Annotated in this window: 82 protein-coding genes and 1 pseudogene (1 of these 83 cut by a window edge); 57 read left to right on the top strand and 26 right to left on the bottom strand. The window is 37.7% G+C overall.

Features of this window, described 5'->3' with window-relative positions; all coding sequences use genetic code 11:
* The coding region (locus GD597_RS21895) for a hypothetical protein (RefSeq protein WP_216368607.1) at nt 1-228 on the top strand (228 nt) is incomplete at its 5' end.
* On the opposite strand, the gene GD597_RS16110 is transcribed toward GD597_RS21895, so the two are convergent.
* From GD597_RS16110 to GD597_RS16095, 4 genes are all read right to left on the bottom strand, one after another.
* Nucleotides 215-640, bottom strand: a complete 426-nt coding sequence (locus tag GD597_RS16110; RefSeq protein WP_171608914.1) for an Hsp20/alpha crystallin family protein — start codon at nt 638-640, stop codon at nt 215-217. The genes GD597_RS21895 and GD597_RS16110 overlap by 14 nt on opposite strands.
* A 24-nt stretch (nt 641-664) precedes the next feature.
* On the bottom strand, nt 665-946 hold the full coding sequence (locus GD597_RS16105) for a hypothetical protein (protein WP_171608913.1): 282 nt from the start codon (nt 944-946) through the stop codon (nt 665-667).
* Nucleotides 947-1,071: 125 nt separating this feature from the next.
* On the bottom strand, nt 1,072-1,407 hold the full coding sequence (locus GD597_RS16100) for a hypothetical protein (RefSeq protein ID WP_171608912.1): 336 nt from the start codon (nt 1,405-1,407) through the stop codon (nt 1,072-1,074).
* A gap of 10 nt (nt 1,408-1,417) precedes the next feature.
* Nucleotides 1,418-1,969, bottom strand: coding sequence for an RNA polymerase sigma factor (locus tag GD597_RS16095; protein ID WP_171608911.1), 552 nt, complete (start codon nt 1,967-1,969; stop codon nt 1,418-1,420).
* 196 nt (nt 1,970-2,165) lie between these two features.
* On the opposite strand from GD597_RS16095, the gene GD597_RS16090 reads away from it, so the two are divergent.
* Nucleotides 2,166-3,710, top strand: a complete 1,545-nt coding sequence (locus GD597_RS16090) for a hypothetical protein (RefSeq protein ID WP_171608910.1) — start codon at nt 2,166-2,168, stop codon at nt 3,708-3,710.
* A gap of 308 nt (nt 3,711-4,018) precedes the next feature.
* Here the strand turns inward: GD597_RS16090 and GD597_RS16085 are convergent, their stop codons facing one another.
* Nucleotides 4,019-5,149: a glycosyltransferase family 4 protein gene (locus GD597_RS16085; RefSeq protein ID WP_171608909.1), complete on the bottom strand. Its 1,131-nt coding sequence runs from the start codon at nt 5,147-5,149 to the stop codon at nt 4,019-4,021.
* Nucleotides 5,150-5,406: 257 nt separating this feature from the next.
* Between GD597_RS16085 and GD597_RS16080 the strand changes: the two genes are divergently transcribed.
* From GD597_RS16080 to GD597_RS16060, 5 genes are all read left to right on the top strand, one after another.
* Nucleotides 5,407-6,456, top strand: a complete 1,050-nt coding sequence (locus GD597_RS16080; protein WP_171608908.1) for an alkane 1-monooxygenase — start codon at nt 5,407-5,409, stop codon at nt 6,454-6,456.
* Nucleotides 6,457-6,639: 183 nt separating this feature from the next.
* On the top strand, nt 6,640-8,007 hold the full coding sequence (locus tag GD597_RS16075; protein ID WP_171608907.1) for an aldehyde dehydrogenase: 1,368 nt from the start codon (nt 6,640-6,642) through the stop codon (nt 8,005-8,007).
* Between the two features lie 101 nt (nt 8,008-8,108).
* Nucleotides 8,109-8,699 (top strand): glutathione peroxidase, encoded by a 591-nt coding sequence (locus GD597_RS16070; protein WP_171608906.1) that lies wholly within the window; start codon nt 8,109-8,111, stop codon nt 8,697-8,699.
* Nucleotides 8,700-8,846: 147 nt separating this feature from the next.
* Nucleotides 8,847-9,296, top strand: coding sequence for a DUF1569 domain-containing protein (locus GD597_RS16065; RefSeq protein ID WP_171608905.1), 450 nt, complete (start codon nt 8,847-8,849; stop codon nt 9,294-9,296).
* 108 nt (nt 9,297-9,404) lie between these two features.
* Nucleotides 9,405-9,923 carry a hypothetical protein gene (locus GD597_RS16060; protein ID WP_171608904.1) on the top strand — a complete coding sequence of 173 codons (519 nt, stop codon included), beginning with the start codon at nt 9,405-9,407 and terminating at the stop codon, nt 9,921-9,923.
* Between the two features lie 122 nt (nt 9,924-10,045).
* Here GD597_RS16060 and dnaB read toward each other — a convergent pair whose 3' ends face one another.
* On the bottom strand, nt 10,046-11,629 hold the full coding sequence (gene dnaB / locus GD597_RS16055) for a replicative DNA helicase (RefSeq protein ID WP_171608903.1): 1,584 nt from the start codon (nt 11,627-11,629) through the stop codon (nt 10,046-10,048).
* Nucleotides 11,630-12,171: 542 nt separating this feature from the next.
* Here dnaB and pheT point away from each other — a divergent pair.
* The 27 genes from pheT (at nt 12,172) to GD597_RS15920 (ending at nt 41,163) form a co-directional block, all read left to right on the top strand.
* The gene (gene pheT / locus GD597_RS16050) at nt 12,172-14,598 is read left to right on the top strand and encodes a phenylalanine--tRNA ligase subunit beta (RefSeq protein ID WP_171608902.1); all 2,427 of its coding nucleotides are present in this window, start codon (nt 12,172-12,174) and stop codon (nt 14,596-14,598) included.
* An 11-nt stretch (nt 14,599-14,609) separates the two neighbouring features.
* Nucleotides 14,610-14,897, top strand: coding sequence for a hypothetical protein (locus GD597_RS16045; RefSeq protein ID WP_171608901.1), 288 nt, complete (start codon nt 14,610-14,612; stop codon nt 14,895-14,897).
* A gap of 3 nt (nt 14,898-14,900) precedes the next feature.
* On the top strand, nt 14,901-15,200 hold the full coding sequence (locus GD597_RS16040) for a cell division protein ZapA (RefSeq protein WP_171608900.1): 300 nt from the start codon (nt 14,901-14,903) through the stop codon (nt 15,198-15,200).
* A 376-nt stretch (nt 15,201-15,576) separates the two neighbouring features.
* Nucleotides 15,577-17,142 carry a ribonuclease Y gene (gene rny / locus GD597_RS16035; protein ID WP_171608899.1) on the top strand — a complete coding sequence of 522 codons (1,566 nt, stop codon included), beginning with the start codon at nt 15,577-15,579 and terminating at the stop codon, nt 17,140-17,142.
* Nucleotides 17,143-17,504: 362 nt separating this feature from the next.
* Entirely contained in the window at nt 17,505-17,855 is a 351-nt protein-coding gene (gene rplS, locus GD597_RS16030; RefSeq protein ID WP_171608898.1) for a 50S ribosomal protein L19, read from the top strand.
* Nucleotides 17,856-18,116: 261 nt separating this feature from the next.
* Entirely contained in the window at nt 18,117-18,320 is a 204-nt protein-coding gene (locus GD597_RS16025) for a Sec-independent protein translocase subunit TatA/TatB (RefSeq protein ID WP_171608897.1), read from the top strand.
* Between the two features lie 27 nt (nt 18,321-18,347).
* The gene (gene gatA / locus GD597_RS16020; RefSeq protein ID WP_171608896.1) at nt 18,348-19,790 is read left to right on the top strand and encodes an Asp-tRNA(Asn)/Glu-tRNA(Gln) amidotransferase subunit GatA; all 1,443 of its coding nucleotides are present in this window, start codon (nt 18,348-18,350) and stop codon (nt 19,788-19,790) included.
* Nucleotides 19,791-19,828: 38 nt separating this feature from the next.
* The gene (locus GD597_RS16015; RefSeq protein WP_171608895.1) at nt 19,829-20,914 is read left to right on the top strand and encodes a lytic transglycosylase domain-containing protein; all 1,086 of its coding nucleotides are present in this window, start codon (nt 19,829-19,831) and stop codon (nt 20,912-20,914) included.
* Nucleotides 20,915-21,207: 293 nt separating this feature from the next.
* Nucleotides 21,208-23,571 (top strand): TonB-dependent receptor, encoded by a 2,364-nt coding sequence (locus GD597_RS16010; protein ID WP_171608894.1) that lies wholly within the window; start codon nt 21,208-21,210, stop codon nt 23,569-23,571.
* Nucleotides 23,572-24,021: 450 nt separating this feature from the next.
* Nucleotides 24,022-25,077 (top strand): UDP-glucose 4-epimerase GalE, encoded by a 1,056-nt coding sequence (gene galE, locus GD597_RS16005; RefSeq protein ID WP_171608893.1) that lies wholly within the window; start codon nt 24,022-24,024, stop codon nt 25,075-25,077.
* A 185-nt stretch (nt 25,078-25,262) separates the two neighbouring features.
* Complete coding sequence (locus tag GD597_RS16000; RefSeq protein WP_171608892.1) at nt 25,263-25,808, top strand: RNA polymerase sigma factor; 546 nt, start codon at nt 25,263-25,265, stop codon at nt 25,806-25,808.
* Nucleotides 25,809-25,845: 37 nt separating this feature from the next.
* Nucleotides 25,846-26,580 carry a hypothetical protein gene (locus GD597_RS15995; RefSeq protein WP_171608891.1) on the top strand — a complete coding sequence of 245 codons (735 nt, stop codon included), beginning with the start codon at nt 25,846-25,848 and terminating at the stop codon, nt 26,578-26,580.
* 126 nt (nt 26,581-26,706) lie between these two features.
* Nucleotides 26,707-27,036, top strand: coding sequence for a hypothetical protein (locus tag GD597_RS15990; RefSeq protein ID WP_171608890.1), 330 nt, complete (start codon nt 26,707-26,709; stop codon nt 27,034-27,036).
* 102 nt (nt 27,037-27,138) lie between these two features.
* Nucleotides 27,139-28,860, top strand: a complete 1,722-nt coding sequence (locus GD597_RS15985) for a peptidoglycan DD-metalloendopeptidase family protein (protein ID WP_171608889.1) — start codon at nt 27,139-27,141, stop codon at nt 28,858-28,860.
* 10 nt (nt 28,861-28,870) lie between these two features.
* On the top strand, nt 28,871-29,335 hold the full coding sequence (gene bcp / locus GD597_RS15980; RefSeq protein WP_171608888.1) for a thioredoxin-dependent thiol peroxidase: 465 nt from the start codon (nt 28,871-28,873) through the stop codon (nt 29,333-29,335).
* Nucleotides 29,336-29,957: 622 nt separating this feature from the next.
* Entirely contained in the window at nt 29,958-30,347 is a 390-nt protein-coding gene (locus tag GD597_RS15975) for a LytR/AlgR family response regulator transcription factor (protein WP_171608887.1), read from the top strand.
* A 114-nt stretch (nt 30,348-30,461) separates the two neighbouring features.
* A complete protein-coding gene (locus GD597_RS15970) occupies nt 30,462-31,031 on the top strand; it encodes a CHAP domain-containing protein (RefSeq protein WP_171608886.1) in 570 nt (189 codons plus the stop codon).
* An 18-nt stretch (nt 31,032-31,049) separates the two neighbouring features.
* Complete coding sequence (locus tag GD597_RS15965; protein ID WP_171608885.1) at nt 31,050-31,742, top strand: FHA domain-containing protein; 693 nt, start codon at nt 31,050-31,052, stop codon at nt 31,740-31,742.
* Nucleotides 31,743-31,769: 27 nt separating this feature from the next.
* Nucleotides 31,770-32,897, top strand: coding sequence for a hypothetical protein (locus GD597_RS15960; protein WP_171608884.1), 1,128 nt, complete (start codon nt 31,770-31,772; stop codon nt 32,895-32,897).
* Nucleotides 32,894-33,487: an FHA domain-containing protein gene (locus tag GD597_RS15955; protein WP_171608883.1), complete on the top strand. Its 594-nt coding sequence runs from the start codon at nt 32,894-32,896 to the stop codon at nt 33,485-33,487. The genes GD597_RS15960 and GD597_RS15955 overlap by 4 nt, the downstream gene beginning before the upstream one ends.
* Nucleotides 33,484-34,719, top strand: coding sequence for a hypothetical protein (locus tag GD597_RS15950; RefSeq protein WP_171608882.1), 1,236 nt, complete (start codon nt 33,484-33,486; stop codon nt 34,717-34,719). Before GD597_RS15955 ends, GD597_RS15950 begins: the two co-directional genes overlap by 4 nt.
* Nucleotides 34,720-34,739: 20 nt before the next feature.
* A complete protein-coding gene (locus tag GD597_RS15945) occupies nt 34,740-36,041 on the top strand; it encodes a WG repeat-containing protein (RefSeq protein ID WP_171608881.1) in 1,302 nt (433 codons plus the stop codon).
* Between the two features lie 18 nt (nt 36,042-36,059).
* Nucleotides 36,060-36,839 carry a PP2C family protein-serine/threonine phosphatase gene (locus GD597_RS15940; protein ID WP_171608880.1) on the top strand — a complete coding sequence of 260 codons (780 nt, stop codon included), beginning with the start codon at nt 36,060-36,062 and terminating at the stop codon, nt 36,837-36,839.
* Nucleotides 36,840-39,146: a protein kinase domain-containing protein gene (locus tag GD597_RS15935; RefSeq protein ID WP_171608879.1), complete on the top strand. Its 2,307-nt coding sequence runs from the start codon at nt 36,840-36,842 to the stop codon at nt 39,144-39,146.
* Nucleotides 39,147-39,159: 13 nt separating this feature from the next.
* Nucleotides 39,160-39,660 (top strand): hypothetical protein, encoded by a 501-nt coding sequence (locus GD597_RS15930; RefSeq protein ID WP_171608878.1) that lies wholly within the window; start codon nt 39,160-39,162, stop codon nt 39,658-39,660.
* A 451-nt stretch (nt 39,661-40,111) separates the two neighbouring features.
* Complete coding sequence (locus GD597_RS15925) at nt 40,112-40,729, top strand: hypothetical protein (RefSeq protein WP_171608877.1); 618 nt, start codon at nt 40,112-40,114, stop codon at nt 40,727-40,729.
* Nucleotides 40,730-40,899: 170 nt separating this feature from the next.
* On the top strand, nt 40,900-41,163 hold the full coding sequence (locus tag GD597_RS15920) for a hypothetical protein (protein WP_171608876.1): 264 nt from the start codon (nt 40,900-40,902) through the stop codon (nt 41,161-41,163).
* Between the two features lie 496 nt (nt 41,164-41,659).
* On the opposite strand, the gene GD597_RS15915 is transcribed toward GD597_RS15920, so the two are convergent.
* Together GD597_RS15915 and GD597_RS15910 are read right to left on the bottom strand one after the other, a co-directional pair.
* Nucleotides 41,660-43,099 (bottom strand): rhomboid family intramembrane serine protease, encoded by a 1,440-nt coding sequence (locus GD597_RS15915; protein ID WP_171608875.1) that lies wholly within the window; start codon nt 43,097-43,099, stop codon nt 41,660-41,662.
* Nucleotides 43,100-43,186: 87 nt separating this feature from the next.
* Nucleotides 43,187-43,468: a PH domain-containing protein gene (locus tag GD597_RS15910; RefSeq protein ID WP_171608874.1), complete on the bottom strand. Its 282-nt coding sequence runs from the start codon at nt 43,466-43,468 to the stop codon at nt 43,187-43,189.
* A gap of 225 nt (nt 43,469-43,693) precedes the next feature.
* Between GD597_RS15910 and GD597_RS15905 the strand changes: the two genes are divergently transcribed.
* Nucleotides 43,694-44,533 (top strand): amidohydrolase, encoded by an 840-nt coding sequence (locus GD597_RS15905; RefSeq protein WP_235954326.1) that lies wholly within the window; start codon nt 43,694-43,696, stop codon nt 44,531-44,533.
* Nucleotides 44,523-45,617: an N-acetylglucosamine-6-phosphate deacetylase gene (nagA, locus tag GD597_RS15900; protein WP_171608873.1), complete on the top strand. Its 1,095-nt coding sequence runs from the start codon at nt 44,523-44,525 to the stop codon at nt 45,615-45,617. Before GD597_RS15905 ends, nagA begins: the two co-directional genes overlap by 11 nt.
* Before the next feature lie 147 nt (nt 45,618-45,764).
* On the opposite strand, the gene GD597_RS15895 is transcribed toward nagA, so the two are convergent.
* From GD597_RS15895 to GD597_RS22150, 15 genes are all read right to left on the bottom strand, one after another.
* Complete coding sequence (locus GD597_RS15895; protein WP_171608872.1) at nt 45,765-46,121, bottom strand: bleomycin resistance protein; 357 nt, start codon at nt 46,119-46,121, stop codon at nt 45,765-45,767.
* Nucleotides 46,122-46,299: 178 nt separating this feature from the next.
* On the bottom strand, nt 46,300-47,181 hold the full coding sequence (gene ygiD, locus GD597_RS15890; RefSeq protein ID WP_235954324.1) for a 4,5-DOPA-extradiol-dioxygenase: 882 nt from the start codon (nt 47,179-47,181) through the stop codon (nt 46,300-46,302).
* A 250-nt stretch (nt 47,182-47,431) separates the two neighbouring features.
* Complete coding sequence (locus GD597_RS15885; protein WP_171608871.1) at nt 47,432-47,722, bottom strand: DUF6958 family protein; 291 nt, start codon at nt 47,720-47,722, stop codon at nt 47,432-47,434.
* Between the two features lie 254 nt (nt 47,723-47,976).
* Nucleotides 47,977-50,388 (bottom strand): ABC transporter permease, encoded by a 2,412-nt coding sequence (locus GD597_RS15880; protein WP_171608870.1) that lies wholly within the window; start codon nt 50,386-50,388, stop codon nt 47,977-47,979.
* A gap of 241 nt (nt 50,389-50,629) precedes the next feature.
* Entirely contained in the window at nt 50,630-52,969 is a 2,340-nt protein-coding gene (locus GD597_RS15875) for an ABC transporter permease (protein WP_235954322.1), read from the bottom strand.
* Nucleotides 52,970-53,301: 332 nt separating this feature from the next.
* Nucleotides 53,302-55,698, bottom strand: a complete 2,397-nt coding sequence (locus GD597_RS15870) for an ABC transporter permease (RefSeq protein ID WP_171608868.1) — start codon at nt 55,696-55,698, stop codon at nt 53,302-53,304.
* Nucleotides 55,699-55,928: 230 nt separating this feature from the next.
* Nucleotides 55,929-58,304, bottom strand: a complete 2,376-nt coding sequence (locus tag GD597_RS15865) for an ABC transporter permease (RefSeq protein WP_171608867.1) — start codon at nt 58,302-58,304, stop codon at nt 55,929-55,931.
* A 245-nt stretch (nt 58,305-58,549) separates the two neighbouring features.
* Nucleotides 58,550-60,991: an ABC transporter permease gene (locus tag GD597_RS15860; protein ID WP_171608866.1), complete on the bottom strand. Its 2,442-nt coding sequence runs from the start codon at nt 60,989-60,991 to the stop codon at nt 58,550-58,552.
* Nucleotides 60,992-61,567: 576 nt separating this feature from the next.
* Nucleotides 61,568-63,991: an ABC transporter permease gene (locus tag GD597_RS15855; protein WP_171608865.1), complete on the bottom strand. Its 2,424-nt coding sequence runs from the start codon at nt 63,989-63,991 to the stop codon at nt 61,568-61,570.
* A 263-nt stretch (nt 63,992-64,254) separates the two neighbouring features.
* The gene (locus GD597_RS15850; protein ID WP_171608864.1) at nt 64,255-66,657 is read right to left on the bottom strand and encodes an ABC transporter permease; all 2,403 of its coding nucleotides are present in this window, start codon (nt 66,655-66,657) and stop codon (nt 64,255-64,257) included.
* A gap of 175 nt (nt 66,658-66,832) precedes the next feature.
* Nucleotides 66,833-67,861, bottom strand: a complete 1,029-nt coding sequence (locus tag GD597_RS15845) for a DUF4097 family beta strand repeat-containing protein (protein WP_171608863.1) — start codon at nt 67,859-67,861, stop codon at nt 66,833-66,835.
* 166 nt (nt 67,862-68,027) lie between these two features.
* Complete coding sequence (locus GD597_RS15840) at nt 68,028-70,559, bottom strand: ABC transporter permease (protein ID WP_317170315.1); 2,532 nt, start codon at nt 70,557-70,559, stop codon at nt 68,028-68,030.
* Nucleotides 70,560-70,604: 45 nt separating this feature from the next.
* Entirely contained in the window at nt 70,605-70,826 is a 222-nt protein-coding gene (locus GD597_RS15835; RefSeq protein ID WP_171608862.1) for a hypothetical protein, read from the bottom strand.
* 35 nt (nt 70,827-70,861) lie between these two features.
* Nucleotides 70,862-71,539, bottom strand: a complete 678-nt coding sequence (locus GD597_RS15830) for an ABC transporter ATP-binding protein (RefSeq protein ID WP_171608861.1) — start codon at nt 71,537-71,539, stop codon at nt 70,862-70,864.
* A 91-nt stretch (nt 71,540-71,630) separates the two neighbouring features.
* Nucleotides 71,631-72,887, bottom strand: coding sequence for an efflux RND transporter periplasmic adaptor subunit (locus GD597_RS22150; RefSeq protein ID WP_171608860.1), 1,257 nt, complete (start codon nt 72,885-72,887; stop codon nt 71,631-71,633).
* Nucleotides 72,888-73,574: 687 nt separating this feature from the next.
* Between GD597_RS22150 and GD597_RS15820 the strand changes: the two genes are divergently transcribed.
* From GD597_RS15820 to GD597_RS22095, 19 genes and pseudogenes are all read left to right on the top strand, one after another.
* Complete coding sequence (locus tag GD597_RS15820) at nt 73,575-74,936, top strand: sigma-54-dependent transcriptional regulator (RefSeq protein WP_235954319.1); 1,362 nt, start codon at nt 73,575-73,577, stop codon at nt 74,934-74,936.
* A 62-nt stretch (nt 74,937-74,998) separates the two neighbouring features.
* Entirely contained in the window at nt 74,999-76,348 is a 1,350-nt protein-coding gene (locus GD597_RS15815) for a sensor histidine kinase (protein WP_171608859.1), read from the top strand.
* A gap of 350 nt (nt 76,349-76,698) precedes the next feature.
* The gene (gene istA, locus GD597_RS15810) at nt 76,699-78,234 is read left to right on the top strand and encodes an IS21 family transposase (RefSeq protein ID WP_171608858.1); all 1,536 of its coding nucleotides are present in this window, start codon (nt 76,699-76,701) and stop codon (nt 78,232-78,234) included.
* 34 nt (nt 78,235-78,268) lie between these two features.
* A complete protein-coding gene (gene istB, locus GD597_RS15805; protein WP_171608857.1) occupies nt 78,269-79,027 on the top strand; it encodes an IS21-like element helper ATPase IstB in 759 nt (252 codons plus the stop codon).
* Between the two features lie 275 nt (nt 79,028-79,302).
* Nucleotides 79,303-79,737 (top strand): RrF2 family transcriptional regulator, encoded by a 435-nt coding sequence (locus GD597_RS15800; RefSeq protein WP_171608856.1) that lies wholly within the window; start codon nt 79,303-79,305, stop codon nt 79,735-79,737.
* A 48-nt stretch (nt 79,738-79,785) separates the two neighbouring features.
* Nucleotides 79,786-81,069, top strand: coding sequence for an alginate export family protein (locus tag GD597_RS15795; RefSeq protein WP_171608855.1), 1,284 nt, complete (start codon nt 79,786-79,788; stop codon nt 81,067-81,069).
* 33 nt (nt 81,070-81,102) lie between these two features.
* On the top strand, nt 81,103-82,536 hold the full coding sequence (gene nirK, locus GD597_RS15790) for a copper-containing nitrite reductase (protein WP_171608854.1): 1,434 nt from the start codon (nt 81,103-81,105) through the stop codon (nt 82,534-82,536).
* A 2-nt stretch (nt 82,537-82,538) separates the two neighbouring features.
* Complete coding sequence (locus GD597_RS15785) at nt 82,539-83,300, top strand: formylglycine-generating enzyme family protein (RefSeq protein ID WP_216368605.1); 762 nt, start codon at nt 82,539-82,541, stop codon at nt 83,298-83,300.
* Between the two features lie 10 nt (nt 83,301-83,310).
* Complete coding sequence (locus GD597_RS15780) at nt 83,311-83,934, top strand: SCO family protein (RefSeq protein WP_171608853.1); 624 nt, start codon at nt 83,311-83,313, stop codon at nt 83,932-83,934.
* Nucleotides 83,935-83,947: 13 nt separating this feature from the next.
* Nucleotides 83,948-84,421 carry a c-type cytochrome gene (locus GD597_RS15775; protein WP_171608852.1) on the top strand — a complete coding sequence of 158 codons (474 nt, stop codon included), beginning with the start codon at nt 83,948-83,950 and terminating at the stop codon, nt 84,419-84,421.
* A gap of 77 nt (nt 84,422-84,498) precedes the next feature.
* Nucleotides 84,499-84,924 carry a c-type cytochrome gene (locus GD597_RS15770; RefSeq protein ID WP_171608851.1) on the top strand — a complete coding sequence of 142 codons (426 nt, stop codon included), beginning with the start codon at nt 84,499-84,501 and terminating at the stop codon, nt 84,922-84,924.
* A gap of 27 nt (nt 84,925-84,951) precedes the next feature.
* Nucleotides 84,952-86,292, top strand: a complete 1,341-nt coding sequence (locus GD597_RS15765; RefSeq protein WP_171608850.1) for a cbb3-type cytochrome c oxidase subunit I — start codon at nt 84,952-84,954, stop codon at nt 86,290-86,292.
* A gap of 22 nt (nt 86,293-86,314) precedes the next feature.
* The gene (gene ric / locus GD597_RS15760) at nt 86,315-87,043 is read left to right on the top strand and encodes an iron-sulfur cluster repair di-iron protein (protein WP_171608849.1); all 729 of its coding nucleotides are present in this window, start codon (nt 86,315-86,317) and stop codon (nt 87,041-87,043) included.
* A 6-nt stretch (nt 87,044-87,049) separates the two neighbouring features.
* Nucleotides 87,050-87,850 (top strand): CbbQ/NirQ/NorQ/GpvN family protein, encoded by an 801-nt coding sequence (locus GD597_RS15755; RefSeq protein ID WP_216368604.1) that lies wholly within the window; start codon nt 87,050-87,052, stop codon nt 87,848-87,850.
* A 5-nt stretch (nt 87,851-87,855) separates the two neighbouring features.
* Nucleotides 87,856-89,619, top strand: coding sequence for a nitric oxide reductase activation protein NorD (locus GD597_RS15750; RefSeq protein ID WP_171608848.1), 1,764 nt, complete (start codon nt 87,856-87,858; stop codon nt 89,617-89,619).
* Entirely contained in the window at nt 89,620-90,186 is a 567-nt protein-coding gene (locus tag GD597_RS15745; protein ID WP_171608847.1) for a cytochrome c oxidase subunit 3, read from the top strand.
* A gap of 9 nt (nt 90,187-90,195) precedes the next feature.
* Nucleotides 90,196-90,438, top strand: a complete 243-nt coding sequence (locus GD597_RS22215) for a cytochrome C oxidase subunit IV family protein (RefSeq protein WP_171608846.1) — start codon at nt 90,196-90,198, stop codon at nt 90,436-90,438.
* A 209-nt stretch (nt 90,439-90,647) separates the two neighbouring features.
* Nucleotides 90,648-91,181, top strand: a complete 534-nt coding sequence (locus GD597_RS15735; protein WP_171608845.1) for a 5' nucleotidase, NT5C type — start codon at nt 90,648-90,650, stop codon at nt 91,179-91,181.
* Nucleotides 91,182-91,364: 183 nt separating this feature from the next.
* Nucleotides 91,365-92,453: pseudogene (locus GD597_RS22095) on the top strand (ABC transporter permease subunit).
* Nucleotides 92,454-92,456: 3 nt separating this feature from the next.
* Here GD597_RS22095 and GD597_RS15725 read toward each other — a convergent pair.
* Nucleotides 92,457-92,927, bottom strand: coding sequence for an Lrp/AsnC ligand binding domain-containing protein (locus GD597_RS15725; protein ID WP_171608844.1), 471 nt, complete (start codon nt 92,925-92,927; stop codon nt 92,457-92,459).
* A 428-nt stretch (nt 92,928-93,355) separates the two neighbouring features.
* Between GD597_RS15725 and GD597_RS15720 the strand changes: the two genes are divergently transcribed.
* On the top strand, nt 93,356-94,282 hold the full coding sequence (locus GD597_RS15720; protein WP_171608843.1) for a DUF3078 domain-containing protein: 927 nt from the start codon (nt 93,356-93,358) through the stop codon (nt 94,280-94,282).
* 267 nt (nt 94,283-94,549) lie between these two features.
* Here the strand turns inward: GD597_RS15720 and GD597_RS15715 are convergent, their stop codons facing one another.
* Both GD597_RS15715 and GD597_RS15710 read right to left on the bottom strand, forming a co-directional pair.
* Nucleotides 94,550-95,653 (bottom strand): YncE family protein, encoded by a 1,104-nt coding sequence (locus GD597_RS15715; protein ID WP_171608842.1) that lies wholly within the window; start codon nt 95,651-95,653, stop codon nt 94,550-94,552.
* 469 nt (nt 95,654-96,122) lie between these two features.
* Nucleotides 96,123-96,776: an MORN repeat-containing protein gene (locus GD597_RS15710; protein WP_171608841.1), complete on the bottom strand. Its 654-nt coding sequence runs from the start codon at nt 96,774-96,776 to the stop codon at nt 96,123-96,125.
* Between the two features lie 426 nt (nt 96,777-97,202).
* Between GD597_RS15710 and GD597_RS15705 the strand changes: the two genes are divergently transcribed.
* Nucleotides 97,203-98,331, top strand: the 5' portion of a protein-coding gene (locus GD597_RS15705; protein WP_171608840.1) for a sialidase family protein. 1,265 nt of this gene lie beyond the right edge of the window; 1,129 of the gene's 2,394 nt are visible here — the first part of the coding sequence; it begins with the start codon at nt 97,203-97,205; its stop codon lies off the right edge, out of view.

Below are 98,331 nucleotides of genomic sequence, written 5' to 3'. Positions count from 1 at the left end.
CCATCAAATTCGCTCCGTCATTCATCAAACTTGCTCCGTCATCCATCAAAATTGCCCCGTATAGCTATGTCGCACAAGAGTGCGACGCAAGTAAAGCATCATCTGCATCCTGTAGCCGGGTACCTAATAATTGTTATTGCTATTAAGCGCAAAAACAGCCACTGCACGTATGCAATGGCTGTTAATAAAAGCTCAACAACAACATTTTTGGCTTTTATGCAATGGTAATTTCCTGCGCCGGTGTTTGGGCAGCGGCGGTTTTGGGTAGCATAATTACCAATACCCCGTTTTGTTGCGTAGCACTAATACCTACAGCATCTACCTGGTTATTTAAGGCAATTACCCTTTCAAAAGATTTTACGGGAAATTCCTGTTTGGTAAAATTAGGCGTTGCATTTTCATCAATAGTTCTGGTACCGGTGATGTACAATACATCTTCTGTTACCGATAGCTTTATATTTTCTTTTGCAAAACCGGTGGCGTAAACCGTTACTTCGAAATACTGCTCTTTTTCTTCAATATTTACCGGCACATTGTATTTAGGCCTTCTAAAACCGGGGCCAAATGCAGGCCCTGCAAAATGATGCGCTTTTCTGTGGTGTCCGGGCGCAAAGCCGGCATGGTTACATCTTCCGTTCATATGTTTCTTTTTGTTTTTAAATAATTAATCTGGTGTTTGTTGTTTGTAGTAAGACTGTCTTTCGGCAAAGCTCCTTAGCTTCAGCTGGTTGTATTCTTCGGCTGTCATACTGCGCAAACTATCTGCAGGTGCAGTGTGTACCATACGGCCCATAAATTTTCTTATTCGGCTAATGATAAATAAACGCAACAGTCCAAAAGTTAATAATATAGCAGCCATTGCTTTTGCAATAAATACGGGCATAAAATATATGGCTGCCGCGGTAAGTACCAGGGGTACTATCAATCGGAAAACTGATTTTTTCATTTGTGATAATTTAATTGTTATATACAGGTAAACGTGGCAGCGGCAGAAATACTTTAAATAAAATGCAGCTTTTTTTGCGCATAAAAAAACCGCCTGGCCGGCGGTTTACTACATGTTATTTTACACTAATCTTTATGACAACGGTTTTTCCATTTTTCTTTAAACAGGGCCCTTTCTTCCTCGTTCATGCGCATCCATTTGTCGCGCAGGGGTGGTGGTGCACCAGCCTGCGTATGCTGCTTATGACCCGGCTTTAGGTTGCCAAACAATATTCTGCACAATACCAGTAAACCCACTGCCTGCCAGTAACTAATTAGCTGCAGGTGTAACAAATCGGGTAAAATGGCATTCCACAACCACATTACTATGGCCCCAAGGGCTAATGGGGCAATTACTGCAAAAAATAAAAAACCAGCTATTTTAATTTTAAATGGTTTACCGGTGTACTGTTTGCGTGTCATAATTGGTTGTTTAGTAATCTAATAAATCGTTATATAAATATTGCAGCCTTTTGCGCAAATGCTGTACCGCATAGCGTTTACGGCTGATGATGGTTTTAATATTCTCCCCCTTTTTATCAGCAATTTGCTGTAGGGTCATATCCTCCAGCTCGTTTAAAACAAACACTTCTTTTTGCGCGTCGGGTAGTTCTTCCAATGCGGCCATTAATTCCTCCCAAAACAATGCTTTTAAATTATTGGCTTCGGGGTGGTCTTCTGTAGCCAGTAAAATATCGGTAAAAGGCATGTCATCATCCTCATCATCGCTAAATATGTCGTCTATTAATGCTGGCTTTTGTTTGCGGTATTTGTCGGTTATTTTATTACGGGCAACAGTAAACAGCCAGCCACTTAGCTGTTCAATGGTATCGGTGGCAGAGGTATTGGATAGCTGATACCATACATCCTGTAAAATATCTTCGGCATCTTCGTCGGTGTTTACTTTACCACGAATAAAGCCAAACAGCCTGTTACCGTATTCTTTTACAGTTTGAACAATATGTAGCTTTTTATTTTCTGCCATTGATATCATTTCTTCCCCTTCCATTGTATTGAAAGACGTAAGAACAGGAAATTTACTTTAATTTTTTTTGAACTATTGGCGTATTGCCATAATTCTGCAGCTCTTTTGATTGTGCCAACCCAATACACAGTATGATTTCTGCGTTATATGCTGCGTAAATATTGTTCCTTTGCAAACCATTGTATAAAATTGTAACATGTTCCTGCGTAGAATACCGGTGTTGATATTATTAAGTTTGATTTTGCAACTATTGGCTACAACAGCTGGTGCACAAAATATGAACTGGTTGCAGGGCAGCTGGGAGGGGCGGGCATTTGTTACCAGTAACGATCCTGCAAAAAACTTTACCCTGTTACTTACTATCGGTAAACTAAAGGGCAAAAATTTTGAAGGTACCTTGCAAACCATCAAACCTACTGATACGGTTGTTTCTAAAGTTACCGGGGTGGCAAATGATAATTATATCCTCATCAATATTATTAGCTGGAAAGTAGAATGCGGCAATTGTAAACCGCAAAACCTGGCTTTTTCTATTGAAAATGGTGATTTTTATTTTAAGGGCGAAGCCAAAGGCTGTTCAGATGAATGTACCTGGGTAACCGTTTTTTCGCGAAAACTGTCGCAGTTTGATGTGGCTATTAAACAAACCCTGTATAACCTGGCTAATTTTACGCCCATTGATACCACTACTGTTGCTGTGGTTGAAACACCAGTAATAGAGCCGGAAAAAAAAGCAATAGTAGAAGCCCCACCGGCCCCACCGGTTGTAATAGAAAAAAAGCCGGTAGCCGCCCCGGTAATTACCGAAGTTAGAATACCCATGCTTTCACCCGGCCAACCCGTATTAAAAGGTTTTGATGCCAAATTGCTGGCTATTAAAAAACCGGGTGCCTTAACAAAAAAACCAGGTTTACAGGTGCCTCAAAATGCCGCTCAAATTCGTATACCATTAATTGCTGCAGATGGGCCTGTAGTATCCGGCAAAGATGCATCGGCATTATTAGCACGGCAATCAAAATCTATTGCCTACCGCCAGGCAAATAGTATTGCTATGGTGGGCATGCAAGCTATTCGCATACCCCTGCAAACTGCCGAGGGACCGGTTTTACATGGCTTAGATAAATCATTATTGCTGGCAAAACAATCAAAAAATTTATTGCAAAAAAGAGCTGGCTTGTTACCGGTAATTGGTATATCACCAATCCGTATTCCTGTTTTAGCTACAGGCGATTTGGTTAGCCTTAAAAAACCAACCCCATCGCTTTTGCCTGCATTGCCACCCAAACAATTAACTAAAAACAAGGGATTAACCATTATTGTGCCACCGCCTGCAGCTATCCCGGTAGTAGTGGTAACAAAAACTGAAGACCCTGCCATACCTGCACTACCCAAGGATTATAACGACAGAAAGATAAACGTAGTAAGAACCCTGAATGTAAATACCGATTCGGTCGTATTAAATGTGTACGACAATGGTGTGGTTGACGGAGATATTGTTTCTGTTATTTATAACGATAAAATTATAGTAGATAAACTTTCCCTTAAATCCAAAGCATTGATTATCACCATTGCCGTAAATAAACAGGGCAGTAATAAACTGGTATTTTATGCCCATAACCTGGGCGAGTTTCCGCCAAACACCGCCAAGCTGGATATTTTATATGGCAGTAAAAAAGAAGAACTTACCCTGTCCTCAGATTTTACGGTAAGCAGTGCCATTGATATTGTTTACCAACCTTAATTCGTATTCTTTTATTAGCCAGGCGATAGCACTTGCATGATGCTTTACTTGCGTCGCACACTTGTACTGTGGAATGGGTAGCAGCAGGGAGGTGTGGATGTGAAGATGTGAGGATGTTGGAATGTGCGGGTGTGCGGATGTGTGGATGTGTGGATGCGGAGGATTATTGAATGAGGTAAATATATTAAGCTATTTAATGCCTTTGTATTGCTGCCATAAATGGGGAACCCTGAACCGGGCGTGGCAAGGGGTGATGCCATGATAACTTATTGCCCACCTCATAAAAATATTCAGGAAAACAGGTAAGATTAATTGCCTTCTATTATGGCAATGTACTGTTGTATAATCAATTGCCAATCGTGTTGTTTGGCCCATTCAAGGGCAGCTGTAGAAAATGCAGTATAGTTATTTATAATTTGTTGGGTGGCAGCTGTAATAGCAGCTATATCTGCAGGCATAACCAATATACCGGTTTCTCCATTTTTTATTGCATCGGCAATACCACTGTTGCTACTGCCAATGGCCGGTAAACCCAACGCATTGGCTTCCAGGATGGCGATGCCAAAACCTTCAAAATCGCCGCTGGAAGTGTGGTTACTTAGCATAAGTTTTATATGGCATTGTGCCAGTAATTGCAGCATTTGTTGTTGCTCCATAATACCATGAAAAACTACATATGGTTTTAAGTGCAGTGCATTAATAGTTTTTTCCAGCATGGGCTGCATAACCGGTTTGCCAACAATATGGTATTGCAAATTGGGATAATGAAGCAACAGCTCCGGTAACGCCTGTATTACATTTAATTGCCCTTTTCTTTCTGAAACACTGCCAATAGTGATCAGTTGCAAAGTGGCATCGGTTGATTTTTCCTTATCTGCAAAGCCGTCAAAATCTTTGATGCTAATTCCATTTGGAATAATATAAACAGGTATTTTTTGTGTCAGCGTTGCCGGTATAAACTGTTTGGTATAATGTGATACGGATATGATGGCATTGGCATAACCTAATGCTTTGGTGGTTAATTTTTTTGCCCATGGTTGTTTTAAATCCAGCTCCGACCCATGTACCACTGCGATTCTTTTTTTACCGGCAAAACATATACCTATAGCCATCATTAGCCATAAAGAAAATTTACCCGAACAAATAATTACATCGCTTTTTGCAGCTTGCTGTAAAGCTTTTACCATTCTTGATGCATAGGTAAATACCACAAATTCTTTCCTTAAAACAGGTATAAGCGTAAAGGGTAGAGTAGATGAGAAATTGTTTATAGGGCTATCACTGTAGCCGGCAATATCTGCCAATACTGTTACCTGGTATTGTTGTTTGCTTAACCACTGTGCAATATGAAAAGCATGATTACCAATGCCACCCGTATTGGGCGGAAACTCTGATGAGATAATGAGGACTTTCTTATGGGAAGATAAAGGTCCTTTCATACAATAATGGAATAGTTTTTAACCTAAATGTAAGCAAGCCTGCTTATTGTGAGCAGAAATAAAAAAGCTAAGGGCAAAAAAATAGCTATAACTTTTGAAGTTATAGCTTTACAGGTTAGCAACGACCAAATCTAATAAACCAAATTCACAGTAAATAGACCATCTGGAAGTGTAAAGGTTTAATGCAAACATATTAAAAAAATAATTATATTAATAGTTGCAACATCAAACACAACCCCAAATATGTATCTTGAACTATGATAAGGCCATTTCAATATGCCAGTCCTTTTATAGTATACCTGCTAGCATGTTTATCCTTTGCCTATACCGGTATATTTTGCTGGCTGGCCCTAATTTATGCATGGGTAGTTATACCTGTAGCAGAACTGATTATAAATCCCAATAACCGTAATTTAACCGCCATAGAAGAAACCCTTGCCGCCAAAAATAAATGGTACGATTATTTTTTATACTGCATTGTTCCCCTGCAATATATGGCTGTTGGCTTTTTTCTTTGGCAAATGAAGTACACCCAGTATAGTGTTATTGATTGTATTGGGCGCATTTACACCCTTGGCCTTTTATGTGGCATTTTTGGCATTAATGTAGGCCACGAGCTGGGCCATCGCAGCAATATTTTTGAGCAAACCCTGGCCAAAGCACTTTTACTAACCAGCCTGTACATGCATTTTTTTATAGAACATAATAAAGGCCATCACAAAAATGTTGCTACCCCAAAAGACCCTGCCAGTGCCCGCTATGGAGAAATGATTTATACTTTCTATTTCAGAACGGCCATTCTTGGCTATTTCAGTGCCTGGCAAATAGCCGCCAATGATGTACGCAAAAAGCACAAACCAATTTTTAGCTTCTATAACCAAATGATGGTGATGCACCTGATACAATTAATATGGGTACTGCTTATTTTTTTCTTTACCGGTTGGCTGGTAACCATCTATTATTTGCTGGCAGCATTAATTGGTATTGCCCTGCTGGAAACAGTAAACTATATTGAACATTATGGCTTATCCCGTAAACAATCAGCCAGTGGACAATACGAAAGAACCATGCCCATACATAGCTGGAACAGCAACCATATTCTGGGCAGGTTAATGCTTTTTGAACTTAGCCGCCACAGCGATCATCACTATATAGCCAGCCGTAAATACCAGCTATTAAGGCATCATCCGCAGGCGCCACAAATGCCCACCGGTTATCCGGGCATGATGGTGCTGGCTTTGGTACCGCCAGTTTGGTTTTATATCATGCACCGCCACATACAAAAAACCATACCCCAGCTATCATAAATAGGATGTATGTACCAGGCAACTGCACTTATTGCAGCCCACTTGCGTCGCACACTTGTACACCTGTAATACTATGCAGCATAACAGCCTTCTTACAAATAAGCAACTAACCATTAAAGGTCAAATACCAATTCAACGGTAAAAGCTGTAATTTTTCAGCTTAATAGTACATAATACATTCGTATGCTTACACAATTAGAAAAAATGCGCAACTACTTTGTCACCGGCGCAACACAATCGTACGCATTTAGAAAAGAACAATTGCTAACGCTTAAAAAAGCTATTCTGCAGCATGAACAGGCATTACACGAAGCATTATATAAAGACTTAAAAAAAAGCCCCGAAGAATGCTGGGTAACCGAAACCGGTTTTTTATTAAGCGAAATAAATGCAACACTGGCAAAGCTGCATAGCTGGATGAAACCCAAAAAAGTACCTACCAATCTGGTAAATCTGCCATCCTCCAGTTATATTATGAGCGAACCTTTAGGCCTCACGCTTATCATCAGCCCATGGAATTATCCCTTGCAATTACTATTTACCCCCATGGTGGGCGCTATTGCCGCCGGCAACTGTATTGTGCTAAAAGCCTCAGAATTTGCACCAGCAACTGATGCTGTTATGCAGCAAATCATTACCACCATTTTTCCTCCGGAGTATATTTTATATGTGCAGGGCGATGGTGCCACAGTTATACCACAGCTAATGCAGCAATTTACTTTTAACCATGTTTTTTATACCGGTAGCACGGCTGTTGGCAAAATCATTTATAAAATGGCTGCAGAAAGAATGGTACCCGTAACCCTGGAACTGGGTGGCAAAAGCCCCTGCGTGGTAGAAGCAGACGCCGATATTCAGGTATCAGCCCGCAGAATAGCCATGACAAAATTCTCCAATGCCGGACAAATGTGTGTGGCACCAGATTATGTTTTGGTACACCAGTCAAAAAAAGAAGCGCTTATTGCTGCTTTAAAGCATTCCATCAACTCCTTTTTTTCTGACACACCTCAGGAGAGTTATAACTACGGGAAAATAATTAATGAAAAACAGTTTAACCGCATTATTGGGTATTTACAACAGGGTACTATTGTCCACGGTGGTAGCTATAACCTGAAAACACTGTTTATAGAGCCCACCCTAATGGAAAATGTATCTGTAACCGACCCCATTATGAAAGAAGAAATATTTGGCCCCGTTTTACCCATACTAACTTTTAATACTGCGGCCGAAGCCAAAGCCATTATTGCTTTAAACCCCAATCCCCTGGCTTTTTACATTTTCACCTCCAGTAAAGCAAAAGAGAACGAGTGGTTAACAGGCGTGGCTTTTGGTGGCGGATGTGTAAATAATGCCAGCTGGCATTTAACCAATCATCACCTGCCATTTGGCGGCAGGGGTTTTAGTGGTACAGGCCAATACCATGGCAAATTCTCCTTCGATACCTTTAGCCATAAAAAAGCTATACTAAAAACCCCCACCTGGTTCGATCCCTCAGTTAAATACCCGCCATTTAAGGGCAAACTGGGTTTATTTAAATGGGTAATCCGATAATTGAATACACTATGCAACTGTTAAAAAACAAAATATTAAAAGGCCTCTTAATAACAACCGGCGCAGTTCTGTTGTTACTACTATGCACCAAACAAACAAATATGACGGTAAGGCAATCACTTCTTAAAGCATTTTACCCGGTAATAATGGGTGCAGGCAAATTATTTGGAGCAGAAAAAAATGTGTTACATCCAACAGCACCTATAATGCCAGAAGTACCCATTTACACATTAACAGCAACTACCATTGACGGAAAAGAATTTAATTTTAACCAATGCAAAGGCAAAAAAATACTAATTGTTAATACTGCCAGCGATTGCGGCTATACCGGCCAGTACGAAGAATTGGAAAAATTATACCAGCAATATAAAGACAAGCTCATCATCATAGGGTTTCCGGCAAATGATTTTAAAGAACAGGAAAAAGCTAACAATACAGCCATTGCGGGTTTTTGTAAAGTAAATTTTGGAGTAACATTTTTGCTAATGCAAAAAGCCAGTGTTATTACTGGCAATCAACAGCACCCGGTTTTTCAATGGTTATGCCAACCGCAGCAAAATGGTTGGAATAATCAACAACCACAATGGAATTTTAGCAAATACCTCATCAACCAGCAGGGTCAGTTAATGGCCTATTTTCCAAGCGGCGTATCGCCATTAAGCGATATAGTTGTTAAAGCAATCCAGCAATAAGTACAGCTGCCATTCAAATAGTAAGTCGCCAATCCTTGTCACTAATTGTACTACAGGTAATCTTAACAAAAAAAATTACCTTGGGTAAAATTATTACTATGCAAAACCAAACCTGTACGGTTTCGGGTAATATCTAATTGTTACTATATGAAAAATATGTTCAATGCCGCCGACAAAAAAGAAATTGTTGCCCGGGTAAATTCGCTCAGCGCATCATCGCACCGTTTGTGGGGCACCATGCATACCGAAGAAATGTTATGGCACTTGCGCAGTCAGCTTGAGCTGGCATTGGGCATTATTCCCCAAACCACGCATGTAACTACCTATATGTCTAAACCTATTTTCCGCTGGATGGCTTTATATGTAATTCCATGGAAAAAAAGTTTACCTACAGCCCCCGAAATGAATGTAAAAAAGCAAAACCCTGCTGTACAGAATTTAGTAACCGAGAAACAATTATTGCTGCAGCGACTAGACGAGGTAGAAGCCGCCAGTGATTTGGAAGGGCATCCGCTATTTGGTAAAATGAGCCGGGATTTATGGAGCAGACTAATTTGGAAACATTTCGATTATCACCTAAAGCAATTTGGCAGTTAATTTTTTGTACCGGGCATAATAACCCGTAGCAGCATGCTTGCATCGCACACTTGTACGCCTTTCTATAGGGCAGCAAAATACATTACACCAACAGGTATTACAACAACCATGTTTACCAAAACCGATATTGAAAAATATTTTATAGCAGAAAAACAGGAAAGCCTGCTGTTTATGGCTATTGGACTGGCAGCTATTTTACTGGCATTGGCCGGCTTATTTATTTGGAAAACTAATTGGTGGAAAGGTGCCTCCATTCCATTGATAGCCATTGCATGTATACAAATTATTGTAGGCTATACTGTTTATGCCCGCAGCGATGCACAACGCCAGCAAAACGTGTATGCGTTTGATATGAACCCCATGCAATTAGTACAGGAAGAACTGCCACGCATGCAAACTGTAAACCGCAATTTTATCATTTACCGCTATATAGAAATTGGTTTATTACTGGCAGGTATCACACTGGCAGGCCTCTTTTATAACAATCCGGAACGCCAATTATATTATGGGTTGGGTATTGCTTTAGCATTGCAAGCTGCCATTATGCTGGGTGCAGATTATTTTGCCGAAAAACGGGCCAATATTTATATGGCACAGCTAAAGACCGTGCTGTATAAAACCAAATAGGCATTACTGCGTTAGGGATTGCAGCGTAAAGCCCACAGCCACGCCCCGTGGCGAGGACTTGCAGCGTAAAGCCCGGCCCAAAGGGCAACGCCATAAAAATCGAACTATTAAAGATTAATTATTTAGAAAGGCGCATCTTCATCAAAACCTTCATCAAAGGAACCTGTGTTCATTTTACTGCCTTTTTGAATATATAAGCGGCCGCCATCATCGTTACCACCACCGGCAGGCGGGGCTGAAGGGCCAACAGGTTTAAAATTACCAAAGCCTTTTGGAGGATAACCACCACCATCGCTTTCCCACTCTTCAAATTTTTGAATATGTAAAAGGGCACGCAACTTAATCGTTTCAAGGGAACCATTACGGTGTTTTGCAATACGAATATGGGTTTCGCCCTTGGTACTTTCTCCATCTTCGTTATTCATTACCTCGTAATATTCGGGGCGGTAAATAAACATTACCATATCCGCATCCTGTTCAATGGCACCCGATTCACGCAAATCGCTTAACTGCGGCATTTTACTTTCTTTACGCGTTTCTACCGCACGGCTTAACTGGCTTAATGCTATAATGGGTACATTAAGTTCTTTGGCAAGCGCTTTCAGGTTACGTGAAATAGTACTAATCTCCTGTTCGCGGTTACCTTTATTATCGGCACTGCCACTCATCAGCTGCAGGTAATCTATCAATATTAAACCAACCTTATGTTTGTTTACCAAACGCCGGGCTTTAGCCCTAAATTCAAAAATATTCAGGGCCGCAGTATCATCAATATAAATGGGGGCTTTTTCCAGTCGCTTAATACCCTTGGTATTTAATTGCTGGTATTCATATTCTTCCAGTTTACCTCTGGAAATTTTCTCCATCATAATCTCACTCTCTGCCGATAGAATACGTTGTACCAGCTGTGCCGCACTCATTTCTAAGGAAAAGAAGCCAACTGCTGTAGGTTTGGTGGGGTTAAGGGCGGCATTGCGTGCCAGGTTTAAGGCAAATGCTGTTTTACCAACGGCCGGCCTTGCCGCCAATATAACCAAATCGGTTGGTTGCCAACCATAGGTAACCCGGTCTAAGCTGGCAAACCCACTGGGCACACCGGATATCTCATCGGTTTTGGTGCGCAGTTCATCAATACGGTTAATGGCTTGTGCCAGCGCACTGCTCATTTCCTTATAATCGGTCTTAAGAAAATTATTGGTTATTTGAAAAATTTTGTCTTCCGCATCATCCATCAGATCAAATACATCGGTACTTTCTTCGTAGGCTTCACTAATAATTTCGCCACTAATACGTATCAGTTCTCTTTGAACAAATTTTTGCAAAACAATTCGTGAGTGCGCCTCAATATTGGCGGTTGATACGACTGCATTGGTAAGCTTGGTAACATAGTAGGGGCCGCCTACCATTTCCAGTTCTTCTTTTATTTTTAGTTCCTCAACAACCGTTAAAATATCTATAGGCAAGCTTTTTTGGGCCAAACTTTGAAAAGCCCTGTAAATACGTTGATGGGCATCTACATAAAAACATTCGGGTTTTAAAATTTCAACAACGGTATCAAAAGCACTTTTTTCCAGCATAATTGCCCCCAAAACCGCCTCTTCCAGGTCTTTAGCCTGTGGAGGCACTTTACCATATACCATACTGCTTAGGTCTATGGCAGGCTTTCTCCTGTTCTTTCTATCCTTATTTACGTTGGTTAATTCCATGAGTAAAAATCTTCAAATCGTTCCCGAAAATTATTTTGTTGCGTGGCCTTCTATCAATAAATACAAAAGCAGCTATTTGCTAAAGTGTATCAAAAAAATGTTGCTTATCAATATAAGGGGCAGCGAATATAAATGGCTTTTGCGTGCCCGCTACGAAATTGTTTTATTAAAATTTATGCGTGGCTAACCCACATTTAAATTAACAAAAAAATGGGGCTTATACCCTGTTAAATATTGTTTTTGCACAATACAGAAAAGTTTTCCGCTTATTCAACAGGGTAATCCACATTATTTGTGCACAAAGATTTTTAGCTACAAAATGCATATTTACCTGCTTTTTAACTATCTAAAAGAGGGTTTTAATACCCGCTCCATCATTACTATTGGGCACCGGTTGTGTCACTCACTGCACCGTTCACCTAATGCCCGGCAATGACAAACAAACCGGTAGAAGATCAATAATATATTAGTGCTGTACATTTAACCTTTCAATGCTCGGCACCAAGTTTTATATTTGCACACTATTTTAAACAGTTCGTTACATGACTATCTCTTATAATTGGCTTAGTGAATATCTGCCCGAGAAAATTGAACCTGAAAAGCTTTCTAAAATTCTTACGTCCATAGGTCTGGAAGTTGAAAGTCTGGAAGAATATGAAAATATAAAAGGAGGGTTACAAGGTTTGGTAATTGGAGAAGTATTGGCATGTGAACCACATCCTAATGCCGATAAATTAAAAGTAACCAAAGTAAATACCGGTACTGGCGAGCCTTTACAAATAGTTTGTGGGGCAGCCAATGTAGCCGCAGGTCAAAAAGTAATAGTAGCCACCGTAGGTACTACCATTTATCCTGTAAAAGGTGATTCAATTACCATGAAAGTGGCCAAAATACGTGGCGTTGAAAGCTATGGTATGATTTGCGCAGAAGATGAAATAGGCATTGGTGAAAGTCATGCAGGTATAATAGTTCTTCCCGCCGATCAGGAAGCTGGTAAACCTGCAGCATCTTATTTCTCACCCTACCACGACTATATTTTTGAAATTGGTTTAACCCCTAACCGCATGGATGCAATGAGCCATCTAGGGGTTGCAAAAGATGTTTGTGCCTATTTGTCTCATCACAATAAAAAAACTACTAAAGCCAAAACTCCCTATGCAAATGGCTTTAAGCCAGATAATACCAGCTTACCCATCAAAGTATTGATTGAAAATCCAGATGCTTGTCAGCGATACTCCGGTGTTTCTTTAAAGGGTGTAACCATAAAAGAATCTCCTGAGTGGTTACAAAACAGGCTAAAGGCAATAGGTGTAAGGCCTATTAACAATATCGTGGATATCACCAATTATGTATTACACGAAACCGGCCAGCCTTTGCATGCTTTTGATGCGGATCAAATAAAGGATAATACCATCATTGTAAAAAATACGCCAGAGGGAACCCTATTTACTACACTTGATGGCAAAGAAAGAAGTTTAAAGGCAACTGATTTAATGATCTGCAATTCCGAAGCAGGCATGTGTATTGCCGGGGTATTTGGAGGTATACAAAGCGGAGTTAAAGATACAACCACCAATATTTTCCTGGAAAGTGCATGGTTTAATCCTGTAAGTATCAGAAAAACCTCTGTTTCACATGGATTACGTACCGACGCTGCTACAAGATTTGAAAAAGGTGTAGATATATCCAACACCGTTAATGTGTTAAAGAGAGCTGCATTACTAATAAAAGAATTAGGCGGCGGTGAAATTGCAAGCGAAATTGTAGATGTATATCCAAAACCTAAAGACAAAGTACAGGTGGCGCTTAAATACCATTACCTTAAAAAACTAAGCGGCAAAAACTATCATCAGGATACCATTACCAAATTGCTGGAGAGTTTAGGTTTTGAATTAGTAAAAGATGGGATTGACGAAATTTGGGTGGCAGCCCCTTATAGTAAACCGGATATCACTTTGCCGGCCGATGTGGTAGAAGAAATTATTCGAATAGATGGATTGGATAATATTGAAATACCGGCCAGTATTAATATTTCACCAGCCAATGATGCACTTTTCTTAAAAGAGAACCTGCGCGAAAAAATGTCTAATTATCTGGCTGGCATTGGATTTAATGAAATTCTTACCAATTCAATTACCAGCAGCAGTTATTATAGCGAAGAAACGTTGAAGGGCACCGTGAAAATGATCAATAATCTTAGTGCCGATTTGGATGTATTACGCCCTTCTATGCTGGAAACCGCTCTGGAAAGCATTGCCTATAATATTAACAGGCGTAATGAAAATCTTAGGTTTTTTGAATTTGGCAGAACCTATTCATCAGGAGAAGCTGGTATTTATAAGGAAGAAGAACATTTTACATTATATGTTACCGGTAATAATCATCCTGACAATTGGCGAGAAAAAGAAAGAGCTGCAGATTTTTATGTACTAAAAGGGATATTAACTTCATTACTACAACTTTGCGGCATAGATAAAACCGAAATAGATGCCCCTGTTACTGATGCTGCAGGTACACATTTTGCGATAAAACAGAAAAACACCCAGATTGGCGTTTTGGGTATTGCAGCGGCCAAACACCTGCAACATTTTGACATTAAACAACCTGTATATTATATCGATTTGTTGTATGCCAACATTTTGCAATTAGTACAAAAACAGAAAATTGTATATAGTGAAATCGCTAAATTCCCTTCGGTTCAAAGAGATTTAGCTGTAATTGCTGATAATAGTATTGCTTTTGGCGATATAGAAAAAGCCGTAAACAAGCTAAATCTTAGAAGCCTTAAACTAATACGACTATTTGATATTTTTCAAAGCGATAAATTAGGTGCAGGCAAAAAGTCTTTAGGGATTAATTTTAGTTTTCTGGATGAAGAAAAAACTTTGGTAGATAAGGATGTTGATAAAATGATGCAGAAAATTATGGCCTGCTTTGAAAATGATCTCGGACTTGAAATAAGAAAATAAACCGGTTTTGCATGGAAGACATTGATTTGGTCTTACATAGACTGCAGCAAAAATTGGTTCAACTGGTTAAACAAAACCAATTACTGCAAAAACAAAATGCCACTCTTAAAAAAGAGTCTTCTTTGCTGCGTGGTACATTGAACGAAAAAGAAACGCAGTTACAGCAGCTACATCAGCAAATTGATGTACTTAGGCTTAGTGGCAATGCCCTTATAGAAGATGAAAAAAAGCTGCTGGAAAAACGAATTAACCTGTATTTAAGTGATATTGAAAAATGTATAGCCCTTCTAAATGCATAACCAATGGCTGATTTAATACCTGTTAATGTAATTATTGGAGACCGCACCTACAGACTTAGAATTGAACCCGAAGACGAGGAGATTTTAAGAAAAATGGTAAAAATTATTAACGACAAGATTATTGAGTTTAAAACCAATTTTGCCGGGAAGGATATGCAGGACTTTGTTGCCATGGTATTAATATGGATGGCAACAGATCAAAGTAAACACGCCACCGATCATCATGCCATACAGCAAACCAGCGAAAAGCTGCGCTCATTAGAGCAAATGTTGGATAAAGCCCTGGAAGATTGTAACGAGTAGTTTTTAGTATGAATTTGTACGCCTCTGAGATATCTGGCAACCTGATGAAAAAAATAAACCCCGTAAACGGGGTCTATCTTCAAAATCTACAAAGAGATTTCAGAGGGTGGTACTAAAAACGGACATACAAAATAACGAAATATTTTAATAAATAATTATGATATTTCTGTTTAAAGCCTAACCACTTGCCTTTTAAGCCTTTATTCATTACAATTAGTTTTTTTTCTCTATTTCTCTTCGCCAATTCTGTACTCAATAATTCTAATGCTTTAATTATCTTCGCAAATTACCACTCTGTTATTCACCTCACAAATGAAACCAGAGCAACAAACAAAGCAATGATTTTTAAGATTTATTAAAAAACTCCCCAAAAAGCATGGATCCAAATGTTGTTTTAATTATAGTTGGTTTAATATCACTTGTCGCAGGAATTTTTGGCGGCAAATTAATTTTCGCCAAAAATACCAGAAAGCAGATAGAAGAAGCAGAAATGCAATCTCAAAAAATCCTTAGCGAAGCCGAAAGCAAGGCCGAAACGATAAAGAAGGAAAAAATTCTGGAGGCAAAAGAAAAAGCAGTTCAACTTAAATCTGACCACGACAGAGAAGTATTGGACCGTAACCGCAAAATAAGTGATATAGAAAATAAGGTTAAGCAAAAAGAAATTACCATTAACCAAAAAGAAGCTTCACTTGATAAACAGATTAAAGAAACTGAAGTAATCAGAGAAAACCTTAACAGGCAAATAGAAGTAGTAAACAGTAAACGTACTGAGCTGGAAAAGCATCAGGAAGAACATATTCGCCGTTTAGAAAAAATTGCCGCCCTTACTGCCGAAGAAGCAAAAGCACAATTAATTGAAAGTTTGAAACAGGAAGCCCATACCCAGGCATTATCGCTTCAACAGGAAATTATTGAAGATGCCAGGCAAAAAGCAAATAAAGAAGCTCGAAAAATCATTATTCAATCTATACAGCGCACAGCCGCAGAGCAAACAATAGAAAATACCGTTACGGTATTTAACCTTGAAAGCGATGAAATAAAAGGACAGATCATTGGTCGTGAGGGCCGTAATATTCGTGCCATTGAAGCTGCAACTGGTGTAGATTTGATTGTAGATGATACTCCTGAGGCAATCGTTCTTTCCTCTTTCGACCCATTAAGAAGGGAAATAGCCCGTTTAAGTTTACAGCGTTTGGTGGCAGATGGCCGTATACACCCAGCCAGAATAGAAGAAGTAGTAGAAAAAACCCGCAAACAGCTGGAAGAGCAGGTAATGGAAATTGGGGAGCGTACAGTAATTGAAATGGGTATTCATGGTTTACATAAAGAATTGGTGCGTATAGTTGGTAAAATGCGTTTCCGCTCTTCATATGGCCAAAACCTGTTAATGCATAGCAGAGAGGTTGCCAATCTTTGTGGTATAATGGCAGCCGAATTAGGCATGAATCCAAAACTTGCCAAACGTGCTGGTCTTTTACACGATATAGGCAAGGTTCCTGATGAAGAAACAGAATTAAGTCACGCTTTACTTGGAGCCAAGCTGGCCGAAAAATATGGAGAAAATCCAGCAGTAGTAAATGCCATTGGCGCCCACCACGATGAAATGGAAATGCAATATGTTATTTCCCCAATTGTGCAGGCTTGCGATGCTATCAGCGGTGCCCGCCCAGGCGCCAGAAGAGAAATAATGCAGCAATACATACAGCGCATTAAAAATCTGGAAACTCTGGCCGTATCTTACCCAGGTGTAGAAAAAGCTTACGCCATTCAGGCCGGCAGGGAGTTAAGAGTTATAGTAGAAGCCGATAAAGTAGGCGATGCCGATAGTGATAAACTTAGCTTTGAAATAGCACAAAAAATACAAACCGAAATGACCTATCCGGGTCAAATTAAGGTAACAGTAATAAGAGAAAAAAGGGCCGTAAATATTGCCCGTTAACGAATACAACTTAATGCAAAGCCGGTAACATAACCTGTTACCGGCTTTTTTTTACAATAACAACAGGTATCATTATCCTATTAAGCCTGATTTGGGGCCAGGCATACCCGTAAAAAATGAGCTTCCCTTGCGTCGCACTCTTGTACTGTAGTAACTATTGGCAACTTTCTACAGCCAATACAAACGGCCGGCAACTGCGAAACATGGTTAGCATATCTCCCCAAACTACTGGCAAATGGGTGTAATTCAACCATTATGCGGTACATTGCAATAGTTAATTTAGCTAACCGGAAAAAAAACTTTGGTTTACTGGCGATAAATCCAAAAAACCGCTTACCTTCGCCGTCCTTAAATTTTAAGATATGAGTACAGCAGTTCAATTTGTGCATGAGCAGCTTACAGGCAAAAAAGATTATCCAAAGTTCAAAGCAGGTGATAATGTTACTGTAAATTATAAAATTGTGGAAGGCGGCAAAGAACGTATCCAGGGTTTTCGCGGAGATGTGGTAAAAATACAGGGCACCGGAGCTACTGCTACTTTTACAGTTCGTAAAATATCTGATGGCATTGGTGTAGAAAGGGTTTTCCCATTCTTCTCTCCAAATGTTGAATCAGTACTTTTGAATAAAGTAGGTAAAGTGCGTCGTGCAAAACTTTACTACCTGCGTGAACGCAGTGGTAAAAGCGCCAGGATCAAAGAAAAACGTATGTAAGTTATTTTTGCTTAATAACAGAAGCGGAGTACCTCTTTGGGGAATTCCGCTTTTTTTGTTATTTTTCAATATCTGTTTTTGCCAGTATTTTTTTGACGCCAGACGTTATGCCGTACAAGAGTGCGACGCAAGAAAGATGACAAAATAATCAATTGCCGGTCACCAAAAATTGCTTGTTTATCAGCAAAGCGTTAACAATTATTATTGAAATTGAGATTATTTAATACATAACTTTGTTTTTCACACTTCAAAATCTCTATTATGGGTAACTTAGGTTTTCAAGAAATATTACTGATTGCTGTTGTTGTACTTGTTTTATTTGGTGGACGCAAAATACCTGAATTTATGAAAGGCTTAGGTAAAGGTATCCGTGAATTTAACGATGCTAAAAATAATGTAAAGAAAGAATTGGAAGATGGCATAAACGAGAAAGACAACGTTTCAGCCACTAAAGAATCAGTGTAATTTTTCATCATAAAATAAGATCAGCCTTTGTTTAGTTTTCATTCTATCAAAGACTATCAATCTACTTTATTAAACGGCCAAACCACCTGTGTTGAGGCCGTTTCTTATTATTTACAGCAGATTGAAGCTCAAAAACACCTGAACGCATTTCTGGAAGTTTTTACCGAAGATGCATTGGCACAGGCGGCCAGGTTAGATGCATTACAACTATCCGGTAAGCCACTTGGTAAACTGCATGGCGTAGTTGTGTCTATAAAAGACGTTATTTGTTATAAAGGCCATACCGTATCGGCAGGTTCTAAAATACTGGAAGGGTTTACCTCGGTATATAATGCAACGGCAGTAGAAAAATTATTGGCTGCAGGCGCCATTATAATTGGACGTAATAACTGCGATGAATTTGCCATGGGCAGCAGTAACGAAAACTCTGCTTTTGGGCCCGTGCTTAATGCGCTGGATAATGAAAGGGTTCCTGGCGGCTCCTCCGGTGGTTCTGCAGTAGCTGTACAAGCTGGCCTATGTATGATTAGTTTGGGTAGCGATACCGGCGGATCTGTTAGGCAACCTGCAGATTTTTGTGGTATCATTGGACTTAAACCCGGTTATGGCCGTATTTCAAGGTACGGGCTAATTGCCTATGCTTCTTCTTTTGACCAGATTGGCATTTTTGGCACCCAGGTATCGGATGTGGCTTTAGCACTGGAAGTAATTGCAGGTGCTGATGATTTTGATAGCACAGTTAGCCATCAACCAATTCCAGCATTTAGCGAATCCTTACAGAATACTTCTCCCAAAAAATACCGGATTGCTTATTTTAAAGAGGCATTGGAGCACCCAAGTCTGGATACCGAAATAGCCAATGCCATAAAAACCCTTATTACCCAATTACAATCCGAAGGACATACTGTAGAACCAGTAGCTTTTGACTTACTGGATTATATTGTGCCTGCCTATTATATTTTAACTACCGCCGAGGCATCCAGCAATTTATCGAGGTTTGATGGTATTAAATATGGCTATGCGGCCAAAGATGATTTTGCCAACCTTACTGATTTTTACAAAAAATCACGCAGCGCTGGTTTTGGTAAAGAAGTTAAACGTCGCATTATGCTGGGCACATTTGTACTAAGTGCCGGATATTACGATGCTTATTTTACAAAAGCACAGCAAGTTAGGCGTATGTTGCAGGAGACTACCAAACAAGTATTTGGCAATTACGATGTTATAATAGCCCCAACAGTTCCTTCACCTGCATTTAAGTTTGGCGAAAAAAGCAATGATCCTATAGAAATGTTTCTGGCAGATATTTATACCGTATTTGCCAATTTGGTAGGCATACCTGGCATTTCAATTCCCTTATTTAAACATAGCAGCGGCGTGCCCTTTGGCTTACAGGTAATGGCGGCACAGGATAATGAAGTAACTTTACTGCAATTATCAGATAGTTTACTGCAAAATAAGCCACTCTAAAAGCGCTTTTTGCATGATGTTTGGTAGTGTACTGCTATATGGATAAATTAATCAATCATACTATTTATACCAGTAAAAAGGAAAAGCAACGCTTTGCTATTCCTTTTTTTGTGGCCGTATGTTTGCTTATGGCTGCCCCAGGCAAAGCTAACTGGCAGATAGTTTTCCATAAAAACAACCAGAATGATACAACCGTAAAAGGCTTCAAAAGCCTATTATCCCAGGCAGATGATGCCAACCTGGAACAAGGCCGGTTTGCAATTGATGCTCGTGTTATGCCATATGTAACTGCTTTTTTAAACCAGCAGGGTAACAATTACGAGCAAATGAAAAACTGGGGTAAACCTTATTTTACCCTGTACGAGAATATATTAACCAGCCATAATATACCTATACAGCTTAAATACCTTTCTGTAATTGAAAGCAGTTTACAGGCGGGTGCCGTTTCTTATGCCGGCGCCGTTGGCCCCTGGCAATTAATGCCCTACGAGGCAAAACGGTTTGGCCTGATAGTAACCGACCGCATAGATGAACGTACCAGCTTTATAAAAAGCACCGAAGCTGCAGCAAAATTAATTACAGAGTTATACGAACAGTTTGGGGATTGGTTGCTGGTAATTGCCGCATATAATGCCGGTGCAGGAGCTGTTTCACGGGCAATAAACAAAGCGCATTCTACCAATTTTTGGGAGCTGCAATATTTTTTACCCGAGCAAACCCGGCTACATGTTAAAAGATATATTGCCGCCCACTATTTCTTTGAAGGCAGCGGCGGATGGACCACCCTAACGGCAGCAGAAACCCTTGAAAAAAGAACAGCGCTGAGTGTATTACAATCAAAACCCGATACGCTGGCATTTGCCAATACGGCTGTATTGCCCATAACAGGTAAGTTTAACAGCCTTATTATTAGCAACCATATAACTATGGATATTGGCAAGTTTAACCAGCTGAACCCCGGGTTTGACAAAATAATTACCGAAGGCAAAACCTATCAACTTCGCCTGCCGGCAGATAAAATGGATTTGTTTAAAGCCCGTCGCCAGCAAATTTTATTCGAGAGCGTGCAATTAATGCTTTCCACAGGGTCAACGGGCGGGGTAAGTAATACTGCCAAGAAATAGCGGCTGTTTATAAATTGGATACCAGCAAATCAACTTGTAGCATCGCCTCTTGCGTCGCAATCCTTTCATCTGAATAACTTATGGCAACAGATTGACTAGTTTAAAATAGCATTATTAAATTTCTACTGCTGCATAAAGTATCTAACCGCACAAGTGTGCGACGCAAGTAAAGCCTCCACAATGTTTTATTGCCAGGCCCGAAAAAATAAGCACCAATTAAACAGTGCAATGTAACTTGCACCCGCTTAAAACCACTTATTGGATATTACTTACAATTATTAATTTCTATTGTCATGAATGTTAAGAAACTGGTATGTATTGCTTTATTGATTTTTATTACTGGCATTGCCAAAAGCCAGCAATTACAGGGTACCATAACCAACGATAAAGCCGCACCCGTTGCTGATGCGTTTATACATGTGTTAAACAGCAACCTGTTTGCATTTACTGATGATCTGGGCAAATTTGTAATTCCGCATTTAACAAAAGGCAGTTATACCATAATAGTTTCTGCCACCGGTTATGCCAGCAAACAAGCTACTATACAAGTGGTTGAGCAGCATGTTACCAATATTGATATGCAATTAGCCGATGCTACCCTGCAATTGGATGAAGTAATGGTAAGTGCAGAAAAAAGAGAAGCTTCGCAACAACAAGTACCGGTAAGTATTAGTACCCTTACTGCTAAGCAGGTACAACAATACCGCTTGTGGGATACCAAAGACCTAAGTGCCATTATACCCAACTTTTTTGCCAATAACTCAGGCGATTACCGCAATGTAAGCTCCATTCGTGGCATTACAACCACCTCTTACGATCCGGCAGTAGCTACTTATGTTGATGGGGTTAACCAATTTACCCTGGACACTTATATTGGTGCTTTAAACGATATTGAACGAATTGAAGTACTAAGAGGCCCGCAGGGAACTTTGTATGGCCGTAATGCCACTGGTGGAGTAATTAATATTATTACAAAACAACCTACCAATAAATCAACCGGTTTTGTGGAAATTAATACCGGCAATTATGGTTTACAGCGGTATACCGGTGGTTTGCGTATTCCTTTGGTAAAAGACAAATTATTTGTTGGCGCTACCGCCACCTTTAATAGCAGAGATGGGTATTATACCAACACTTTTAACAATACCGGGTTCGACGACCAGCACAGCATTGCCGGTAACTATTATATAAAATACCTGCCCGCAACCAATTGGGCCATAACCTTAAATGTGAAACACCAGAATAACCGGAATAAAGGTGCGTTCCCCATGGTAAATGGTATGGATGAAGCAATAAACAATCCATTTATGTTAAGTCAGGATGCTACCGCAACCATGATTGACAATACGTTCAACACTTCGCTAACCATTAGCCATAGCGGCAGTAAGGTTAATTTTACCTCGCTTAGTGCTTACCAGCAAAACCACCGCTATTACAATGCACCTTTGGATGGCGACTTTTCGCCGGCAGATATTGTTACCGTAATAAATGATTATGGCAATAGCTGGAATAACGTAAAAGCCTTTACGCAGGAGTTAAGGCTGGGTTCGGCGGCTGCCAAAAAATCGGCTTTCCAATGGACAGCGGGTACTTATTTTTATTACCAGCATAACCCCAACAAACAAGCAACCCATTTTGGTAAGGATGCCGGTTTATTTGGCATACCCGATACCGACTTTGCAACTATTAATACCAGTACCGGTAAAAACAGTGGTATTGCTTTTTTTGCACAAGGCAATTATGCTATTACCAAACAACTTGAATTAATTGCCGGCCTACGTTATGATTATGAAAACAAAAAATTAAATGTAGAAGGAGCTTATCAGAAAGATGGCACCGAAGCTTTTATTATAAGGCCCGATACAGCAGGCAGTGTGCATTACAATGCCGTATCGCCTAAAATTGGTTTTAACTATCGTGCCAGTAAAAATACAAACCTATTTGCCACTTATAGCAGGGGCTTTAGAACAGGTGGTTTAACACAATTATCGTCTGACCCATCTCAGCCACCATTATACCCTTACCAGCCAGAGTACAGCAATAATATAGAAGCTGGTATAAAAAACACCTTGTTTAAAGATAAGTTGCGGTTAAATATTACCCTCTTTCTTTCCCGCATAAACGATGCACAGGTGCCTACGCTGGTGCTGCCAGATGCGATAACGGTTACCCGCAATACAGGTAAACTTACCAGTAAAGGTGCCGAGCTGGAACTATCTGCCACCCCGGTAAAGGGCTTTCGCGTAGATTATAATTTTGGTTATACCCATGCGGCATATACCAGCCTAAAAATTGCTCAAAACGGCGAAACGGCAAACCTGGATGGTAAACGCCAGATTTTTACACCAGACCTCACCTCTATGCTGGCCATACAGTATAGTTGCCCCATTGCCGATGGTAGCCCTATACAATTTGTTGCCCGTGCGGAATGGATGCATTTTGGCACTCAATATTTTGATTTAGCCAATACCATACAGCAATCGCCATATAGTGTTATCAATACAAGGTTTGGGTTATCGTCTGCTAAAACAGATTTTTTTATTTGGAGCCGCAACATAGGCAACAAAAAATATATAGCCTATGCCTATGATTTTGGTGCCATACACCTGGCAGATCCACAAACATATGGCGTAACCCTGCAATACAGGTTTAAATAATAGGAGCCCGGCTGAGGTAATGCATTAGTGCTTTACTTGCGTCGCACTCTTGTACTTTACCTGTAGTGGCGGCAATAAATAGACTAAAAAGATACTGCTGCATAGAACTGTTATAAGCCATCCAAAAAGTTTAAAATTTTTGGATGGCTTTTTTATTGGCGTTGCTTATGTTTTGAATAATGTTTTTGGAATTGTGTATTTATAGTACATGGATTATGTAAAGTGCATCTATCATGTAGTATGGGCTTTCTTTCTGCTGCATATATATTTTGTTGTACAAGTGTGCGACGCAAGTAAAGCTTCATAAATGCAAATGGCCCGGCCAATAATGGCTTTTGTCTCCTTTGCATAAATACTACCTACATTATTTAATGGGGCCGGCACAATTGGTCAATAACCCATAAAAAGTATAACTAAGTTTTAGTACTTTGCAACACCATAAACATTCCCATGAAAAAAATACTTGTTACAGGTGGTTGTGGCTTTATTGGCTCGCACACCGTTGTTGACCTTTTTGAAAATGGCTTTGACGTAGTTAGCATTGATGACAATTCCCGCTCTACCAGCACTTTAGTAAATGGCGTTGAACAAATTACTGGTAAAAAACTTAAGAACTACAAAGTAGATCTTAAGAATTTTGATGAAACCCGGGCTGTTTTTCAGGAGAACGAAGACATTGCCGGCGTTATACATTTTGCCGCTTTTAAGGCAGTGGGCGAGTCTGTAGAAAAGCCGCTTGACTATTTTGAAAACAACCTGTTCTCGCTGATTAATCTGCTTAAATGTGTAAAGGAATTTGGTATTCAAAACTTTGTATTTTCCTCCTCCTGCACCGTTTATGGCAACCCCGATAGTATTCCTGTAACCGAGCAAACGCCGGAGAAAAAAGCAGAATCGCCCTATGGCGCCACCAAGCAAATGGGCGAAACCATTATCCGCGATTTTGCCAATGCTTATCAAATCAATTCTATTTTGCTACGCTATTTTAATCCGGTGGGTGCACACCCCTCTGTATTAATTGGCGAATTACCCGTAGGCAGGCCACAAAATCTGGTGCCGGCCATTACACAAACCGCCATTGGTAAATTGCCGCAGATGAATGTTTATGGTGCCGATTACGATACCCGTGATGGCAGCTGTGTGCGAGACTATATACATGTTTGTGATATTGCGCATGCACATACTCTGGCCCTGCAGTTTTTAATGGATAAAAAGAATACCGTTGTTTGCGATGTGTTTAACCTCGGCTCGGGCAATGGCGTAACTGTATTAGAGGCCATTAAAGCATTTGAAGAAGTAAGCGGCCAACAGTTAAACTACAAAATATCTCCCCGCCGCCCAGGCGATGTGGTTGCCATTTATGCAGATAACTCTGATGCTGTAAAACGTTTAAACTGGATTGTACAATACGATTTAAAGGATATGATGCGCACCGCCTGGAACTGGGAACTAAAAGTAAAAGCCGATGAAGAGCTGATATTAAAACAACATCCCGGACTAAACTAATTGTTTTATGTGCCCGGCTGTTGGTAGCAATGGCATCACCGCTTGCGTCGCACTCTTGTACGTTCTGTATATAAGGCAACAAAAAATACAACAAAATGGTAAAACAGTTAGCTGTTTAAACCTTTTTAATAAAAACCTATCTATGATGATGGGTTTTTATATTTGTACAACACAATACCCGCTGCATGCAATTTGACGATAAGGTTTTACTGGATCAGTTTAAGTTTACTGCCACAAAAGAAAAAGCATTTACCGGTATTATTCAAAAATACCAGGAAAAGCTATACTGGCATATAAGGCGTATGGTAATAGAGCACGAAGATGCCAATGATGTGTTGCAAAACATGTTTATTAAAATATGGAATAGTCTCGAGAATTTTAGAGAAGATAGCCAATTGTATACCTGGTTATACCGTATTGCTACCAACGAATCGCTCACCTTTCTGGCCCAACAAAAAAAGCGTTCCGCAGTAAGCTTAAGTGATGTGGAGGAAGGCTTATCCAATAAAATAATAGCCGACAAAGGTTTTGATGCCAACCGCTTGGAATGGAAATTACAATTGGCCATACAACAGTTACCCGAAAAGCAAAGGGTAGTTTTTAACCTGAGGTATTATGATGAAATGCCTTATGAAGAAATGAGCCGTGTATTGGAAACAAGTGAAGGGGCACTAAAAGCCAGTTACCACCATGCCGCAAAAAAAATTGAAGACTATATAAGGAATAATTAAACTTTATACCGCAGTTATAGTCAAAAAAAGAGTTAAAATGCAAGAAATTAGCCACATATCAGCCGAATTAATGGAGATGGCACCCACCATTGCCCATTTAACAAAACAGCAGGTCTATAAAGTGCCTGCAGGGTATTTTGATATGCTGGCCATTAGTATTATCCAAAAAATACAACAAAAGGAAAACCAACATACTCCATTTACTGTACCGGCTGGATATTTTAATACATTGGCCGGCGCCATAATGGAAAAAATTAAAGCACAGCCAGTTTCAGTTGCCCCTGATGAAATACAGGCCGAACTTGAAATAGTTGCGCCACTGTTAAATTCCATCAGCAGGCAAATGCCTTATAAAGTGCCAGATGCTTATTTTGAAACCATACCAACGCTTATTTCGGGGCAGGCTGCAAAGATGCAAAACACACCGGCTAAAGTAATTGGTTTAAATCAGGTAGTTCGTAAATGGGCAAATTATGCGGCTGCAGCGTCTGTATTGTTTATTATAGCAACTACTTCCTGGTTATATGCCGGTAAGCAAATTGGCAGGCTTGATAAAAGCCCCAGTATTCAACAACGAATTGCCAGCTTAAATGATAATGACATTGCCAATTACCTGATAGAAGCAGCAGAATCAACCGGTGAAAATGTTTCAAACCCTGAAGATCAATCGCCTGAATTACAAAAGATGCTGCAAAATACCAGCGATGAAGAGCTGATTAATTATCTGGATGAACCAGTTGATGGGAGTGAAAAAAGAATTAAAGCGATTTAAATGTCATTAAAGATGAAAATTTTCCTAATTATTATTAATTTATTATTTTTACATAGTTACATTTGTGTCGCACAGACACAATCTGTGCCTAGTTCTACGAAAGCTGAGGATGTAAAGAAAGCCTATATGACAAAAGAATTAAATCTTACTCCCGAGGAGTCTGATAAATTCTGGCCAGTTTACAATAATTACTTCGCAGAAATGAAAGCTGCCCGCAAACAATACCTCAACGATGAAGTAGGGTTTGAAGAAAGGCAGGTTCAGATTAGAAAAAAATACCAGAGCGATTTCAGGAACATTTTAAATGGGAATAACAGGGTAAATAAAGTATTTACCTCAGAAAAGAACCTGAAAGAGATGTTTAGAAAAGAACTGCAGAACAGGCAAAAGAATAAGCGGTTACAGGGTGGAGGAAAAGCCAAACAGTTCAACGCGGGTAAACAAAGAAATAGATAAATCTTATTTTAAAATAGGTGTTTTTCATAGGTTAGCAACGGCCAGCTCTTTCCAGGGCGGGCCTATTTTTTTATATATACTTTGCTGTTTACCTTCGTTGCCATGAAGCACCTTTCTTTAGGCAGTATGTTTTTTTTGCTTTTTTCCATCTTCCACTCAAATGCACAGGCACAGCAAAATAATAAATATCCTCAAAACTATTTTAGCAACCCGCTTACTATTCCCCTGCAACTGGTAGCCAACTTTGGAGAATTGAGGGCCAACCATTTTCATATGGGGTTGGATATCCGCACACAGGGCAGAGAAAACTTACCCGTTTATGCTCCGGCCCACGGTTATATTGCCCGAATTAAAATAGAAAAATATGGCTATGGAAATGCCATTTATATTAATCACCCAAATGGATATACTACTGTATATGCCCATTTAAACAGTTTTTATCCGGCATTAGCTGCCTATCTTAAACAAAAACAATATCAGGAGCAAAGCTGGGAGCAGGATTTTATATTACCCGCCAATCTTTTTCCTGTAAATAAGGGGCAGTTTATTGCGTACAGTGGTAATACCGGTGGCTCGGCCGGACCACACCTGCATTTTGAAATAAGAGACACCAAAACAGAAAAAAATCTAAACCCCTTACTATTCGGTTTTGGCCTGCGTGACAATACCCCACCTGTGCTGTACAAATTGTTTTGGTACGACAGGCGTGTAACCACATATAGTAACCCGGGTACAGGCAAACAAATACCTCTGATGCAAAAAGGCAATACGTATAGCAATAGCGCTACACCGGTAATTGTAAACAGCCCTATTCTTAGTCTTGGTTTTGATGTAGAAGATATTATACCAGGCAACCCTTTTAAAGTGGGTATTTATACAGCGCAAATATGGCTGGATGATTCTTTAATAAATGGCTTTACCCTAAATGATTTCTCCTACCTGCAAACCCGTTATCTTAATGCTTGCATTGATTATAGTAAGTACAGCAGGGAAAAGAAATTTGTACAATACCTGGCCCAATTACCCGGTAACCACCTGGATATTTTTGATACCTCTGCCGGCAATGGCACCATAATTTTGGCCGATACGGCTCCCCACAGCGTAAAAATTGCTATAGCAGATGTTGCGGGAAATACCACCAGGCTTAATTTTACTATTCAGCTTGGCAACATAACATTGGTGCAAAATACCGGGAATAGTACCAATATGCTGCTGCCAAACAAGGAAAATAAGGTTACAGGAAAAAACGCTAAACTGGTGTTTACTAAAAACAGTTTTTACGATTTTGTCCCTTTTAACCTTCAGGAAATTACCAGCAATAAAAAAAATGCGGTATCGCCAGCCATAATACTCCACAACCTCGCTGTGCCGGTACACGATTCTTTTGATATTTATATAAAGACAACACTGCCCGCCAACAATTATCTAAAAAACAATGTTATTATGCAGTTGGTAAGTGGCAGCAATGTGCACACCTATAAGGGCGATTGGAATGGAGATTGGATGCATGCACGTTTTAGAAATCTTGGAACAGCTCAATTGCTTATTGATACCATCCCCCCTTCTGTTACACCAATAGGATGGAAGAGCGGTATGGTATTAACCAATCCCAAAAAAATTGCATTCAGTTGTACCGATGATATAGACGAAATTGAAACATTTAATGCCTGGCTGGATGGTAAGTGGTTATTATTTACTGCACACGAAAATATATATACCTATATGTTTGATGAGTATTGTACCAGCGGCAGCCATACACTAACCATTCAGGTAACCGATATTGCCGGTAACAGCACCCAAAAAAATTATACGTTTAACAGATAAATTCAATAATATGATAACCATAGAAAAAGGCAATAAAGCACCCGCATTTAAGGGTGTTGATCAGGATGGCAATAAGATAGCCCTAAGCGATTTTAAAGGCAAAAAACTGGCTTTATATTTCTATCCGCAGGATGCTACCCCTACCTGCACGGTACAAGCCTGTAACCTGCGTGATAATTTTACCTCCCTGCAAAAAGAAGGCATTACCATTATTGGCGTAAGCCCCGACGATGCAGCCAGTCATAAGAAATTTGAAGCCAAACAACAGCTCCCCTTTAGGCTAATTGCCGATACTGCGCACAGCATTATTGATGCCTATGGTGTTTGGGGCGAGAAACAACTATATGGGCGTAAATATATGGGACTGCACCGCACCACATTTTTAATTGACGAAAAAGGCAAAATAAAACATATCATCATCAAGCCAAAAAGCAAGGACCATGCTGCCGAAATTATTGCGGCATTTAATGCCTAAGATTCTTATGTACCCGGCACCCGATAAAAAATGAGGCTTTACTTGCGTCGCACTCTTGTAGGGTTAGATACTTTATTGGACTTCTATAAGTACAAATATTAAAGCGATTTACAAAGTACACAACGATTCCAAAAAATAGCTATTAATACGTACTTTAAAATAAAGTAGTAATTTACCAGAAGTAAATATTTTTAATTAAAATGGATTGATGCTATAAACAATACAAAATGTATAATACCAGTTTGTTGATTATCAATAATTTTCCAATATAAAGTATAATAGCTAATAGCATAAATCCTTGAGTTGTACGTCACCCTAAACGACATCCTACTAAAATTTAAGCATCCATGACTTTGCCGACCCGACCCCACGCTATTTTTAGCACATTGCAAGGCACACAAAACCCCGACACAAAGCCAACCTTGCAAAGAGCTAAAAATGCCAACGCACAGCCCGCCCACCCCGGCTGACGAATATCTATCATCATTTGTTCGACACTTCAGCAGCATACCATTATTCAGCACCAAAGCCCACCCACCACCCTGATAAATCTTAGCTTGACGACTCAACAATATGAAAACCTGTAAACATAATATATACAAACTTTATTTATCTTTAAAAAATGGCAACAAAAGTTAAAAACACAACTGATATTATTGACATAAAAAAGCAAAAACTAAATAAGTTGCCTGTGCCTACACAAGAAGGTTACGAATTAATAAATACTGCTGACATAGAGTACTTAGAAGCCGCTACAAATTATACGTACATACATTTAGTAGACAATTCAAAAATTACTTCCAGCAAAAATCTTGGCTTTTATGAAGAGGAGTTAAAAGAAGAACCCTTTATAAGAATACATAACTCTACTATAGTTAACTTGACAAAAATAAAGAGTTATATCAGAGGTGATGATGGTTGGGTAATATTGCAAAACGGCAAAACTCTCAGGGTTTCAAAAAGTAAAAAAGATGATTTACTGCTTTTTTTCCAAGGAAGAAAAGCAAAATAATAATTCAAAACGGGCATCCATAGGCGTGGCTGCTCTTTTATTAAATGCTCTTATAAATATCGGATACTGCATAATACTTTTGACTTATCATTTTTAAAACCAAAAATTAAAATCATGAAAAAGTCAATTGTTTTAGCAACAGTTTGTTTAATGACAATACTGGTTAGTTGTAAAAAGGTTATAGTGCTTGAAAATGAGCCAAATACCGAATTAGGTATTGGTGCAGCTAGTAATTATGGTCCATTTTGGGTTACGAGCCGTCCTAGTTGGGGAGGATGTTGGTGTACAGAATACGTTGCAATAAGGATTCTTGGTCAAAATGTATCAACCGCACCGGGCTTCCCTAACGCAAAGGATTGGGGTAATTCATGGCTTCCAAACAAAGGTTATAGCTTGAAGAGTTTTTCAATTAATGCTTTACCACAGAATAAGGATGTAATTGTAGTAAAAGCCAATAATTTTGGAGTAGGCCAATATGGTCATGTGGCATTTGTAGGAAGTGCATGGAAAAATGCTAACGGTACTATTACAATAAGAATGATAGGTGCAAATCAAACATCGGACAAAACAAAATGGAGTAACAAATGTGGTTGTCCGAACGAAAGTGCATGGGATATAATTGTTAACTCAGGTGATACTCGGATATTAATTTATAGAAAAGCAAATCCAGCATTAAATTGCTGATTTATTAATTGAATGTTTATGATGAAAACTTTAGGAAGAGCAGATACCAATAATATAAGGTTTAACAAACCCGATATTAGTAGTAATCATGCAAGAATTACTAATTTGGAAAATGGCAATTTTCTTGTAGAAGACCTTGACTCTACAAATGGAACTTTTGTAAATGGATATAGAATCAAGAAAGCCACAATTTCCTTAAATGACGAAGTACGCCTATCTGAATCAACAATTATTAACCTCACAGAAGTTTTTGGACTAAGCAAACAAAAATCAGAACCACAAAAAATTAACCCAAAAGATTTCACAAACGAGTTTAACCTATTAAAGCAGGTTTGGGATAGTTATCAAAAAGAAAGAATTTCAATTACCAAGAAACACCAAAGTAAATCAACTTTTATTAGGGCAGCTATTACACTAGCTCCGCTAGTAATATGGGAAATTCTACAATTTTCGTTTGATGAACATTCTAAGGCCGGAGGAATAGTAAAATCGAATTATATAGTATTTTCTGTCATGGGTAGTACCATTGCCATGCTTTCAACAGGCAATATGAGCCCAGTGGAAAAACTAAGCCAACTGGACGAAGAGTTTAGGGTAAAGTATGTTTGTCCTAATCCAACTTGCAGAACACAATTGGGTAATGTACCCTGGTTGAGTTATTCTAATCAAGGTAAGTGTTTCAGGTGTGGAGCTAAATACAATAAAGTTTAAATTTTTTTAATCATAAAACAACAAATCATGTCAAACGAAAAAACAGTAATTATCGGAAGCAATAAAAAGCCTTTATCTCTTAGTAAAGAAACGTTACAAAAAATTGCAGCTAAGGGCGGCTTTGGAATACTTGGTGTAGCTGGTGGTGTAGGAGCATCATCATTATTTATGGGAATGTCGCCAAAAGACCCCGAACCACATGAAGGTAAAACGTATGAAAAGCCTGATATAGAAGCAGAGCCACTGGAAATAAAATCTGTTACAGACGACATGAGTTTTAGCGAAGCATTTAATACAGCAAGGCATGAAGCAGGCGGCCCAACTGGATATTTTACATGGCACGGCAAAGTGTTTGAAACTATATATGAAGAAGAAATGGAGCAACTAAGTCCTGATGAAAAAAAAGCCCTATACAACAATGTAATGGAAAAGTATTCCTCGGATAATGAACTTCAAAAAGATGACATGAACGTTGCTGATAATATTGAAGCTCCAGTGATAATCATACATGATGAAGCTCCTTCATCTACACATGTTACAGACGATATGAGCTTTAAAGATGCTTTTGCAGTTGCAAGAGAAGAAGTTGGACCAGGTGGTATTTTTGAATGGAATGGTAAAACGTATAACACATATACCAAAGAAGAGATGAATGAAATGTCAAACGAACAAAAGCAAGAATTTGTAGCTTCTGTTGGGAATACTACCGTGGAAGAACATGACGTTAGTGCAACCGATGTTGATATTGTAAATATTGATGGCGGCACAAGTACAATACCAACAAACAAAACAGAAGATAAAGAGGAAGAAATTTTTACTGATAATTCTACTGAACAGCTAATTGAAGAACAGTGGGTTGACGATGGGACAGGCAACAAAGTCCATATTGCTGCCTTTTTGGTAAATGGCCAACAGGTTATGAAAGTTGACCAGGATGGTGATGGAGTGTATGATATGACAATGACACCCAATGCTGATGGAAGTGTACACATGCAAACAGCCGATGGGCAAGAGGCAACTATATCACAAGAAGATATGATTCAGTTTCAACAACAAATGGGAACAACTGAAGAAACGGGCTATGTTGATGATGGAATTACCAATGATTTTGACAATACAAATATTAATGATGTAAATAACGAAACTGAGCTATGATAGTATCATGTATAAATTGCAAAGCAAAATTACCAGTACCAGATGTGGTATTTAAACATAGTATCCCGAAAATTACTTGCCCTCAATGTAAAATATCTTTTAAGCCTGAATTAGAAAAGGGAAAAGAAACAAAGAAAACAGAACTTGTAGGGAAAAGTAAATATTTGCCGATAGCATGGCTTATAGTGCATGATGAACAGGCCGCAGTGCAAACGTTTGAGATTAAATCAGGTAAATATACTGTTGGACGTAAAAGTAATAGTCGCCCCTGTGATATAATGATTGAGACCGGGGATATGACAATGAGTAGAAATCATTTTACAATTGAAGCTGTAGAAAAAGACGGTTTTCTTACTTGCTGGCTTTCTGACCAAAACAGCTCCAACAATACTTACATAAACTCAAATTTTCTAAAAGAAAAAAAAACAGAATTAAAAAATGCAGATGAGTATTTTTTAGGTGATGGTGATGTGATACAAGCTGGTCAAACTAAAATTGTTTTCAAAAGAAAGTCAAATGATGTTATGACCAAAAATATTGCTACAGAAATAGTTATAAAAAAAGGCTATGCTAAAACAGTATTGATATGACAAAATCTATTTTTCTTCTCATCTTTACTTTTAATATAACTATTGTCTTTTCACAAACCTTCAATTGTGATACCTACTTAAAAAAAAGTGATAGTGTATTGAATATAAGCTGGAATAAAATTGAAGAAGCTAAAAAATATCTTGACAGATATATAATTTGCAATCAAGATGACAATTCTCCACAAACAATTGCAAGGCTAAAAAACCTGCAAAACTATGATGCAATAAGTTTAGCAAAAAACAAAAAGGGTGGATGGGCTAAAAGAAAAGATAATGGCAGGGTGGGATTAATTGATATAGAATTCAATTTCATAAAGGAATTACCATACATTTCTTACTATACTTTTAAAGATGATTATTGTTGGGTAAAAACTGATAATGGAAAATTTACAGTAATAAATTACAAAGGTGATGACAGGCTACTTGGCTATCCAATTGACAGTATTTCACTAAATACAAATCCTACTTTTATAATATTAACTGACGAATGGAGAGGGAATAATAATAGATTTTATGGCCTAATAAACAAGACTGGTGAAATTGTTCGACCAACTTATTTTATCAACCTTACTAAATATGGAAATTTATATTTAGCAAATATTGATGTAAATGAACATAGATGGTATCATAATTTAAATTTCAAAACAGATGAGACAAGATGGTTCGGGCTAATAAATGAAAAAGGCGAGGATGTTACTGGATTTATTTATGATAAATTAGATGCTAAAGGACCTGAATATGGTAATTGGAAAAATTATGTAGCACAAGTTTATGGCAGCAAAGGTGGGTACACATTGTTGGATACAATGGGTAAACAATTATTCCCATTAATTAATAATATTGATATGCTCACTACTTTATACACCAATACAGATACTTATGCTATTATTGGGAAAAATAAAAGAGACTCTTTAGGGTTGCTAAATATGAAAGGGGAACAAGTTATTGCCCCAAAGTTTGCAAGTATTGAAATAGTAAGCTATCAACTAAAAAATCAATCTTATAACCTAATATTAGCAAACCCCAAAAATAATTATGGCTATAACTCCATTGGAACGGGTTTATATAATTCAAATGGAGATATAATTATTAACGAAACTGAAGGTTGGAATTTTGAAAAAGTAGAAACATACAGTTCATTATATAAGCAAAATGTTGTTTTGGTAGCCCGTAGATTTAAAAACAGTTCGACTGAATATAGATACTTATATAAGAGTGGAAAGTTTAAATAAAATTGAATCGAAAAATAATCATGATAAATAAAATCATAGTATTTATAGTATTTCTAATGAATTGTTGCTTTACAGTAAAGGCACAAAACAGAGTCTGCAATAAATTTCTCATTAAAAGCGATAGTGTCTTAAGTAAATCATGGGAAAAAATAAGCGAGGCACAAAAGTACATTAAAGCTTATACTATATGTTTAAATGACGACAATTCAGAACTAGCTCGTCAAAAATTAGAAAATATACAAAACTATGATGCCATTAGTATGTCATCAAATGGTAAAGCTGGATGGGCACGGAGTAAGAATGAAGGGATAATTTATCTGGTTAAAGAAAACTTTGCAAAAACAAAAGAGCTAGATTACGAAGGCGGCGTATGGCCTTTTTTTAACAAGACTGAATTTCGGGTAAAAAATTCAAATCTGAAATATGGATTTGTAGATTATAATGGAAATGAAATTGTACAGTGTTTATATGATGAAGTAGACGAATCGTTTGACATGCTATTTCCTAATCTTTGTAAGGTTAAGCAAGGTGGCAAATATGGGTTTATAGACAGAGCCGGCAAAGTTGCCATTCCTTTAAAGTATGATGAAATTAGTTGGTATTTTTCAGAGAATTTATTAATGGTTAAGGCAAATGGAAAATCTGGCTTCCTTAATAGTTATGGGCACGAAGTTACTCCTCTCAAATTTGATTTTGCAAGTCGAGATTTTAGTGAGGGTTTGGCTGCAGTGATGATTAATTCTAAATATGGTTTTATAAATACTCAAGGCGAAATTGTCATTGAGCCAAAATATGGAAATGTGTCAGAGTTTTCTGAAGGGCTAGCCTTAGTTGAAACTGAAGACAGAAGTAAAACAGGATTCATTGACAAGTCCGGAAAAATAGCCATCCCAATAATTTATCAAACAGCAAGAAATTTTAAAAATGGTTTAGCCGCTGCTGTGATAAATAATAAAGGTGGATATATTAATAAGCAGGGTAAAACAATCATTCCTTTTGTTTACGAAAGTTGCGCCAACTATTTTACTGAAGGATTAGCCTGGGTAGAACAAAATGATAAATTTGGCTACATTGATATGTCTGGAAAACAGATTATTGATTATATCTACGAAGAAGCATTAGAATTTTATAATGGCCTTGCTGTTGTAAAGAAAAATGGAAAATATGGATATATAGATACAAAGGGCAGGACTTTTATTGACTTTAAATTTGACTATGCAAAAACTTTTTACTACCCATACGAAACAGCATATGTTGAAGTAAATAAACGTTGGTTTTGTATAAATAAAAAAGGAGAAGAAGTAGAGTGTCCAAAATTTTAATGTCAATATTAAAAAACAATGCAAATAAGTTTTAAAACTATATCATCAACAGGCAAAAGGGAACAAAATGAAGATGCTTTTTTGACAATTGAAGAAGCAGGTATATTTATAGTTTGCGATGGTGTAGGCGGTAGCAATAAGGGTGAAATAGCCAGCAATAAAACCTGCGATTCAATAAAAAACTATTTTAAAGATTTTGATTCAGAAACGATTAGCATTTCAGAAATTAAAAAATCTATTATTCAGTCAGAAGATTTTCTAACTGAATATGTTAATGAAAATCCCGAAAGTGAGGGTATGGCTACCACCCTATCCTTTTTAAAATTATCAGAACAAAAAAGTATTATTGCACATATTGGTGATAGTCGTGTATATCATATTAGAGAAGGTAAAATTCTTTTTCAAACACAAGACCACAGCCTAGTTAATGAATTAGTAGCCAGTGGCTTTATCAAACCAGAAGAGGCCAAATCTCACCCCAAAAAAAATGTAATTACAAAAGCCATTCAGGGTAATGGCGAAAATGCAGAACCAGACTTTTATGAGACCAAAGATTTACAAGTAAACGATTATTTTCTATTATGCACTGATGGTATTTTGGAAAGTATAGACAATGCTTTCATTGAAGCGAACTTTATATCTACTCAAAATTTGACCGACTTAGCCAATACTGTATTTGAACAATGTGATGCAAAATCAAATGACAATTTCACTGCCGTCTTTATTAAATTAATTGAAATTAAACCTGAAAATTTAAAATCAAAATCTTGGTTTAGCTTTTTAAATATTTTCTCCTAAATGAATTTACCAACAAATACAATATTAAATCATAACTGTTATCGCATAATAAAAGTGATAGGCCAGGGTGGCTTTGGGATAACCTACTTAGCTGACGAAATAGGTTATTTTAGAAATACAGGTTTTGGTGATGTTCACTATGTAGCTGCAAAAATGCCGGAGCAAGTTGTAATTAAAGAATTGTACTATAATGATTATTGTCAAAGAGACCCTAAAACAGGTTTAGTAAACATCTCTAACACAGATAAAAAAGTAGAGTTTAATAAATTAGTTGAAAACCAATTAGAAGAGGGCAAGAAATTACGAAGTCTTAACCATACTAATATTGTAAGAACAAGGGATATATTTAAAGAAAATGACACAGCTTACATGGTAATGGACTATGTGGAAAGTACCGATTTAGAAGAACTATTAAATAAAGCAGGGAAATTAGATAAGAATAAAGCTCTTAAATACATAACACAAGTATTATCGGCCCTTACACATATACACGACCGCAGCAAACTTCATTTGGATATTAAGCCTAGCAATGTGCTTATAAAGAAAGATACAGATGATGCTATAGTTATAGATTTTGGAGCTTCGCAGAGTTATGACGATAGTGGAAAAATTATAGGGAAAACCAGTCAGTTGGTCGCCGGAATGACAAAACATTATGCACCAAATGAACAAGCTGATATTGACAACCTTAAACATTTTGATGCGACTTTCGACACTTATGCAACAGGTGCAACTTTGTACCATCTAATTACGGGTCAAAAGCCCCCTCTAAGCAGTTTGTTAAGTACGGGTAGAGAAAAACTAATTCCACCATCAACTTTTGTAAACAACAATGGAGTGAGTGATTACTTAGATGCTATCATTACAAAAGCATTGGCACCGATGTTTCACAGCAGATTTAAATCGGCTATTGAATTTGAAAATGCACTGGCAAAAGAGTCTGAGTATTTACAACAATTAAATCAAATCAATAAATTACTTGCAACAAAAAATTACTTACAGGCTATCCAACAAATAGAAATTGTTGAAAACAATTTTTTATCTACGATTACACTGGAAAAGCTCAGAAAAGCAACTGAGAATGAATTAAACAAAGAGTCAAAAACAAAAGAGTACCAGTTATTTTTTACCAAAGGATTAGAATGGTTGGGGAGCAAAGAGTATAATCTTGCACTTCAGCAATTTATAAAAGCTAGTCATGTATTTCCTGATAAAATAGAAGCATTAGAAAAAACAAAATATTGTAAAGAACAGATAGCGAAAGAGGAGCAACACAAAAAAATAGCCGAATTATTAAACAATGCAAAAGATAATATTGCTAATAATAAACTTGCTTTAGCTATAAATAATATTACAGATATATTAAAGTTAGAGCCAGCCAACAAAGATGCATTGAATTTGCAAAATGAGATTAAATTACTTAATTACAAAATCGAAGAGGAAGAGAAATTTATTAATGCTGAGAAAGTAGAAAGAGAAGAAGAAACAATTATTATAAAAAAACAAGCAAAACAGACAGAGAAGTTAGAAAGTAAGAATATCCCTGATATAAAATCAAATCCTAAAAAAAGCAAATCATTAATTTACATATTAGTCGGAGGCACTATTTTAACAATCGTTGCATTTATACTGTTATCCCCTAAATCCGATAATAAAACTAAAATACCAATAGTAATTGTTGATAGTATCCTTAAAAAAGAAGATACTGTACTTTCAACATTTAATGTTAATCAAATTGATACGACAACAACTAAAATCACTTTAGAAAACTTGCCTAATAGCAAAAATAGTGATAAATGGAGAGCAGAGTTCATAAAGCAATTTAATGAATTAGCAAGCAAAGAGTCATACAGTTCTCCATACCAATTACATAGTTTGTACAACTCGTTATATAAATATGTTCCTGCAAATGCTGTATTAGAAAGAAACCAGATTAAAGAAAGAGTTTCTTTTTGGTGGAATAAAATGGTAGAATCTGAAAGTATTGAGAAAAAAGTAACCGAAGTTGAAAATAAGAAACAACAGGCTCAATTGCTAATTAGTGAAGCAAATAGTATTTTCAAAAAAGAATCAGACAAGGCGTTAAATAAATACATGCAAGCAAATTCCCTAGTTCCAGGAATTGCTATCGATGGGTATAATAATTTTTTGTCTTGGGCAAAAAAAATGTATGAAAATTATAATGGTTGTAATGGCTGTAAATCAGATAATGATTGCAAACAATTTGTAATTGAAAAATTGAATAAAGCATTACAGATTAATCCCACAGGCTCAGAAGCAAAACAAATAATAAACTGCTTAAATTAAAATAAAAATCACAATGATACTTTCCACTTGGCAAATTTGGGTTATTGCAATTCTACTTCCTATAATTTTATTATTAAGTATACCAAAGAAAATTAAAGACAGTGAAAACTTTACATGGCTAGGTATTGTAATACTTCTTCTTCCTATATGTTTAGCGGTTTATTGTAGTTGGTTTTGTCCGAATGTATATTATATTACAAGTTGCAGTGAGTATTCAAAAAAAATACTATTACTTCCTAAAAGCATTAATCAGACCAAATTGAGTTTAGGTAACAAATGTTACATAGTCAATCATACCGATAAATCAATACTTTTAAACACTAAATTATACCTAAAGGAAACTGAATCTAATAATTTAAACACAAATAAAGCATTTACTATACAACCCCAATCTGTTTTTGAATATGAAGAAAATTCAATAGACTTTATTTTTGAAGAATTTCCTATTTCCGTTACTGCAAAAAGTAGAGATGAAGCAAAGCTAAGAAGCCAAATAACTTGTAATACCCCATAAAGAGTAAATAGTAATCGTTTTTAAGGTTAATTGACTTTTTTTATATTCTTTTCATAACTCGACTATAAGATATAAAGTCTCTAATAGCCAACGCCACAAGGCAAGCACATTGGCAGGCGCACAAACCCAAAAGCACAGAAGCCAACCTGCCAAAGAGCTTGCCTTCTTGCTCGGCTTGGGAAACAGTCTTTAGGTGGGCACAGTAAAAATGCAACACTCTACTAATGGACTGAGGAAAGGGCGAACGTACAACAGGGGGTTTGCTTCTATGCTGGCTGACGAATATATTCTCATCTTTTTGTTCGCTATCAGCAGCAATACCAGCCGACGTAATTCTATTTGGCTTTTTGTTGTTAACTTCATCATCAGTTTTTCAATCAGCAGCGGTTCCGGGCTGGACGTTCAATGAATACCAGCACAGCAGCAAGCCCTGTCCGTTAACTGTCCTATTATGAGACCTCAAATTATTTTAGCTTTCTTCGTTTTGGTAGCAGCAATCTTTTCTTGTCATAGAGTCTATCACATACCTGACAAGGATAAGAAATGGCTTCCATATAAGGGAAATGAAACATTGGTGTTTGCCGACGTTGGTAACAATTTTGATACTGTAGCCTTAATGGGGTTTGAAACAAGCCAAGTATATCTTGACTCAAGACCAATTAGCCCTGGAGAGGCGGAACAAATCAGACTAATATCGCTATATAATGATTCCGACACAATTAATGGTCGCTATAAAAAAGCTCGATCGTCTCTTGTTTTTCTAACAGCCGGCAGACAAAACAACTCCTATATAGGGATAAACTTTTATGCAAAAAATGCGAGATTCTCCCCTACCAAATCGTATACCCCTGAGTATTTTGACACTGCAACGACAATTACTATTACAACCCGTTTGAAAAAATACGATGACGTTATTATTTTATTACCAGACGTTGTCGAAGATTCAAATTTCAAAAACAACCAAAAAGCAAATTTCATTTCGAAATTGTATTGGAGTAAATCCGATGGAATTGTTCGATACGACAAAAATAGTGACTCCTGGGAATTGGTTGAGAAATACGGCCGCTAACATGGGGCTTTATGCTATGCTGGCTAACGCAATTTTTATCAGCTTTTGTATTTAACTTCAACAATATATGTTATTCAGCAGCGGATATCAGCATATGAAATATAATTACCAACCACTATAAATCGCTCACCGTTGACTGCCCTATTCAACCTCACTTCTAACCAATGCGAATGACTCATAGAACCATAAGTATTCTATTTCCAACCTTTGTAGGTATTTTGCTTGCAGTTATTGCTTTACAAATTCAGGCTACTGCTTTGGAATATTTATATCCAGAAAATTATTATGACGCTCCAATCTTATTTGAACCTCTTTTCGACATAGAGATATTTTTACCTATTTATGCTGTCGCCTACATAGCTGCTGTGGCATTTCAACGTTTGGTTGGAATAAGGGTCTGGAATACTTATTTGCAAAGACAAAAAAATATTTAATCTTACACTTTGGCAATTAACAATTATTGCATCCATGCTATTTGGAATTGGTTTTGGATTAATAGTTTGGCATAGCAGAATGGGAATGCAATATTTGCTTTCTAAATTTTTAACTGGGACAATAATTGCAATGATTTATTGGTGCAGCAATTTCATTACATTATTTCTTATTGACAAGAAGAAAGGCAGCAGCCAATAAGTTCATTTGTAAAAGCATGGTTTGACAAGGCTAAGTTGTGCTGCAATTCTTCATATTTCCTGCCGTTTTTGGTGTATGTACTGCGCTTCTGTTGGCGGGGCGCTAATAGTAGCATTGAACTTTTGCCCTAAAACAAGCTCATGGTGTAGTTGTGATTTTATCGTTTTACTCTAAAATTCCGCTCCAATAAAAGCTGCCACCAAGGAAAACGTACAAGTGTGCGACGCAAGTAAAGCTGCTTCCTGATTTTTGGCCGGGCCCAAAAAATGTATTGCTGCAACCCAAATATTTAAGCTGCTATTTATTTAAAGAGTCGATAATATTATTTATTTGCTGGTTGATGGTAGTTAACTGTTCATTATTATCCAGGTTTTCTTTGGCGGCAAATTGTATAAATAACTGGGTTTGCTGCAGGCGCAGGTTTACATATTGCTGCAACATATTTTTACGCTGCTGCATATAATTATTAAGGTGATAATTATTGGCTTTTGCCAGCAGTTTTTTATTTTGCTGCCAGGCGGGCAGGGATATATTTTGTAAATCCTTCGTAAAAGTTTCTGCAGAATTACTGGTAGAAAAACTTTGCAGGGGTTTCATGGCTTTGGCTTCGAGTGCAATAAACTGGTTAAAGTCTTTTTCAAACTGCAGGCTATCGTCTTGTATGCCGGGCATAGAAGCCATTAATATCAGGGCTGTTATAGCCACCGTTGCCAATATAGAAATAACTGGGCGGTCCCGACGGCGGATAAAGAAGAAATAACAGATATAGCCAAACAATAAACCACTAAGCAAGCCGCCAATATGGGCGGCATTGTCTATACCGGCTTTGGTGCCATAAGCCAGATTAAATACCACAAAAATTACAATGCTTTGTAATAATGCTTTGCGGGTATCTTTATCAATATAGTTGGTGGTAAGCAAGGCAAGAAATACCCCATACATGCCAAATATAGCACCGGAAGCACCCACGCTTACTGCATCGCCACTCCACCAAATGCTGGCAGCACTTGCCAGTATACCGGTACATAAATATAGTGCTAAAAAACGCCAGCGTCCAATTAATGGCTCCAGGTAAATGCCAATAAAATACAGGGCATACATATTAAACAGCAGATGTAATATACCGCCATGCAAAAAAGTGCTGGTTAACAGGCGGTACCATTGTCCTGCAACAGTATATGCACGCAGGTTGCCGCCCCAATGCAGCAGGTCTTCAGTAGAAGGTTCCATAAGGTTTACGCCGGCAATAACCATTATTACAAATACCAGCAGGTTGGCAGCAATAATGGCATATGTAATAAAGTGGCCACCCACGCCCATAGAAATTTTTTCTACAGCGGTAAGCTGGTTGTTGGCAGCCCTTTCCTGTAAGTCGGTTTGAATGGCCCGGTGTTCCGCCACCATGGCTTCGAACTGATTGGTTAAATGTTCGGGGGTTAATTGTGGAAGAAGCGATTCTATGGCTTGCTGCAGCCGGCTTATATTACCGGCATTTTTGTTTTTGCCAAATAATTGTATTTGTTTGTTTTTGCTAGTGGCTATGGCCTGCTGGTTGGCCATTTCTATAGTAATTAATTCGCCGGCGCGGCGGCTGCCGGTGGTGTGCAGCAATAAAGTATCTGCATTAATAATTTGCGGGTACCAGCCAATACTGCGGGCAGCATCAATGGCCAGCATTAGAAATTGCTGGTGACTAAGCCCGTTAAGTGCAAAGCTGGTGGTAGCGGTTGTTGCCATAGTAATGTAAAATACAATTTATGGGCTAATACCACACAACTCTGCATTTTTTTATTGGCTATAGTCGAGTACTTTGTTATTAGCCTGTTACATTTTGGAGAGGATGGCTTCTTTCATTTCCCTTACTTCGGCTTTGGTAAAACCGTGGGCGGTAATCTTGCCTTCACCGGTGGTTTCTATATAGATGGTGCTATAGCCTATCATGGGGCTTTCAATATCTACTGAGGATATATGATTGTATAATACGGTTGATTCTTTACCGCTGAGAAAACCGGGTACTTTAAGGGTGATGCCCTTATCGTCGATTGTAATACGGCAGGGGAATAATTTATTTCCTTCGGATAAATGGGAGGCTGTATATGTTTTCATACTGCTTATTTGCAGCAAGGTTATAATTTTTATGCAATGGCCGTTGCTACAATTGTAAAAATAACAAATGAATACCGTACTGGCTTTTTTGCTGCCATAAAAGAGGAACGCAAAAGTGTGCGACGCAAGCGGCGTTGCCATGATATACCATTGCAGGGCTCCAATAAATACAGCCAATAGATGCCGGGGATATTTAACAGATATCTTATTACTTTCACCAAAATTATGCACCGTACTATGCTGCCACTTACTATTACTTTGGTACAAACGGCCCTGCATTGGGAAGACAAAGCGGCTAACCTGGCTATGCTGGAAAATACCATTAACAATATAACCGCCAAAACAGAACTGATTGTACTACCAGAAATGTTTAGCACCGGGTTTAGTATGCAGCCGGCCGCACTGGCAGAACCTATGAGTGGCCCCACCGTACAATGGATGCAGCGCATGGCTATTACCAAAAGAGCTATAATTACAGGTAGCCTTATTATTGAAGAAGCAGGCTGCTATTATAACCGACTAATATGGATGTTACCCAACGGGCAATACGGCTATTACGATAAACGCCATTTGTTTGGCTTTGCCGGCGAAGATGCCCAATATACAGCCGGCAATAAAAGGCTGGTAGCATCAGTTAAAGGCTGGAAAATACATTTGCAGGTTTGCTACGATTTGCGGTTTCCGGTTTGGGCACGCCAGCAATTGCCATTAGGCGACACAGATGGCGCTGCAGCGCCTGCAGAATACGATATATTACTGTATGTAGCCAATTGGCCCCAACGCCGCAACCTTGCCTGGAAAACCCTGCTGCAGGCCCGTGCCATAGAAAACCAGTGTTATGTGGTTGGCGTAAACCGGGTGGGTTATGATGGTAATGAAATTTACCATAGCGGCGATAGCATGGTAGTTGATGCCATGGGCGAAATTTTATACCATAAACAGGATGAAGCCGATGTATTTACCATAACGCTGGAAAAAACAACTTTAGCCACCATAAGAGAAAAACTGCCCTTTTTAAAAGATGCAGATGCATTTACCATTTTAAACCACGACCATGATATATAAAGCCGCACAAATTTTTACAGGCACCAATACCCTTACCGGTTATGCTGTTAGCACCAATAATGGCACCATTACCGAACTGATACCGGTTGCAGATATTAAGCCTGATGAAAAAGTTACTGATCTTGGCAATACCATGTTGGCACCAGCTTTAATGGATATTCAATTATATGGTGCAGCGGGGCGTTTACTTTCGGTGTATCCGGATGCGGTTACAGTGGCCGCTATTGCAGACTATTGTAAGGCAGGTGGCGCCACACAGTGTATGCCTACAGTTGCTACCAATACCTACGAAACCATTTTTGATTGTGTGGATGCCATAAAAACCTATTGGCAGCAGGGCGGTAAACATGTAATGGGTTTGCACGTAGAAGGGCCCTGGATAAACCCTGCAAAAAAAGGTGCCCATAAAGAGGAATGGATATTTAGCCCCACCATTGCGCAGGCCAAGGTTTTGCTTGATTATGGCAAGGGTATTATTAAAATAATTACCCTGGCCCCCGAAAGTTGCACGCCAGAATTGGTAACATTTATACAATCTTACAAAGTGGTGGTATCTGCCGGGCATAGCAATGCAACCTATCAGCAGGCAACAGCTGCTTTTAATAATGGCATTGGTACAGCTACGCATTTGTATAATGCCATGAGTGGTTTACAACACCGCACACCGGGCATGGTTGGCGCTATTTTTAATCATCCCACCGTATTAAGCAGTGTGGTACCCGATGGGCATCATGTAGATTTTGCAGCCATACAAATTGCCAAAAAACAAATGGGCCCCCGCTTATTTGCTATTACAGATGCAGTAACTACCACTACTACCGGTTTTTACCAACACACGCTGGAAACAGATAAATATACCTCAAACGGCATACTTAGCGGTTCGGCATTAACCATGCATAAATGTTTTAGCAATTTTGTGCAGCACTGCGATATTGGTATAGAAGAAGCGCTGCGTATGTGTAGCCTGTACCCCGCAACAGCCATGGGTTTGCAACAAAGGCACGGATGTATTGCGCCAGGCTATGCGGCAGAATTTATAGTGCTTAACCAACAACAGCAGCTGGCACAGGTAATTTGCGATTAGATATTTTTTGAGCCAGGCAATAGAAATGCTTTCAGGCTTTACTTGCGTCGCACACTTGTACGGCATAACACTATGCAGCCCTCTGCTGAATAAAATAATTGGGCATAGTATAATAGCCAATCAATTTATTAGTGCAACTTTTACTAGTTATATAGACTGGCCAAACGTAAGCAAATTGTTGTCAGGGTCTAATAAAGCAAATTCCTGCTGGCGCCAGGGTTTTATTTGTAAATGCCCCGCAGCAGGTATAGTTACATTATGCTCTAAAGCCAGTTGATACCATTCGGTTATATTATCGGTACGAATATACACCTGGCCATAATTTTCATTGGGGTCAAGTGCGGCAAACTCAAAAAAGTGAATTTCAATCTGGTCCTTTTGTACCATCAGGTAGCCGGGAAAATCGGCCATGCCAAATTCCTTAAAACCCAGTTGATTGATATAAAAATCTTTTGTAATGCCCTTATCCCGCATGGGTAGTTTTGGGCTGATGCTGGTAAGCATATAGGTTATATTTAAACAGTGTGCTAATTGGCTCTTGCATTGCCACCATTGCACTTGCGATTACATAGCAGCATGCAAAACGGTAGTTGAAAGAGGTGTTAATGCAACTTATACATATACAAATCTTCCTAATGCAATATAGGCCAATACACGTTAAAATACATTACAGGCTATTAAATCAACCCCATTTTACTGATGTCATGGTTAAAGAACCGGCAACTGCTTTATCATTAAAGAATGATAGCTCATCCTTATTACTATTTAAACCCAAAGTATACATTAATGGCAAATAATGTTCCGGAGTAGGTATGGCAAGCAGGGCTTCTTTTCCCAACGTCTGATAATTAATCAATGGTTGGTAATTGCGGTTGCTGATGAGGGTTTTAAAAGTATCGTTCATTTGTAAAGCCCAATCATATCCATAGCCGGGTACTTCCATTTTGTCCCAGGCAACCATACCCAGGTTATGCACCATATTACCGCTGCCAATAATCAGCACGCCTTTTTTGCGCAAAGCCATTAATTCTTTTGCCAGTTCAAAATGATATTGCGGGCCCCTGGTATAATCTATACTTAATTGCAAAACCGGAATATGGGCATCTGGATACATATGTCTTATAATCGTCCAGGTACCATGATCCAAACCCCAATCGTGGTCTAATACCACATTGGCTGCAGGCATCATTGCCGCAGTATCCTTTGCCAGCTGCGGATTACCGGGTGCAGGGTACTGCACATCATATAAGGCTTTTGGAAAGCCACCAAAATCGTGAATGGTTTTTGGGAAATCCATAGCAGTTATACGGGTGCCCCTGGTAAACCAGTGCGCAGAAATTACCAGCACGGCGGCTGGAACAGGAATTTCTTTGGCCATTTGTGTCCACCTGCGGCTAAATTCGGTGTCTTCAATTCCATTCATGGGCGAACCATGGCCGATGAACATAACCGGCATTAGCTGTTCACTTTCGTTGAGGTTATCGGTAAAGTTTTTAAATGCGGATAATGTTGTCATACCTGCTACTCCTGTAATTAATGTTTTTAAAAAAGACTTTCTTTCCATTGGTATCAATAATAGATTTGGCAGGCACAGCTACCAATTGGTGTTTGTAAAAGAAAACGCTGAAGTGTATACCATTTTCATTTGCCTGGCCACCTTAAAAGCGGCCAAATAATAGCTGCCAGTTAACTTGCTATTTAAAATAAATACAAAGCTACTACATAAGTACCGCTGCTTCCATTGTTTACAAGCAAGAAAAAACATTGACAATTGTCAATTGTTGGAATAAGTTTTTGCGGTTGGACAGCAGCTGTTATTTATTTGCTGTTATTATCCGGTATCGTTCTGGCTTGGTTCCGGTGCGTTCTATTATTTTTCTAGCTTCCAAATCCAGCTTCACAGTTTCGCCATACCATTGAACGCCACCTTCAAAATTATTTTTTACTTCATTGTACAATTGTTCCATTAGTTCGGTATGCGTTAATTCAACACCAACTAAAAGGTTCAATATAGTGCTTCTGATTTGGGTATATTTTTCAAGGGAAATACGTTTGTTTGTTTTGCCCGGCTGCGGATGTAATGTTTGAATTTGTTCAGCTTTCATTGTATTGACTATTCATTTTTGGTGGAATGAAATGTAGTAGACTGCTGTATAAAATTAATTATATTTTGTTATTCCATAATACACGAATGCCTTTCGTGCAATATAGTGTTTAATTAAATGGTACAGGCTTAGCCGACTGTAGTTATAAACCTACAAGTGCGGTATTTACGCGACGAAGCAGCAAATACTTAACAGGCAAAGCTGCATGATTTAACTACAATCTGCTACCAAAAACAGGTTGTATTATTTATTTACTACTCTGCACGCAAACTATTTACCGGATTTGCATTGGCAGCTTTAATAGTTTGCAAGCTTATTAAAACGCCAGTTAGCAAAGCCAATAAAACAATTGAAATTATAAAAGGCATGGCAGTAATATTAATTCTATAAGCATATGCCTGTAACCAGTTATGCATGATAAAATAGGCCAACGGACAAGCTATGGCACCGGCTATTAGAATTACTAATAAAAACTCTTTCATAAATAAAGCAATAATACCTGCAACTGTTGAACCCAATACTTTTCTAATACCAATTTCTTTTGTGCGTTTTTGTATGCTTAATGCAATTAAACCCAGCACACCCAGCAATACAATTATTAGCGAAAGTACCGTGGCTGTATAAGCTGCTTTTTTTAGTTGCAACTCGGTAGAGTAGAGTTTGGCAAGTGTATCGTCCATAAAACTATATTCGAATGGAGTGCCCGGCAGTAGTATGGACCATTGCTTTTGCAGTGCCTCCATAGAGGCACTTATATTTCCAGGTTTTAATTTAAATGACATTGAACGAAATACCCTGTTAACACCAACATGTATAAATGTAACCGGCTGAATAGTTTTTTGCATGGAGCCAAAATGAAAATCTTTTGTAACTCCTGCGATGGTGCAGGTAAATCCGCCAGATGCCTGAAACACCACCTGTTTACCAATAGCATCCTGCGGGTTTTTCCAGCCAAGTGCAGTAGCCTGTGTTTGGTTGATGACTATTTTGGAAGAATCTGTAAATGCGCCAGGCAGGCTATAAAATATGCCGGCCGCCATGGGTATATTAAACGTAGAGGCATAATACTCGTCGGTTGTGATTAGCTGAGAGGCGATAGCTGCTGTTGAATCTGATCCGGCCTTATATAGTGCAATACTACCTGAGCTATTACCATCGGGAACTTCAAACGATAATGTGGCATTGCTTACCTGTGGCAGGGCAGCAAATTGTTTGCGGATAGTTTCCATTTTGGCTACGCCATTTAAAGACCAATCGCGTGGCAACTGTGCCGAAACAATATAGTCTTTATTATAACCCAGGTCGCTATTAAAGAACAGGTTTACCTGCTGTGAAATGATAATTGCACCAATAAATACTACTGTTGCGGTACCAAACTGTAAGGCCACGAGGGATTTGCGCAACAAAACTTTTTCGCCTATTGTATTCAGTTTTCCTTTTAATGAATCAACCGATTTTAATGAGGACAAAACAAAGGCCGGATAAATACCTGCCATAACACCCACAACAATAATCAGGATAACCGGAAATGCCATAAAGTAAAGCGGGAAATCTGTAATAGCAGGAATTTTTTTACCTAACACATTGCTGAATATGGGGTTTGCCAACACAGCAATTACAATAGCCAATAAAGTGGCAAAAAAAACAAGTAGTACAGATTCTATAAGAAATTGTGCAATGAGCTGTTGCTTTAGGCCACCCAGTACTTTACGTATGCCAATTTCTTTCATTCTGGTAGCGGAGCGGCTAACAGAAAGGTTGATGAAATTGATTACTGCCATTAACAAAATAAAAAACGCAATGCCAGAAAGGGCATAAAGCATTTTTTTTACCAGGTTATTATTGGCAGATAAATAATACTCTTTTAGCGGCACCAGAAAAGGCTTCATATTAGCAGCAATTTGCGGTGGCGCATTTTGGTTAATTAAATACTGCATTGGTTTATCCAGTGCTGCAGGGTTGATGCCTTTTTGTAATTCTATGTAACTAACTATATATTGATTTTGCCAGGCTTCCATTATGCGGCCAAAATAATTGATGTTTTGCGAGGCAATATAGAACTGGTTATTATTATCATCTGTAAGAAATGTGGCAGAGTTTTTTTCGGGCATTTTCATTACGCCGGTAACAATAAAATCATGTTTAGAGCCGGAGAAATTTTCAATGGTTAATGTTTGCCCCAGCACATCCTTTTTCCCAAAATATTTTATGGCCCTGTCTTCTGTAATTACCACAGAATAAGGGCCATCAAAAGCCTTTGCTGCATTGCCATATAGCAGGGTAAAACCATACATATTTAGCATGGTGCTATCACAAATTTGAATACCTTCTCTAAAACTTTTCTCGCCTTTGGATACGTTGGAGGTTACACCATCCCAACGGTAATAATTGGCTACCAAATCGGGGTATCTTTCTTTTAATTGTTTGGCCAGCGGACCCAGTGATGTTAATTCTATGCCCTGGTTAGGGTTCTTCCACCGGCTTTGAATAATGTATTGGTTATCGGCGTTTTTAAGGTTACGGTTTACCTGCAACTCACTCCAAACATAGGATACTATAATAAGTGTAAAAGCAATACCCGCAGCAAGGCCAATAATATTTACCAAAGAATAAAAACGGCTTTTGATGATATTGCGCCAGGCAATTTTAAAATAGTTTTTAAACATACATGCTGGTATAAGTTATAAGTAATATGATTTTGTAATTAGCATTTGTATTATACTCGTCGCCGGCTGCTAAGTATTTGCTTCTCCGACCCGCAAATATCTCACTTGAACGTTCAGCTCATTATTGAACAAAGCGTACAAGTTTGCGACGCAACGATGCTTAATGCTTGTCCTACAGCCTGGCTCAAAAAAATTCTTTTTCCTCATTCACGCTTTCGCGCATCTTGACATTTGCACATTATTATTCCGTTCTCAAACTCTTTACAGGATTGGCCATTGCAGCTTTAACGGCTTTAATACAAACCGTTGTAAATGCAATACCAAATGTTAGCAGCGCAGCTAATGCAAATATCCACCAGCTTAAAGTTGTTTTATATGCAAAATTTTGCAACCATTTATCCATTGCCCAATAGCCAGCAGGCAATGCAATACATGTTGCAATTAATACTGGTTTTAATAAGTCTTTGGATAACAATACTACAATACCCTGTACAGATGAACCCAGCACTTTTCGTACACCAATTTCTTTAAAACGTTTTGTTGCAGTGAACGATGCCAAACCAAACAAGCCCAGACAAGCAACAAATATTGCAAGCCCTGCAAACACGGATAAAATGGTTTGCTGACGAATATCTTTTTGATACAATTCACCAAATTGCTGGTCTAAAAATTTATATTCTAACGGGTAAGCCGGGGCTGCTTTGTTGTAAGCGTTTTGAACAATCTGAATGGCAGCATCCAGGCTACCCGGTCTTAATTTTACCAATATTTGTCTTCTATCGTCCGCCGGTGAAATCACCAGTGCATCAACATCTTGTTTTAATGATTGAAAATTAAAATCATCAACCACGCCAATAATTCTTCTCTTATTACTGTCGCGGACTGCGTTAAAAATCCATTTGCCAATTGCCTGCTGTGGAGTCCATCCTAATTTGGCTGCAGCCGTTTTGTTTATAATTACTGCATCGGTTGTATCGGTTGAAAATTGCGCTGAAAAATCTCTGCCTGAAATAACTTTTAAACCAAGTGTTTTTACATATTCAAAGTCTGCAAACTCAGTTCTTGCATTCCATTTTTCATCATGCCCTTCCACATCAAACATGTGCCCATCAAAAAAGCCACCGGGTTCACCACTCATTGCAGCAACTGACTGCACCACTGTTTGATTTTGCAATTCAGTTTTAAAAGAATAAAGATTGGTATAAATATCACTGTTATCAATAGGAATAATTAATGTTTGTGCTTTATCATAACCAAGTTGTTTGTTCTTTACATAACTCATTTGTTTTGTAATGATGATCGTGCCAACAATTAAAAACACAGAAATGCAGAATTGCACAACTACTAAAGCCTGCCTGAAAGATGCCCCGCTTTTGCCCAGTTTTAATTTACCTTTTAATGCCTGTATGGGTGAGAATCCAGATAAGAAGAATGCAGGGTAACTGCCTGCCAAAAATCCAACAACTATAATAACGCCAACAAAAAATAAATAAACGGGCAATGTATTCCATGATACATTTAATGTATAACCCAGCAATTGATTGTACCATGGCATAACTAACAATAACAGGCCTACAGAAAGTATACAGGAAATAGTTGTTAGTAAAACAGATTCGCCTATAAATTGCCAAACAAGATTATTGCGCAATGCACCTAACACCTTACGCAGGCCTACTTCTTTTGAGCGCTCTGCGGCACGAATGGTAGAAAGATTCATGAAGTTAATACATGCAATAAGCAGTATTAAAATGGCAATAGAAAGAAAAATATATACTACCGTTTTATCGCCATGTTTTGCGTTATCAAGCCCAGTGCTGTCAAAGTACACATCTTTTAAGGGCGTTAATGATATAGACCATTTGAAACCATATTTACGCAAATCGTTGCCCAAATATTTATCTACAAATGTCGGGAGTTGTTTTTCAATCTGGGCCTGCGATACATTGGGAGCAAGTTGTATATATGTATAAACACCATTGTTTACCCATGAAGTCATCCAACCGGCATCTTTATGTCTTTCAAGAGGCATAACGATGTCAAAATCCAAATGTGAATCAGAAGGAACATCTTTGGCAACACCTGTAACCTTTAATGGTGTTTCTTTATTCAGCATTATTATTTTCCCCATTGCATCATCAACACTTCCAAAATATTTTTTTGCAGTTGATTCAGTTAACACCGCACTGTTCAAATCTTTCAGCACGGTTGTTGGATTGCCTTTAATTAATGGAAATGAAAAGAGACTAAAAAACCCTGTATCAACATCCAGTTCTTTCTTTTCATGAAAAGATTTTGCACCAACTGTAAAAAGGTTATCATTCTGGCTTACCCGAACAGCATTTACAATCTGGCCTTTAAAATCGTTTAATAAGGCTGGTGCATGCATGCCTGACAAATAAGCAACACTTATTGATTTATCATCCATAGCTGCACCACGCATTACGCGGTAAATGCTGTCACCATTTTTATGAAAGCTGTCAACACTGAATTCATTCATGATGAATAAATAAATCATCATGCAAACAGTAATACCAATAGTTAACCCAAGAATATTGATGAAAGAAAAAGTTTTATTTTTCATCAAACTGCGCCATGCGGTTTTGAAATAATTTTTTATCATAAAGCCGTCCTGAATCCTCTCAGAGGGAGGACTTTAAATTCCGTTCCCTTTTGAGATTTTGTTTTATTGGTTATAAATATTTGTTTGTATTTAACTTTTTGTTCTTTTCTCATCTTCGTTGTGTCACTCACTTCTACGTTCAGATCATTATTGAACAAAGCGTACAAGAGTGCGACGCAACGAAAGTTACATTCATAATCTATTGATAGGTTCATACAAATTCACTTTACAATTCGCTGCATTGCGCATTAACAGATCAGCACATCACCACATCAGCACATTCGCACATAATCTTACTCCGTTCTTAAACTTTTTGAAGGATTAGACATTGCAGCCCTGATTGCCTGAAAGCTTACTGTTACCAGTGCAATTAATATTACCAACACAGCAGCAAGTGCAAAAATTTGCCAGCCCAGCGTTATTCTATACGGGTAGTTTTCTAACCATTTACTTGCGGATATCCATGCCAGCGGAATGGCGATGATGAGTGCGATGGCTACCAATTTTAAAAAATCTTTTGAAAGGATTGTTACCACGCCGGTTACAGAAGCGCCAAGCACTTTACGGATACCAATTTCTTTGGTGCGTTTTTCGGCAGATAATACAGATAACCCAAACAAACCGATGCACGAAACAAAGATGGTGAGTATGGCACTAAACAACATGATTTGTTTCCATTTAGCTTCGGCTTCGTAGCTTCTGATATTTGCTTCGTTTTTAAATGTGTAGCTGTACGGACTTATAGGAAATAGTTTTTTATAGGTTTGTTCAATATGCTTAAGGCTGGACGTTTCACTATTGGGTTTTATTTTTACATATGCCATTCCATACACATTAGCTGCTTTCATGGTAAATAATTCGGGGCCAATTTTTTGGCTTAGCGAATTGAAATGATAGTCTTTTACAACTCCAATTACGGTGTATTTTTTATTGTCGTACCAGAAATCAACTATTTGCCCTATTGGGTTTTTCCACCCTGCATTTGTTACAAAGGATTCGTTTACCAATACAGAATTAGAAGAATCTGAAGGAAAATCTGTTGAAAAATTTCTCCCTTGCAGAATGGGGATTTTTAATAATGGCAAATAGCTTTCATTAACTGTTTCATAGGTAAACTGCACCACAGAATCGCCATTAACTTTTGCAGCAGTGCCCCATTGTCCGCCATTCTTTGGTGCTATATCGATGATGTTATCATTTTTCAGTAGTTCAGTTTTCAGCAAATTAACTTCACTACGCGTTAGGTTATCCTTATTGATCATTACCAGGTTGCTGTCATCATACCCCAATTTTTCGGTAGTAAGGTAATTGAACTGCGCATAAATTGTAAAGGTGGCAATAATTAAAAAAGAGGCTAAAGAAAATTGAAGTACCACCAATGTTTTTTGCAAATAATTTTTGCCACCAAGGTTAAAGCGGCTATATAATGTTTGTACCGGATTATAACCAGACAATACCACCGCCGGATAAAACCCTGCCAATAAACTGGTAATGAGAAATAAAATAATATAAGCCGAAACCAATTGCACATCAAACAAATAATTAAGGGCCAGCACTTTGTTGGCAAGACTATTAAACAATGGCAGTGATAATTGCACCAGACCAATGGCAAATACAAAAGCAATAAAACATAATAAAAAAGATTCCCCAAGAAATTGAAAGATGAGTTGCTTTCTATCTCCGCCAACCACTTTTCGAATGCCAATTTCTTTTGCACGTTTTACTGAACGTGCAACGGTGAGGTTTATAAAATTGATACAAGCAATTAATAAAATAAATAAAGCTATGCCTGAAAGAATATAAGAATACATGGGGTTGCTTGCATCGGTAAGACCATTTTGAGGAGGCAGGTCTACGCTCAGGTGCATATCTACAAAAGATTGCAATTGATAGGTGCTTTTCCAGCCCATATCTCCATATTTTTCTGTTAATACCTTAAGCGCATCTTTTGAGTCAGCTGTATAATACCGCTGCATTTTTGCTTCTACATCCTGCTTGTTTGCTGCCGGCTCCAAAACCACAAATGTGTTGAGGTAAAAGTTAAACCAGTTTTCACTATTTGATTCTTCTTCAATAGCCATATTTATTGGCACCAGCATCTCAAATTTTATAGAAGAATTTTGCGGGCATTTTTTGGCAACTGCTGTTACTTTATAAGGCACAAATACACTGTCATCTTTTAGCATCAATAATTTACCAATTGCATCTGTTGTTCCAAATTCTTTTATGGCTGCATCTTCAGTAATTACAATTGAATGGGGTTCTGTTAAACAGGTGGCAGGATCGCCGCTGAGTAAGGGAAAAGAAAATACTGAAAAGAAGCTGGAATCTACTTTTAGCAAATCCTGCGATTTTACCTCGGTACCCGATTTAATATCTTCGTAACCACTTTGTACACGCAGAAAAGTTTTTATCCCCGGCACATTTCTGGCAAAGCGAGGACCCTGCAAAGGGCCAGTATTACCATCCTTTCGCCCTTTACTGCCATCTTTCTCCACTTCCTGGGTGGTGATGCGGTAAACATTTTGTACGTTGGTATGAAAGCGATCGTAACTCACTTCATCTTTTACGTACAATACAATTAGCATTGCACAGGCAAGGCCAATACTTAAACCGGCAATATTAATAAAGGCGTAAACCTTATTTCTGGATAAGTTGCGCAATGCAATGATGAAATAATTTTTGAACATGGTCTGTATAGTTGTATGTTATATATTTTATGTAGTTAACTTTTTGTTCTTTACTCATCTCCTGTTGTTAAGCATTTGCAACTTCGTCACACAAATACCTCACTTCATCGTTCAGCTCACTCTTGAACAAGGCGTACAAGTGTGCGACGCAACGGATGTTTAATGAATATTCAAAAGCTGGAAATATACATCTGTATTTCATTTTCACATTTGCATATATCCACATTTTTTTATTCACTTCTCAAACTCTTAACGGGGTTTGCCATTGCTGCTTTAATTGCCTGAGCACTGATTGTTATGCATGCAAGAAACAATACAATACATGCGGCCATAGCAAATACCCACCAGCTAATTTGAATACGGTAAGCATAATTCTGTAACCAAACAACTGTAATATACCAGGCTATTGGTATTGCAATAATGGTAGCCAATAAAACTAGTTTCAAAAAATCTTTTGATAGTAAGCCGGCAATTGAAGTAACCCCTGCGCCCAATACTTTTCGAATACCAATTTCCTTAATGCGCTGTTCTGATGCAAAAACGGTAAGTCCGAATAAACCAAGACAACCTACAAAAACGGTAAGGATGGCAAATAACATAATGAGGTTTGCAGTACGGGTATCTTCCAGATAAAGATTGTTGATGGATTCATTTACAAAATTGTAACTCATGGGAAATTCAGTATCATATTGCTTATACACTTTTTGTATTTGCGCTATGGTTGCTGCTGTATTGCCCGGCGCAATTTTTACAAATAAATTAAAATACCTGTCTTGCGGCTGATAACGGAATATAAAAGGATCGATGTTTGTATTGAGCGACTTAAAATTAAAATCTTTTACAACGCCTATGATGGCTCCTTTGGCACCCCACATATCTACTTTTTTACCTATGGCATTGTTAACTGTATAACCCATACGTTTTACTGCTGTTTCATTTACAATAAAGTTGGCAGTATCGTTGGTTTTTTGTGGTGAAAAATTATGGCCACTGAGTAATTGCATACCCAAAGCAGGGATAAAATCAGGGTCAACATTTGCCTGGGTGATTAAAAATTTATCGTCAGGTTGCATGCCTTCCCATTCCATATAAGTGGAATTATCTACGTTAACCATTGACATAGTAGCTGATGATACTGCTATTACATCAGGCTGCAGTTCAATGTCGCGTTTCAACAGTGAAGATTTCTCCTTTAATGTCCCTTTTAGCCCAATGCTTATTAACTGTTCTTTATTAAAACCCAGGTCTTTGCTTTGTAAAAACAATAATTGCCGATACATAAAAAAGGTGCATACCATTAATGCAATAGAAACAACGAATTGAAAAACAACCAGGCCCTGCCAAAATGATTTACCTGATTTACTTTTACTATTACTTTTAAAAATGCTTACTGGTTTAAAAGAAGACATTACAAATGCGGGGTAGAGCCCTGCCAGCAAACCAATAATTAAAATGAATAACAAGAAGAAGCCAATGAATAATGGGCTATATATATTTATATTAACAGCCTTACCAGTAAATGATTCCAAATAAGGTTGCGCCCATTCCAGAATAAAGAGGCTGAGTATTGCGCTTAAGCAGGCCACTAAAATGGATTCGGTTAAAAATTGAAAGATTAATTGTTTGCGGGAAGCACCATTTACCTTTCTTACGCCAACTTCCATGCTACGCTTTAATGAACGGGCAGTGGAAAGATTAATAAAATTAACACAGGCAATAATTAGTAATAATAAACCTACGCCTGCAAAAATTTGTACATATTTAATATTGCTACGTTTACCCCAATCAGTATGAAAGTCAAACTTAGAATACAGGTATTGTTCTTTTAAAGGTTGTAGTTGCAGCAGGTCTTGTGTATCTGAATTATACGCATGCAGTTGATTTGCTAATTTCTTTTGAAAAGCGGTTACATCGGTTCCTGGTTTTAATTGCAGGTACGTATGATAATTATTGCTGTTCCATTTATTCGACCATTCATCAGATGCAAATAAATAGGTTATGGGTAATAGTATATCAAACTGAATACTGGAGTTTTGGGGCAAATCTTTTGCCACACCTGCCAGTTTAAAATCAGTTTGGCCATTTAGGGTAAATATCTGGCCAATTAAAGCGGAGTTATTCTTCCAGTTATTACCAAAATATTTTTGTGCAACTTTTTCTGTTATTATAATTTCATCCGGCGATTTTAGTGCAGTAGCGGGGTTGCCTTTTAACAAAGGGAAATTGAAAATACTAAATACACTGTTTTCGGTAAGTAATATATTATTTTCTTCAAATGTATTGCTGCCGTTTTTTAAAGCCCCGCCCCAATTGCCAAAACGAACGGTGTTTTGAATTTCAGGAAAATCTTTTTGCAAAGCAGGAGCCAGCGGGCCAGGTGTTACTGCCACATCATATAGGGTGCCGGCCTGATCCTGTTTTTCTGTAATACGGTAAATATCAGGCAAGTTTTTATGAAACGAATCATAGCTTAGTTCATTGAATACATACATGCTGATAATAAGGCAACAGGCCATGCTAAGTGCCAGCCCCAAAATATTTACAGAAGAAAATACTTTGTTCTTGCTTATGTTACGCCAGGCTATTTTAAAATAATTTTTTATCATACAACATGTATTGTTAAGGCTACTTTTTGTTACCAGCTTTTTTGCTTTATGCATCTCGTGTTGTTAAGCATTTGCTGCTTCGTCACACAAATACCTCACTTCATCGTTCAGCTCACTATTGAACAAGGCGTACAAGTGTGCGACGTAACGAATGCTTAATTATTGAAATATAGTTTGGCTCATAAAAATTCATTTTCTACTCAGCACATTCACACATCTTCACATCCGCACATCCGCACATTCTCCTACTCTGTTCTTAAACTTTTTACCGGATTGGCTATAGCGGCTTTTATGGCCTGTACACTTACGGTAATTAACGCTATTAGTAATGCTGCTGTACCTGCAACCAAAAATACCCACCAACTAATACTGATGCGGTATGCATAATCCTGCAGCCAGTTATACATGGCCCACCCTGCCAGCGGAAATGCAAATACACAGGCTATTATTACCAGCAACAAAAAATCTTTTGACAGCATCGCCACCACATTGGTTACAGAAGCGCCCAATACTTTACGTATGCCTATTTCCTTGGTGCGTTGCTCGGCCATAAAGGTTACCAAACCAAATAAACCAAGGCAGGCAATAAATACAGCCAGCACGGCAAATACAATGGCAATGGTACCTGCCCGCTGTTCGCTACGATACATTTCATCAAACGAGTTATTTAAAAACCGGTAACTGAATGGCATGGCCGGGGCTAATGCCTTCCATTTATTTTCTACCTGATTAATTAAATCGTTGGCATTGCCATTAGATATTTTAAAAGATATTAAGCCGCTGCTATTAGCCAGGCGCATGCATAATGGGCCAATGTTTTGTCTTAACGATTCGAAATGAAAATCTTTTACTACACCAATAATAGGAATGGGCACCATCGTTTTATTTTTGGGATCATCGGCTGGTAAATAAATATTTTTGCCAACGGCATTCGTATAGCCTAAAAGCCTGGCTGTTGTTTCGGTGATAAGTATGGCGTTGGAATCGGACCCAAAATTTTTTGAGAAATTTCTGCCCTGGACAATTTCCATTCCCATGGTTTTAATATAATCGTAATCTATAGCCCAGGTTTGCATATCAATGCTGTTCTTCATATCCATAACCGCTTCTTTGGAATAGGTATTGTCATTACGGGAAGAACTGGTAACAGGCAAAAATGAACTTACAGTGGCACTGTTTACGCCATGTAAAGCCAGCACTTCATTTTTAAATGCATTTACATTATTGCCTAAAGCATAGGCACGGTCTATTACCAATACCTGATCTTTATTAAAACCCAGTTTGGTTGTTTGTATATAATGTAACTGGCTATATACAATAATGGTGGCAATTATTAACATTACCGATGTACCAAACTGAAAAACAACCAATGCATTGCGCAGATTACTTTTCTTAAAACCGGTTTGTGCATTACCTTTTAAAACAGTAATTGGTTTAAAAGCTGATAAAAATAATGCCGGATAGCTGCCTGCCAGCAAACCCACTAAAACCGGTAACAATATAATAAAAGGAAGAATTGTAATATTGATTAAATCAGCTAAGGATAAGGTTTTGGCTGCCACATCATTAAAAAGGGGTAAAACCAGATAGGTTATAAGCAGGGCAATTAGCATAGAAATATATGCTGTTATAATTGATTCTACAAGAAACTGTGTTACCAATGTTTTCCTTTCGGTGCCCAATACTTTTCTTATACCAATTTCTTTGGCGCGGCTGGCACTGCGGGCCGTACTTAAGTTCATAAAATTAATACAGGCAATGAGGAGAATAAACAAAGCCACCGCAGAAAAAATATAGATATACTGTATATTACCAGAAGCACTTAATTCATAATTATAATCGCTGTACAAATGAATTTTGGTAAGTGGAATAAGTGAGTATTCCAGCATATTACCCGATTTTCGAAGCTCATCTATACTGCTGATTTGTATAAATTGCTGAACATATGGCAATACATAATTAACTATATACTGATTAAAGTTTTTTTCAAAGGCCCTATAATCTGTTCCAGGTTGTAAAAGCAAATAGGTATGAAAATTATGACTGGTATATTGGCCCCATTCATAATTCACATTTTTCATAGAGAGTATAAAATCAAAATGAAAATGCGAGTTATGCGGAATATCCTCTATTACAGCAGTAATTTTAAATGGAATGGTGGCTTCATTAATTTTTACTTCAATAGTTTTACCTACCACATGGGTTGCATCAAAATATTTTTGGGCTGTTGATGCTGTAATAACAACTGTATTAGGTTCATCCAATGCATTTTTGGTATTGCCTTCCAACGCAGGCAATGTGAACACATTAAAAAAACTGGAATCTGCATACACAATCCTGTCTTCATTAATAAAACTATCACCTTTTTTTACCAGCTTAGCGCCCTCACTTGAAAAAATGCGGGTATATTCTTTTACTTGTGGATAATCCTTTTTCAACACCGCCCCCATCATATCCGAAGTTTGTGTCATGTGCAGCTTGCCACCACCTACCTGTATGTCTGAGTTTATGCGATAAATATTTGCTGCCTGTTCGTTAAACTTATCATAGCTCAGTTCATCGGTAACATACAACGTAATTAATAGGCAGGTAGCCAACCCAATGGCCAAACCAAAAATATTAATGGCGCTATAGCCTTTGTTTTTCCAAAGGGTGCGAAAAGCTATTTTAAAATAATTCTTTATCATACTTTCTGTTTTACAGGATGAGCAGAAAAAATATTCGTTCTAAATTAATACCGGTATCGTTTTTCAATTATGCTACCTATTGTAATCCTTCTATGTTGTAGATATAATTACCCTATCCCAAAAATTACCAACGACTGTGCCAATATGCAACTACTTGTTTTTCAATACACTTAATGCATAATATGTATAACAGGTGTACGGTATCGTACACCTGTTGTTCGGTGTTGAACAAAGCCAAATATTACAGTATTAGTTTTAAAAAAATGGAGGAGAAAATACAGGCTGTTTACAATGAAAAAAATAATACAGCAGCCATTTAAATCAGTCGACATTATTAGCCATGCTATAGTTATGCAATTAAACTTTACTTGCGTCGCACTCTTGTACGGTAGCATGTATGGCAGCAAGAAATGTATGTATGCAAATAGCAGAATTGTCCCATAAAATAATCTGCACACAGTTTGCAGAAAAAGGAGCAACCAATTAATATATCACCCCATCTGTACATTTGCACATTCATACATCTATATGCACCTCCGCACATTTGCACATCCGCACATCTACCTGCACATCGCATTATTCCGTTCTCAAACTTTTAACCGGGTTTGCCAATGCAGCTTTAATGGCTTGAAAGCTTACCGTAATTAATGCTATCAGCAATGCAGCCACTGCGGCTATGGCAAATACCCACCAGCTAATATCTGTACGGTAGGCAAAGTCCTGCAACCATTTGGTCATGGCCCAGTACGATAATGGAAATGCAATAACACAGGCAATAATTACCAATTGCAAAAATTCTTTTGAAAGCATATTAGTTACCTGTGTAACGCTGGCACCCAATACTTTACGAATGCCAATTTCTTTGGTGCGTTGCTGTGCGGTAAACATAGCAAGACCAAACAAACCCAGGCAGGCTACCAAAATAGTAAGACCGGCAAAAATACCCAGTATCGTTCCGGTTTTTTGTTCAGCTTTATAGGTGCTATTAAACCGGTCGTCAAGAAAAGAATAAGACATAGCATCTTCTGCACCAAAAGCAACCCACGATTTGGAAAGTTTGCTAATCAGGGTTGTTGCATCTGCTGTGGTAAGTTTGGCCACCACGGTAGAAGGATTAGGCGCTAGTGACATGACTAAAGGTGAAACCAGTTCGTGCAGCGATTTAAAGTTAAAATCCTTTACAATTCCTATTACATGGTAATTGGTTTTCTGTCCCTGATTATCAGTATGTGAAATAGTTTGCCCAATTGCCTTATCGCCCCAACCTAATATCCTAGCAGCAGTTTCGTTTAAAATAACGGCTGATGAATCAGTTGGAAAGCCGGCAGAAAAATTTCTGCCTGTATGTAATTTAATGCCAAGTGTGGCTATATAGTTTTCATCAATATCATAACGCAGTGTTTTAACCATTTGCCCCGGGTTTTGGGCAGGAGATATAAAGAAATTATTATTATCGCTTCTGCCTGCAGGTAAAAAACCAGAACGGGTAACACTTTGCACTATAGGATTGTTTTTAACCAGGTGATAAAATGCTTCCTGGTTATTGCCCAACATCCAAAGATCCGGGATAATTAATACCTGCTCTTTATTATAACCAATATCCTTATGCTGCATGTACGACAGTTGTTTAAATACAACAGTACTACCCACAATTAATAGAATAGAAATAAAAAATTGAAAAACCACCAAACTACTTCTTAACCCAATACTGTTTTTTGCTGCCGAAAATTTTCCTTTTAGTACGGCTACGGGTTTAAAGGAAGAAAGGTAAAATGCAGGATAACTACCCGCAAGAACACCTGTGAATAAAACAAATAAAATAAGTCCGGGCAAAAGCAAAGGATGTTCAAAAAAATTAAGGGTTAACTGCTGATCTGCCAATTGATTAAAGGCAGGTAAAGCAAGGTATATTAAACCCATCGCTAATATCAAGGCAATGGCAGCAATAATAATAGATTCAAAAAGGAATTGTTTTACCAGCTCTGTTTTTAAAGAGCCCAATACTTTCCGTATACCTACTTCTTTTGAGCGTTTTGATGCACCTGCCGTAGAGAGATTCATAAAATTTATACAGGCTATCAGCAGCATAAATACAGCAATAGCTGCAAAAATGTACACATTCGTTATATCGCCGGACTGGCCAAGTGCGTTGGGATAGGCAGGGTCAAGGTGTATATCCGTTATGGGTTCTATATGAAAACTGATATCATTACCATTTTTTCTAAAATCTGCCAGCGACATGCCCATGGCATTTAACATTTGAGGCCCCATATATTTATCTACCACCTCCGGCATTTTTGCTTCCAGCTTTTTATAATCGTAGCCCTTTGCTAAAACCAGGTAGGTAAAAAAATTAGAGGTCATCCAGGTTGGTTCTCTTGATTCTGGCAGGCTGGCCATAGATGCAAAGAGCTCAAAATGAAAATTGGCGTTTACAGGCACTTTATCAATTAAGCCTGTTACTTTATAAGAGGTATTGGCATCATCTTTAAAGGCAATTATTTTACCCATTGGATCTTCATTGCCAAAATATTTTTTAGCCAATGCCTTTGTAATAACTACCGTATAAGGTTCCAGTAAAGCGGTTTTGGGATTGCCTTTTAAAAGCGGCAATGTAAATACCTGAAAGAAATTTGAGTCAACAAATGCAAACGCATCTTCTTTAAATGACTTGTTATTGTATACCAGTTTAGGAGTGCCATAAGTACGTAAACGGGTAGCCGCTTCTACTTCGGGAAAATCTCTTTTAAGTGTTTGTGCTACCGGTGGCATTACAGCAGCTTCATTCATTTTTTCGCCCTGTACATTTCCCTGAAAATATACTGTATACATCTGATCTGCCTTCTCATTAAACTTATCATAGCTAAGTTCATTATTTACATACAGCATAATAATAAGACAGGTAGCTATGCCAATAGCCAAACCAATAATATTAATAAGCGAAAAACTTTTGTTTCTCCACAGGTTGCGAAAAGCAATTTTGAAATAATTCCTAAACATGGCGTTACTTGTTTTACATGAATCAATATTGTTCTGCGGTTAAGGCTGGAATCAATATTTTTTGTACCTGCTTTTGTTCTTTACTCATCAACCATTGTTAAGTATTTGCTGCTTCGTCACGCAAATACCTCACTTATACTTTCAGATCAATATTGAACAAAGCGTACAAGAGTGCGACGCAACGGATGTTTAATTATTGACATACAGTATGGATCAAAAAAATTCATTCTCTAATCCACATATCTGCACATTCGCACATTCTCCTACTCCGTTCTCAAACTCTTTACGGGATTGGCTATCGCTGCTTTAATTGACTGGAAACTTACCGTAATCAGGGCTATTATGATGGCAGCTAAACCAGCCAATAGAAATACCCACCAGCTTATGTCAATTTTAAAGGCAAAGTTTTGTAACCATTGTTGCATGGCCCACCAAGCTACCGGAAAAGCAATGATGGCAGCAATCAAAACCAGTTGTAAAAAATCTTTAGAAAGCATGGCCGACACATCGGCCAGAGAGGCGCCCAAAACTTTTCGTATACCAATTTCTTTTGTGCGTTGTTCTGCAGTAAATGCAGCCAAACCAAATAAACCCAGACAGGCAATAAATATGGCCAGTAACGAAAACACAGTTATGGTATTGGCGGTTTTTGTTTCTGCCGCATACCGGTTTTGAATATGCGTATCCAGGAATTTATAATCAAAGGCAGTATTGGGTAAATCATTTTTAAATACACCTTCTAATTGTTGAACCAACTGCGGCAGATTTTGCGTGTTATACCTTACTAGCAGGGTTCTTAAATATTCAGGCGCCCTATTCATTTCGTAATAAACATAGCCGCCAATATCATCTTTTAGCGATTGATAATTAAAGTTTTTTACTACTCCGGTAATTACCGAAGCATTTTCAGACATTTCTGAGATGACATTTTTACCTACAGCTTCTTGCGGAGTTTTGTAACCCAGGTATTTGGCTACCGTTTCATTAATCAAAACATAACAGGTAGTATCCTGCTGGGATAAGCTTTTAGGCAGGGGATTGCCGGCTAACAATTGCAATTGCATAGTTTCCGTTATGGCGCCATCTGTACGACAGGTTTTAACCGGAAAGCCTTCTTTATCTGTAGCCAATTTACGAACAGATCTTCCACTTTCTGTTTCGCCGGGTATGGATTGTACAACAGATACATTTTCAATAACTGCCAGGTTTTTAATATCGGTGATGGCTGTGTTAATTTGCTGATCGTTTTCTGCTGATTTAATGGAAACCGCAATAATGCCTTTGGGATTATATCCCAGATTTTTATTGGTGATATATTGCAATTGCTGGTATATTACCATTACTGCAATAATTAAAATAATTGAGCAGGCAAATTGAAACACTACCAATGATTTTCTGATTAAATCGGCCAGCGAATGCTTTTGCTTTGATTTGTTCATCAATATCAGTGGCGAAATACGCGACATGGAGATGGCTGGGTAGCTACCGGCCACCATGGTAACCAACAGCCATACCAATACAAGGCTTAATAAAATGGGCGTTGAATACAAATTGGCATTGTTTAATTCGCTGCCTGTAATATTTCTAAAAAAGGGAAGTAAAATAATGGCCAGTGCATAGCCCATTGCGATAGAAATAAAGGTAAGTATACCAGTTTCGGTATAAAAGTGCATCAACATTTGTTTTATGTTGGCACCCAGAACCTTATTTACGCCCACTCCTTTGGCTCTTTTCTGCGAACGTGCAGTGGCCAGGTTCATATAATTAATACAGGCTATTAATAAAATAAGTAAAGAAAGGAACAACAGACTTTTAATGGTAGTTATACTGCCCATTTTTGCTGAATATCCTTGCCTTAAATTGGTAGAATATAAATGTATGTCTGCCAAAGGCTGCAACATAAACCTGGTATAATATTGTTCATCTTTGGGAACGTACTTATTAATTAAGCCTGTTGCCATTTGTTGTACGGAAGCAATATTGGCTGTTGGTTGTAATAAACAGTAGGTTTCAAAACTGGCATTGCTCCAGGAAACATTTTGGCCCATCCAGGAATCCATAATATTATAGATCATGTCGCAATCAATGGTGCTGTTTACAGGCAAATCCTTATAAACACCAGATACATATACCGTATCCCTGTTATTAATGGCGATGGTTTTACCCATTGCCTGCTGATTGCCAAACAACCTTTCTTTCGCCGATGTTGAAATAACTATTGAATTGGGTTGTGTAAAAGCTGCAGCAATAGTACCCTCTTCAAAACTAAAATCAAAGACGGTAAATACGCTTGCATCGGCCAGGTAAAGTCCGTTTTCAACAAAATTTTTATCGCCCACTTTTAAAGAGGCGGTGGCACCAAAATCATTTTTTACCAACCGGGTAAATGATTTTACCTGAGGTATATCCTTTAGCATGGCCGGCCCAACTGCATTGGGTAATTCTGCCCATTGTTCACTATTGTATTGGGCAGTTGTTTCCATGTTTACACGATAAATATTGTTACCGTTTGTATACATGCGGTCGAAACTTAATTCGTTGGCAATATGGGCAAACAATAATATAAAAACACACAAGCCAATGGCCAGTCCTGCAATATTAAGCACTGTAAAAAGTTTATTGGCACGTATATTTCTCCAGGCAGTTTTAAAATAATTTTTAAACATAACATCAATTATTGGTGTAATTAATTTGTTTTAGTTTTTATTGTGCGCATGGTTACCTATGCATGCCGTTAAACTCTTTGTGCCGCACATTGCACAAACCGTACAAGTGTGCGACGCAAGTACTGCTGACTCTAGTACTGCAGCCTGGCCCATAAATAGTTATAGGCCTTTTATACTAGTTAAAGTTGATATTGATTCTGCCACTGGAGGCTTTTACTTTTACAGGTACTCCACCGCCATTTAATGTGCCATTGATGCTATTTTCATCAGTTGTACCATTAAAATTATTCAGGCTGCTTACTTTAATTTTATTGGCTTTTAAATCAAGATCAAGCCCCTGGTTTTTGGGTAAGCTAATATCAATATTACCACCTGAATTGCCCAGCTTTAAATAACTGCCCATTTTGGTAATACCAATATTCATACTGCCACCGCTGGTGCCCGCACTTAAGCTGCCTGCAATATTGGTGAGGTTAATACTGCCGCCACTGGTTGCGGCCGATAGTTCGCCGGTAATATTATTGCCTTCAATTTTGCCACCACTGGTTGCGGCATTTATGATGCCATCCAGATTAAACAAATGTACCGAGCCACCACTTGTGCTTAAATCAAGATTGCCTTTACAACCATCTGCATTAATGCTACCACCGCTAGTGCTTAAATCAATATTATCTGTTGAGTTGCTAACTTTAATACTGCCGCCCGAAGTACTGCCCTTTGTATTGCCAGCCAGCTTATCTAATGTAAGGCTTCCACCGCTGGTAGCAAACCGTTGCGAACCGTTAAGGTTACTAAGGTTAATACTGCCCCCGCTGGTTGTAAGCTGTGTATTTACCTGAACCGGCACATAAATTTTAAACGAAATACTTAATGATTTTTTCCAGTTCATGTTATTGCTTTTTTGTTTGGCAATAGCTACCAGTTTATCATCAGTAACATGCACGTCAAGCGTATAGGATTCTTTCAATCTGGCTTCAATTTCTTCGTTAGAAATGGCGTTTAAGCCGTTGTTGCCTGTAATAAAAACTTCCACTTTTGTTTCGTTGGTACCACCCGCTACTTCAATACTACCGCCTGAGGTTTCTACCTGAACCTGTTTAATAGTTTCGCTAATGTTTTTTGTAATGTAAGGTGTTTTATTACCCTGTGCCTGCGCCAGCGTTGTAAAACCAATAACCGCAAATACCAGAATGAGCTTTTTCATAATACCTTGTTTTAAATGTTTTAAATGTTTTGTTCCGGGCAATAGCACTTATAGCATCGCCGCTTGCGTCGCACTCTTGTGCTTTCGTAACTTAATTCGGCTAAAATACTATGCCCCGGTATTGAACGATTGTATATGTTTTTAGTTACAGTTTTTATAAAAGAAATTATTCTGTTCTAAGGCTTTTTACAGGATTGGCTACTGCAGCTTTTATAGCCTGATAACTTACCGTAATAATGGCAATTAATACCGAGCCAATTGCGGCTATCGCAAATACCCACCAGTTGATTGGTGTACGATAGGTATAATCATTTAGCCAGCTGTTCATAGCCCACCATGCAACAGGCGATGCAATGACAAATGAGATTAAAACCAGTTTAAGAAAATCTTTCGATAATAAAGCAGCGATACCTGCAACTGAAGCACCCATTACCTTTCTTACACCAATTTCCTTTATCCTGTTTTCTGCCATATAGGTTGCAAGCCCAAATAAACCCAAACAAGAAATAAAAATAGTTAACCCCGAAAACAAACCGGCCAGTTTTGCCGTGCGTTGTTCGTTATCAAATTTCTGCTCATACTCTTTGTCTACAAATGTGTAATCAAACGGATATTCAGGGTTATACTTTTTAAAGATGGCTGCTGCTTTTTGCAGGTTATCAGCGGTATTGCCTTGCTCGTTAAACTTAATCAGTAAGGTTTGAAACCAGGCATTCGCCCCGGCAATTAACATGGGCCTGGTTGGTTCGTAGGGCGAGGTTAAAATAAAATCTTTTATTACGCCTACTATATGCCATTCTTGTCCGTTATCTTTTACAATTTGGCCAATAGGGTTTTTAAACTTCATCACTTTTAAAGCAGATTCATTAATAATCATGGCATTTGAATCTGTAGGAAATTTTTTTAAATCAAAATCCCTGCCTTGTACAAATGTTAATCCGGCAGTTTGGCCAAGGCCTTCATCTTCGTTATACCTGTAAAAATCTGTTTTATCATTAGGGTCTTTGCCTTCCCATTCCTGACCCCATCCATCGCTCCAGCTTTGGGTAAGTGGGGCACTTGTTTTGGTAACTGAACTGGCTATACCGGCAGCCAATAATTCCTGCTTGATTAGCAGATAATTTTTTTCTATATCACCGGTGAAAGGATGATAAATAAGGTTGTTTTTATTATAGCCAGTTTCGCGGCTTTGGGCATAATCAATTTGTTGTTTTACAATGATGGTGCATATGATTAGTATTATGGCAAAAGTAAATTGCATTACTACCAATACTTTGCGGGGTGTAATTAAAGCATTTGCCTTTTTAAAGGTACCTTTTAATACAGATACCGGTTTAAAGGACGACATAAAGAATGCCGGGTAACTACCTGCCAATAAACCCGTAAACAAAATAAATCCAATACCTGATAGCCAGAAATATATATCCGTAAAATCAATAAACAAATGTTTATCAGTTAGGCTGTTAAAAGAAGGTAATACCAACTCTACAATTACAATAGCCAGTATACCAGATATAAATGACAGGATAACAGATTCGCCAATAAATTGAGCAATCAATGATTGGCGGGAAGCACCAACTACTTTGCGTATGCCCACTTCCTTTGCTCTTTTCTCGCTACGGGCCGTGCTAAGGTTCATAAAATTAATGCAGGCAATCAGCAATATAAAAGCTGCAATGATACCAAACATAGTTACGAATGTAATACGGCCATTACCATCTTCTACGCCATTGGTAAAACTGGAGTATAAACGCCAGCGGCTCATGGGGTAAATAAACATTTCCCAGGTTGGTTCATCCTTATCATATTTCTGTTTCAGCACTTTTACTTTTGCTTGCACTCCACTTATGTTTACACCGGGCTTTAGCATTACATAAGTGCGGGTAGAATTATTGCCCCAGTTTTCATCATCTTCTCCTCGTGCCCTTAAGTAAGACCATGGCAACAGGTATTCAAAATCGAACCTTGAATTATTGGGGGGAGTGGTAACAACACCAGTTACTGTAAAATTATCTTTATTATCTATTTTTATTACTTTCCCCATGGCCTCCTTATCATTACCAAACAGGCTAATGGCCAATTGCTGCGTAATTACAATGGAGTGCATATCGTTTAATGCAGTTAAGGCATTGCCCTGCAACAGCGGGAAACTAAACATTTGCAAAAAACCTGAATCTACCATATTGCCCCTTACAGTAAGCCTTTTTTCGCCTATGCTAAATAACAAGCTGCCTGTCCAGTTAACACGAACGGCTCTTTCTACTTCGGGTATATCACGCTCTATAGTGCGTGCAAGAATTTTTGGGGTGGTGTTCCAGCTTTGTAGTTTGCCACTAAAACTGGCTTTGTTCCACATTTCATAAATGCGGTCTTTGTTTTCATGAAACTGATCGTAGGATACTTCGTTTTGTATCCATAGTAAAATAAGTACAGCACTAGCCATACCTACTGCAAGGCCCGTAATATTAATAATAGAAAACCCTTTATTTTTAAAGAGGTTTCTAAATGCTATTGTAAAATAATTTTTAATCATAGTTGCTATTTTTACCAATGCTGGTGTATGTATTAGCAGTTTATCGGGTTGAGGGTTATTTAGAAAAAGCATCGTTTTACCACCACCCATAATTACATGGTGTATTGGCTTTATTAATCGTTCTTTTTTTGCTGCCTGTTGTGCCGGTGTACAAGTGAGTGACACAACGATGTTTAATAGCAATTCAACTGCCGGTACCCAAATAAAAAATTATAATAGTTGCAACATTCTAAAAGCAATAAACTGCCCGGGTGTTTCACTATCTGTCTGGCAACAACCGGTGGTGGTTTCCATGTTATTTTGGGGTGCCGCGGTATCAATATTTTTAACTGTTATTTGAGACTGGTAAATACTACCGGCCATCACCACAATACAACCAACCATTATGGTAAACAGTAAAATAAACATGGTATTTTTTGTGGCATTTTTCATGATAAACAATTTATAGGTACAGCTATATTTCGTTGTTAGATTAATATGTTTTCGGTTACAGTTTGCCCATCCAGCATACGAATAATGCGGTGGCTGTACTTGGCATCATGCTCGCTGTGTGTAACCATAATGATGGTGGTACCCTGTTCATTTAATTCGGTTAATAATTCCATTACCTCGTTACCATTATGGCTATCCAGATTACCGGTAGGCTCATCGGCCAAAATTAGCTTTGGCTTATTTACTACGGCACGTGCAACTGCCACACGTTGCTGCTGACCGCCGGATAATTGTTGCGGGTAATGGTTACGGCGGTGCATGATCTGTACTTTTTCCAGTACTTCTTCTACTCTTTTCTTACGCTCCGGCGCTTTCATGCCGGTATAAATCAACGGCAATTCTACATTTTCAAAAACGGTAAGTTCATCTATCAGGTTAAAGCTTTGAAAAACAAACCCAATATTGTGTTTACGTAAATCGGCACGTTTACGCTCGTTAAAACCGGCCACTTCAATACCGTTAAAAATAAAGCTGCCTGCATCGGGATCGTCCAGCAAACCCAGGATATTTAACAGGGTAGATTTGCCGCAACCACTGGGGCCCATTACCGATACAAATTCTCCTTCCTTTACTTCAATAGAAAGTTTGTTTAAGGCAATGGTTTCTACTTCTTCTGTGCGGTATACTTTTTCCAGACTGGTTATCTTTATCATAGCATTTTTTGTTTTGTTCCCAGGCAATTGGCTTTTGCCTGATGAGGTAAATTGTTGTGTGTATATTAACTGTTCAATATTATTTTGGTAATTATTTTTTCTTTAATACCAGCTCCTGCATGTTCTCGTAATTCTCATAACTACTGGTAATTACTTTATCTCCGGGTTCAAGGCCTTGCAATACTTCATAGGCATCTGTATTTTGGTTGCCCAGTTGAATGTTTACCTTATAGGCTGTGCTGCCATCCTTGCTTACTTTAAATATCCAGTTACCACCTGTTTGCTGGTAAAAACCGCCTTTGGCCAACAGCAGCGATTGTCTTTCATCGCTTAATGCCAATAGAATTTGTAAGGTTTGTCCGCGGCGTATGCCTTTTGGCACTTTGCCTACAAATTCCATATCTACCTGAAAGCGGCCACTGGTAACCTGTGTATATACTTTTTTAATTTCCAGCTGGTAACTGGTATCGGCAAAGCTAAAGCTACCTCTTAAGCCCACATAAATACGCGAAATATAATGTTCGTCTACATCTACCCTTACTTTATAGCCACTCATTACATCCAGCTGGCCCAATCTTTCGCCTTTATTTTTATTCTGACCTACTTCTGCATCCAGCGATGTTAACTGGCCATCTACCGGGGCACGTACTATCAGGTCGCCCACTTTTTTACGCATTACTGACAGTGCATTTTGAGAACCTTCGTACGATTGTTTGGCCTGTATTAACTGCTGCGTGTTTGATAACGAATCCTGTTTTAATACCTGTTGAGAAAGCTTCTTTTTATTCAGTTGGTAGTAATACTCATTCTCACTTTTTTTAAACTCCTGGGATCCAATTACTTTTTGCTCAAACAAATGCTTATTCAGGTTATACACCCTTTCAGCTTCTTTAAGATTATTCTCGGCATCCGTCATTTGATTAAGGTTGTTAATGGTGTTTTGCTGGGCTGCATTTTTCGAGATCTGCATTTGGGTTAACAGGTTATATACCGATGTTTCCTGGTTTACCAAACTCAATTCCAAATCGGTATTGCTTAATCTTAAAATGGGTTGTCCCTTGGTCATCATGGCTCCATCTTCCACAAATTTTTCTTCTACGCGGCCACCCTCTACAGCATCCAAATAAATAGTGGTTTCTGGTAAAACCACACCGTTTACGGGAATGTTTTCCTGGAATATTCCTTTTTTTACTTCCGAGATTTGTAACCTGTCTGTCTCTACATTCAGTTTACTATTGCCCGATGTAAAATAATAACTGGCTGCAATTAATGCTACCAATGCGGTAATACCGGCAATGGTGAGTATTTTTTTGGTTGTCCATTTCTTTTTTTCAATTACTCTGTCCACAGTGTAAAATTTATCGTTGTTGTTAATTTTAAAATTACTGGTTATTGGTTGTTATTGTTGGGCGTTCCCTGCGGGCCGGGCTTTTCACTGCAAGTCCTCGCCCCGGGGCGGGGCTCCGGGCTTTTCGTTGCAATCCCTAACGCAGAAAAAACCAATTTTCTCTTTATAAAAACCCGGTGTAGAAACACAGGTTTGTTTTGTACATGAGAATATATTGTTGTTTACTTTGTTATTGGTTATGCCTGCAAAAAGCTGTAAGCCTTATCAGCTAAAGTGGTGGCTACAGGCCTGTAAACACTGCAGCTACCCTAAAAGCTGTTACCCAAAAATTCAACTTGTCAAAAAACTCTGCTGCTATATTAAATAAATAGTAGTGCCAGAAATTTTTGCATTGAAAAACAATGCTTTACAAAAATTTATTCAAAACGGGTGTACGCTTTTGATACACTTTGTGTACGCAATTGCAACAGCGGGCAATGGCCTGTTTTGGATAAGCATTTCAATATCATTCATTTAAAACAATTGGTATATTTATAGCAATGGTTGGCACAATAGATTGGCAGATAATGAAATGACCGTATTTTGCTGCCAATTGGCCAGAACGTACAAGAGTGCGACGCAAGTAAAGCCAATGCTGGTTTTAACGCCCGGCTCACACATTAATAAGCATACTAAAAAGAGTGATACATGATGAACCTGAAAAAATTTTCTATCCTTGCGGTAGACGATGATCCGGATATTTTAACCGCGGTTAGGCTATTATTAAAAACAGAGGTAAAGGAAATTATCACCGAAAAAAATCCGGAGAACCTGCTGTCACTATTAAGCAAAAATAATTTTGATTTGCTGCTACTGGATATGAACTTTAAATCCTCTATAAATACCGGTAACGAAGGTATTTTCTGGCTAAAGCGGGTGAAAGAATTACGGCCCGATATATCGGTTATTATGATTACCGCCTATGGCGATATTGATCTTGCCGTTAGATCCTTAAAAGAAGGGGCTGCAGATTTTGTAGTTAAACCCTGGCATAACGATAAATTGATTAGCACCATTGCCGATGCCATTAAAGGCAAAACAGGTGTAAAAAATAAGACAGGCAGCATGGGCGGTGATGTTAACCTCGGTAAAGACATGATTGGCACCAGCGAGGTAATGCAGGATATTTTTTACAAAATTTCTAAAATTGCCCCTACCGATGCCAATGTACTTATACTTGGCGAAAATGGCACTGGTAAAGACCTTATTGCCAAAGCCATTCACGAAAGATCACTGCGGGCAGATAAACCTTTTGTAAAAGTAGATGTAGGTGCTTTAACCGAAACCCTGTTTGAAAGTGAATTATTTGGCCACAAAAAAGGCGCATTTACCGATGCCCGTGAAGACCGTGTAGGCCGTTTTGAAAGTGCCAATGGGGGCACCCTATTTTTAGACGAGATTGGTAATATTGCCCTTGCCCAGCAAGCTAAACTACTTACGGTTTTACAAAACAGAATGGTAACACGCCTAGGCGCCAACCAGGCTATGCCTATTGATATACGACTTATATGCGCTACCAACCTGCCTTTAATGGAACTGGCAAACGAAAGCCGGTTTAGAAAAGACCTGGTATACCGTATAAATACCGTAGAAATTACCGTACCTCCATTGCGCAAACGCGGTGAAGATATTATTCTGCTGGCCAAACACTATGCGCAGCAATATGCCGGCAAGTATATGCGCCCCTCCATAAATTTTGATGAAAGTGCCAGGCAAAAATTACTACAGTACCATTACCCCGGTAATGTAAGGGAATTACAATATACTATTGAAAGGGCCATTATTATGGGCGATGGAGATGTACTGCAGGCCAAAGACCTTATTTTTTCACCCATAGAATCTGCACCCGTAATTAGCGATGAAGCAGACGATACCAACCTTAGTAATCTGGAGAAAAATACCATTTTGAAAGTAATAGAAAAACATGGCGGCAATATTACCAAAGCTGCACGGGAACTGGGGCTTACAAGAACCGCCCTATACCGCCGCTTAAGTAAATACGATATTTAACAAGGTAATATTGCAGCAGATGTATTTTACCCATATTGCCTTTATAGCTTAAATTAAAGCAGATGCTTAAAAGATACGAATGGTCTATCATTATAAAAATTGCCCTGTTGTTTATAGTGCTTTGTATTGGTGCATTTTTACTGGTTAAAGAATTTTACGTGTACCTGTTACTGGTATTGCCTATACTTATTATTCAGCTGATTGATTTTTTCAGGTTTCAGCAAAAAGCCCAGGACGAGGTAAACCAGTTTGTAGAAAGTGTGCATTACCGCGATTTTTCGCGCCGCTTTGATGTAAAACATGCACCTATGGAAATACAGGCCCTGCGCAAAGGATTTAACGAAATAAATGCCACTTTAAAAGGCTTAACCAAAGAAAAAGAAACCCAGTACCAATACCTGCAAAAAATTCTGGAACTGGTAGATACGGGCATTCTCTCCTACGAAATAGAATCGGGCGAAGTAGTATGGATGAATGAAGCTTTAAAAAAAATATTACAGGTACCCTATTTAAAAACCATTCATTCACTTAGTAAACGTGACTGGTCATTATACCACGAAATCATGGCTTTACCATTGGCTAAAAGTCATATTGTTACCGCACATAAAGATGCCAACCCGGTTAAGTTATTATTGTCTGCCACCGCCTTTCAAACCGAAGGAAAAAAGTATAAATTAATTGCTTTTCAAAACGTAAACGAAGCATTAGACGAAACCGAGAGCAAAGCCTGGCAAAGGTTGTTAAGTGTAATGACCCATGAGATTATGAATTCCGTAGCGCCCATTTCTTCCCTATCGTATACACTTAAAAATCTACTTAACCAGTCAAAAGACAAAATGCCTGCCGATAGCTGGAACGATTTTGAAGACCTGGAACTGGGTATTGAAACCATCCGCAGCCGCAGCGAGGGACTGCTAAAGTTTACTGAAACCTACCGTAACCTAAATAAAATAACCACGCCCAACCTGTCTAAAGTGTATATCCGCGATTTGTTCGAAAACCTGCACACCCTGATGCAGCCCACATTGGCGCAAAAGCAAATTGAAATGGATATCATTTTAAAAGACCCCGAATTAATGCTGGAAGCAGATACCAATCTGGTAGAACAGGTAATGATTAATTTAATTGTAAATGCCATTGAAGCAGTAAAAGAAACCCATGAACCGCTTATTAAACTTTCTGCTGCGGTAAGTGCTTCCCAAAAAACAGTTATACAGGTTTCAGATAATGGGTATGGCATGCCCGAAGAATTAATAGAGCGCATTTTTATTCCATTTTTTACTACTAAAAAAACAGGCAGTGGTATCGGACTTAGTTTATGTAAACAAATTATGATGTTGCATAAAGGCAATATACAGGTTCAATCTAAAGAAGGGGGCGGTACGGTATTTTCGCTGGTGTTTAACCAATAGCATTTTTAAAATTATGGGCCATAAACCTGCACTGCTATTAAGCATGCTTGCGTCGATTTCTATGGTATTGCCAATGAATAGGAGTAATTTTTTTCGTAAATTCTCTTGTTATTGACACAAGCAAAGATTCTGAGCACTATTTTGTTACGGATAGTGGAAAATCCAGTCAAATTGACCCCCTAATACCAGCGTAAACTGACCCCCTTTCGCCAGAGCAATGTGACCCCCTGCCGCCAGAGCAAATTGACCCCCTAAAAACGAGTAAAAGAATTAGTTGTTTTCGTAGGAAAAAAAGAAGAGGTTCTTGGTTCATCAAGTCCTTTCTTTTCATGTCTAACAAAACAATTGAGATGTTTACAATTCGCCAGATTCTTCGACTTTACTCCACAGGGATGGGTGCAAAATCAATCAGCAAATCTACAGGGGTTGCACGCAACACCATTAAAAAATACTTGTATCGTTATGTACTATCAGAGAAAACATTTGAAGAGATTGAAGCAATGAGTGATGCAGAGATGTCGCAGCTGTTCTTAATTAAAGAGCCTATTGTGGGATTAAATAGGCGACTCTCTGAATTAGAACCACTTCTTCCAATACTTGCAAGTATGCTTAAGAAGCGTGGTGTCACAAAGGGCAAAGTGTATGAATTCTACCTAACACATTGTGTGGATGGCTATAAGAGTTCATCATTTTTGGAGAAGCTCAATCGGTTTATGCAGGTTGGTAAGCCTTCTTTAAAAATGACTCATAAGGCGGGTGATAAAATGTTTGTGGACTTTACAGGGCAAAAATTACACTTAGTAGATGCGGATACTGGTGAGATCAAAGACCTGGAAGTATTTGTAGCCATACTCGGATGTAGTCAGCTTACTTTTGTAATGGCTGTTCACTCACAATGCAAAGAAGATTTTATACTAGGATGTGAAAGTGCCTTGCATTTTTTTGGTGGTGTGCCACAAGCGATAGTCCCCGATAATTTAAAATCTGCTGTAACCAAAGCCAGCAAATACGAGGCACAACTCAATGATACTTTTGCTGCCTTTGCGGAGCATTACCACACATTTGGATGTCCTACCAGAACCTATAAACCTAAAGACAAAGCATTGGTAGAAGGTGCAGTAAAAATTAGCTACACCACCATATTCTCTAAGATTGATCAAAAGGTTTACCACCATCTTGACGAGATGAACAAAGACATACTTGTGCATCTTGAGGTGCACAATAACGCCAAGCTTACTGGGGAGAACTATAGCAGGATGCAACAGTTTATAGATGTAGAAAAACAGGCACTGCAACCACTGAATCCTTATTTGTTCGAGCCAACGACGGTTCAACTATCAACGGTAAACAAGTATGGACACGTATTACTGAGTGTAGATAAACGCTTTTACAGTGTACCCTACAAGTTAATCGGCAAGCGATTGAAGGTGAAGTATACCACTACTCAATTACAAGTATATAATGAAAACGAGATTGTAGCCGTACACGATAGATATCATGGCAAAGATCTGAAATACATTACCACACAAGACCACTTAGCCTCGCACCACAAATATGCGACAGACTGGAATCCACAGAAGTTTATGACTACTGCCAATGAGATTGGAGCCGGTGTTGCTCAATATATTGCTAAGATATTAGCCAGAGAGGTTTACCCGGAACAGAGCTATAGATCCTGTTCTGGCGTATTAAACTTTGCTAAACGAGTAGGTAACACAAGACTCATCAACGCTTGTAAACGAGCAGATAGTTATGGTATTTACAACTATGGTATAATAGATCAGATACTTCGATCAAAAGCAGATGCCATCCCAATGGAAGATGAGATACCGACTACCGATATGCCAACACACGAAAACGTGCGTGGCGCAGATTATTTTGAATAATTAATTTTCACTAACCAATTCAATCAAAAAAAACATGAACAAAGACACGTTAAAGAAAATGGGCGATATGCGCCTGCATGGCATGCAAACCGCTTTTAAAACTTTTGTAGAGCTTCCGCCAGCAGTAAGCTTTACCAATGATGAGATGGCACAGTACTTAGTACAAAACGAATGGGATGATCGCAAGCATCGTTCCTTACAGCGAAACCTTAAAACAGCCAAGTTCCGTTATCTGGCAGATGTGAACGGAATTGATTTTGACAACAACAGAGAACTGGACAAAAACCAGATAGACCGATTGTTTACTTGCGAGTTTATTAAAAAAGGACAAGATGCTTTTATCACAGGTAGCACTGGTACAGGTAAGAGTTATTTAGCATCTGCTATTGGACGCCAGGCTTGCTTGCTAGGTTTTAAAGTTTACTACACCAATACAGCCAAACTTCTGTCTATTTTAAAGATGGCCAAGGCAGATGGTTCTCATATTAAAGAACTTGCTAGAATAGAGAAACAAGATCTGTTGATATTAGATGACTTTGGCATACAGTCTTTTGATGCTAGCGGCAGAGCATTATTGATGGATATTGTAGAAGACCGACATGGCAAACACAGTACCATCATTGCTTCGCAGGTTCCTGTAAAAAACTGGTATGATGTGATTGGTGAACAAACCGTTGCTGATGCCATCCTGGACAGACTAGTACATCAATCAGTGCGGGTAGAGTTAAAAGGGGAATCACTGAGAAAACTAAAAAAGGAAAATAACGCTGAGCAAACCGAGAAAATTAATTAATCAAAATAGGCAAAAAAAATCCTACGTTTGAAAAGCAAAAACAACTAGTTCTTTACTATTTTTTTAGGCCTCAATTAATACTTTTTTGGAAAGTATTCTTAGGGGGTCACATTGCTCTGGCGAAAGGGGGTCAATTTGTCTGGTATTTACAGTGGAGGAGAAGTAATGAATAATGATGCTGTTTTTATGACTTTAATCAGTTTTGATAATAAAAGACAATAATATCTTTTATTATTGCTTTCTGCATTTTATCTTTGTCATAGAATTGTAATAAAATGTTTTCTAAAACTTGCGAATACGCCATTAAAGCTACTATTTTCATCGCTCAACAACGAGATGGAATTACTTGCGTAGGAGTTAAGGAAATTGCAAAAGGCATTCATGCACCAGAATATTTTGTAGCAAAAATTTTACAAGAATTAAGTCGTAAAAAAATTGTGAGTTCAGTAAAAGGTCCCAATGGAGGATTTTGTATGAGTGAAGCACAAATGAATAAACCTGTTTTGGATATTGTGCTATTAATAGATGGTGATGGGTTATTAAATAGTTGTGTTTTAGGGTTAGAACATTGTAGTAATATTAATCCATGCCCAATGCATCACGAATATCAAAAAATTAAACAAAGTGTTAGAAACATGCTTGAAAAAAATACTATTCTTGATTTCAATAATTTAGTATTGGCAAAAAAAGCTGTATTATTTATGAACTAAATTTTTTTAATAAAATAAAAGATAAAAAGGTATTTAAATCTTAATATAATGAGCAGTAACAATTTAAAAATCATCATCGTATTAATGCTAACAAGCATTATCGCAATTAAAAGTTTTTCGCAAGAAAACTATTTCAAAATTTCAGCACAATATAGAGCTAGAACTGAATTAAGAAACGGCTATAGAACGCTAATGACAGATTCGTCTAAAACAGCCTTTTTTACTGGTCAACGAGCACGTCTCATTTTCGACTATAAGAAAGATAATATTCAAATGTTTTCTTCTATTCAGGATGCAAGAACATGGGGCGATGAAGAGCAAAAGAAAGACGTAGCAGGTTTGCAAGTCAATGAATTGTGGATGGAACTAAACTTGAAACAAGGGTTTGCATTAAAAATGGGACGTCAAGAATTAGTCTATGACAACCATCGCTTATTCGGTAATTTAGACTGGGCAAATTTAACCATTTCGCATGATGCCATATTGTTGAAATATACTGATGATAAAAATAAATTCAAATGGCACTTAGGTGGTGCATTCAACCAAGTTGGTGAACCAATTTTTGGAACAACTTACGCATTAAAAAATTATAAAGCGCTCGGTTTTTCTTGGGTAAAAAAAGAATTCAATAAAGGTCATTCACTTTCAGGAATTGCCATTGTAAACGGAATGAATTCTATCGTTACAAGCAATACAAAATTAAAAGCAACTTATACATTTGGACCTTTATATAATTATAATCTCAATGGCTGGAAAGGTATATTAGGAGCTTATTACCAAGGAGGTAAAACAGAAAGCAATTTAAACCAAAATGCTTTTATGATAAATGCTTATGGTGAGAAAAAAATAAAGAAAATCGCCTTTGGTTTAGGTGCAGATTATTTGTCAGGAAATAAAGACAATACAAGTGCAACTGCAAACAATAGTTTCTCTACTCTTTATGCTACCAACCACAAGTTTTACGGATATATGGATTACTTCTTAAATATTCCAACAGATACGAAACAACGAGGTTTGATGGATTTATATGCACGTGTTGGATATACACCGTCAAAAACTATTTCTGCATCGTTAGACCTTCATCATTTTTCATTAGCAAATGAAAATAATCTTGGAATTAATAAAATAAAGAAATCTTTAGGAAATGAAGTTGACATATTAGTTGACTACAAACCTTCCTCAATTATTCATTTGCAATTAGGTTATTCATTGCTTTTTGCAACCAAAAATATGGAATATATAAAAGGAGGTAATGCCAATGATTTTAATACATGGGCATATCTTATGCTAAAAGTTTCACCAACATTATTATACAATGAATTTAAAAAATAGACCAACATTTAATAACAAATAAAATTACACGTCATGAACACAAAACAAATTAAATTAGTAGCAATAGTCTTTATTTTAGGACTATTTATGGGAAGTTGTAAAAACAATTCTAGTACAAGTAAATCTTCAAATGGAGTTGAAGAAATCAAAGGAGAAGAAGTAGCCGTTTTAACAGATGCACCCAATGTGCCACCACCCATTACAAGAGATTATGCAACAAAAATGATTGTAAATCTTGAAGTCATAGAAAAAGAAATGGAAATGATGGATGGTGTAAAATACAATTTCTGGACATTTGGAGGAAGTGTGCCTGGTAAATTTATTCGTGTTCGCCAAGGTGATTTTGTAGAGTTTCATTTGAAAAATAATCCAAGTAGTAAATTACCACACAATATTGATTTACATGCTGTTTCTGGTCAAGGAGGTGGAGCAGCAGCAACATTTACTGCACCAGGACATGAAACTCAATTTTCATTTACAGCCTTAAATTCAGGATTATATATTTATCATTGTGCTACTGCGCCAGTTGGTATGCATATTGCCAATGGAATGTATGGTTTGATATTGGTAGAACCTAAAGAAGGCTTGCCAAAAGTGGATAAAGAATTTTATGTTTGTCAAGGAGATTTCTATACCAAAGGGAATTATGGTGAATCTGGCTTGCAACAATTCAACATGGACAAAGCCTTAAAAGAACAACCAGATTATGTTGTATTCAATGGAAAAGTAGGTGCATTAACTGGAGACAAAGCATTGAAAGCTAAAGTAGGTGAAACTGTTCGTTTATTTGTAGGTAATGGTGGTCCTAATTTGGTTTCAAGTTTCCATGTAATTGGTGACATTTTTGACAACGTTTATCCTGAAGGAGGAACTACATTAAATCACAATGTTCAAACAACTTTAGTACCTGCTGGAGGTTCAGCTATTACAGAATTTAAATGCGATGTACCAGCCACTTTAATTTTAGTTGATCACTCAATATTCAGAACATTCAATAAAGGTTCTTTAGGTATGTTGAAAGTAGAAGGGAATGAAATGAAATCTATTTACTCAGGTCAACAAGATGATCGTATTTATCAAGCAGAAGGAGGTGCACAAACCATGCCTGACGAACCAGTTGTTGCTGCTAAACCATTAACTAAAGAAGAAAAAATAACACAAGGGAAGGCAGTATATGCAAGCACTTGTCAAGCATGTCACCAAGCAGACGGGAAAGGAATTGATGGCGCTTTCCCACCATTATTAAATTCAGATTATTTTGCTTCAAATCCATCATTAGTTACTAAAACTATTATTCATGGTTTATCAGGAAAAATTACTGTAAATGGAAAAGCATTTGATGGTGTGATGCCAAAACAAACATTAAGTGATGCTCAAATAGCTTCAGTGGCAACATTTGTATTAAATAGTTTTGGAAACAAAGGAGGCGAAGTGTCACCTGCTGATGTAGCAAAACAACGTAAATAAGCATGTACAAATTATTCACAATATTATTTTTGTTTATCGACTTGTTGGTCTTTGGTCAAAGTCAGCCAGCCATGGTTAATATAAAGGGAGGAATCTTCCTTCCTTTATATTCTTTGGATAGTCAAAAAACTATAGTGAAACCATTTTTAATGGATGTTTATCCTGTAACAAATGAGGATTACAAAAAATTTATTTTACAAAATCCAACATGGAGTAAAACAAAAATAAAATCCATTTATGCTGATACTAATTATTTACATCAATGGAATTCAGATACCTCATTTAATGCAACTATTGCATTAAGTCCTGTGGTAAATGTATCTTGGTTTGCAGCAAAAAAATATTGTGAATGTCAAGGAAAACGATTGCCATCTGTAGCCGAATGGGAATTGGCAGGTAGAGCAAGTGAAACAAAAGCAGATGCTTCCAAAGATTTAAAATTTAATCAATGGGTATTGAATTGGGTATCAAAATCTAGTCCTAAAGTATTGCCACATGTGGGCTCTACATTCAAAAATTTCTATGGAGTTTGGGATTTACATGGCTTAGTTTGGGAATGGACATTTGACTTTAATAGTGCATTAACCACTGGTGAATCAAGAGGAAATAGTGGACTGGATAATACGTTTTTTTGTGGTGGAGGTTCATTCGCATCAAAAGATATTAATAATTACGCATCGTTTATGCGCTTTGCTTCTAGGTCAAGTGTAAAAGCCAAATATGGTGTTCCTAATTTAGGATTTAGATGTGTAAAAAATAAATAAAAACAATAAAATGAAAAACAAAATAAAAATAATAGCATTAGCAGTATCAATTTTCTTTATTTTTTCTTGTAATGAAAAAGAAGAAAAAGAATGTTGTAAAAAAGACAAAAATAAAACAGAGGAGGTTGTTGAAAATGAAACAACTTCTAACGAATCTATTTTTAATTTAGAAAGTAAATGGATTAAGCAAAATAAAGACAGCATGTCTTTAAGTGATTTGTCAACTAAAATTACTGTAGCTGCTATGGTGTTTACACATTGCGAATCGGCTTGCCCAAGAATAGTTGCAGACATACAACGAATAGAAAAAGCTTTTTCAAAAGAAGAATTACAAAACATACAATTCTTATTAATCACAATGGATCCTGAAAGAGATACACCTGAACGATTTGTTGAATTTTCAACTGATCATCAGTTGAATGATAATTGGACTTGTATATCATCAAATAACGATGCAACCATGGAAATTGCCAATGTGTTAAATGTTCGTGTAAAACCTTTGGCAGATGGAGGCTTTGATCATTCCAATACCATTCATTTAATAGACAAAAATGGAAACATCGTATTTCAGCAAAATGGATTAGCTCAAGAACCTACAGAAATCATAGAAAAAATAAAAACTTTAATAAAATAAAAATTCAAAAAAAATGAAAAATTTAAAATTGGTAGCAATTGCTACATTAACAACAGCAACATTTTTATTCTCTTGTGGTGGAGAAGAAAAAAAAGAAGAGACACAAGCAACAACAGAAGCACCAAAATCTATGTTGGAAGAAACACCTGCAGCAGGAGGACTTGAAGCAAGATTAGCATCAGGAAAAGCAGTTTATGAAAAAACGTGTCAAGCTTGTCATCAAGCAGATGGAAAAGGTTTGCCTGCAACATTCCCACCTTTGGCAGGTTCTGATTATTTAGCAGCCGATTTGCCAAGAGCTATTGGTGGAGTTGTTAATGGTTTGACTGGAGAAATAACTGTAAATGGAGAAAAATTTAATCAAGCAATGCCAGCAGCTACAAATACTGATGAAGAAATTGCAGATGCATTCACTTATGTGTTAAACAATTTTGGAAACAAAGGTGGTGAAGTAAGTGCAGCAGAAGTTAAAGCAACAAGAAAATAAATAGAAATAGTTAAAAGGATTAATTATATAAATCCTTCTAATAAAATCTATCATTTTAAATTTTAAATAATAAAATTATGCTATCAAAATCGCAAGCCAAAGTATTTTTCCTAGGAGGTACTATTGTCACTTTTGCCATATTCTTAGGGCTATCATGGAACTCATTAAGTAATGAAGTTCCTAAAAGAACACATGAAGAAAATTTAACACCTCAAGTTATTTCAGGTAAAACAATTTGGGAAAAAAACAATTGTATGGGTTGTCATACTATTATGGGTGAAGGCGCTTACTATGCACCTGAATTGACCAAAGTATATGAAAGAAGAGGAGAAGCTTATATTAAAGCAGCTCTTATGAGTAAAACTCCTTGGTCGCCAAGAGGTCGTAAAATGGTAGCTTACGCCATGACAGAGCAAGAAGCAAACGATGTTGTTGCTTTTCTAAAATGGATAGGCGAAGTGGACTTAAATGGATTTCCAGCAAAACCAGATTTAAAGAAATAATTTTCAAACAAAATAAATTTAATTATCATGAAGTATAAATCACAAAAAGTGGCGTATTGGTTTTTTGCATTATCAATGCTATTACTTTCGTTGCAAATAGTATATGGTTTTATTATGGCATTTGCGCATATGGGTTATGATGTGTTGCATCAAATAACACCATTTAATACTGCTCGTGCAGTACATACCAATTTATTAGTCGTTTGGCTTTTATCAGGTTTTATGGGAGCTGCTTATTACATTATTCCTGAAGAAGCAGAAAATGAATTAGTGAGCGTAAAATTAGCATACATTCAATTAATATCATTAGCAGTAGTTGGTGTTGTAGCCATTGTTGGTTATCATTTTAACTATTGGGAAGGGCGAAAATTTTTAGAAATTCCAAGACCATTAGACTGGTTAGTTGTAGTAAATGTTTTAACCTTTTTAGGAATTATTTTAGTTACCCTTTTTAAAGGAAAAAAACGAACTACCACATCACTTGTATTAACCATGGGATTAGTATTTGCAGCTTTACTTTATTTGCCTGGTATGATTTGGTTTGATAATCAAACGATGGATTCGTTCTTCCGTTGGTGGGTAGTACATTTATGGGTAGAAGGTGTATGGGAATTAATTATGGGAGGTATACTTGCATTTTTATTAATCAAAATTACCGGAGTTGACAGAGAAGTAATTGAAAAATGGTTATACGTAATTGTAGGTCTAACTTTCATCTCTGGAATCTTAGGGACAGGTCATCACTACTATTATATTGGTGTTGGAAAAGCTTGGTTAATTATTGGAGGAATATTTTCGGCATTAGAACCTTTAGCATTTTTAGGAATGGCATTATTTGCAATTGCTATGTACAGAAAAGGAGAGAAAAAACATCCAAATAAAATAGCTTTAAGCTGGACTTTAGGCACTGCCATTGTATCATTTGTTGGTGCTGGTTTGTTAGGTTTAGCACATACATTACCTGGTGTAAATATGTACACTCATGGAACATTGGTAACAGCCATGCACGGACATTTAGCATTTTGGGGTGCTTATGGCATGATCGTTTTAGCTTTCATTAGTTACTCAATGCCAAACTTGACAGGACGCAAATTTTACGATAGTACAACAGGTTTATTAGCCTTCTGGTTATCAAATATTGGGATGGTAGGTATGACGGTAGCCTTTGGTGTAGCTGGTGTAGCTCAAGTTTATTTAGAGCGAAAAGTGGGTATCGAATTTGGTGTGGTACAACAAGAGATACAAGTTCACTTTGTGATTTTAGCAGCTTGTGCTACTTTATTTACAACTGGAATTGGGTTTTATATTTATGAATTTGTAAAATATGGTAGACCCAATGATGAAGCACTAGAAACAATTTCAAATTAAAAATTAATAAAAAATAAATACAATGAATTTAGATAAAGAATTAAAAATAGCAGAAGTTGTAAGTGAAAATATTAAAGCAGCAGATATATTTAAAAAACATGGAATAGATTTTTGCTGTGGTGGTGGAATCTCAATTGCTAAAGCATGTGAGAAGAAAAATTTAAACATTGACGACATTATGAGTGAGTTGAAAAATTTAGATAACAAAATATTACCATCACAAAATTTCAATAAGTGGGAATTAGATTTTTTAACTGATTACATAGTCAATACACATCATGCATATGTATTAGAGGCTATCGAATTGTTAGATGCTTATTCAGTAAAAGTAGCTAAGGTTCATGGCGAAAACCACCCACCTGTTTTGGAAATAGAACGCCTTTACAACATGGTGAAAATGGAACTTTTGCAACACATGCAAAAAGAAGAACGCATTTTATTTCCATATATCAAGCAAATGGTAAATTCAAAAAATGAAAATTGTCCTTTGATAAATTCTCATTTTGGAACGGTACAAAACCCAATAAATATGATGCAAGCCGAACATGAAAATGCAGGCGATGTTTTGAAGGAAATTGCCAATTTATCAATGAACTATACCCCACCAGAATGGGCTTGTAATACATTCAAAGCATTGTATGCAAAATTGGATGAGTTTGAACAAGACTTACATATGCATGTTCATTTAGAAAATAATATTTTGTTTCCGAAAGCTATTGAATTGGAAAAGAGTTTTCAAGTATTAAATTAATATATCATGGAAATGATGATGGAAGAAACCGAAGTGGGTATACCATTTTATCATGCCGTTGGCAAAGAAGTGGAAGTGTTTGAACAAGTGTATCATAATAAATTGCCAATACTTTTAAAAGGACCTACTGGAACAGGTAAATCAAGATTTGTAGAATTTATGGCTAATAAATTAAGGAAGAAATTGATTACTATTAGTTGCCATGAAGAAACATCTTCTACCGATTTAATAGGGCGATTTATCATCAAAGGAGCAGAAACAATTTGGTTAGATGGACCTTTAACAACAGCTGTAAAAAATGGACATATTCTCTATTTAGATGAAGTTGCAGAAGCACGTCCTGATGTTATTGTTGCCATACATTCATTGACAGATCATAGACGAGAATTGTTTATTGATAAACTTGGTGAGACATACAAAGCTCATGAAGATTTTATGTTAGTTGCTTCCTTTAATCCAGGCTATCAACGTGGATTTAAAGAATTAAAACCATCTACTCGTCAGCGTTTTGTTGCATTATCTTTTAATTATCCAGAACCTAAAATTGAACAAGAAATTTTAGTTCAAGAAACAGGCATCGACGATGATATGGCTAAAAGGTTAGTGATGCTTGGCAACAAGGTAAGAAACCTAAATGAGTTAGGTTTAACTGAAACAGTATCAACACGATTACTAGTAGATGCAAGTAAGTTATTTCAAAGTGGATTAGCAAAAAGATTAGCAGTAAAAGTAGCTGTAATGGAGCCTTTGTCGGATGAGAAACAAACACTGGAAGCCTTATATGATTTAACTGATTTGATGATTTAGTTGAAATGGCACTAGACGAATATTTATTTGGGAAAATTGCTAATTATTTTAAGAAAAAGAAAACTTACTCTTCTAAAATAATTGAGAAAACTGTTTATTTAGAAGAAATAAAACAGCGTTTAACCATTATGGCAAGAGCATTAACAGGAACTGCCATAGAAATTTTTCCAGCAGAAAGAGAAGGAGGATTTAAGAATACAAATTTCTTTTTCCCTACTTCTTTTTCTTTTTTTGAAACTTACGAACAAAATTTAAGCTACTATTTTTATCGTCTGATTTATTTATCCAACCAAAAAGAACTGAAATTAAATTGGTATCAACCAACTGAAATAGATTTAAAAACGGCACAACAAAAAGCCCATGAAACATCTGATGTAGTATTAGAAAAAATGTTTACAGAATATCCTGTCACCAAAAAATTATATCATGAGTTTGAAACACAATTGAAACGAAAATCAACGGAGAAAAAACCAATTGATTATTCATGGCTATTTGGTAAATGGATGAAAGATGAAAATGTTTCAAATAATAATCAAGAGCTTAATCAATTTTCTGACCAGATAAAAAAAGCACAAGAAGAACAGGCTAAAACAGAAATTAAGTCTAAAGCAGTTGAAGATATTATAACCATAGAAGTAGATAAAAAGCAACAAGAAGATTATGTGATGACCCATAATTTTGAAAAGGTAGAAACAGCTGAAGAGCACAGTGGAGTTTGGCGTGATTTTGATGGCGAAGATGAATTAGAAGACCATCAAGATGCATTGGATGAATTGAATATGAAATATGTCGTAAGAGTAGATGATACAGCACATTCCATTTACCATGCAGAATTTACAGAGAATACTAGTATTTCTGAAAGTACATCTATTAACAATACTGATTTTCATTGTTCATACCCTGAATGGAATTATGCCAAGAATGAATATAAACCAAATTACTGCAACGTATTTCCATTAACACAGGCTACAACTGATACAAATTATTATCAAAAAACCATTCTTGAAAATGCCACTACGTTACAAGGTTTACGAAAAATGTTAACCTCTGTAAACAATAAAATGCAACAAGTAAGAAGGCAAACGGATGGTGATGAATTTGAATTGGATGCCTTGAGCGATATGTATGTGGATATACATTCAAAACGAACACCCAACGAAAATATTTATTTATCGAAACGCAAAAAAGAAAAAGATATTTCTATATTATTGTTGTTAGATATTAGTTTGTCTAGCGATGGATATGCAGATGGAAATAGAGTCATTGATGTAGAAAAAAAAGTGAGTATTTTGTTTGGTGAAATTTTAAATGAATACGATATTGATTTTGCTGTTCAAGGATTTTATTCCAAAACAAGAAATTTTTCAAGTTATGTTTGCTTAAAAGAATTTGATGAAAATTGGAGTATTTCAAAACATAAAATTGGAAGTATAGAACCAAGGGGCTATACCCGAATTGGAGCAGCACTGCGTCATTCAGGATTCCTGTTGAGTAAAAGGCAAACAAAAAACAAATGGGTCATTCTTTTATCTGATGGCAAGCCTAATGACTACGATAAGTACGAAGGTAAATATGGCATTCAAGATGTGAAACAAGCTTTGCATGAATTAAAATCTCAAAATATAAATTCCTATGCCTTAGCTATTGAAGCACAAGCAAAATATTATTTACCACAAATGTTCGGACAAAATCATTATCAAATTTTAACCACACCAGTTGAGCTATTAAAATCATTGGTAAAGTTGTATGAAAAAATTAAATACGCCTAAATGAACAATTCAAATATTGAAGAGAAAGATACTTTTGAACCACCTGGAGGCTACCTCATTTGGATAGTTATTTTTATAGAATTAATAACCTTTGGCATTGCACTTATTTTCTTTGTTATAAATGGCAAAGAAAATCAAATAGAGTATCACGAATCTGCGATGATGCTCAATAAAACTTTTGCGTTTTTAAATACAATAGTTATTCTAACCAGTGGTTATACAATGGCTGAAGCTATTCGTTTTCTGAAAAAAGCAATGACGATAAGATTTAAAATGTATACTCTTGCAACAATTCTGTTAGGGCTATTATTTATAGCCATAAAATCTATAGAATATTATACAAAATTTCAACATAATATAAGTTTAAATAGCAATAGCTTCTTTTTATATTATTTTATGCTGACAGGTTTTCATTTATTACATGTCATATTTGGCTTGGCTTTGTTATCTTATTTTTATTTTTCATCCAACAAAAAAAATGAAGATATAGAAGCAACAGCAGCATTTTGGCACATGTGTGATTTGATTTGGTTATTGATTTTCCCTCTTGTTTATTTAATTTTTTAATCCTCATTTATGAAAATTATAGTTGAAAGAAATACGATTATTTTGTTGATTTTAATTTCACTCACATTACTTACATCATTTTTTATACATTCTAAATATTCGGCAATTGCAATTCTTTTTTTTGCTTTCATCAAAATAAATTTAGTTGCTTTTCATTTCATGGAATTAAAATATTCTCATAGAATTTGGAAAGTTGCGTTTTTACTTTTTGTTTCCTTTTTATTAACTATACTTGGTATATTTCTCTTATAATAATAGAAAAAAGAAAAGCTCAAATTCTTTTTATAATCTAAATTCTATATATCGAACTGCTCAATCCTCACAAAATCTTCCTCACATAATTTCGATTTTGCAATAATGCTTTGTATAAAACAGCGCTTGCTAAAATTAAGGCTGCCGCGGTTTATAATAGTGGTGCACAAGTTTTATATTCGGGCAAATTTTACGGCAAATTCAATACTATGAGAATATTAATTGATATGGATGAAGTAATGGCCGATGCCATTGCCCGTTTTTTAGAATGGTATCAGCGCGATTTTGGAATTACCTATACTGAAGAACAATTGCATGGTACCAAACTGCAATATATTGTACCCGAAGCACACCGCCCAACCGTAAGGCAGTATGCACACCAACGCGGCTTTTTTGCCAACCTGCCCCTTATAGCCAATAGCCAGGAAGTAATAAGGGCACTTAACGATAAGCATGAAGTTTACATCGCATCAGCCGCCATGGAATTTAAATACTCACTGGAAGAAAAACACGACTGGCTGGATGAATATTTTCCGTTTATACATTGGAAACGCAGGATTTTTTGTGGTGACAAAAGCGTGTTAAAAGGTGATGTTTTAATTGATGACCATGCATTTAATCTTTCTGTTTTTAGCGGCAGGGCCATTATGTTTTCTGCCACACATAATATGCTGGAAACCGGTTACGAACGTTTAAACAATTGGCAGGAAGCCAGACAACTGTTTGACCTGGATACACCATAAATTCATTTTATAATTATCGGCTGTTTGCCGCCATATTGCTGCAGTACAAGAGTGCGACGCAAGTAAAGCAGCCCATTACTACTATTGCCGGGTACCCCATTATTCCTATTTTAGGGCAGGCAATATCAATTTTGCATGGGTATAATTATTCTTTGCCGGCATGCTTTACTTTAGCAGGTATAAATGAGCGCAACCTCAACATATCGCCCCACGTTTTTTAAAAGATTATGGAAGAATAAGGCGGGCATTTTTGGTTTGTGCATTATAGTAATTTCCATTATAATGGCCGTTTTCGCTTACTTTATTGCACCCGATCATTCGCCCCATGCCAATAGAATAATACCCGAAATAGCCAATAAAAACCCAGGATTTTCCATTAAATTATTAAGGCTAAAAAAAACGGGTGAACCACCACCTGCCACCAGCACTTTTAACTGGTTGTTAAACGGCCGGGAAGATGCCTATACCTTTATTCCCATTAGCTCTTATGTGCTGGTAGACGACAGTATTTTTGCCCAAAAATTTGTTGACGATGGTATTAACGAGCCATTATCCATTGGTTTAATAAGTGCGGCAGATAAACCGGTTGTTCAAAAAACATTTTACCTGGGTACCGATAAATTTGGCAGAGATATGGCCAGCCGGTTGATTATTGGCACCCGGGTAAGCTTAAGTGTGGGTTGTATTGCGCTTATTATTTCGCTTGCTATTGGTATTGTACTGGGTGCCTTAGCGGGTTATTTTGGGGGTTGGGTTAATAATATAATCATGTGGTTAATAAATACCATTTGGAGTATACCCACCCTATTACTTGTTTTTGCCATTACCTTATTACTGGGCAAGGGCTTTTGGCAGGTATTTGTGGCAGTGGGGCTTACCATGTGGGTAAATGTAGCCCGGCTTGTAAGGGGCTAGGTACTGGCCATACGCGAAATGGAATATATAGAAGCCGCAAAAGTGTTGGGATATTCAAATACCAGAACCATTGTGCATCATATTTTACCCAATATTATGGGACCGGTAATAGTAATTGCCGCTGGTAATTTTGCCTCGGCCATTGTAATAGAAGCCGGGTTAAGCTTTTTGGGTCTGGGCGTACAACCACCCCAACCCAGCTGGGGATTAATGATTAAAGAGAACTATAACTTTATTATTACCAATCATCCAATGCTGGCAGTAGAGCCAGGTTTGGCTATTATGTTGCTGGTGCTGGCTTTTAACTTACTGGGTAACGGTTTAAGAGATGCTTTACAGGTTAAAAACAATATCTAGGGCCTATTCACCCACTACCACCACATTCCTGTTAAGGCTTTCATCAAGCGAAATAAATGTTTCTGTGCGTTCAATTCCCTTTATTTTTTGTAATTCATCATGCAACACAAAACGTAGCTGCTTAATATCCTTACATACTACTTCGGCAAACATGCTGTAATTACCGGTGGTATAGTTAAGGCGTACAATTTCAGGTATTTTGCGCAGTTCCTTGGCAACCGTATCGTATAAAGAGCTTTTCTCCAGAAAAATGCCTATAAAAGCAATCACATCATAACCAAGGGCTTTTAGGTCTACACTTAACCTGGTACCCTTTACTACGCCACACTCTTCCAGCTTTTTAATGCGTACGTGAATGGTGCCGCCAGATACAAATAATTTCTTCCCCAAATCTGCATAAGATATTTCCGCATTCTCCATCATCTCCTGAATTATCTGAAAATCCAGTTTGTCTAAATTTAATTTATAGCTCATTTTTTCGATGCTTTATAGATTATTTTTTGGTTTTATTGCAAAATATTGAATAATTTCTATATTTTAAAAATAATTGTTGAATTATTTGTAACAAAAAGGCCTTTTCTTTAATATTGCATTGTCAAACTAAACATTTGCACTTTATCACTGTGGGGTGATGAAATCTTGGCAGACATACCCTCTCGTCTCGGGGGTGAGGACCAAAGGATAAATATAGCATAGAGTCGACCAAAACATCCGTTCGGCCGACCGGGGTTGACCACCAGACTTTGTGCGAAAGCTAACTTCCTCGTGTAGGTTCGAATCCTACCCCTACAGCTTATATAGCCTCCGCATTCGGAGGCTTTTTTTATGCTTTGCCAAAAAATCGCATCTTTCTTCTCATTTTTTGCAAATTTATTGCACCTTCATAAAAAATCAGTTTTTATATGAAGGCTTTACCTATGTTATGCACTCTTGTATTTTTTGCAGTATTAGCAAATGCACAAGACGAGACCGTAAAAACACTGCAAACAGAAGCAGGCAAATCGATTGCAAAAGACCCAAAGGACACTTCGTCAAAAATATGGAAAACAGGTGGCACTTTTAGTTTTAATCTTGCACAGGGCACTTTAAGCAATTGGGCAGCCGGTGGCGATAAATTCTCCCTCTCCGTAAATACATTTATCAATGCACATGCTTTTTACAAAAAAGGCAAGGCCAGCTGGGATAATAATGTAGACATCTATTATGGCCTGGTAAAAACCACCAGCCTGGGCACCCGCAAAAATGATGACCGCTTCGATCTGCTGTCAAAATACGGACAGTCCATTCACAAAAACTGGAATTTAACCGGCCTGTTTAACCTGCGTTCGCAGGTTTTAAAGGGGTACGAATACCCCGATGCCAATACCAAAATATACAATTCCAACTTTTTTGCTCCCGCATATCTGTTATTAAGTCCGGGTTTTGATTATCATCCGTCATCCAATTTCTCCTTATTTCTTTCCCCGGCTACCTCCCGGTGGATTATAGTAAACGATACCACCCTGTCTACCATTTATGGACTACAGGCAGGCAACAAAAGTATTTTCCAGTTTGGTGCCTATGCCAGTGCCAACTATAGCGCCAACCTAAGCAAAGTGGTAACCTATAAAGGCAAGCTGGATCTGTTTTCCAATTACAAGTCAAGGCCGCAGAATATAGATTTGTATATGACCAACCAGTTTGCCGCCAAAATATCACGTGTATTATCAACCACCTTAAGCGTTTCCTTTATTTACGATGATGATGTAAAACTCTTTGGTAAAAATGGAGATTCTCCGGGCCTGCAATTTCAATCTCTGCTGGGGGTAGGACTGCTGGTAAAACTATAACCAAAACGGCCAAATACAGGTTTTTTATGAGTCGGGCATTAGCGCTACCGGCGGCCTTACTTGCGTCGCACTCTTGTACTATAGTAATTCCTTCAGCACAAGAGTGTAAGTAAGGCAACAAAGAGTTATGTGGCCTGGCTACTAAAAAAAATAATACAACTATTTAAGGCCCTAATGAAAATTAATCTGTGGCCAAGAAAAAGAAAAAGGGCATGCTTAAACGCATGCCCTTTTTCTTTTTCAGAGGTTAGATTCAGCGTTGCATTTTTACTCTGTTAAAGTAATAGCTTCAGGTGAATAGGCAGTGGTTATAAAACGTGCGGGGGCAACATCGCCGCCACTTGTAAGATCGAAGATCATGAGTTTCTTATTTGCCTTTTCTGCTACAAAAATATAAGGTTTGCCATTTGCCCATCTTGCAGATACGTCTACCGGGTTACCCAAACCTGTATTTTCGCCATAAATTTGTGTATCAGCAGCAATTGTTCCGCCTGATGCAAGTTTAGATGCTGCATTTTTAATTACATAAATACCACCATCTGCATTAAAAGCCGGTTTGCCTTCTGTAGCAACTAGCGGAGCTGTAGCTTCGCCAATTTCTGTAACAACCAATGCATCAATATCGTAATTATAATCTATGCCATGCAGGCGGCTATAAGTTCCGTTTGGCCTATTAGTTATATTTATAGAGCGGCTGGAAGTTACAGTTCCTGCAGCCAAAATATCCGGCGCATCAAATATATCAAGGCGCATAGCGGCCTGATCCATTACTACAACAAGCCTGTTTCCCTTTCTGTCGAAAGTAATGCCCCATGGCTGCCCTGCAATTTTTAATACATCGCCGGTTACCAAGCCAGATAAAGAAGTAAAGTTTCTGTAAACCCTGATGGAACTGTCTGTATTGTTCGATACATATAAAATATCCCTCTTGCCATCGTACGCAATTTCTCTTCCACTACTCAAACTATTATCTGTAAATGATCTTGAGGGCGAAGGTGCACCACTCATTGAAGAGGCATTTGCAAAAACATACAATGTTTTGTTTTTACGGCTTAATTGGTACAGCTCATCGGTAAGCTTATTGTAAAATACACCATTACCATCTTTTGCATTGGTTGCATACTGCATTTTCTCCTGTATTTCAGTTGCCGATATTTTGTATAAATACAAATTATTTACTGCAGCAGCGGTATCAGCCGCAGATGCGTATAACCCGTTTTTTTCACGCCCCGCAAGCAAATCATCAATCTGTGAAGCATTTGCCGCATTAAGCGATTGTGTCACATTTGTTTTTTTGCAGGAAATAACAGTTGTCAAAATACCCGCTGTACATGCGTAACAAATAAATTTGGCAAGGTTTAATGTTTTCATAAATTTTTATTTTTATTAGTTACGAAGTGTGAGAAAGTTTGGATTTATGATTTGTAAAAAAGACAACTAACTTTTGGCAGAGCTTTGAAATAAAACTATCGTTCCCAATTATTTTGAGTGCTGTTATTTTTTTAAATTAGGTAGTGAGCGGAGCCGGGCCAAAGGATTTCAATGGTAAATCCATTGCGTCGCACACTTGTACGGTGAGAAACTTTATTGGGCCTATACTAAATCGTATTTTAAATCAAAGCCAGTTGGCGGGAATTCCAAAAGTGGCGAAAAAAAATTAGGGATTTTATCACTCCCGTAATCGCTTCTAGATTTTATACACTTTCTGTGCTTTATACCAAACCAAAACCATTTATAATAAAGCCCCATCGCATTACCCGCTGTACAAGTGTGCGACGCAAGGATGTATCATTATACTATCATGGCCCGGTATAAAAAACGGCAAACGCTGCTGTATGTATTACTTGAGCCGATATACCAGCAGTTCAATTTTCCAGTTGGCCTGTTTATATAATTCAATATTACAGGCCTGCCCATTGGAAAAAACTGCTTCAAACCTGGCAGGAAATTTATCTACTTCGTAAGTAGAAGTACGTTTGGTTGGGCTGGCAAAAACATTTAATTGCTTTAAAAAGTTGCTATCGGTGGCAATTAAATTGGTAAGTATCAGATTGTTTGAAGTACTGATGGTGATGGTGTTTCCACCTTCGGAGGAAGGATTAATATTTACCTGATCGAATATGGCAGTATTGCTAAATGTATAGGTTATATATTTTTTGCCCCTGTACTCATCGGCACTCCAGAAGCCGGCAATTAAACTATCCTTGGTATTGCTTCTAAGATTATGAATTTCGCCTTTGCCTTCCTTTAAACCATCCTGAAAATTGCCTGAATAATATAAGTTGTCGCCATAATAATAAGTGCCTTTACCATTTGTTAAACCATTTTTAAAAAGCCCCACATAGCGGTCAGCGCCTTTGGCTTCGCCTTTTCCAATAGCAAAGCCATTCTTACATTCTCCTGCATACGAGCCCATAATATTTACCATTTTCACCTGGCAGGGGGCAGCACTATCCTGCGCATACAGTTTGCCAGAACACAGTATAAAAAGCATGCAAAAGTTTTTAAACGGCGTAAATGAAAATTCATTGGGGGGTAAGCTTTAAGCTATTTATTTGGAGAGTAGCAGCAGTTTAATTATTTACATTTAGATACCAGCAGTTATGTATTATAGCATCTTTGTTGCGTCGCAAACACTTTATCGGTTGTACAAATGGCAGCTACAGTTTATATAAAATTTGACAAACAACTTTATGGGTAAACTTGCAGCAAGCAAAAGCCGTTGAAATATAACAGTTAATACATACCAAAACGAGTAATAAAGCTACTATTCATAACAACACCTCAAAAACAGTTTTTGCAGGTGGTTTGGCAAACAGTACCTGCAACGCCAAACGGGCACAAGCGTTTGCACTATTTTCTATAAGAGCTTTAATTAACTAATAAATACTTTGCAGTATATTTTAATGGAAATAGCATCATGCATACAAAAGGAAAACAAATATTGATATTGGTTTTACTGTTATTAATTTGTGTGGCGCAACACAATGTGCTGTTGGGGCAGTCACCGGCAAACTGGCAAAAAATTGGGCCAGGTGGTGGCGGAGCAACCTATATTCCAACATTCTCCTATCACTCACCCAATAATTTTATGTTGCGTTGCGATATGACAGGGGCCTATCTTACACATAATGGCGGTACAGATTATTCGCAGATTAATTTTGCCAATGGCAGCCACAGTTTTGCTTATGATGCTGCCGATTCTAATATTATTTATGCAGGCGGTATTGCCTTGCAAAAATCTATTGATGGCGGTAAAACATGGCAGCAAATTTTTCCGGCTCCCGCAGAAATTACCGAAATTAGTTATAGTGGCGATCATGCAGAATGTACCATTACCACCACTCCCAACAGTTTGTACAAAAGCAGCTATGGCACTATTAATGCCATTTGTGTTGATGCCGTAAATGGGTATCTATTCTGTACCATGGGTGCCCATTTCTTTTATTCCGCCAATGGCGGTAAAACATGGGCCACCATTCCATTGCAACAACCTGCCGATTATATTTATACCAATACAACCGGCTTAAAAAACGAGGTATTTATTTTTACTGAAGGCAGCACCTATGTGTTTAATAAAACCACCCATCAAATAAAAGCAAGGCCATTACCCGCCGCTATGCAACCCGCATTTTCGTTTGCAGGTGGCACCATGGCCGCCAATGGCAAGTTGGTACTCTACGCCCTGCACAACAGAAAAGCTCAGTTGATTGCTGGCATAAGTACACGTACAGATATATGGTCATCTACCGATAACGGGCTTAGCTGGCATACTATTACAGATAGCCTTATTACCAATAGCCAAACAGGCCAGCCCGGCTATACCAAAATTGCCTGCGCTGCATTTGAGGCCGAAAAAGCCTATGTGGTTTGCAGCTTATACGAAACCAAAAAAACAAACGATACCACCATTTACTGGTATGGTACCCTTGCCACTACCAATGCAGGTAAGCAGTGGAAATGGGTTTGGAAAGGTGGCGGCGGCAGCGCCCAATATGGCGTTAAAGATGGGGTGGGTGTGGCCAATTTACAAGATGCCTGGACTGAAC

The sequence above is a fragment of the Limnovirga soli genome (assembly GCF_013106755.1).
Taxonomy (GTDB): domain Bacteria; phylum Bacteroidota; class Bacteroidia; order Chitinophagales; family Chitinophagaceae; genus Limnovirga; species Limnovirga soli.
Note: the sequence above shows the minus strand (reverse complement) of the source record. Positions and strands in the feature narration are given on the sequence as shown.

What these genes read in the sequence shown, in the direction of transcription:
- GD597_RS16110 (WP_171608914.1), bottom strand. Translation starts at nt 640, where the DNA reads ATGAACGGAAGATGTAACCATGCCGGCTTTGCGCCCGGACACCACAGA.
- GD597_RS16105 (WP_171608913.1), bottom strand. Translation starts at nt 946, where the DNA reads ATGAAAAAATCAGTTTTCCGATTGATAGTACCCCTGGTACTTACCGCG.
- GD597_RS16100 (WP_171608912.1), bottom strand. Translation starts at nt 1,407, where the DNA reads ATGACACGCAAACAGTACACCGGTAAACCATTTAAAATTAAAATAGCT.
- GD597_RS16095 (WP_171608911.1), bottom strand. Translation starts at nt 1,969, where the DNA reads ATGGCAGAAAATAAAAAGCTACATATTGTTCAAACTGTAAAAGAATAC.
- GD597_RS16090 (WP_171608910.1), top strand. Translation starts at nt 2,166, where the DNA reads ATGTTCCTGCGTAGAATACCGGTGTTGATATTATTAAGTTTGATTTTG.
- GD597_RS16085 (WP_171608909.1), bottom strand. Translation starts at nt 5,149, where the DNA reads ATGAAAGGACCTTTATCTTCCCATAAGAAAGTCCTCATTATCTCATCA.
- GD597_RS16080 (WP_171608908.1), top strand. Translation starts at nt 5,407, where the DNA reads ATGATAAGGCCATTTCAATATGCCAGTCCTTTTATAGTATACCTGCTA.
- GD597_RS16075 (WP_171608907.1), top strand. Translation starts at nt 6,640, where the DNA reads ATGCTTACACAATTAGAAAAAATGCGCAACTACTTTGTCACCGGCGCA.
- GD597_RS16070 (WP_171608906.1), top strand. Translation starts at nt 8,109, where the DNA reads ATGACGGTAAGGCAATCACTTCTTAAAGCATTTTACCCGGTAATAATG.
- GD597_RS16065 (WP_171608905.1), top strand. Translation starts at nt 8,847, where the DNA reads ATGAAAAATATGTTCAATGCCGCCGACAAAAAAGAAATTGTTGCCCGG.
- GD597_RS16060 (WP_171608904.1), top strand. Translation starts at nt 9,405, where the DNA reads ATGTTTACCAAAACCGATATTGAAAAATATTTTATAGCAGAAAAACAG.
- dnaB (WP_171608903.1), bottom strand. Translation starts at nt 11,629, where the DNA reads ATGGAATTAACCAACGTAAATAAGGATAGAAAGAACAGGAGAAAGCCT.
- pheT (WP_171608902.1), top strand. Translation starts at nt 12,172, where the DNA reads ATGACTATCTCTTATAATTGGCTTAGTGAATATCTGCCCGAGAAAATT.
- GD597_RS16045 (WP_171608901.1), top strand. Translation starts at nt 14,610, where the DNA reads ATGGAAGACATTGATTTGGTCTTACATAGACTGCAGCAAAAATTGGTT.
- GD597_RS16040 (WP_171608900.1), top strand. Translation starts at nt 14,901, where the DNA reads ATGGCTGATTTAATACCTGTTAATGTAATTATTGGAGACCGCACCTAC.
- rny (WP_171608899.1), top strand. Translation starts at nt 15,577, where the DNA reads ATGGATCCAAATGTTGTTTTAATTATAGTTGGTTTAATATCACTTGTC.
- rplS (WP_171608898.1), top strand. Translation starts at nt 17,505, where the DNA reads ATGAGTACAGCAGTTCAATTTGTGCATGAGCAGCTTACAGGCAAAAAA.
- GD597_RS16025 (WP_171608897.1), top strand. Translation starts at nt 18,117, where the DNA reads ATGGGTAACTTAGGTTTTCAAGAAATATTACTGATTGCTGTTGTTGTA.
- GD597_RS16015 (WP_171608895.1), top strand. Translation starts at nt 19,829, where the DNA reads ATGGATAAATTAATCAATCATACTATTTATACCAGTAAAAAGGAAAAG.
- GD597_RS16010 (WP_171608894.1), top strand. Translation starts at nt 21,208, where the DNA reads ATGAATGTTAAGAAACTGGTATGTATTGCTTTATTGATTTTTATTACT.
- galE (WP_171608893.1), top strand. Translation starts at nt 24,022, where the DNA reads ATGAAAAAAATACTTGTTACAGGTGGTTGTGGCTTTATTGGCTCGCAC.
- GD597_RS16000 (WP_171608892.1), top strand. Translation starts at nt 25,263, where the DNA reads ATGCAATTTGACGATAAGGTTTTACTGGATCAGTTTAAGTTTACTGCC.
- GD597_RS15995 (WP_171608891.1), top strand. Translation starts at nt 25,846, where the DNA reads ATGCAAGAAATTAGCCACATATCAGCCGAATTAATGGAGATGGCACCC.
- GD597_RS15990 (WP_171608890.1), top strand. Translation starts at nt 26,707, where the DNA reads ATGACAAAAGAATTAAATCTTACTCCCGAGGAGTCTGATAAATTCTGG.
- GD597_RS15985 (WP_171608889.1), top strand. Translation starts at nt 27,139, where the DNA reads ATGAAGCACCTTTCTTTAGGCAGTATGTTTTTTTTGCTTTTTTCCATC.
- bcp (WP_171608888.1), top strand. Translation starts at nt 28,871, where the DNA reads ATGATAACCATAGAAAAAGGCAATAAAGCACCCGCATTTAAGGGTGTT.
- GD597_RS15975 (WP_171608887.1), top strand. Translation starts at nt 29,958, where the DNA reads ATGGCAACAAAAGTTAAAAACACAACTGATATTATTGACATAAAAAAG.
- GD597_RS15970 (WP_171608886.1), top strand. Translation starts at nt 30,462, where the DNA reads ATGAAAAAGTCAATTGTTTTAGCAACAGTTTGTTTAATGACAATACTG.
- GD597_RS15965 (WP_171608885.1), top strand. Translation starts at nt 31,050, where the DNA reads ATGATGAAAACTTTAGGAAGAGCAGATACCAATAATATAAGGTTTAAC.
- GD597_RS15960 (WP_171608884.1), top strand. Translation starts at nt 31,770, where the DNA reads ATGTCAAACGAAAAAACAGTAATTATCGGAAGCAATAAAAAGCCTTTA.
- GD597_RS15955 (WP_171608883.1), top strand. Translation starts at nt 32,894, where the DNA reads ATGATAGTATCATGTATAAATTGCAAAGCAAAATTACCAGTACCAGAT.
- GD597_RS15950 (WP_171608882.1), top strand. Translation starts at nt 33,484, where the DNA reads ATGACAAAATCTATTTTTCTTCTCATCTTTACTTTTAATATAACTATT.
- GD597_RS15945 (WP_171608881.1), top strand. Translation starts at nt 34,740, where the DNA reads ATGATAAATAAAATCATAGTATTTATAGTATTTCTAATGAATTGTTGC.
- GD597_RS15940 (WP_171608880.1), top strand. Translation starts at nt 36,060, where the DNA reads ATGCAAATAAGTTTTAAAACTATATCATCAACAGGCAAAAGGGAACAA.
- GD597_RS15935 (WP_171608879.1), top strand. Translation starts at nt 36,840, where the DNA reads ATGAATTTACCAACAAATACAATATTAAATCATAACTGTTATCGCATA.
- GD597_RS15930 (WP_171608878.1), top strand. Translation starts at nt 39,160, where the DNA reads ATGATACTTTCCACTTGGCAAATTTGGGTTATTGCAATTCTACTTCCT.
- GD597_RS15925 (WP_171608877.1), top strand. Translation starts at nt 40,112, where the DNA reads ATGAGACCTCAAATTATTTTAGCTTTCTTCGTTTTGGTAGCAGCAATC.
- GD597_RS15920 (WP_171608876.1), top strand. Translation starts at nt 40,900, where the DNA reads ATGACTCATAGAACCATAAGTATTCTATTTCCAACCTTTGTAGGTATT.
- GD597_RS15915 (WP_171608875.1), bottom strand. Translation starts at nt 43,099, where the DNA reads ATGGCAACAACCGCTACCACCAGCTTTGCACTTAACGGGCTTAGTCAC.
- GD597_RS15910 (WP_171608874.1), bottom strand. Translation starts at nt 43,468, where the DNA reads ATGAAAACATATACAGCCTCCCATTTATCCGAAGGAAATAAATTATTC.
- GD597_RS15905 (WP_235954326.1), top strand. Translation starts at nt 43,694, where the DNA reads ATGCACCGTACTATGCTGCCACTTACTATTACTTTGGTACAAACGGCC.
- nagA (WP_171608873.1), top strand. Translation starts at nt 44,523, where the DNA reads ATGATATATAAAGCCGCACAAATTTTTACAGGCACCAATACCCTTACC.
- GD597_RS15895 (WP_171608872.1), bottom strand. Translation starts at nt 46,121, where the DNA reads ATGCTTACCAGCATCAGCCCAAAACTACCCATGCGGGATAAGGGCATT.
- ygiD (WP_235954324.1), bottom strand. Translation starts at nt 47,181, where the DNA reads ATGGAAAGAAAGTCTTTTTTAAAAACATTAATTACAGGAGTAGCAGGT.
- GD597_RS15885 (WP_171608871.1), bottom strand. Translation starts at nt 47,722, where the DNA reads ATGAAAGCTGAACAAATTCAAACATTACATCCGCAGCCGGGCAAAACA.
- GD597_RS15880 (WP_171608870.1), bottom strand. Translation starts at nt 50,388, where the DNA reads ATGTTTAAAAACTATTTTAAAATTGCCTGGCGCAATATCATCAAAAGC.
- GD597_RS15875 (WP_235954322.1), bottom strand. Translation starts at nt 52,969, where the DNA reads ATGAAAAATAAAACTTTTTCTTTCATCAATATTCTTGGGTTAACTATT.
- GD597_RS15870 (WP_171608868.1), bottom strand. Translation starts at nt 55,698, where the DNA reads ATGTTCAAAAATTATTTCATCATTGCATTGCGCAACTTATCCAGAAAT.
- GD597_RS15865 (WP_171608867.1), bottom strand. Translation starts at nt 58,304, where the DNA reads ATGATAAAAAATTATTTTAAAATAGCCTGGCGTAACATAAGCAAGAAC.
- GD597_RS15860 (WP_171608866.1), bottom strand. Translation starts at nt 60,991, where the DNA reads ATGATAAAGAATTATTTTAAAATAGCTTTTCGCACCCTTTGGAAAAAC.
- GD597_RS15855 (WP_171608865.1), bottom strand. Translation starts at nt 63,991, where the DNA reads ATGTTTAGGAATTATTTCAAAATTGCTTTTCGCAACCTGTGGAGAAAC.
- GD597_RS15850 (WP_171608864.1), bottom strand. Translation starts at nt 66,657, where the DNA reads ATGTTTAAAAATTATTTTAAAACTGCCTGGAGAAATATACGTGCCAAT.
- GD597_RS15845 (WP_171608863.1), bottom strand. Translation starts at nt 67,861, where the DNA reads ATGAAAAAGCTCATTCTGGTATTTGCGGTTATTGGTTTTACAACGCTG.
- GD597_RS15835 (WP_171608862.1), bottom strand. Translation starts at nt 70,826, where the DNA reads ATGAAAAATGCCACAAAAAATACCATGTTTATTTTACTGTTTACCATA.
- GD597_RS15830 (WP_171608861.1), bottom strand. Translation starts at nt 71,539, where the DNA reads ATGATAAAGATAACCAGTCTGGAAAAAGTATACCGCACAGAAGAAGTA.
- GD597_RS15820 (WP_235954319.1), top strand. Translation starts at nt 73,575, where the DNA reads ATGATGAACCTGAAAAAATTTTCTATCCTTGCGGTAGACGATGATCCG.
- GD597_RS15815 (WP_171608859.1), top strand. Translation starts at nt 74,999, where the DNA reads ATGCTTAAAAGATACGAATGGTCTATCATTATAAAAATTGCCCTGTTG.
- istA (WP_171608858.1), top strand. Translation starts at nt 76,699, where the DNA reads ATGTTTACAATTCGCCAGATTCTTCGACTTTACTCCACAGGGATGGGT.
- istB (WP_171608857.1), top strand. Translation starts at nt 78,269, where the DNA reads ATGAACAAAGACACGTTAAAGAAAATGGGCGATATGCGCCTGCATGGC.
- GD597_RS15800 (WP_171608856.1), top strand. Translation starts at nt 79,303, where the DNA reads ATGTTTTCTAAAACTTGCGAATACGCCATTAAAGCTACTATTTTCATC.
- GD597_RS15795 (WP_171608855.1), top strand. Translation starts at nt 79,786, where the DNA reads ATGAGCAGTAACAATTTAAAAATCATCATCGTATTAATGCTAACAAGC.
- nirK (WP_171608854.1), top strand. Translation starts at nt 81,103, where the DNA reads ATGAACACAAAACAAATTAAATTAGTAGCAATAGTCTTTATTTTAGGA.
- GD597_RS15785 (WP_216368605.1), top strand. Translation starts at nt 82,539, where the DNA reads ATGTACAAATTATTCACAATATTATTTTTGTTTATCGACTTGTTGGTC.
- GD597_RS15780 (WP_171608853.1), top strand. Translation starts at nt 83,311, where the DNA reads ATGAAAAACAAAATAAAAATAATAGCATTAGCAGTATCAATTTTCTTT.
- GD597_RS15775 (WP_171608852.1), top strand. Translation starts at nt 83,948, where the DNA reads ATGAAAAATTTAAAATTGGTAGCAATTGCTACATTAACAACAGCAACA.
- GD597_RS15770 (WP_171608851.1), top strand. Translation starts at nt 84,499, where the DNA reads ATGCTATCAAAATCGCAAGCCAAAGTATTTTTCCTAGGAGGTACTATT.
- GD597_RS15765 (WP_171608850.1), top strand. Translation starts at nt 84,952, where the DNA reads ATGAAGTATAAATCACAAAAAGTGGCGTATTGGTTTTTTGCATTATCA.
- ric (WP_171608849.1), top strand. Translation starts at nt 86,315, where the DNA reads ATGAATTTAGATAAAGAATTAAAAATAGCAGAAGTTGTAAGTGAAAAT.
- GD597_RS15755 (WP_216368604.1), top strand. Translation starts at nt 87,050, where the DNA reads ATGGAAATGATGATGGAAGAAACCGAAGTGGGTATACCATTTTATCAT.
- GD597_RS15750 (WP_171608848.1), top strand. Translation starts at nt 87,856, where the DNA reads ATGGCACTAGACGAATATTTATTTGGGAAAATTGCTAATTATTTTAAG.
- GD597_RS15745 (WP_171608847.1), top strand. Translation starts at nt 89,620, where the DNA reads ATGAACAATTCAAATATTGAAGAGAAAGATACTTTTGAACCACCTGGA.
- GD597_RS22215 (WP_171608846.1), top strand. Translation starts at nt 90,196, where the DNA reads ATGAAAATTATAGTTGAAAGAAATACGATTATTTTGTTGATTTTAATT.
- GD597_RS15735 (WP_171608845.1), top strand. Translation starts at nt 90,648, where the DNA reads ATGAGAATATTAATTGATATGGATGAAGTAATGGCCGATGCCATTGCC.
- GD597_RS15725 (WP_171608844.1), bottom strand. Translation starts at nt 92,927, where the DNA reads ATGAGCTATAAATTAAATTTAGACAAACTGGATTTTCAGATAATTCAG.
- GD597_RS15720 (WP_171608843.1), top strand. Translation starts at nt 93,356, where the DNA reads ATGAAGGCTTTACCTATGTTATGCACTCTTGTATTTTTTGCAGTATTA.
- GD597_RS15715 (WP_171608842.1), bottom strand. Translation starts at nt 95,653, where the DNA reads ATGAAAACATTAAACCTTGCCAAATTTATTTGTTACGCATGTACAGCG.
- GD597_RS15710 (WP_171608841.1), bottom strand. Translation starts at nt 96,776, where the DNA reads ATGCTTTTTATACTGTGTTCTGGCAAACTGTATGCGCAGGATAGTGCT.